At 41.2% G+C, this 115,343-nt stretch carries 91 protein-coding genes (1 of these 91 cut by a window edge); 49 read left to right on the top strand and 42 right to left on the bottom strand.

Going from position 1 to position 115,343, the window contains the following annotated elements:
• The 12 genes from QTN47_RS06490 to QTN47_RS06435 all read right to left on the bottom strand — a co-directional run.
• A protein-coding gene (locus QTN47_RS06490; protein WP_369328529.1) for an outer membrane beta-barrel protein crosses the window boundary here: on the bottom strand, positions 1–55 show its 5' portion. Its footprint begins 2,756 nt before the window's first position; 55 of the gene's 2,811 nt are visible here — the first part of the coding sequence; the start codon lies at positions 53–55; its stop codon lies off the left edge, out of view.
• A gap of 386 nt (positions 56–441) precedes the next feature.
• Complete coding sequence (locus tag QTN47_RS06485; RefSeq protein ID WP_369328528.1) at positions 442–1,623, bottom strand: porin family protein; 1,182 nt, start codon at positions 1,621–1,623, stop codon at positions 442–444.
• Positions 1,616–2,182, bottom strand: coding sequence for an RNA polymerase sigma factor (locus QTN47_RS06480; protein WP_369328527.1), 567 nt, complete (start codon positions 2,180–2,182; stop codon positions 1,616–1,618). The genes QTN47_RS06485 and QTN47_RS06480 overlap by 8 nt, the downstream gene beginning before the upstream one ends.
• A 112-nt stretch (positions 2,183–2,294) precedes the next feature.
• Positions 2,295–2,765 (bottom strand): hypothetical protein, encoded by a 471-nt coding sequence (locus QTN47_RS06475; RefSeq protein WP_369328526.1) that lies wholly within the window; start codon positions 2,763–2,765, stop codon positions 2,295–2,297.
• A 447-nt stretch (positions 2,766–3,212) separates the two neighbouring features.
• Positions 3,213–4,373 carry a glycoside hydrolase family 172 protein gene (locus QTN47_RS06470; RefSeq protein ID WP_369328525.1) on the bottom strand — a complete coding sequence of 387 codons (1,161 nt, stop codon included), beginning with the start codon at positions 4,371–4,373 and terminating at the stop codon, positions 3,213–3,215.
• Between the two features lie 918 nt (positions 4,374–5,291).
• A complete protein-coding gene (locus tag QTN47_RS06465) occupies positions 5,292–5,510 on the bottom strand; it encodes a hypothetical protein (protein ID WP_369328524.1) in 219 nt (72 codons plus the stop codon).
• Between the two features lie 57 nt (positions 5,511–5,567).
• Complete coding sequence (locus QTN47_RS06460) at positions 5,568–6,536, bottom strand: hypothetical protein (RefSeq protein ID WP_369328523.1); 969 nt, start codon at positions 6,534–6,536, stop codon at positions 5,568–5,570.
• A gap of 403 nt (positions 6,537–6,939) precedes the next feature.
• A complete protein-coding gene (locus QTN47_RS06455) occupies positions 6,940–7,656 on the bottom strand; it encodes an SDR family NAD(P)-dependent oxidoreductase (RefSeq protein ID WP_369328522.1) in 717 nt (238 codons plus the stop codon).
• 154 nt (positions 7,657–7,810) lie between these two features.
• Positions 7,811–8,776 carry a DMT family transporter gene (locus tag QTN47_RS06450; protein WP_369328521.1) on the bottom strand — a complete coding sequence of 322 codons (966 nt, stop codon included), beginning with the start codon at positions 8,774–8,776 and terminating at the stop codon, positions 7,811–7,813.
• A 185-nt stretch (positions 8,777–8,961) separates the two neighbouring features.
• Positions 8,962–10,284, bottom strand: coding sequence for a radical SAM family protein (locus QTN47_RS06445; protein ID WP_369328520.1), 1,323 nt, complete (start codon positions 10,282–10,284; stop codon positions 8,962–8,964).
• Between the two features lie 70 nt (positions 10,285–10,354).
• On the bottom strand, positions 10,355–10,915 hold the full coding sequence (locus tag QTN47_RS06440; protein ID WP_369328519.1) for a hypothetical protein: 561 nt from the start codon (positions 10,913–10,915) through the stop codon (positions 10,355–10,357).
• Entirely contained in the window at positions 10,915–11,958 is a 1,044-nt protein-coding gene (locus QTN47_RS06435) for an agmatinase family protein (RefSeq protein ID WP_369328518.1), read from the bottom strand. The genes QTN47_RS06440 and QTN47_RS06435 overlap by 1 nt, the downstream gene beginning before the upstream one ends.
• 523 nt (positions 11,959–12,481) lie before the next feature.
• Between QTN47_RS06435 and QTN47_RS06430 the strand changes: the two genes are divergently transcribed.
• Positions 12,482–12,898: a cytochrome c maturation protein CcmE domain-containing protein gene (locus tag QTN47_RS06430; protein ID WP_369328517.1), complete on the top strand. Its 417-nt coding sequence runs from the start codon at positions 12,482–12,484 to the stop codon at positions 12,896–12,898.
• A gap of 76 nt (positions 12,899–12,974) precedes the next feature.
• On the top strand, positions 12,975–15,458 hold the full coding sequence (gene ccsA, locus QTN47_RS06425) for a cytochrome c biogenesis protein CcsA (RefSeq protein ID WP_369328516.1): 2,484 nt from the start codon (positions 12,975–12,977) through the stop codon (positions 15,456–15,458).
• A 327-nt stretch (positions 15,459–15,785) separates the two neighbouring features.
• On the opposite strand, the gene QTN47_RS06420 is transcribed toward ccsA, so the two are convergent.
• The 4 genes from QTN47_RS06420 to QTN47_RS06405 all read right to left on the bottom strand — a co-directional run bounded on the left by QTN47_RS06420 (position 15,786) and on the right by QTN47_RS06405 (position 19,818).
• Entirely contained in the window at positions 15,786–16,550 is a 765-nt protein-coding gene (locus QTN47_RS06420) for a TIGR03915 family putative DNA repair protein (protein ID WP_369328515.1), read from the bottom strand.
• A 166-nt stretch (positions 16,551–16,716) separates the two neighbouring features.
• Complete coding sequence (mqnE, locus tag QTN47_RS06415) at positions 16,717–17,895, bottom strand: aminofutalosine synthase MqnE (RefSeq protein ID WP_369328514.1); 1,179 nt, start codon at positions 17,893–17,895, stop codon at positions 16,717–16,719.
• Positions 17,896–18,224: 329 nt separating this feature from the next.
• Positions 18,225–18,725, bottom strand: a complete 501-nt coding sequence (locus tag QTN47_RS06410) for a YkgJ family cysteine cluster protein (protein WP_369328513.1) — start codon at positions 18,723–18,725, stop codon at positions 18,225–18,227.
• Between the two features lie 187 nt (positions 18,726–18,912).
• Positions 18,913–19,818 carry a transglutaminase domain-containing protein gene (locus QTN47_RS06405; RefSeq protein ID WP_369328512.1) on the bottom strand — a complete coding sequence of 302 codons (906 nt, stop codon included), beginning with the start codon at positions 19,816–19,818 and terminating at the stop codon, positions 18,913–18,915.
• Between the two features lie 319 nt (positions 19,819–20,137).
• Between QTN47_RS06405 and QTN47_RS06400 the strand changes: the two genes are divergently transcribed.
• The 6 genes from QTN47_RS06400 to QTN47_RS06375 all read left to right on the top strand — a co-directional run bounded on the left by QTN47_RS06400 (position 20,138) and on the right by QTN47_RS06375 (position 28,322).
• Complete coding sequence (locus QTN47_RS06400; protein ID WP_369328511.1) at positions 20,138–22,036, top strand: DNA topoisomerase IV subunit B; 1,899 nt, start codon at positions 20,138–20,140, stop codon at positions 22,034–22,036.
• Positions 22,037–22,148: 112 nt separating this feature from the next.
• A complete protein-coding gene (locus QTN47_RS06395; RefSeq protein WP_369328510.1) occupies positions 22,149–23,018 on the top strand; it encodes a DUF1835 domain-containing protein in 870 nt (289 codons plus the stop codon).
• 17 nt (positions 23,019–23,035) lie between these two features.
• A complete protein-coding gene (locus tag QTN47_RS06390) occupies positions 23,036–24,127 on the top strand; it encodes an AAA family ATPase (RefSeq protein ID WP_369328509.1) in 1,092 nt (363 codons plus the stop codon).
• A gap of 6 nt (positions 24,128–24,133) precedes the next feature.
• Entirely contained in the window at positions 24,134–24,697 is a 564-nt protein-coding gene (locus tag QTN47_RS06385; protein ID WP_369328508.1) for a hypothetical protein, read from the top strand.
• A 6-nt stretch (positions 24,698–24,703) separates the two neighbouring features.
• Positions 24,704–27,214, top strand: coding sequence for a DNA gyrase/topoisomerase IV subunit A (locus tag QTN47_RS06380; RefSeq protein ID WP_369328507.1), 2,511 nt, complete (start codon positions 24,704–24,706; stop codon positions 27,212–27,214).
• A gap of 292 nt (positions 27,215–27,506) precedes the next feature.
• Positions 27,507–28,322: an OmpA/MotB family protein gene (locus tag QTN47_RS06375; RefSeq protein ID WP_369328506.1), complete on the top strand. Its 816-nt coding sequence runs from the start codon at positions 27,507–27,509 to the stop codon at positions 28,320–28,322.
• 397 nt (positions 28,323–28,719) lie between these two features.
• Here the strand turns inward: QTN47_RS06375 and QTN47_RS06370 are convergent, their stop codons facing one another.
• The 3 genes from QTN47_RS06370 to QTN47_RS06360 all read right to left on the bottom strand — a co-directional run bounded on the left by QTN47_RS06370 (position 28,720) and on the right by QTN47_RS06360 (position 31,304).
• Positions 28,720–28,902, bottom strand: coding sequence for a hypothetical protein (locus tag QTN47_RS06370; protein ID WP_369328505.1), 183 nt, complete (start codon positions 28,900–28,902; stop codon positions 28,720–28,722).
• Positions 28,903–28,972: 70 nt separating this feature from the next.
• Positions 28,973–30,151, bottom strand: coding sequence for a hypothetical protein (locus tag QTN47_RS06365; protein WP_369328504.1), 1,179 nt, complete (start codon positions 30,149–30,151; stop codon positions 28,973–28,975).
• 769 nt (positions 30,152–30,920) lie between these two features.
• Positions 30,921–31,304 carry a hypothetical protein gene (locus tag QTN47_RS06360; protein ID WP_369328503.1) on the bottom strand — a complete coding sequence of 128 codons (384 nt, stop codon included), beginning with the start codon at positions 31,302–31,304 and terminating at the stop codon, positions 30,921–30,923.
• Between the two features lie 232 nt (positions 31,305–31,536).
• Between QTN47_RS06360 and QTN47_RS06355 the strand changes: the two genes are divergently transcribed.
• The 4 genes from QTN47_RS06355 to QTN47_RS06340 all read left to right on the top strand — a co-directional run bounded on the left by QTN47_RS06355 (position 31,537) and on the right by QTN47_RS06340 (position 34,796).
• Positions 31,537–31,974: a helix-turn-helix domain-containing protein gene (locus tag QTN47_RS06355; RefSeq protein WP_369328502.1), complete on the top strand. Its 438-nt coding sequence runs from the start codon at positions 31,537–31,539 to the stop codon at positions 31,972–31,974.
• Between the two features lie 512 nt (positions 31,975–32,486).
• The gene (locus QTN47_RS06350; RefSeq protein ID WP_369328501.1) at positions 32,487–32,987 is read left to right on the top strand and encodes a DinB family protein; all 501 of its coding nucleotides are present in this window, start codon (positions 32,487–32,489) and stop codon (positions 32,985–32,987) included.
• 182 nt (positions 32,988–33,169) lie between these two features.
• Positions 33,170–33,466 (top strand): hypothetical protein, encoded by a 297-nt coding sequence (locus tag QTN47_RS06345; protein ID WP_369328500.1) that lies wholly within the window; start codon positions 33,170–33,172, stop codon positions 33,464–33,466.
• 802 nt (positions 33,467–34,268) lie between these two features.
• Positions 34,269–34,796, top strand: coding sequence for a VOC family protein (locus tag QTN47_RS06340; RefSeq protein WP_369328499.1), 528 nt, complete (start codon positions 34,269–34,271; stop codon positions 34,794–34,796).
• Between the two features lie 35 nt (positions 34,797–34,831).
• On the opposite strand, the gene QTN47_RS06335 is transcribed toward QTN47_RS06340, so the two are convergent.
• A complete protein-coding gene (locus QTN47_RS06335; protein WP_369328498.1) occupies positions 34,832–35,290 on the bottom strand; it encodes a YciI family protein in 459 nt (152 codons plus the stop codon).
• Between the two features lie 365 nt (positions 35,291–35,655).
• Between QTN47_RS06335 and QTN47_RS06330 the strand changes: the two genes are divergently transcribed.
• The 14 genes from QTN47_RS06330 to QTN47_RS06265 all read left to right on the top strand — a co-directional run bounded on the left by QTN47_RS06330 (position 35,656) and on the right by QTN47_RS06265 (position 47,278).
• Positions 35,656–35,937, top strand: coding sequence for a hypothetical protein (locus tag QTN47_RS06330; RefSeq protein WP_369328497.1), 282 nt, complete (start codon positions 35,656–35,658; stop codon positions 35,935–35,937).
• Between the two features lie 308 nt (positions 35,938–36,245).
• Entirely contained in the window at positions 36,246–36,458 is a 213-nt protein-coding gene (locus QTN47_RS06325) for an SDR family NAD(P)-dependent oxidoreductase (RefSeq protein ID WP_369328496.1), read from the top strand.
• Positions 36,459–36,534: 76 nt separating this feature from the next.
• Positions 36,535–36,876 carry a YciI family protein gene (locus QTN47_RS06320; protein WP_369328495.1) on the top strand — a complete coding sequence of 114 codons (342 nt, stop codon included), beginning with the start codon at positions 36,535–36,537 and terminating at the stop codon, positions 36,874–36,876.
• A gap of 44 nt (positions 36,877–36,920) precedes the next feature.
• Positions 36,921–38,162, top strand: a complete 1,242-nt coding sequence (locus QTN47_RS06315; RefSeq protein WP_369328494.1) for an RNA polymerase sigma factor — start codon at positions 36,921–36,923, stop codon at positions 38,160–38,162.
• Positions 38,163–38,212: 50 nt separating this feature from the next.
• Positions 38,213–38,647 (top strand): GNAT family N-acetyltransferase, encoded by a 435-nt coding sequence (locus QTN47_RS06310; protein WP_369328493.1) that lies wholly within the window; start codon positions 38,213–38,215, stop codon positions 38,645–38,647.
• Between the two features lie 448 nt (positions 38,648–39,095).
• Complete coding sequence (gene ubiG / locus QTN47_RS06305) at positions 39,096–39,896, top strand: bifunctional 2-polyprenyl-6-hydroxyphenol methylase/3-demethylubiquinol 3-O-methyltransferase UbiG (protein ID WP_369328492.1); 801 nt, start codon at positions 39,096–39,098, stop codon at positions 39,894–39,896.
• Between the two features lie 193 nt (positions 39,897–40,089).
• Positions 40,090–40,944 carry a phytanoyl-CoA dioxygenase family protein gene (locus QTN47_RS06300; RefSeq protein ID WP_369328491.1) on the top strand — a complete coding sequence of 285 codons (855 nt, stop codon included), beginning with the start codon at positions 40,090–40,092 and terminating at the stop codon, positions 40,942–40,944.
• Between the two features lie 81 nt (positions 40,945–41,025).
• Positions 41,026–41,628: a hypothetical protein gene (locus QTN47_RS06295; protein ID WP_369328490.1), complete on the top strand. Its 603-nt coding sequence runs from the start codon at positions 41,026–41,028 to the stop codon at positions 41,626–41,628.
• Between the two features lie 127 nt (positions 41,629–41,755).
• Positions 41,756–42,139: a hypothetical protein gene (locus tag QTN47_RS06290; protein ID WP_369328489.1), complete on the top strand. Its 384-nt coding sequence runs from the start codon at positions 41,756–41,758 to the stop codon at positions 42,137–42,139.
• A 9-nt stretch (positions 42,140–42,148) separates the two neighbouring features.
• Positions 42,149–42,826 (top strand): sigma-70 family RNA polymerase sigma factor, encoded by a 678-nt coding sequence (locus QTN47_RS06285; protein WP_369328488.1) that lies wholly within the window; start codon positions 42,149–42,151, stop codon positions 42,824–42,826.
• 439 nt (positions 42,827–43,265) lie between these two features.
• A complete protein-coding gene (locus tag QTN47_RS06280; RefSeq protein ID WP_369328487.1) occupies positions 43,266–44,087 on the top strand; it encodes an alpha/beta fold hydrolase in 822 nt (273 codons plus the stop codon).
• A 242-nt stretch (positions 44,088–44,329) separates the two neighbouring features.
• Positions 44,330–44,980: an HAD family hydrolase gene (locus QTN47_RS06275; protein WP_369328486.1), complete on the top strand. Its 651-nt coding sequence runs from the start codon at positions 44,330–44,332 to the stop codon at positions 44,978–44,980.
• 24 nt (positions 44,981–45,004) lie between these two features.
• Positions 45,005–45,628 (top strand): class I SAM-dependent methyltransferase, encoded by a 624-nt coding sequence (locus QTN47_RS06270; RefSeq protein WP_369328485.1) that lies wholly within the window; start codon positions 45,005–45,007, stop codon positions 45,626–45,628.
• A gap of 450 nt (positions 45,629–46,078) precedes the next feature.
• Positions 46,079–47,278, top strand: a complete 1,200-nt coding sequence (locus tag QTN47_RS06265; protein ID WP_369328484.1) for an outer membrane protein assembly factor BamB family protein — start codon at positions 46,079–46,081, stop codon at positions 47,276–47,278.
• Positions 47,279–47,323: 45 nt separating this feature from the next.
• Here the strand turns inward: QTN47_RS06265 and QTN47_RS06260 are convergent, their stop codons facing one another.
• Positions 47,324–47,812 carry a hypothetical protein gene (locus tag QTN47_RS06260; RefSeq protein ID WP_369328483.1) on the bottom strand — a complete coding sequence of 163 codons (489 nt, stop codon included), beginning with the start codon at positions 47,810–47,812 and terminating at the stop codon, positions 47,324–47,326.
• Positions 47,813–48,500: 688 nt separating this feature from the next.
• Between QTN47_RS06260 and QTN47_RS06255 the strand changes: the two genes are divergently transcribed.
• The 6 genes from QTN47_RS06255 (at position 48,501) to miaA (ending at position 59,962) form a co-directional block, all read left to right on the top strand.
• The gene (locus QTN47_RS06255; protein WP_369328482.1) at positions 48,501–51,566 is read left to right on the top strand and encodes a SusC/RagA family TonB-linked outer membrane protein; all 3,066 of its coding nucleotides are present in this window, start codon (positions 48,501–48,503) and stop codon (positions 51,564–51,566) included.
• Between the two features lie 30 nt (positions 51,567–51,596).
• On the top strand, positions 51,597–53,183 hold the full coding sequence (locus tag QTN47_RS06250) for a RagB/SusD family nutrient uptake outer membrane protein (protein ID WP_369328481.1): 1,587 nt from the start codon (positions 51,597–51,599) through the stop codon (positions 53,181–53,183).
• Positions 53,184–53,827: 644 nt separating this feature from the next.
• Positions 53,828–55,198: a sulfatase-like hydrolase/transferase gene (locus tag QTN47_RS06245; RefSeq protein WP_369328480.1), complete on the top strand. Its 1,371-nt coding sequence runs from the start codon at positions 53,828–53,830 to the stop codon at positions 55,196–55,198.
• Positions 55,199–55,607: 409 nt separating this feature from the next.
• Positions 55,608–57,137 (top strand): arylsulfatase, encoded by a 1,530-nt coding sequence (locus QTN47_RS06240; protein ID WP_369328479.1) that lies wholly within the window; start codon positions 55,608–55,610, stop codon positions 57,135–57,137.
• Positions 57,138–57,663: 526 nt separating this feature from the next.
• On the top strand, positions 57,664–58,824 hold the full coding sequence (locus QTN47_RS06235) for a sigma-54-dependent transcriptional regulator (RefSeq protein ID WP_369328478.1): 1,161 nt from the start codon (positions 57,664–57,666) through the stop codon (positions 58,822–58,824).
• 229 nt (positions 58,825–59,053) lie between these two features.
• A complete protein-coding gene (gene miaA, locus QTN47_RS06230) occupies positions 59,054–59,962 on the top strand; it encodes a tRNA (adenosine(37)-N6)-dimethylallyltransferase MiaA (protein ID WP_369328477.1) in 909 nt (302 codons plus the stop codon).
• A 545-nt stretch (positions 59,963–60,507) separates the two neighbouring features.
• On the opposite strand, the gene QTN47_RS06225 is transcribed toward miaA, so the two are convergent.
• Positions 60,508–61,107 carry a DUF4230 domain-containing protein gene (locus tag QTN47_RS06225; protein WP_369328476.1) on the bottom strand — a complete coding sequence of 200 codons (600 nt, stop codon included), beginning with the start codon at positions 61,105–61,107 and terminating at the stop codon, positions 60,508–60,510.
• Positions 61,108–61,610: 503 nt separating this feature from the next.
• On the opposite strand from QTN47_RS06225, the gene QTN47_RS06220 reads away from it, so the two are divergent.
• From QTN47_RS06220 to QTN47_RS06205, 4 genes are all read left to right on the top strand, one after another.
• Positions 61,611–64,778 carry a SusC/RagA family TonB-linked outer membrane protein gene (locus tag QTN47_RS06220; RefSeq protein WP_369328475.1) on the top strand — a complete coding sequence of 1,056 codons (3,168 nt, stop codon included), beginning with the start codon at positions 61,611–61,613 and terminating at the stop codon, positions 64,776–64,778.
• A 20-nt stretch (positions 64,779–64,798) separates the two neighbouring features.
• The gene (locus QTN47_RS06215; RefSeq protein WP_369328474.1) at positions 64,799–66,241 is read left to right on the top strand and encodes a SusD/RagB family nutrient-binding outer membrane lipoprotein; all 1,443 of its coding nucleotides are present in this window, start codon (positions 64,799–64,801) and stop codon (positions 66,239–66,241) included.
• Between the two features lie 120 nt (positions 66,242–66,361).
• The gene (locus QTN47_RS06210) at positions 66,362–67,603 is read left to right on the top strand and encodes a peroxiredoxin family protein (RefSeq protein ID WP_369328473.1); all 1,242 of its coding nucleotides are present in this window, start codon (positions 66,362–66,364) and stop codon (positions 67,601–67,603) included.
• A 577-nt stretch (positions 67,604–68,180) separates the two neighbouring features.
• A complete protein-coding gene (locus QTN47_RS06205) occupies positions 68,181–68,981 on the top strand; it encodes an alpha/beta fold hydrolase (RefSeq protein WP_369328472.1) in 801 nt (266 codons plus the stop codon).
• Positions 68,982–69,072: 91 nt separating this feature from the next.
• Here the strand turns inward: QTN47_RS06205 and QTN47_RS06200 are convergent, their stop codons facing one another.
• The 6 genes from QTN47_RS06200 to QTN47_RS06175 form a co-directional block, all read right to left on the bottom strand.
• Positions 69,073–71,328, bottom strand: coding sequence for a glycoside hydrolase family 20 protein (locus QTN47_RS06200; RefSeq protein ID WP_369328471.1), 2,256 nt, complete (start codon positions 71,326–71,328; stop codon positions 69,073–69,075).
• 199 nt (positions 71,329–71,527) lie between these two features.
• Positions 71,528–74,413 carry a tetratricopeptide repeat protein gene (locus QTN47_RS06195; protein WP_369328470.1) on the bottom strand — a complete coding sequence of 962 codons (2,886 nt, stop codon included), beginning with the start codon at positions 74,411–74,413 and terminating at the stop codon, positions 71,528–71,530.
• A gap of 27 nt (positions 74,414–74,440) precedes the next feature.
• Positions 74,441–75,940, bottom strand: a complete 1,500-nt coding sequence (locus tag QTN47_RS06190; protein ID WP_369328469.1) for a glycosyltransferase family 2 protein — start codon at positions 75,938–75,940, stop codon at positions 74,441–74,443.
• A 92-nt stretch (positions 75,941–76,032) separates the two neighbouring features.
• The gene (locus QTN47_RS06185) at positions 76,033–77,472 is read right to left on the bottom strand and encodes a glycosyltransferase family 2 protein (protein ID WP_369328468.1); all 1,440 of its coding nucleotides are present in this window, start codon (positions 77,470–77,472) and stop codon (positions 76,033–76,035) included.
• Positions 77,472–78,635, bottom strand: a complete 1,164-nt coding sequence (locus QTN47_RS06180) for a HEAT repeat domain-containing protein (protein ID WP_369328467.1) — start codon at positions 78,633–78,635, stop codon at positions 77,472–77,474. The genes QTN47_RS06185 and QTN47_RS06180 overlap by 1 nt, the downstream gene beginning before the upstream one ends.
• Before the next feature lie 16 nt (positions 78,636–78,651).
• A complete protein-coding gene (locus QTN47_RS06175; protein ID WP_369328466.1) occupies positions 78,652–79,053 on the bottom strand; it encodes a response regulator in 402 nt (133 codons plus the stop codon).
• A gap of 405 nt (positions 79,054–79,458) precedes the next feature.
• On the opposite strand from QTN47_RS06175, the gene QTN47_RS06170 reads away from it, so the two are divergent.
• From QTN47_RS06170 to QTN47_RS06145, 6 genes are all read left to right on the top strand, one after another.
• Complete coding sequence (locus tag QTN47_RS06170) at positions 79,459–82,824, top strand: GAF domain-containing hybrid sensor histidine kinase/response regulator (RefSeq protein ID WP_369328465.1); 3,366 nt, start codon at positions 79,459–79,461, stop codon at positions 82,822–82,824.
• Positions 82,825–82,858: 34 nt separating this feature from the next.
• Positions 82,859–83,965 (top strand): sensor histidine kinase, encoded by a 1,107-nt coding sequence (locus tag QTN47_RS06165; RefSeq protein ID WP_369328464.1) that lies wholly within the window; start codon positions 82,859–82,861, stop codon positions 83,963–83,965.
• A 141-nt stretch (positions 83,966–84,106) separates the two neighbouring features.
• Positions 84,107–87,790 carry a PAS domain S-box protein gene (locus QTN47_RS06160; RefSeq protein WP_369328463.1) on the top strand — a complete coding sequence of 1,228 codons (3,684 nt, stop codon included), beginning with the start codon at positions 84,107–84,109 and terminating at the stop codon, positions 87,788–87,790.
• 4 nt (positions 87,791–87,794) lie between these two features.
• The gene (locus QTN47_RS06155) at positions 87,795–88,214 is read left to right on the top strand and encodes a response regulator (RefSeq protein ID WP_369328462.1); all 420 of its coding nucleotides are present in this window, start codon (positions 87,795–87,797) and stop codon (positions 88,212–88,214) included.
• Between the two features lie 403 nt (positions 88,215–88,617).
• A complete protein-coding gene (locus QTN47_RS06150) occupies positions 88,618–91,716 on the top strand; it encodes a T9SS type A sorting domain-containing protein (RefSeq protein WP_369328461.1) in 3,099 nt (1,032 codons plus the stop codon).
• Positions 91,717–92,328: 612 nt separating this feature from the next.
• Positions 92,329–94,713, top strand: coding sequence for an ABC transporter permease (locus QTN47_RS06145; RefSeq protein WP_369328460.1), 2,385 nt, complete (start codon positions 92,329–92,331; stop codon positions 94,711–94,713).
• Positions 94,714–95,051: 338 nt separating this feature from the next.
• Here the strand turns inward: QTN47_RS06145 and QTN47_RS06140 are convergent, their stop codons facing one another.
• From QTN47_RS06140 to QTN47_RS06125, 4 genes are all read right to left on the bottom strand, one after another.
• Complete coding sequence (locus tag QTN47_RS06140; RefSeq protein ID WP_369328459.1) at positions 95,052–95,276, bottom strand: hypothetical protein; 225 nt, start codon at positions 95,274–95,276, stop codon at positions 95,052–95,054.
• 13 nt (positions 95,277–95,289) lie between these two features.
• Complete coding sequence (locus QTN47_RS06135) at positions 95,290–95,475, bottom strand: hypothetical protein (RefSeq protein ID WP_369328458.1); 186 nt, start codon at positions 95,473–95,475, stop codon at positions 95,290–95,292.
• A gap of 62 nt (positions 95,476–95,537) precedes the next feature.
• The gene (locus QTN47_RS06130; protein ID WP_369328457.1) at positions 95,538–95,669 is read right to left on the bottom strand and encodes a hypothetical protein; all 132 of its coding nucleotides are present in this window, start codon (positions 95,667–95,669) and stop codon (positions 95,538–95,540) included.
• Positions 95,670–95,809: 140 nt separating this feature from the next.
• Positions 95,810–96,628: an alpha/beta hydrolase gene (locus tag QTN47_RS06125; protein ID WP_369328456.1), complete on the bottom strand. Its 819-nt coding sequence runs from the start codon at positions 96,626–96,628 to the stop codon at positions 95,810–95,812.
• 136 nt (positions 96,629–96,764) lie between these two features.
• On the opposite strand from QTN47_RS06125, the gene QTN47_RS06120 reads away from it, so the two are divergent.
• Positions 96,765–97,511 carry a DUF2490 domain-containing protein gene (locus QTN47_RS06120; protein ID WP_369328455.1) on the top strand — a complete coding sequence of 249 codons (747 nt, stop codon included), beginning with the start codon at positions 96,765–96,767 and terminating at the stop codon, positions 97,509–97,511.
• Positions 97,512–97,582: 71 nt separating this feature from the next.
• The gene (locus tag QTN47_RS06115; protein ID WP_369328454.1) at positions 97,583–98,479 is read left to right on the top strand and encodes a bestrophin family protein; all 897 of its coding nucleotides are present in this window, start codon (positions 97,583–97,585) and stop codon (positions 98,477–98,479) included.
• Between the two features lie 165 nt (positions 98,480–98,644).
• On the opposite strand, the gene QTN47_RS06110 is transcribed toward QTN47_RS06115, so the two are convergent.
• From QTN47_RS06110 to QTN47_RS06080, 7 genes are all read right to left on the bottom strand, one after another.
• Positions 98,645–100,225 carry a DHA2 family efflux MFS transporter permease subunit gene (locus QTN47_RS06110; RefSeq protein WP_369328453.1) on the bottom strand — a complete coding sequence of 527 codons (1,581 nt, stop codon included), beginning with the start codon at positions 100,223–100,225 and terminating at the stop codon, positions 98,645–98,647.
• Between the two features lie 170 nt (positions 100,226–100,395).
• Positions 100,396–101,505 (bottom strand): HlyD family secretion protein, encoded by a 1,110-nt coding sequence (locus QTN47_RS06105; RefSeq protein WP_369328452.1) that lies wholly within the window; start codon positions 101,503–101,505, stop codon positions 100,396–100,398.
• Positions 101,506–101,541: 36 nt separating this feature from the next.
• Positions 101,542–102,891 (bottom strand): TolC family protein, encoded by a 1,350-nt coding sequence (locus tag QTN47_RS06100; RefSeq protein WP_369328451.1) that lies wholly within the window; start codon positions 102,889–102,891, stop codon positions 101,542–101,544.
• Between the two features lie 274 nt (positions 102,892–103,165).
• On the bottom strand, positions 103,166–103,738 hold the full coding sequence (locus QTN47_RS06095; RefSeq protein ID WP_369328450.1) for a TetR/AcrR family transcriptional regulator: 573 nt from the start codon (positions 103,736–103,738) through the stop codon (positions 103,166–103,168).
• 432 nt (positions 103,739–104,170) lie between these two features.
• A complete protein-coding gene (rpiA, locus tag QTN47_RS06090; RefSeq protein ID WP_369328449.1) occupies positions 104,171–104,869 on the bottom strand; it encodes a ribose-5-phosphate isomerase RpiA in 699 nt (232 codons plus the stop codon).
• Positions 104,870–104,984: 115 nt separating this feature from the next.
• Entirely contained in the window at positions 104,985–106,163 is a 1,179-nt protein-coding gene (locus QTN47_RS06085) for a DUF3179 domain-containing (seleno)protein (RefSeq protein WP_369328448.1), read from the bottom strand.
• A 145-nt stretch (positions 106,164–106,308) separates the two neighbouring features.
• Positions 106,309–106,890, bottom strand: coding sequence for a Crp/Fnr family transcriptional regulator (locus QTN47_RS06080; RefSeq protein ID WP_369328447.1), 582 nt, complete (start codon positions 106,888–106,890; stop codon positions 106,309–106,311).
• A gap of 464 nt (positions 106,891–107,354) precedes the next feature.
• Between QTN47_RS06080 and QTN47_RS06075 the strand changes: the two genes are divergently transcribed.
• Both QTN47_RS06075 and QTN47_RS06070 read left to right on the top strand, forming a co-directional pair.
• Positions 107,355–108,443 (top strand): M4 family metallopeptidase, encoded by a 1,089-nt coding sequence (locus QTN47_RS06075; protein WP_369328446.1) that lies wholly within the window; start codon positions 107,355–107,357, stop codon positions 108,441–108,443.
• A gap of 33 nt (positions 108,444–108,476) precedes the next feature.
• Positions 108,477–108,746 carry a hypothetical protein gene (locus tag QTN47_RS06070; protein ID WP_369328445.1) on the top strand — a complete coding sequence of 90 codons (270 nt, stop codon included), beginning with the start codon at positions 108,477–108,479 and terminating at the stop codon, positions 108,744–108,746.
• A gap of 57 nt (positions 108,747–108,803) precedes the next feature.
• Here QTN47_RS06070 and QTN47_RS06065 read toward each other — a convergent pair whose 3' ends face one another.
• Both QTN47_RS06065 and QTN47_RS06060 read right to left on the bottom strand, forming a co-directional pair.
• Positions 108,804–110,372, bottom strand: a complete 1,569-nt coding sequence (locus QTN47_RS06065) for a hypothetical protein (protein WP_369328444.1) — start codon at positions 110,370–110,372, stop codon at positions 108,804–108,806.
• Positions 110,373–110,509: 137 nt separating this feature from the next.
• Positions 110,510–111,355 carry a hypothetical protein gene (locus tag QTN47_RS06060; protein ID WP_369328443.1) on the bottom strand — a complete coding sequence of 282 codons (846 nt, stop codon included), beginning with the start codon at positions 111,353–111,355 and terminating at the stop codon, positions 110,510–110,512.
• Positions 111,356–111,487: 132 nt separating this feature from the next.
• Between QTN47_RS06060 and proS the strand changes: the two genes are divergently transcribed.
• The 3 genes from proS (at position 111,488) to QTN47_RS06045 (ending at position 114,684) form a co-directional block, all read left to right on the top strand.
• Positions 111,488–112,966 carry a proline--tRNA ligase gene (proS, locus tag QTN47_RS06055; RefSeq protein ID WP_369328442.1) on the top strand — a complete coding sequence of 493 codons (1,479 nt, stop codon included), beginning with the start codon at positions 111,488–111,490 and terminating at the stop codon, positions 112,964–112,966.
• 576 nt (positions 112,967–113,542) lie between these two features.
• Complete coding sequence (locus QTN47_RS06050; RefSeq protein ID WP_369328441.1) at positions 113,543–113,989, top strand: DUF5362 family protein; 447 nt, start codon at positions 113,543–113,545, stop codon at positions 113,987–113,989.
• A 104-nt stretch (positions 113,990–114,093) separates the two neighbouring features.
• The gene (locus tag QTN47_RS06045; RefSeq protein WP_369328440.1) at positions 114,094–114,684 is read left to right on the top strand and encodes a TrmH family RNA methyltransferase; all 591 of its coding nucleotides are present in this window, start codon (positions 114,094–114,096) and stop codon (positions 114,682–114,684) included.
• On the opposite strand, the gene QTN47_RS06040 is transcribed toward QTN47_RS06045, so the two are convergent.
• Positions 114,679–114,882: a hypothetical protein gene (locus QTN47_RS06040; RefSeq protein ID WP_369328439.1), complete on the bottom strand. Its 204-nt coding sequence runs from the start codon at positions 114,880–114,882 to the stop codon at positions 114,679–114,681. The genes QTN47_RS06045 and QTN47_RS06040 overlap by 6 nt on opposite strands.
• Positions 114,883–115,343: the final 461 nt, after the last annotated feature.

Raw genomic sequence — 115,343 nt, 5'->3', positions numbered from 1 at the left:
TTGCAGATAAAGTGACAAGTAATAGCAGAAAGCCGGTTAACCAAAATCCTTTCATGACAGGTAAAGTTTTGCGTCTACGAAAGTATTTCTACTCTGTATGAAAGGGGGTTAAGCAGCATTGGATTAATGTTAATGAAAGTTAAGATGATGAGATCTGAATCAAATTGATTTAAAACAGGTTTTTTAATTATGGAAGAGGAGCAATCCCGAAGGGATGAAATTATTATAGAAAGGAATGCACATCTGTATTTAAAACCCCGACGGGGTGGCATTATAAAATGTCACCCCGTCGGGGTTTTGAGAAATAGTTTTTGGCATTTGCTATAATAATTTCATCCCTCCGGGATTTGTTTTTGACGGAAGATCAGCGATAACTATTATCCGGTAAAGATTGCGACTCAATTTATTGAAATTTAGTCCGACAATAATGATATTGAACTATTAGTTAATTCGGACCTTTACTTTCAGCGTTATTAAACTATTTCTTTTGTCTGGTGCACTATAGCCGGTAAGTACCGGGCGTAATCCTTGCTGATATTGCAAACTAACGGAGGCCTGCTTATTGAGGTTGTATTCAATACCTCCAAGCAAGCGATAATCCATTTTCCGGATCGAAATATTATTCTCTACCGGCGGAGGCGCTGCTGTTGGAAGCAGCGTACCCACATCAGCATATACTCTGTTCATATTAAAATCATACGTTTCTGATGCCGTAGATGATTTAGAGCTAATCAACCTTGAAAATTGAACGCCGGCCTGTATCGAAAATTTATCTGAGAGCTGCCATCCTGCAATTATTGGTAAGTCAATATAGTGAAGACGTTTGTAAACAATCTTTTCATTGTACATGCTCACATTGTTGGTTGTATCGTTAACATATACAGTCTTTTCTATACCACTAATGCCGCTGGTCGCGACGGGAGAAAAAATGGCGATGCCTGTAGAAAGATAGAAACGCCGGCCCGTGGCATATTTCAGGTCGAACGTCGGATAGGGTTGCGGCACCTGGTATTTACCCATCGATATATTTAAGCCGGCACCAGCTTGTAAAGTCCATCGCGCTTTATTTTTTACGGTAATCTTTTGCGGAGTCGATGACTTTTCTGCAATAGTGGTTGCTGTGTCCTTATCAGTAATTATTGGAGCGGATTGAGATGTCTTGATAGCAACACGCTGATGATAATCAGCAGTGTCTTTATCATGTAATGAAGTGTTAGTAGTTGCAGTAGCATGATTGTTTTGGATGAGTTGTTGAACAGCCTTGTGAACATCGATTCCCGTTTGCGGCTGCGACGCATGGACGTGCGTTTTTATTTTGTTTGATGGAACGGATGAATTTATTGCGCCACCTTGAATATCATCGGAATGATATTCTGATGCTGTTTTTTTTGCATGAGCTTCTTTCGTATAATTTTCAGCCAAAGGCAAGGAGAACATAACGCATGCAGTGATGAAAAGAAGTGATATAAGGTAAGGCTTGAACAACCTTTTTACAACGGATTTTTTTCCCGGCATGTGTGCATTCAGAAGCGCGGACATTTTATCCCAGCCTTCATCGGCAGAGATAGGCATGTTGCCGTCTTCTTCATTATTAAAAAAATAGTATCGTAGATCTTCACTCATGCTTTGCCATTTTAGGACTGTTTAATTGCATGGATTGTCTTAATCTTTTTCGTGCTTCTGCAAGGTGCCATCTGCTTGTTGTTTCAGAGATGTCAAGATGCAGTGCAATCTCTTTATGTGAAAATCCATCAAATGCAAACAGGTTCAATACTGTTCTTGTAACACCGGGTAATTGCAGTAAATGTTGCATTAATTCTTCATGCTTCCATTGATAATTGAGATGAAAATCTTCATTGCCTTTTTCCTGAACTACATCAATATCGATATGAATCAATCTCATATCTTTTTTGTATTTTCTCAAATAATCAATAGCTGTATTAATGATGATTGTTTTCAGCCACGATTTAAAGTTGCCGAGGCTTTCCTGGTATTTGCCAATGTTTTGAAAGGCTTTAAGGAATGCATCATTTAAAATAGATAGTGCAATGTGTGGGTCCGGCATATAGCGCTGGCATAGCCGGAACATATCTGCATAGTAGTACTTATACAGTTTTTCCTGCGATGGCCGGTGATTGAGGCGGCAATGTTCCAGTATGATATCTAACTCTTCGTTGCTCAATTACGTTGTTTTTTATCCGTTTATGCGGATAGTAATACAAGAGCACTATTTTATTTGATGCGCAGCCTGAAGAAACTGCTGCAACTATAATAATTGCAGCAGTCAGCAACAATTAGTGTTTGAATGAAATTGTTTTTGTGATCTTTTTTGCTGGCACAAGGCTATCGATGTATTTAACCTGTAACATAGTGTCGTTCAGCTTTAACACTTTCCATGAAAGACGTTTTGCCGGGGTTGTAGCACCTAACAGAATAGAATCTTTCGCCAGGTCGTATGACCAGTTACCTTTTGAATAAAACAGTATAGTTGAATCACATTTTGTGGTGCCATCGCTAAACTCATATGAGCCAGTCATTGAGAATGCAAGAGAATCATCGGCCGCACATGCTTTCAAGATGCTGCTGTCTTTAGAACCGTCGCCGGCCTGAGGAACTGTGATGTCTTTTACTTTCCAGCCCTTTTGAGTAAGTGCCTTGATCTGCGCGGGAACTACTTCTTCATTTTTATCTTTTTTACATGCAGCGAAAACCAGTCCGCCCACCATAGCCAATGACAAAAGCTTTACAATGTTTTTGCTTTTCATTACAAGTTGAATTGATGTTAAAGAATAAATCCCGGGATCAATTACTAGTACGAAAGTTGAAACGCAAATGTTGGGAGAGGAAGAAAAAAAATTGAAAATTGAAAAGGGAGAATTGAAAATGAAGGCGGTTTAACCACAGAGGACATAGAGTTGTTTTCACAGAGTAACACTGATTTTAATTGAAAATTGAGAATTAAAAATGGAGACAATTTGCCACAGAGGGACTGAAGCACTGAAAAGACTAAGTTGCGAAAAGAATTGTATTTGAAGTAGGGACTATTATCTGTGCAACTCAGTGAAAAAAACTCTATGTCCTCTGTGGTTTAATAATCTCCAATTGCTTAACTCGCCAAACAAAAATCCCTGGTAAGCGCAAACTCACCAGGGATTCTTCATTTTCCCCGCCTGAATGACTTCAGTCGGGCAGGAATTATCCACTTTCAATTATCAATTAACCTCAAGTCCATCTTTATTTGGCAATTTTGGAAACGCGCCATGTGGTTCGGATTGATACCAGAATACAACGGAAGCAATATCATCCTGCAAAGGCAGGTATCTTCCGCCGCTGCGCCAGCCTAAAGCCTGGATCGTTACCTTCAGATCTTTTTCAAAACGTATAGGATCGGTTATATGCCAGCGGTACATACCGAAGCGTTGTGCAACGTTGTAATGTCCGTCACCGCGAATAACCTGGTGCAGACCTGTATATGGTGAAGAAAACTCAGTGTATTCAGTATTTTCAATACCCGCAGCATTTTTCTTTCTCGTATCAAAATCATAAGAGCCGCAGATATAATCTTCAGTACCAGTGCCGCAGATAGTTGGGTATTGGGTGTCTCCATCCATGAAGAATTTAATCTCGCCTTCGCCCCACCAGCCATTGTTGTGAACGCCCCATGCAAGGTAGGTTCCCACGTATTGGCCTTTGCCTTTAATACCATCAACCAATACATAGTCAGATTTGTAAGGAAGCGGATTTACACGGCGGAATTGTGCGTGGAAATAAGCAGCATCGGTTGGTACTTCAGTTAAGATATAATCAACCTGGTAGTAAAGGATCATATCCTTTTCGTCAATATTCTCCATGGTGATCTTGCATTTTTTGCGGAATGGCATTGGCCAGTAGCAGTTAAATGCACTTCCGGGATTAACGGTTACAGGAAGAGATTGCAGCGATGCGTATTGTCCCCATCCCATGCAAAAGAAATCACCAACAGGCGATTCAACAGACGGCGTTTCTTCGCCATCCCAATAAAAACGAAGAATAGAGTTTCTCCAGTTGCCGGTAGGTGTCATCCAGATATGCTGAATGGAACCTGAGCCGTCAATTTCCGCCAGGGTAAAAGAAGACTTTGCTTTGATAACAACACTGGGGCTGACTTTCCATCCTTGACCCAGGTCGCGCGATGCATTTGCACCAGTGCCGGTTGTCGCCATCCCACCTTTACCTTTTTCGCCATTAAAGTTCTCCGGGCTTATTGAGCGTGTTTTAGCATCTGAAAGTTTGAAGATGTTGCTGAGATTGGATTCAATTCCGTTAAATTTTTGTTGGGCTGACAATGCACTCAAGCATCCGAGAAGGAGTGCAGACAAAACAATTTTTTTCATTTTAGTTGGCGTTTTAAATCGTTTTAGTGATTCTCTAATGTACGGTATAAAGCTCAAAGCCCAAAGCGGAAAACGGTGGTAAGTGGTACGTTATACGTTGTACGTTTTTAGAAGCGAGGGGTTTCACGCGGCGAACGCAACGAGGCAGCGGCGCTGCGAGCTTAATGCCCAAAGCTCAAAGCTTAAAACTGGTGGTAAGTGGTACGTTATACGTTTTACGTTTTTAGAAGCGAGGGGTTTCACGCGGCGAACGCAACGAGGCAGCGGCGCTGCGAGCTTAATGCCCAAAGCTCAAAGCTTAAAACTGGTGGTAAGTGGTACGTTATACGTTTTACGTTTTTTGAAGGGAAGGGTTTCACGCGGCGAACGCAACGAGGCAGCGGCGCTGCGAGCTTAAAGCCCAAAGCTCAAAGCTTAAAACTGGTTATAAGTGGTACGTTATACGTTTCACGTTTTTTGAAGCGAAGGGTTTCACGCGGCGAACGCAACGAGGCAGCGGCGCTGCGAGCTTAAAGCCCAAAGCTTAAAGCTTAAAACTGGTGGTAAGTGGTACGTTATACGTTGTACGTTTTTAGAAGCGAAGGGTTTCACGCAGAAGAGCCTAAAGCCCAAAGCCTAAAGCTTAGAACCGAAGCTCGCGAATGCCTCATGGCTATTCTTTTGAATTTAATTAACGTTTTGTGATCTTAACCTGCGCCTGCGCGTCTTAAAAAACTTTGTGCTTCTTAGAGTTCCTGGTGTCTTCGTGTTTCGCAAGCCTTCGTGCGTCTTTGCGTTTTCGCGTCTTCGTGGCAAAAAGATCGCCGTGTTTCACAGTGTCGCCCTGCCTCCGTGCCCGCCCGTGCCGGATCGGACGGCGTTCCCAAAAAAAATCCCCGGCGCCAGCCGAGGATCTTTCTATATAAAAACTTACTTCTATTAATGATGTGCCGCAGTGGTATCAGCAGCTTTGCTCAAAGAATCTTTTTGTACAGGAGCTTCAGTAACTTTTGGTGCCTCATGTTCATGCCCTTCTTCGTGTGTAGCAGAAACTTCTTCGCTGTCAGTTGAATCGTTAGGGTGTGAATGGTCCTGGGCTCTGCAGCTGAACAATGCAACTGTAACCAGCAATGATAAGCCTAAAAAGATCTTTTTCATAAACGTCAATTTAGAATAAAATAGCTTGTAGTTAATGTATTTTAGGGCGCAAGATAATTATTTCCGCTTTGGAATTTTCTTTAATCTTACTGCACCGTTTTTCAGATAGTTCGCATTAATGTTCACTTCATACCTGTTTTGAGAATCGGTTACGATCATCAAAGCAGCATTTGGCGGAATTTCACCAAGGTTTTCAGCAAACATCACAAGGGTATTATTGGCCGCAACTGAATCCACATTAACATATAAACTAATGGGTGTTCTTGTTTTGAGTTCTTCTCTGTATACGCGGAGTTTACCATTGTAAAAGAGCGAAATGGAATCTTTGTCATATTCGCCATTATCATAGAGATCAATGCGAACAGAGTCATCCACTACATCCAGCTCTTTAAATAATTGGTTGGATCTCTTGATCAGTTCTTTTTCTGCAATGATTTCGTATAATGGTTTGGTCTGATTGATAGTAAGCGGATTGTTAGGTGTCGTTGTTGCTTTGGACATTAAAACCGGCAGGATGGTATCTTGCTTTTCAATCAGCAACGGTTTAGCAGCGATCTGCTCCTTCAACGTCGGTGCATCCTTGGGTTGTTTTACAAATTTGATATTTAGCGGTGCGCAAGTGAATTTGTGAATATCATCAGCTGAAAAGTTTCCCAATAAAATAGTTTCAATTTTTGAGCTTCTGAAAACAAATTCGCCATCCATAAAGCAATCCACCCCATTGGATATATCCGTATTGCCATGATACAATATCGGAATGGTTTTTATTTTCAGCATACGCGTGGAGCTGTTGAAAGTCCCGGTTATTCTGTTGCTGAAATATCCATTGCGAAAAAAGTAATTGAATTCCCCTGTTACTTTTCCGCCATTTTCTTTAATAATGAATTCGCACAAATAGCCGTTGGTAGATGCCGTGATGGCTATATTGCCGATCCCATACCACTTACCGGTGACGGATTGTGCCTGAGAAAAAGTAGCAAAACAAAAAAGTAAGCATAAAATAAGGGGGAAACCACGAAATTTCATGAAGCAAGAGATTTGGGTAAAAGTATCAACAATTATGCAATGATGCAGGCTATTTAAATCTTTTTGTACACACTGTTGTGAGTTACGAGTGGATTTAGGAAAATGTTTTTCACATGGCAGTTTTTTAACAAGCAATAGTGTATAGCTGTCAGCAGTCAGCTATGAGCTGTGAGCAATTAGCGGTGGGTGTCAGGTATCAGGTGTCAGGTGTCAGGTGTGAGGTGTCAGGTGTGAGGCGTAAGGTAGGAATAAGGCTTGACTATTTCTAAATCTAAAATCGGACATTAAATCAGATATTTGTAAATCAGCCATCTACGTCGTACCCGCCCGAACGTGCCGTCGGTACGGGCGGGCATCTAACATTGTACATCGTAAATCTAACATCATACATCGTACATCTCTCTCATCCAATCCTATGATACATCCATCCCGGCATATTTTTCATTATTTGGGCAACAAGCCACCAACGCGAGGGCACGTAAGCCCGCCATTGTTTTCGGCTGATGGCGCGTTCCATTAATGTTGCTGCCTTATTCACCGGTATGACCCAGAAGCGGGCATTTTCCGTAGACTCTTTCGTATTCACAAATCCCGGCTGTATATCGGTGATGTGAATATTTGCTTTTAGCCGCCTGGCTTTCATGTGCAGCCCCTCCATGTACACACTCATAAAAGCTTTACTGGCGCTGTAGGCAGGAGAAAAACTGTTGCCGCGCAGCGATGCGACCGAGGATGTAGCGGCAATGTGCCCATGGCCCTGTTCAATAAAATAGTTGAACATGTAATTTGTCATCTCAATAAACCCTTTTACATTGGTCTCATAAGTATCCTTGTCCTTTTGCCAGTCAAGCTTTTCATTTACGCTGCCAACTCCGGCATTATAGATAAAAAGATCAACACCATTCATTTCTTTTATCAGATTGGATAGATGAGCAATATTTTCATCGCCTTTTACATCAAAGCATGCGGTATGAACATACCCGGGGTATGTATTTTTTATTTCATTCAGCAAATGTTGTCTTCTGCCGGTAATACCTACGATGCAATTTTTGCCAAGATAAATTTCAGCCAAAGCCCTGCCAATACCAGATGTAGCGCCGATGATGATGATCTTTTGCATATGGCAATTTAAAGCGTAAAGCTAAAAGCTCAAAGCGTAAAGCCCAAAGCCTAAAGCTTGAGAAAGGGTATGTTGTTGTCAAATCGCGTATTGATATGAAAATTACGGAGGAGCAAAATCGTCGGCGTCAAATAGTTTTAGGCTTTAAGCTTGCCTATCCTCTTCTTAAATTGGCAATCACCAATCCGGTAATTACTATAACAGAACTGATAACGTGGGTGATGGTAAATTTTTCGTTGAGAATAATAACGGCTTCTATAATGCTGAAAACAGGTATCAGGTTACCAAAGATGGCAGTACGTGCCGCGCCAAGCCTTGCGATGGCCTGGTTCCATAGCATATATGCGGTTACTGATGCACCTGCCCCAATATAGAGGATCACCAGCACAAGATGTGAATCCCATTCAACAGGTGGCGCCTGTTTTGTATCTTTTATATAGAGCGGCACCAGCAAAATAGTACCGAGCAGAAATGTTGTAAAAAGAAATGGAACAGGTGAGATGCCCGCTGGCTTTTTGCGCACCAACACATTATAGATGGCAAATGCTACTGCTGCTATAAGGATCCAGATATCTCCTTTTGAAAACTGAAATGCTACAAGCTTTTGCCAGCTTCCTTCGGAGATAAGAAAGAGGATGCCGATAATACATGTGCATAGTCCCGCGATACGTAATACTGTAATTTTTTCTTTCAGTATGATCGCAGCCAGGACAATAGCAAAAACAGGAGAGGAGGTTGTTCCGATAATAGCCAGGTTGATAGCCGGGGAATAATGTCCTGCGATATAGATAAAAGTATTGTACAGCGTTACACCTATCAATGATATCAAAGCGAAGTAGCCAATGTTTTTGAATATGAGTTCGCGCTGACTTAAAAATTGTTTTATTGCAAATGGCGCGAGTATCACGGTTGCGGTTGACCACCTGAAGAATGCAAGACTGACTGGCGTGATGTGTTTGGCAACACCGCGGGCTACAATAAAGTTGCCTGACCATACTATGGTTGCCAGCACTGCGAGTATAATTCCCAGAGCTTCTTTATGCAATAGAATTTTCCGTGTTAGTTGTTTATAACCTTTCTGCCCGGGTGTATATTCGACTCTTTCTTTTTCCGCAATCATTAGTTGTTACAGTCAGTTGAGTGTTTTTAAGTACGATTTACGAAGTACCTGTTAAGTACGATTTACAAAGTACGAAGTACTTAGATGCGACAGCGAAAGGATTATTTTAAACAGCTTTTATTCAAGAGGCAGCAAGTAATAAAGGAGGCTTCAAACCTCAAACCTCACACCTTTACCTCACACCTCTACCTCACACCCGCCGCATGCTTGTAATGTGCAAAATCCATATCGTAGTCGCCCTTAATTCTTTCAATTGGAGGATTATAATATCCGAATTTTACTTTGGGAAACTCCTCATGAATCAGGTCCATCAATTGCTTAATACCCATCAGTTCTCCCGTTTCTGTAACACCAATTTGCCCGAGATACCAGTCAGGGTCAATGTTGAAATTGCGCCATTGTATCATGGTCAGGTCCGTGTCAATGATCAGTTTGCGCAATGCTTCATATTCTTCTTCGGTATCTGTCATTCCGGGAAATACGAAGTAGTTAATACTCGCCCATCCACCATATTCACGTACTACTTTCAGGCTTTCAATTATATCTTCAAACTGGTAGTTGTTGGGGCGGTAATAAGGCGTATAAATATGTTTGCGTGCAGAGTTGGTACTTACACGAATACTGTTCAAGCCCGCTTCACACAAGGCTCTTACGGCATTGGGCTTAGATCCGTTTGTATTTATGTTAATGCTGCCCTTATCTGTATGTTTACGGATTTCAATAATAGATTCACGTATCGTCTCCCACATTAACAATGGCTCTCCCTCGCAACCCTGACCAAAGCTTACGATCGGGTAGGGTGCATTCATTAAGTGTGGTACGGTGAATTCTACGATCTCTTCGGGTAAGGGTTTAAAAGTAAGCCTGTCTTGTGTTGATACAATTGTTTCTTCTTCCGGTTGAAAAGAAATACAGCCGATACAATTGGCATTACACGCAGGTGAAGAAGGAACAGGACATTCCCATCTGCCCAGCGAAAAGTTTCTTGCTGCAGGGCAATTGTAGGTCATACAGCAATTATCCATCAAATGTTTCACCAGCCTGTTATGCGGGTAAGCTTCCAGCAAGTGTTTGGTGCCCTGTTGTATTTTTTCATCGTCGTATCCCGCGCATTCCTGTCTTATATCGCGTTCTATACGTACAGCGGGAACATAAAATTTATCATTCAGCCAGCCGGCAGCAGTGTAGCAAAACAATGGCAAAGTTGGCGCATCGGGCATGCTTTCGTATGCTGCAATATACAAGCCGGTATGTGCAGGCGGTATAAATGCAGCAACGGCCCAGCCTTTGTCGCACAAACGCATTTCTCCTGTATGAACGTCAATACCAATGCCTCGACGACCAGGCAATTCGTAAAGATTACCACCATCAGGCAACTCAATCCAGTCTTCCACCGGAACGGGATAGGCATCCCAGCCCGCGCGTCCTACAACGTGCAGGGAAGTATCTTCGAAGATATTGCCTTTGCCATCGGAATACAGTATGTATGGAGATTGCGATATTGACATGTTGCTTTATTTGATAATAGTATTGATACCGTTAACCGGCATCAGGATTTTGTGAATTGCGGGAAGATGATCAGGCGTGCTGCTCTTTCAGTTTCCGACTGCAAAATTCGTTAAATTCTTTTTCTAAATCGCCGGAAACATCCGAATCGAGTTCTTTCTGGATTATTTTGTTGTTCCTGAAGTCCAAGGTAATAATCCCATCCTTCAAAACAACATTGGCCAGATCATTCCATTTATATGATTTGGAAGGAAAACTGTTGAATGTCAGGCCTTCACTATCAAAACCAATCTCTTCCGCAAATTTTACCTGTTTCTCAAGCAAAAAAGCAACTCCAAGCAACACAGCGACCAATTTATAAACGCCTGCCTCATACAACCAACCCAACGCGGCAATAACAAGGGGAATTTTATAGGACACATATTCACTTTTGCTGAAAAAGCGCGCATACATCCAGGTAGCAATAAGCAGAATACTGATTATTGCGAAGTAATAACCGAAGGGTTTCGGTGCATAAATAGCGGTGTACACAAACGCGAGCAGAGAAAGAAACAGCATCAGTTGACTGATGAAATTAAAAAGCACCGCATCCGGCCGGCGGAGCGTGATAACATAATCAAACTCTTTCTTCATTAGCTATTGCTTTTTGCCAGCAGGTTACACATTTTCCATAAAATGCGGGCCGCCACATTGGCGTCTTCATTACCTTCTCCAACACCAACTTCCACCAGGTCAAAACCAATGATCTTACGTCCGCTGGCTGTTATTTTTTTGAATAAGTACAGTACCTGTTCGGCCTCAAAACCTCCAAAAACGGGGGTGCCGGTATTGGGGCAGAGTTTGGGATCAAGTCCGTCGATGTCAAAACTGATATAAACTTTTTCAGGAAGATGATCTACAATTTCATCTGCGATATGTTTCCATGTATCTCCCTCGTACTGTCTTTCCTTGATCGTCTGATCAAAATAGGTAATGATCCGGAAATTGCTGTTGCAGATATATTGCCATTCTTCATCGCTATAATCTCTCACGCCAACCTGCACCAGTTTTGATACTTCCGGGATCTGTGAAAGTACATTGTACATGATGGATGCGTGTGAGTAATGAAAGCCTTCGTATGCTTTTCTTAAATCGCAATGCGCATCTATTTGCAAAATGCCAAATGCTCCGTGTTTTTCTGATAATGCTTTAATATAACCAAACGGGGTGCTGTGATCGCCACCGATAATGCCCACAAGTTTACCGTCGTTGATCAGGTCCAGCGTTTGCTCGTACACCCATTTATTCAACAGGCTGGATCCCTCGTTTATTTCCTTTACGCTCTTGCACATGAATTTGTTGCGGGCAACTTCTTCACCTTCGGAAATGTAATCAATGTATAATTCAGCTTCTTTTCTAAGATAATCGCTTTTGAGAAGAACCTTTTTATCTATTTCGCGCATGTAAAAACCGGATTTCCAAAGCTCCGGCGTCTCCGCGTCGAAAATTTCCACCTGTCGTGATGCTTTGAAGATATGTTCGGCACAACGGGCGGTTCCGGCTCCATAGCTAACTGTAACTTCCCAGGGTACCGGTAAAAGGACCACTTTAGAGTCGTCTTCCGAAAATGGAAGCCCGAAGATGTTGTTACGCGGGTTGCCCGCGGCGTTAGGGTCGAATTTCGATAAGTCTGCCATGTCAGTTCTTTTGAAAACGGGCTGCAAGGTACGAGGAAAAAACTAAAATGTTTGTTAGTATGAGGGGTGGGGTATAAGGTATGAGGTTTCAGGTATCAGGAGTGAGGTTTTGGGTTTCAGGAATAAGGAAGAAGGAAGAATGTGTGAGGTTTGAGCATGAGACATCGGTAGTCGGGTACCAGGTTTCAGGAATGAAGCTTGAGACTTGACGAGATTTGCCGGCTTCGTATCAAATCAGAATAGGCTAATTTGGATCAGGGCTGTAAACCGGTAATATTCAGGTGAGAATGGATATAAAATGAACGCAACTTATTAATTATCAACTGGTAAAGGTCAATTTTTACAACTTACTCCTCACTGTTTAGATTTAAATGCTGATAGCTAATAGCTGATAGCTCAAACCTGATATCTGAAACCTGAAACCTAACACCTGATAAATTAACGTCTTTTAACAAATAACCACCTGCTTAACCATCTTAACATTCTCTTTTTGACCTAATTTTGCGCCTGAAATTCTTGTTGCATGAAGAAGACTCACATTATTGCACTTGTGTTTATCGCCATCGCCATTGCTGTTCTGATTAGTTACATTGGCGATGTAAGTACCTATGATTCATTCGCTTCCGCTCAGAAGAAGGAGGGAAAATTCGTTCGTCTTGCAGCAAAGATCGATAAAAGCAAACCTTTTGTTTACGACCCTGTAAAAGATCCTAACTACCTGGCATTCACTGCCATTGATACATTGGGAAATACAATGGAGGTTGTTTACCATAACACAAAACCCACCGATATGGAGAAAAGTGAAAGACTGGTACTGGGTGGAAAAGTGAAAGATGGTAAGTTTGAGTGTAAGGATATCCTGTTAAAGTGTCCTTCCAAATACAAGGACAACCCGGATGCAATCAAACACGATCTGGATGCGGCTACAAAGAATGATTAATGGCTGGTTGTAATACCGGAGGAAATTCTAATCTAATACTTTCATGTTGCTAACCACTGCAGCGTAACTTCAGATAATGAACTATACAGGCGAACATTTATTTCCAGGACAAGCGGGGCATTTTTTCGTTATCCTGTCTCTCGTGGCTTCCCTTGTGGCTACCATAGCTTACTTTAAAGCAAATAAGGTTTCCATTCCGGAAGAAAAACAAAGCTGGATCCGCATGGCCCGCACGGCTTTTATCCTGGAATGTATCAGCGTGGTGGCGATCATTGGTTTGGTTGCGTTCATTATCTCTCAGCATTATTTCGAATACAAATACGCCTACCAGCATAGCGACCGGTCAATGGAAGCAAAATACCTTCTTAGCTGTATCTGGGAAGGGCAGGAAGGAAGCTTTATGCTTTGGAGTTTCTGGCATTGTGTGCTTGGTCTTATACTTATTAAAACGAGCAAACAACATGAGGCCGGTGTAATGACTGTGATCAGTCTTGCGCAATTCTGCATTGCCACCATGTTACTGGGCATTTATGTCTTCAATATAAAAATCGGCATTAACCCTTTTACATTGATGCGTAATGAAGGGTTCTTTGATAACGCTCCGGTATTTAAAGATGTGCTGACAGGCGGGCTGCGTAAAGACTACCTTTCTCTGATAAGAGACGGTAGCGGTTTGAATACGCTGTTGCAGAACTACTGGATGGTGATACATCCTCCGGTATTATTCCTCGGCTTCGCATCAACCATTGTGCCTTTTGCCTTTGCTTATTCAGGATTGGTAAATAAATCAGAAGGATGGGTTAAACCTGCAATTCCCTGGGCCGCTTTTTCAGGTGCCATTTTAGGTACAGGTATTATGATGGGCGCCGCGTGGGCGTACGAAGCGCTGAACTTTGGCGGTTACTGGGCATGGGATCCCGTAGAAAATGCTTCATTAGTTCCCTGGCTGGTAATTGTTGCAGGGCTGCATACCAATATTGTTTACAAAAGCACGGGCCACTCACTAAGAGCTACTTATCTGTTCTATATTCTTGGTTTCATCCTGATTATTTACTCAACCTTCCTTACAAGAAGTGGAATTTTGGGTGATACTTCCGTACATGCGTTTACAGGGGCGGATATGACCTGGCAGTTGCTGAGCTTTATTATAGTGTTTACGATTCCTTCTTTCTATTTGTACTTCAAAAATTATAAATCCATCCCGACAATCCGGAAAGAGGAAAGCAGTTATAGCAGGGAGTTCTGGATGTTTATCGGTGCATTGGTATTACTGTTGTCAGCTGTTGTTATTATCGCTAAAACTTCCGTACCCGTATTCAATAAAGTATTTGGAACGAGTATCGCTCCACCGGAAGATATCAAACTGTCATATAACCAGGTACAGATCTATGTAGCAATTCTTATCGGCATTTTTACAGCAGTTACTCAGTATTTAAAATACAAAGACACACCGAAAGGTGTTTTTGGCAAGAAGATCTTTATCCCGACGCTGATATCACTGGTAATAAGCCTGATCATTTCAATCTTTGGAAGCATTCATTACGATGAACACGGCATTGGTTACCTCGCCGCAATTCATATGGCCATCTTTGCGGCTGTATATGCAATAGTTGCGAATGCTTCATATATCTGGATCGCGCTGAAAGGAAAGATTAAAAGTGCTGGTGCATCCATTGCGCACGTTGGCTTTGGATTAGTGCTGCTGGGTGTGTTGCTGTCTTCCGCCAAGAAAGATGTACTGAGCAAGAACACGACGGGTATTGCGTTATTTGAGAAAACAAAGACCGAAGATCCTGCAGAAAACCTCACGCTTTTCAAGGGTTTAAAAACTGATATGGGAAAATATCACGTTACCTATTCGCGGGATACAGTGGAGGAAAATGGCAAGAAAAGATACTTCCAGCTTGATTTTGAGGAAAAAGCAACCGGTAAAACATTCTCACTGTTCCCGGATGTATTGAAAAGCAACAGGGAAGAGGGGTCGCAGTCAGCTAATCCCGACAAGAAACACTATTTGAACAAAGACATCTTTGTATATGTGAGCTCTTTCCTGGATGCAAGCTTAAATGATACTACGAGCTTTCAGCCACGTGATATGAAGGTTGGCGACACCACCTTCTTTAGCAATGGATTCATGGTGTTGAATAAGGTTGACGTAAACCCGCCCAACAACAAACGCCAGGTGCTTCCCGGTGAAACGGCCATGATGCTGAACATGACTGTTTTTGCAAAAAATGGCATTCGCTATGATGTTACTCCGGGTATCGTCATCAATGGTAATACTTTCAGAAACCTGGAAGACAGTGTGCTCGCTCAAAACCTCGTCATCCGTTTCAACAAAGTGAAAGATGAAAAGAAGGGCGTGCTTGAGATTGGAGTTAAAGAAGGTAAAAGCTTAAATGATATAGTTACGCTTAAAGTGTATGAATTTCCTTTCATCAACGTGTTGTGGATAGGTGTAATTATAATGGTGATAGGATTTGTAATCAGCGTGGTTTACCGTGTAAAAACCGGCAAATCAAAAAAGTCAGTAACCAAACCGCAAATGGTTAAGAGTTAATTGAAAAGGGAAAATTGACAATTGAAAATGAAGGGGCAACTTAACATTTCTCATTTTCAATTGTCAATTCAATGTCGTTTAGTTAAGCGTTTGTAGTATTTAACACGCATAAAGTATCACGATCAGATCAATATTCGGGAGACCTCTCCTGTCGTCTAGGTGACGATGCGATTCAAGACTTGAACATTATCATGTACTTGTTACCAGTGCTGTTGTGATTAGTTTTTCTGATAAGCCCGGATCGTCATGTCGACGATAGGAGACATCTCCCAAAGTTGACGATGCCTGCTTAACTAAACGACATTGTTGTCAATAGTCAATTTTCAATTACATAAAGTTTTTCTTCTCCAATAAATACTTCCAATATTTCGACTGCATGGGCTGAATATGCAGTGTTATGTTCTCCCTTGCTTTGACATTCGCACTTTGAAAATATTTTTGCCATAGCTTTTGATAAGCGGTCTCTTGTTCCTGCTGAATAATTATACCTGGATCTTCCGGGTTATCGGCGAACGCCAGCTGTACCATTTCCACGGTTTGCAGGTCATAATACATTCCATATTTGCGGAAAGTATCATAGACTAACCAATTATGAGCTTCATATTTTTCTTTTAAATAACCCACTATTAGCGGCAATACGTTGAATGCAGGATCGATGAATGTGTACGGAAGATTATCCGCTGTTTGCTGAAATCTAACATGAGATTTAACGCGGTACACTTCTCGGTGAACCTGTTTAACCAGTTGTTGAATAGTTGTAAGATGCCCGTCTGAAACACTGAGTCCAACCGCTTTTCTTTTTGTGAACGAAGATTTAATGTAATAAAACATCACATCTTCAATTCCTTTTTGTTCAGAAAGCCATGCATGATAGAGATGTTGTAGCAAGCGTGGGGAAAATTTCTGCTTAAAGCCCTTCCATACTCTTTGGGCTTTCTCTTCACAGGTGTATACATTGTGTAATTTATCAATCAGGGAAGTTCGATAATACTGTTCCTTTATAATATGAACCTCGTTGTATTTATACTCATAAATCTCAAAAACCGAAGTCAGCCAACCTTCAAAACTGCCGTCATATATTACCGTCATCATAATCTTAATACTTTATCTTCTTCAGGAAAATCATTCTTTCTTTTCTCTTCATCAAGGACGGCAAGCGAGCCGGGGGCTCAAAAAAATCCGGCATGAAAATACTAAAAAAGTTAGTAATTTTTCATACCGGAGCAGAAGATAAAATATTAAAAATTAATGCTGCAACTTAATTATACAGCGGGTTCGCTTCCATTTCATGCAGATCAATATCTGAATAATTTTTTACTTCATTGTAAAGTGTATCTCTTTCAACGGGTTCGCGTTTCACCTGTTTAATCAACGATACAAGCTGAGTTGTAGTTAATGCAGGAGTTTGCTCTTCGCTTCCCGCCATTGAGTAAATTTTTGTTGTATCATCAATGGTGCCATCAAGATCATTTACACCGAAACTTAATGTTAGTTGCGCGTTTTGTCTGCCCAACATTGGCCAGTAAGCTTTAAGATGCGGGAAGTTGTCCATATACAGCCTGGCAACAGCATATAGTTTCATGTCTTCAATAACAGATGATTCAGGAACATTGCTCATTTCATTATCACCGTTTCTGAATTTCAACGGAATGAACGTATTGAATCCACCCGTTTCATCCTGCAATTGTCTCAGTCTTTCCATATGATCAACACGGTGCCAGTATTTTTCAATATGGCCGTATAACATGGTGGCATTGCTGTGCATTCCTAAAAGATGTGCAGCTTTATGGATCTGCAGCCATTCGTCAGCAGTAGCTTTATCATTGCAGATCTGAGACCTTATTTCATCGTGAAAAATTTCAGCGCCGCCGCCCGGAAGTGAATCTAATCCTGCGTCGTTCAGGATCTTCATACCTTCTTCAACAGACACTTTTGCTTTGCGGAACATATAATCAAGTTCCACAGCTGTAAAGCCTTTTACATGAAGATCCGGTCTATGTGCTTTGATCTGTTTGATAAGATCAACAAAAAAGTGAAGATTCATTTTAGGGTGAACACCACCAACAATGTGTACTTCTGTAACAGGTTTGCCATCATATTTTCTTACAATATCCATCATCTGCTCGCTGCTTAGTTCCCAGCCTTCCTCGCGGTGGGCGTAAAGTCGTGAATAGGAGCAGAACTTGCAGGTATAAACACAAACGTTGGTTGGTTCAATGTGGAAATTGCGGTTAAAATAGGTTTTATTGCCATGCTTTAATTCGCGAACGTAGTTGGCCAGGGTACCGACAAATGGTAGCGAAGCTTCTTCAAACAGCATAACGCCGTCGTCGTAGGATATTCGCTGTCCCGCCAGGATCTTTTCACCAATATTTTTTAATGTAGCGTTGTTTACTGATTCAACAATTCTTTGGGCATCTGTCTTAACATTATTCATACGCTTAGGATTTATCTATTTAAGGTGCAAAGGTACGGGCAACATGGTAAAGAATAATTGACAATTCCTGCCCGACTGGCGTCGTTCGGGCGGGGATAGGGGAAAATTGAAAAATGATTGCGTGGGAGGAGAAAACAGTTTTAACCACAGAGGACACTGAGTTTTTTTCACAGAGTAACATGGTTTTTTCTCTGTGGCCCTCCGCGTCTCCTCCTGTATTCCTCCGTGTAATTATTATACATTGTTTATATTCTATATAACTATTTCAACACAGTTCCACTATGCGAAGTATTCCTAAGCTCCGCTCCAGTCAACGTATAACGTAAAACTTACAACGTATCACTGTATTCCCGCTTCAGCTCCTCCACCACATTATAAATAATCGGGCAGCGGCCATAGTGCATAAACGTTGCGAAAAGCCTTTTGTTAAAACCCGGCAGGTGTAGATTGGGGAAATTGCGGCAGTCCGCGAACCGGTGTTCGTAAACCGTGCATTTATTTTCAGAAAGAAAATGGCAGGGAATTGTGTTGATTACCATCATCCCGCTTTCGCCCTTCTCAACATATTTGGTTTCAAACTCATCCTTCGAAACACCCAGGAATTCTTGCAGGTCATCCGCTTCTTTCTGTTCAACATTGATCATCAACGTCCTGCAGCAGTTGCCGCATTTGGTGCAATCCACCTGAGCCTCAATCTTTTTATTCAGCTCAAATACAAGCGCATCAACAGCCTCAGCATCCTGTCGCTTCAAAAAGTCTTTGAACTGCGCATTTTCCGTTTCACGCACCTCGGCCATCGCACCAATTACTTGTAAGTTCGTTTCTACCACCTGATTGTATTTAGAGAAGCTTAAGCCCAAAGCCTAAAGCCTAAAACTGAATAAGATCAAGCTGCAAAAGTCCGTCATTTACGGGAAGAAAGCGGAAGTTTTTAGAAAAAGCTTAAAGCCTAAAGCTCAAAGCTTAAAACTACGAGGTCGGTAATTGTCAATTTTCAATTCTCCATTGTCAATTGAATTAAGGTTCAATCACCAGTTTAACCTTATCATTCATGTAAGGACCGCCCGGATAGGAGGCAGTGTAATCCAGGTTAATCCAGTAATTGCCGTTAAACTCATGATAGTAAATGCGGTGGATCTGGGAATTGTTGAAAAGCTGAATAATGGCCTGCTGCATCACTTCAAAATCCTTTTTGTTGCCTACAAACATTTCCGGGTACATATGGCCATCGATAATCACCAGTCTGCACTTGGCACCAATGCTCATCAAACAACTTGCCATCAGGATACTGTGATCATCACAATCGCCACCCAGTCCATTCAAAATAGTCTCTTTTGGGCTGGCGTAGTATTCATCGCGCTGGCTGTCCGGAACGTAATTAAAATTTTGATTAATGTATTTGAACAATGACAGGTAGCGCGTTATCATTTTATATTTTGTCTCATAAGATTTGAAGAATTCCAGCGAGTGTTTTACGGAGAAATTGCGAACCGTAGAATCGGTGTCCTGAATTTTGGCCTTTACCCGCTTGGTCACCTTGTCGGCGGGTTTGTCAAACAAATATGGGCTCACATTCAGCAAATCACTTTGTTTTTCTTCCCGCACTTTCCAGTTGGTGTAGGCAAATGTTTTATAATCCCGGAAAATTCCCTGGAAGCTGTATCCACCAGCCAGCTGGTTGATGAGCAGTATTACGATAATCAGTATTGATGCCGGAAGCACCATCGGCTTCACCAGCCATAGTGTTATGCGGACGAGAATTATAGCGACAATAAAAGATATAATCAGATCTATATTAATATCTGCCACAATAACAGGCGGAATAAAACGGCAAATGAACGGCGCCAGCGGAATTATCAGCAGAATTCCCGCAACATTGCTCAAAATATCCTGTAATTGCCTGTATTTTTCATTTGTAGACATAGAATCTGATGATAAAACTAAAAATTTGGCGCTTTCTTACCGTTAAAGGATTGATAACTCTTTAACGCCTGAAACGGTAGTTGTGACATTCTTTACACAAAAAAAATTCCAGTCTTTATATTTAAGCGATTTTTTTCCACAATAAATTGCTATTTGTTTATAAACAGTACATTGCCGCCCTTGATGAAAGTTTACTTTTGCAGGTTGTAGTGGTTTGCTGAAAGGTTTAGCAGAAAAAGAATTCCCGGTATTTGATGTATTTACTTCGCGGGAAAGGAAAAATTCAAATAATTAGCTTTTAGAATAAAGGAGTTTTATAATGGCTGAAGCGAAAGAAAAAAACATGTTTGATTATACGGAAGACAGTATTCGAAGTCTGGACTGGAAAGAGCATATCCGTCTTCGTCCCGGTATGTACATTGGTAAACTGGGCGACGGGTCGTCACCCGATGATGGTATTTATGTCCTGATCAAGGAGGTGCTGGACAACTGTATTGATGAACATACAATGGGCTATGGCAAACAGATTGAAATAAAAATTGATGACAAATCGGTTACCATTCGTGATTACGGCCGCGGGATTCCCCTGGGAAAAGTGGTGGATGTGGTAAGTAAGATCAATACCGGCGCCAAGTACGATAGCAAGGCGTTTCAGAAAAGTGTGGGATTGAACGGTGTGGGTACCAAAGCGGTTAACGCATTGAGTAATTATTTCCGCGTGCAGAGTGTGCGTGACGGTAAAACAAAAGTGGCGGAATTTGAAAAAGGGAATCTAAAGAAAGAACACAAAGAGACGGCTACAGATGAAGCCAATGGTACACTGGTAACATTTATTCCGGATGATACGGTTTTTAAGAATTTCCATTTTATTCATGAATATCTCGATAGCCAGCTGTGGAACTACTGTTACCTGAATGCGGGGCTGATCATCAACTTCAACGGAAAAAAATATGTAAGTAAGAATGGTTTGCTTGATTTATTGCAACGCAAAACCAATGAGGACGAGATCCGTTACCCAATCGTGCATTTAAAAGGGGAGGATATTGAACTGGCCTTCACACACAACAATGACTATGGAGAAGACCTTTACTCTTTCGTAAACGGACAATATACGACGCAAGGTGGAACGCACCAGCAGGCTTTTCGTGAGGCCTTTGTAAAAGTGGTGCGTGATTTTTATAAAAAAGATTACGATGCTGCGGATATACGGGGCAGCATTTGCGCAGCTATTTCGGTTCGCGTACAGGAGCCTGTGTTTGAAAGCCAGACCAAAACAAAGCTTGGCTCGCTGAACGTGTATGAGAATGGTCCTTCCATGAAGAATTTTGTGCTCGAATTTTTAGCAAGGGAACTGGACAACTTCCTGCACAGAAATGCAACGATTGCTGAGGCGTTGAAAAAACGTATAGAGCAAAGTGAGCGGGAAAGAAAGGAACTGGCAGGCATTAAAAAACTGGCAAATGAAAGAGCCAAGAAAGCCAACCTGCACAACAAAAAATTACGCGATTGTAAAGTGCATTTGAATGATGAACCACCTGCAAAGAACAAAGAGGAGTTCATCGCACTACAAAATAACAGTACGATTTTCATTACCGAAGGTGACAGTGCGAGCGGATCTATAACCAAAGCACGCAGCGTTGATACACAAGCTGTATTCAGCCTTCGCGGTAAGCCACTCAACTGTTTCGGTCTTACAAAGAAAATAGTGTACGAGAACGAAGAATTCAACCTGTTGCAACATGCCCTGAATATCGAAGACGGTATGGATGGCTTGCGTTATAACAGGATTGTGATTGCGACCGATGCTGATGTGGATGGAATGCACATCAGGTTATTGTTAATGACATTCTTCCTGCAGTTCTTCCCGGATCTGGTAAAACGTGGCCACGTATACATTCTGGAAACGCCGTTGTTCCGCGTGCGCAATAAACAGGAAACGATCTATTGCTACGATGAAACCGAAAAGAAAGCGGCAGTTAAGAAGCTGGGCAGCAAGCCCGAGATAACACGCTTCAAAGGTCTTGGTGAAATTTCACCAAAAGAATTTGAAGCCTTCATTACCGAAGATGGCATCAAGCTGCAGCCGGTGATCCTTGAACAGGGCGATCATATTCAGGCATTACTTGAGTATTTCATGGGTAAAAATACCCAGGAGCGCCAGGAGTTTATTATTAATAATCTTAAGATAGAGTTGGATTTAATAGAAGAGGCAGTTTAATTGACAATTGAAAATGGACAATGAAAATGCCCAACGCATGTGGTGATTTTAATTATCTGTTTTAATACTCAATGAATAATTGTCAATTTTCAATTCTCAATTTTCAATTATTATGTTGCATATAGTTTTTCAGGAAGCAGACATAGATGTATTACAAAAAGCCATTGCGCTGGACGAAAGCGGTGGTTTGAATGGTGAAGTGTGGCAGATAAAAGATGATTACGCAGTAGGGCCAGTGGCGGATATTTATGAAGCTGAAGGTTTCCAGGCCCGAAGGGATTTCTGGAAAGAAGCCCTGGAGTTTTCTCCCTACGAAGAGCAGATAGAAATTGTGAACGATAAAATGACTGTTCACAATCTTCAGAAAAGATTAAACGCTGAGGAAGACAGCGAAGAGTATATCAAAGATGTATGGATCTGGATGGGGCAAAACCAACATGATGTATGCGGCTATTATTGGCTGATGAGCCAGTTGAAAGCATACCAGGGTCGTATTTTTGTTCTTTATCTGAATAACCTTCCATTTATTAATGAAAAGGGACAGTTGTTTTATCCTTCTGTATTGCATCAAATTCAACCAAAAGAATTTTTGAAAGCGAAAAGGCTTTCAAGGGTGATCACTTTAAGTGAGTTTGAACTTGATCCGGACGAATGGAAAAAGACCTGCCAGGAAAATGCAATGGTGCGCATATTGGAAGGTGGTAAAAAGATTGCCGGTAAAGAAGTTGATTTTTATGACAAATCTTTACTTGGAGCAATCACCGGCGATTTTCAAAAGTTGCCGAAAATACTACAGACAGCCTTTTCAAAATTCAAAGTAAATACGGGGGATGTATTTCTTGTTTGGCGACTGAGAAAATTGGTAGAGCAGGGAGTATTGGAATTGCAGGGTGACTGGACAAAAGGCTGGAAAGAAATAAGTTTAAAACTGGCCGGGGTGGCAAGCAGTGAAGCTGCACCTGTGGAAGAGGCAGCGGAGTAAACATTCTGGAATTAGATATGAATGAGCAAAGGCAATATATAACTCACGTAAATCTTTCGGGATATAAATCTATTCAAAATCTTGAATGCGATTTTGAGGATGGGTTGAATATTATCATTGGCGATAACGGAAGTGGAAAAAGTAATTTTTTTGAATTTTTACATTTTTGTTTCACAGGTGAAGTTAATCGCCTTTATAACTTTTCTGCAGGCGTTGAATTGAATGGAAAGCCTGGATTGATAGAGTGGAACAACACCCTGAAAGTATTTGAAGAAGGACATGAGCTTTACGGACTACCTTATACTGATGTTCCTAACTTTCCCTTACGTTATGAGTTTGTTCAGTTTAATATGCCTCACGAATTATCAGTTTTAGCCGACGAACTGGTAATCAACTTTGATTTAAATAAAAGCAAAATCGCGTCGGGTGCAATAAAGCCCATAGCTCCGCTGTTCGCGACTCACTTTGTACGAATAGTAAACAGGATTTTACGCAACACGCGTTCTATTACTGATGATTTACTATTAGAACAGCTAAATACGGCATTTAATATTGATTATGCGACATTTAAGGAAAGTGTAGGTGCTTACACCCCCGTTGAAGATATTCGCATCAGTAACGCCTTACGTATTTCAAAAGTTAGTAGTGACGTAGTTGAAATACGAAATCTATTGTTTGAATACAAAATAAATGGCAGTTGGTTCTCCTGGAATGGCCTCTCGGACGGAACTAAAAGAATGATTTACCTGATTGGGGTGTTGTGTGGATACAATTCGGCAGATCAAAGCATTGCTCCTAAAGTTGTTTTTATCGAAGAACCCGAAATTGGAATACATCCTCATCAGTTGCACCTTATTTTAAATTTTTTAAGAGAGCGCTCGAAAAATCAACAGATTTTTATTTCAACGCACTCTCCCCAGGTTTTAGATATATTAAATGCAGATGAGTTAAACAAGATAATAATTGCGGAGATAACAGCAAAAGACGGCACAAAATTCCGCCACTTGAGTGAAGCAGAGATGAATAAAGCACAATTGTATTTTAAGGACGAAGGACTATTAAGCGAGTACTGGAGGTTTTCGGACCTGCAGCGGACGGAAAAAATCTAGGAAACTATGTTACGAATCGGATTGGTTGGGGAAGCTCCGGTTGATACGGCTTGTGTTAAAACCCTACTCAGTAAAAAATATAAGGGGCTTGATTTTTTTGAGATGATAAGTGATATAAGAGGAAATCATCTTGACAGCCAATTCGCGAAACGTTTTTTAAGAAGAGAATTTGAGATAGCGAAACCTGATTTCATTGTCTTTATCAGAGATCTTGACGGCAAGGAAAATAATGCTGATATGTTAAGTCAGCGAAAAGAGTTCTTTGCAAGATGCAATAGCATCGTAAACAAAACAGGTTTATTTCTATTAAATATCCAGGAACTGGAGGCGTTGTTGTTTACAGATATTAGTGTGATCAACAAATGTTATAATGTAGTGTTAGCTGCAGTTGACGACTGCATGTTGATTGAAGGCCCTAAAGAGTACTTACGATCCAATGTGCGGGGATATATCGAAACTCATAATAAGGAATTGTTCGAAAAATACAATTATGAAACGATAATATCGAATTGCAGGTATTTCAAGAAATTTGATGCAGAATTTTCAATTAAGACGGGATTTGCAGAATAAATAATTATGGCAAAAGATATAACTAAAGAAATTGATTTAACCAATGAGTCCGGCGTACAGGGCCAGTATAAGAACTGGTTTCTTGACTACGCTTCCTATGTAATATTGGAGCGCGCGGTTCCGGCTATTGAGGATGGCTTGAAACCTGTGCAGCGTCGTATCCTTCACTCAATGAAGGAAATGGATGATGGACGTTTTAATAAAGTGGCCAACATCATCGGGCAAAGTATGCAGTACCATCCGCACGGTGATGCGTCTATTGGCGATGCATTGGTGAATATGGGGCAGAAAGACCTGCTGATTGAAACGCAGGGTAACTGGGGTGATGTAAGAACGGGTGATGATGCGGCGGCCCCACGTTACATTGAAGCTCGCCTGTCCAAATTTGCTTTGGAAGTTGCTTTCAATGCAAAAACGACAGACTGGCAACTAAGCTATGACGGCCGTAAGCAAGAGCCGGTAACACTTCCCATGAAGTTTCCGCTTGTGCTGGCGCAGGGAGCGGAAGGTATTGCTGTAGGCCTTTCAACCAAAATATTACCCCACAACTTTATAGAGCTTTGTGATGCTTCTATCAAATATTTGAAAGGAAAGAAATTTGAGCTGTATCCGGATTTTCTTACTGGTGGCATGGCCGATGTAACCAACTATAACGAAGGTAAGCGCGGTGGTAAAATTCGTGTTAGAGCCAATATTGAAGAGCAGGATAAGAAGACACTTGTTATAAGAAGTGTTCCCTATGGTGTTACTACGACATCGTTGATGGAGTCTATTGTAAAGGCCAATGACCAGGGAAAGATCAAGATTAAGAAAGTTACCGACGCCACAGCAAAGGAAGTTGAAATACAGATCGAGCTGGCTGCCGGTATTTCTCCTGATATTACCATCGACGCACTGTATGCTTTCACTGATTGTGAAGTAAGCATATCGCCCAATGCCTGCGTAATTGTTGAAGAAAAACCGCGCTTTCTTGGTGTTCATGAACTGCTGAAAACATCCGCAGACAATACCAAGGAATTGCTGAAAAGAGAGCTGGAGATAAAACTGGCAGAGCTGGAAGACAAATGGCACTATACATCTCTGGAAAAGATCTTCTTTGAAGAAAAGATATACAAGGAACTTGAGAAGAGACATGAAACATGGGACAAAGTAATTGAAGCCATTGACAAAGCATTCGTTCCATTTAAGAAAAAACTGAAGAGAGAGATTAAGCGTGAAGATATTTTAAAGCTGACTGAAAAGCCTGTAAGGCGAATTTATAAACTGGATATTGACGAACTGAATGCCCAGATCAAAGGCATTGAAGCGGACATTAAACAGGTGAAATACGATTTGGATAACCTGGTTGATTTTGCCGTTGCATATTTTGAAAGCCTGCTGAAGAAATTTGGCAAGGGACGTGAGCGTAAAACGGAGATCAAATTGTTTGATACCATTCAGGCAAACAAGGTTGCCATTGCCAATACCAAGTTGTATTTAAACAGGTCAGAAGGGTTTGTGGGAACAAGTCTTAAGAAAGATGAACTGCTTGCAGAATGCTCTGATCTGGATGATGTGATCGTGTTTACCAAGCGTGGCATTATGAAGATTGTGAAGGTGCAGGATAAAGTATTTATAGGAAAGGATATTATTCATGCAGCTATTTTTAATAAGAATGATGACCGGACTACCTATAACATGATCTATCTTGACGGAGCTTCCGGCATTGCGTACGCTAAACGTTTTAATGTAACTGGTATTACCCGTGATAAGGAATATGATCTTACAAAAGGAAATGATAAGAGTAAGGTGCTGTACTTTACTGCTAACCCGAATGGTGAAGCTGAATCAGTAAAAATATTGCTGACTCCCGGCTCATCAGCGCGAAATAAAGAACTTGACTTTTTCTTTGAAGAATTGGATATCAAAGGCCGCAGCAGCATGGGTAACCAGGTAACAAAATACCCGGTGCGTTCCGTTAAGCTGAAGGAAAAAGGAAAATCGACACTTGCCGGTCGCAAGATTTGGTTTGATGATCAGTTTGGCCGATTGAATACTGAGGAGAAAGGAGAGTACCTGGGTAGCTTTGAAACTGAAGACAGGATAATTGTTTTTTATGCTGATGGTGCATATGAAATAACGGATACCGAATTAACGCAGCGCCTGGAAGCAGATAAGATCTTGTTGATTGAAAAGTTTGATCCTGAAAAGATCGTTACGGCTGTTTACCTTGATGCAGATAAGATGCAGTTCAATGTAAAACGCTTTAAGATAGAAACCACCACACTTCATAACAAATTCATGTTTATTAAAGAAGTGGAAGGAAACAGGCTGGAAGCTGTTACAACGACAATTGAACCAGTTCTTTTAGTTCGCACCGGCCGTGGATCCCAGGCACGCCAGGCTAAGTTTAAAATAGCTAAAATGGTAGAAGTAATGGGCTGGAAAGCGGTTGGCGCCAAGCTGATGGACTTCAGTAAAAGCGTAGAAATGGAGTGGGAGAAAGGTGCAGATAATAAGGCGCCGGAATTGTTTTAATAAAGTCAGAAGTAAAAATTCAAAAGTAAAAAGGGCTGTTTAAAGCTGATGAACTTCATTTTTTGAGAAAGCGTAAATCGCCAGTTTTGATGTAAAGTGTAAAACGTCAAAATTCAAAAGTAAAAAGTAAAAAGGACTGTTTAAATAATTATACATTAAAGGAAAATGAGCAAGACCGATCTGGAAGTTTTGAATTTTGACTTTTGAATTTTGACTTTTTTTCTGTTTGGCAAGGTGCTTGCTTATGGGTCTTGAATTTCGAATTTTTACTTTTCTTAACCCAAGTTTTGTTATGATCAACCAACGTGTATTTGCCATATCCCTTGCCGCAGCAGGCATCATGCTGACGGCAAGCTGTGTATCGAAGAAAAAGTACCTGGATTCGCAGATTGCATTGCGCTATTCCAAGACGGACAGTGCCATGCTAGCAAGCAAAGTGAATTCATTGGAGAATAAAATAGCTGAATTAAACAAGCAATTATCTGATCTTACAGATCAGAACAATACACTTTCTGCGGATGCAGCTGCGACTAAAAGCAAGCTTACAAACCAATTAAATTCAAGTCAGCAGGCATTCCAGGATCAGCAAAAGAAATTGCAACAACTACAGGCTTTGCTGGATCAGCAAAAGCAAAAAGCTGCACAGTTAAAAAAGAAAATGAGTGATGCCCTGGGTGGATTTAGCTCAAACGAATTAACTGTTACACAAAAGAACGGAAAGGTCTATGTGAGCCTGAGTGAAAACCTGTTGTTCCCTTCCGGAAGCGCGGTTGTAAATGCGCAGGGTAAAGATGCATTGGGTAAGCTGGCGGAAGTACTCAACCTGAATCCTGACATATCAGTAAACATTGAAGGACATACAGATTCAATTCCCATCCGTGGACGGTATGAAGATAACTGGGCATTAAGTGTCGCCAGGTCTACATCTATCGTACGGATCCTGGTGAATACTTATCTTGTTGAACCAGCAAGAGTAATCGCATCCGGTCACAGCCAATACGATCCGGTAGAAAGTAACGCTACTCCCGAAGGAAGAGCTAAAAACAGGCGCACTGAAATTATCCTTACGCCCAAGCTGGATGAGTTGTATAAGCTGCTGGAAAGCTGAGTTTAATTGAGAATTGAAAGTTGAAAATTGACCTTGGTTAATGGAAAATTGAAAGTTGATAATTGAAAATGAACTACCAGGAGGAGTTATTGATTTGAGTAATTGAGGTAGGTAAATTGAGAACGAAAAATAGGGTGTAAAGGGCGAAAGAAATTTGGCTTTTTACACCTTTTTTGTTTCACGTGTTTCACGCCGCGCTCGCAGAGAAGCGACAGCGCAACGACCTTTTTTATTTCACGCAGCGCTCGCGGAGAAGCGGCGGCGCAATGGCCTTTTTTGGGGCCAGCCTTTTTAGTTTAGGTCAAAATACGTTCTGGTATCGAAACTCCGTGGTTCTTTGTGTCGTAAGTGGCTCCGTGGTTTCTCACTTTGTGTTCTTATCCGCGCTTGCGCACCTTTAAAACCTTCGTGCCTCTTCGTGTTCTTCGCGCCTTCCTGTTTCAAAATTCTTTGTGCTTCTTTGCGCCTCCCTGGCAAAATCAGTCAGTTGTTTCTCTAAAACCGCCGCGCCGCTGCCTCTTAGCGTTCGTTGCGTGAAACCTTTGCCCAAAACAAAACCAGGCGATGCTTCAACAAACATCGCCTGGTTTTTAATTTTATCCGTTATCCTTAAACCTTATGCCTCAAACCTTAAACCCTACGCCTCACTCTTATTTTCCTATTGTTCCTCCATAATATACGTTCTTAGCATAATCCACAACCTTAGAGCCCCAGCTTCCGGTGTTATAAACAAGATTAGTTACGGTACCTGGAATAGCGGCTTTTGCACCATTCAGGGTTCCGTTAACAACATACATAGCCATTTTACCTTTTACTGAAGTCTGTGTAAGTGTTACGTTAGACATGATCAGTTTTTTCGCTGCCAGGTTAAATCTGTCAGGTCTGTTATCAACAAAAATTCCATAGGATTTTGAAGTAAGTACTACATCTTTCAAATTAAGACCATCTACAGTAAAATTGCCACATCCGAAAATTTGCAATCCCGGACCTGTACATTTATATACAGACATATTTGAGAATGAGCCTGTGGTTGCGTCCTGGATGGTGATCCCGTTCATTTGTGCCGTTTTGTTGGCAGTTCCTGCATTTATAACTGACACTGCATTCACGCGGCAGTTTTGTGCACTGGTGATCTGGAAACCGTCCCATCCCGTGTTTTCAGCCTTAACATTTGTAACTGTAAGACCGATAATAGGACTGGTTTTGTAGCCGCTTTGATAGTCCGCTGTATTTCCAAGATAAAACCCTTCCCCGGTTGTGTTTTTTACCGAAACATCTGTTAGAGATATGTTTTTAATTGTCGTTGGATAATAGGTGTTGGTTTGTCCCGCCAAAGGATCATTTTTAATCATTACACCTATGCTGGCACCGTCAACAGTAACGTTTTGTAATGCCAGATCTGATGTGTAATAAGCTTTGAAGCCCAGGGACGTACTAAGACCTTTGATATTCACATTTACTACTTTAATGTATTGCCCATTAATATCGAACGAACAACCGGTACCTCCACCAATTACAGCGCCGGCCGCGGCTGTAACTACAATTGGTTTGCCTGAAGCGCCTCTTACATTATACAAAGCGACCTTGGTAACCGACTTTGGAATCACGATTGTATCTCCGGGAGCAAGCTTTAAAGTACTTACGTCCTTAATATAAACGCTGGTTCCATTAAGTGGCAAAGACATTTTGATATTTTGGGTTAAAGAGGCACTGGCTAGTTCCAGCTTTTCCGATGTTGATGTGGTCGTTGGTGTTACAAGGTCCGACGATTTTGAGCAGCCAAATAATACGGAACTACCTAGTAGAGTCCCTACAAGGATCTTCTTCATAGTTTATTGGTTGTTTTTAAATGTTGTTGTTTTAGAAATTAGTTGGGAAAATATTGGGGTGCACCTTTCAAAAATTTTCACGGTTAGGTACGCAAAACTGTGCCAAAAAGGACTTTAAGAAATAAGAGAAATGTCAGGAAAACATTTTAAAATTCAATGAAGAAAAAATTAAGAAAGCCTGTTCAGTTAAGCGTCTTAACAAATGTCAATAGAATAGAGATCGTGCTATCATCATATAACATTTTTTGCAATTATTGCAACTCATTGATCATAAACATTCTTTTAACATACTGGGCAACTGGGTACACAGAAATGGACACGCAGGATGTTATTTTTAAAACTTACAAATGTTCATAATGTCATAGCAAAATGCACTTGCGTTGTACCCGGGTAACAGAAGAAGTCATTCAAAGAACAAGACTATTGAATGCTGATACTTCTAGTGCATACAATTGTTTGTTCTATTAATGTGACATGGATATTACGCCTGCTTCCTTGCTAAACCGATTTTAACCGAATGCGGAGGGATTGCTTTTTAGCAGTTCGATTAAAAACAGGGCCATCCGGTTACGCATATTTTCCAGCTCAAGTCTTACCGCTTTATTTTGAAGAAGGGGGTGAATATAGAATCATATCTTCAAAAAGTTCATTCGCCATTTTACCGGAAATGTTTATTGCGTTGCTTGAAAGCTGATCAACAAAAAACTGCGCAACCTCCTGTGCTGAACATCTGAAGAGGTGAAACAGTATATGGTTCTCTATCGATATATCAAGCGTAAATTCCTGTTCCATCGTCATTGATTGAGGGTTGATTAATTTGATTGAACCAGTCATCGACAATTTTTAGATACATGGCGCGTTTGGTTGCATGCGGTTTATTGGAGTTGATAAGTGCGATCAAATCAGCAACATTTTTTGCTGCCAGCGCATGTGATGGTGAATTTGCTTGCGGCTGCAATTGGCCCCGGCTTAAATGAAACTCATGAAATACCCTTGTAGCCCGGAGGCTCGCAAGACATTCGGAAGGATCTATATAATTATACAGCGACAAATAGCTGAAGAAATGCCCGATAACCTGTTGCGGTGAGATCTGATGCAGCCTGCATGCATCTGCAAAGGCGGAGGGTAATTGAAGGTGAATAACAACTTTCATCTCATTAAGGATTTTGGATTTTGGTGGGTGATGTTAATTGGAAACGAAGCCGCGCGAAACAATTACACTGAAGCATAAACACATTTGGTGCAGCCAGCGACTAGTAAAGTAACAACGCATTTATAGCGTACCGAACAAATTTCGCTTGTATTTCACCAACATTTGTGGTGCCCTTACAAATAAGCAGGCGGTTATTAAATTTGTTTACATTTGTAAAATGTCAATAAGCACTATGCCCGAAAAAGTACATCACGGACGAGCCGTAAAAAGAATACGCGAAATTTTGCGTGTAAAGCAAGATGCTTTGGCCTTTGATTTAGGAATGAGCCAGCAAAACATTTCAATACTGGAGACGAAGGAAACCCTTGATGCGGATACGCTCGACCGCATTGCCGCCGTGCTTAAAATACCGGTTGAAGCCATTACAAAATTTGACGAAGAGGTAGCAAAAAATACCTATTTCAATACGTTTAATGACAATAGCTCGGCCGCTGGTGCTGCTTTTGGAAATGATAATCAAAGTAATCAACAGTTGACATTTAACCCCATTGACAAGATCGTTGAACTCTACGAACGATTGCTGAAAGCCGAAAAAGAAAAAAGCGAGCTGGCAGAAAAATTACTTCATCAGGCGCAGCAAGCTACCAAAACAGAGAACGGCGGAAATTGATAAAGTTTGGTGATGCTTACAATAAGTCTTCGTAAAGGTGTCCTACATTTCAAAAATGTAGGACACCTTTACGAACACTGCGTGCTTAGAGCCCAACGCCCAAAGCAGACCGAAGCGAAGTTTTTTAAACCATATAAGGCATATAAGAGCAAATAAGAGCTTTACTCAAGATAATAATAACACTTAAACGACAATATATTTACTTAACCAGCTCGGACCTTCACCATTGACCATTCATTATTCACTAGTTGTATAGAAGTGATATAAGGACATTAAAGGGCGGCGCATTGACATTAAAATATAGTTTTCAATAGGCAATTTCTTATATTCCCTTATATGCCTTATATGGTTTAAAAACATTTTCCCAGCAAGCGTTCCGGAATATATTGCTAATTTAGAAGTCGAATGTGCAACCGCTATCTTGCCTGCCGCCACAATATATTTCTCTCCAAACTGTTTCTGCATGCATGTGCCAGGTGAGGTGCTTATTGTAAACCTTCAATTTGTAAATTATGAACGAAGTTTCAATCACCAGTCAATTTTACAAAGAGTTTGAGGCCGAAATTCCTGCAACCCGGAAATGTATTGAAAGGGTACCTGAAAATCTCTACGATTGGCAACCGCACGAAAAGTCTATGAAGTTTGGTTATCTTACTTTATTGGTTGCTGAAATTCCAAAATGGATTGCAATTATGATTACTAAAGGCGAAATCGATTTTCAAACTTTTTCACATCCACAGATAACTACAACAAAGGAAATGATTGCTTTTTTTGACGACAATATTCAGAAAGCAAAACAGGCTTTAAAAGGGCTGACTGTTGAACAATTATCCAAACCGTTCGTATTAAAAAACGGCAGCCAGATTATAATTAACTCGCCATTGATTGATAACCTAAGCTCTACCTTAAACCATTGGGTTCATCATCGCGGACAAATGACCGTTTATATGCGGCTGAATAACATCGCTGTGCCTTCTATATATGGTCCATCAGCTGATGAAAAGGTTTTTTGAGATGGGGCTCGGTGTTAAGGACGGAGCTGAGACGCTACGAACGTTATGAGACAAAGACTTGATCAACTATGAGGCGGATTTATATTTAGCTTTTGAATAAAGTTTGGTGAGCGAAAAGTGGCATATACGTAAGACAGTCCTGCTGTTTAAAAAAAGCGTCGATAGTAAACAGAGTGTTCACTATGAAAATAGCCAGATTCAACTTTAAAGTTTTTTTTGCTGCAACAATCATTTGTTGCATATTAACTTTTGTAACGTTGCTTGCAGCGGCAGCGAGAGATGAAGGGACAGGCGGAAATGGTCTGATAGTCGTAACTCTTGAAAAACTTTATTATATTTTTCGTTTTCCAACACATACGTTATTTTTCTGGCTTATGGATGGTTCTATGTTTCTAATTGGACTTCTCATAAATTGCCTGTTTTACGGATTTATTATAGAAAGAATTTTTTCATTGAGAAAGGAAGATGATGCAAATTGAGTAGTCAACCTAACGCAATTATGCAGTCTGCATGCTTATGGTAATTTAACCATAGGACATTCTTGTACCATACAATGCTTTTAAAGACATTTAAAGGAGCACGTCTAGTGCTTAAGCCAACTTAAATAAGCGGTGATTGAGGCTTCGACGGACGCTGAAGGCGTCTAAGCATTAGCATGGGGCAACGCCCTATGGACAAAGCAACAAATGTTCGTCAAGCCCTGAAAGGGTGCAAGCAAATTTCGAAACGACACTCTTATTCGCCATCGATGATAGGGATATTTTTTTTTGCTAAAATTTAGTAGCGAATATTTTCTGGATATGAATTGTGACATTACTTTCATGAGAACTAATTAATACAAACCTATTGGGGCTATATTTCGTTTTGCTTTCGCCCCTTCAGATACTTTATTGCATTTTGCGATTTACTCACGGGGCGTTGCCCTGTGCTTGTGCTTCAAAGCCTTCAGCCTTGTACGTAGGCTATTGTTATGAGCGACGCACTTTCTACCAACACATCCATTCATATAGCGAAGTAGTAACACGTGTGTCAACCCACATCTTATATCCCTTACATCTCTTATATGGTTCAAAAAAACAAGCGCTGAAGGGGCGCTGGCATTAGCACAGGGCAACGCCCTGTGTTTTAAAAACAAATGCAATAAAGCCCTGAAAGGGCGAAAGAAGGGAAAGAAATCAACCCAATAACCGTGCAGTGCCGAACTTCCTGGTTTAAATATCGTTGCACGCTTTATCATTTGTTACTATCTTAAAGCTATTTAAAACCATAAACATCTTACCAATGAAAAAAACGACTTTACTGGTGTTGATTGTTGCGGCATCGTTTCTTTCCGGTTTTGCCTTCAAGACGATCCTGACAGCACATCAAAATAATCAGCAAAAAACAAGAAAGGTAACCGGGATAGGGGGAATCTTTTTCAAGTGTAAAGATCCGAATAAAGTGAAGGAATGGTATAAGACATATCTTGGCTTAAATACCAATCAGTACGGAACTGTTTTTGAATGGTACCAGGGGGCAGACAGTACCAAAAAAGGGTTTACGCAATGGAGCCCTTTTGCAGAAAAGACAAAATATTTCGCACCCTCTACAAAAGAGTTTATGATAAATTATCGGGTCGAGAATCTGCAGTCCCTTGTTGAAGAATTGAAATTAAACCACATAACAATTGTAGATAGTATCGAAACCTATGATTATGGCAAGTTCGTCCACATCCTCGATCTTGAAGGGAATAAGCTGGAGTTATGGGAACCAAACGACGTTGCCTATGAAAAATTAGGCAAGCAGATTGGAAGCGAGACAACAAAATAATCGACTACTTAGGATTTTGATACTTAAGTTAACAATCAAAAATCTATTTTTTTAACACTGTTATGAAAGTTCAAATACAATGGTAATGCGGCGGAACCATACCATTGAAACAATTCCACGTCCAGCAGTTTTGCACGGATTGCCGGATCTGTTTGAAGTAGTTCCATCGCCTCAGCATCTGTCTGCACATTTAAAATAAAAATGCCTTCGTAGTTGTTGTTGTTTTTCTTCAATGGTCCTGCTACTATAAGCTTGCCAACATCTGCAAGACGGCCAATGTTACTTAAATGGCCGCGGAACAAGCTGTCTCTTTTTGCCTTATCCGCCAGGTCAGTTTTGCCGGTTTTCAAAATTACCAGTGTGTACATTTTCATTCCATACTTATCTGCGCCCAGCGAATCGGCGAGCATCTTGTTGTATTTGGGATTTTCTTTTTGAGCATTAGCAAATAGTACGAATACAAGTAGTCCGAAAGTTGTAAAGAATGTCTTCATGACCATTTGTTTAATTGACGTTTATATAGAAACAGTTCGATGATCCTTGTCAGTCAGGTGGATTATTTCTCGGAAAATTAGTTTTTTAAATGTATAATTTAAACCGGGTTGTTTGGGTTAAATCTTCCTTTAAAGGAGGCGGTCGAATGATTTTTGGCAGCTTGTTCTTACACGTCTAATAGTCAGTCTGATACAATAATTGAATTGCATTTTGGATGCCTGAACATCGGATTGATCAGGCAATTGATTGGCTTACTATGATTATTTATCGTAGTGCCCCAATAATGAGGCTAAATGTTAAAAAGACGATCTGGCACTATTACCTGCATGGTGTTTGTGGCATCATTGACATAAAACAGTTAATTATGGAAAAGCGCGCTAAACTAGAAGCCATGGATAAAATGCTTCGTGAATTGGATGATGTTAAAAATTCCCAGATATCACTGCTTAAAAAGATTACACAACTGGAAGCAGAAAATATAAATGTTGGGGTGAACTTATTGGATAAGGCATTACCTGATGTGCACGATCATGCAGATAACTCCGTTGACACAATAACCAGGTTAATTGAAGAGTTGCAGGATTACAGGAATGATTTTGCCAGAAAGAATAATCTTCTTGTAACGGAAGAACCAACTGAAGGTTAAATAAACGTCTGATGAAAAAAAATAAAGAGGCAGGATTTGCCTCTTTATTTTTTTAAAGATCTGGCTATGCTATGTCATTGGGCGTTCTGTCGCATAACAGCCATAATAGTTACACAGAGAAATTCAGGAGAAAGCACTGAGAGCACGGAGATTTTCTCTGTGTAACTCCGTGTCTTCTCCTGTATTTCTCTGTGTAACCCTTATCCTCCCTGGTTATTGTTGAGTTATTCGAGCAACAAAAAAATAAAAATATTTTGTCCCCATCCCAAAACTTAAATCGTCTTTAAACTGTAACAAAACATCAAAAAATGAACAAACTAAAAAACAAAGTTGCAGTCATTTACGGTAACAGATCCGTTGGTGGTTCAATTGCGAGAGCCTTTGGCGGCGAAGGGGCAAGGGTTTTTCTAATGGGCCGAACTCCGGAAAAACTTAAAACGATCACTGACAAAGTTTTCGGGGCCAACGCAAGGGCAAGCGGTGTAACTTTGGAACAGTTTAATGCCGGTATGATTGCCTGATAAAAAATGAAATGCGCTTTTGCAAGCATTCCAAAAAAGAAATTGCTATTAGTTGTTAACTATAAAATCGTTTAAAATGAAAGAATTTTTATTGGTCTACAGAGCCGATTATAAAACTATGCCTAAAGGCTCGCCTGAAGAAATGCAGGCTATAACACAACGGTGGATGAATTGGGTTGCTGGTATTGCAGCTCAGGGTAAACTGGCCGATCGCGGTAACCGGTTGATGAGTTCAGGACAGGTTTTAAAAAGTGATGGCCTGGTTTCTGATGGTCCTTATACTGAAATAAAGGAATCAATTTTAGGATATTCTCTCGTTAAAGCTACCTCTATGGATGAAGCAACCGCACTGGCAGATGGTTGCCCAATTCTTTCATTTGGCGGAAATGTTGAAATAAGAGAAATTAACGCACTGTAATTATAATCTAGGCCCTTGTAAATGTGCAAGGGCCTTTTTACGTTATGCAGCAGGATGAACTTATACCACATTTGTTTAGGAGGGAGTACAGTAAAATAATTGCTGTTCTATATCATTCCTATAAGCTAAAGAATCTTGAAATAGCTGAGGATATTGCAAGCGAAACTTTTTTGAAGGCGACGGAAGTTTGGGGAATTAAAGGCGTTCCTGACAATCCCACGGCCTGGCTTTATACAGTTGCAAAAAATAAAGTCAGGGACTATTTTAAACACAACGCTGTTTCTGAAAAGCAATTAAAAGAAGTTGCTAAACAAAATGGATTTGAAACAGAAAAAGATGTTGAGTTCAGCAATCAAAATATTGCAGATAGCCAATTGGCAATGATTTTTTCCGTTTGTGATCCGGATAATCCGGCCGAATCACAAGTCTGCCTGGCGCTTCAGATTCTTTGTGGATTTAGTGTAGAAGAAATTGCAAACGCTTTTTTGACAAACATTGAAACCATTAAAAAGCGTTTATACAGAGCCCGGATCAATCTTCGCAATGGGAACTTTAATATTGGTGCTTTATCCAAAACTCAAATTGAAGCCAGGTTGAATAGTGTTTTAAAAACAGTATACCTGCTGTTTAATGAAGGGTATTTTTCAAAAACTAATAATAGGATGATCAGGAAGGAACTGTGCTCAGAAGCGCTCAGGCTCGGAGCTATACTTACTGAAAATGTGTTAACAAATATGCCTTCAACAAATGCCCTGCTGGCGTTAATGTGTTTTCAAAGTTCACGTCTTAATGCAAGAACTAATGAAGAAGGAGAAGCAATTCTTTTTGAGGATCAGGATAGACGTTTGTGGGATGACGAATTAATTCAAAAAGGAAATCACTACTTAATAAATGCGTATTATGGCGACGAAGTATCAAAATATCACTTAGAAGCCACTATAGCTTACTGGCATACTACGCCTGCCAATAAAAACAAATGGCAACATATCTTACAACTATACAATCAGCTTATTCTTATTGAATATTCGCCTGTAACTGCATTGAACCGTGCGTTTGCATTCGCCCGGGTGTATGGAAGCGAAAAAGCTATCACGGAAGCTGAAAAATTAAAGCTGAATAACAACACTCAATACCTTTCTTTATTGGGTTATTTGTATTCAACTGTTGATGTGGGCAAGTCAATCAGCTACTATCAGCAGGCTATTGCATTAACAAAATCCCAAATGGAAATACACACGCTGACAAAGGAAATTAAGAAACTTACGAAAGAGAAAAGTCAACACTAGAAATGCGACAACGGCTATATTGAAACTGTTTTATAAGATCTGTTAAACGAATGAATATTATTATTATTGAAAGCCGGCCTTCCGATCAGCCCGATTTGAGAATGCTGTTTTTAAAAGAACGGCAAAAGACTTTTGCCTGGAAAGATGCAGCCTCGTTTCATCCGGATGATTTTGATAAAGAAACAGAAGGCGAGACTATTTTAGTGGCGCTTTGTGATAACCGGTTGGTTGGATTTATTTCAATCTGGTTGCCTGACAATTTTATTCATCATTTGTTTGTTGACAGTGCATATCAAAACCTTGGTATTGGAGGCAAATTATTGGAAAAGGCCATTGAGAAGACAGGGCTTCCCGTCAGCTTAAAGTGTTTGGAACTGAATACCAAAGCAGTAGCTTTTTATACAGGCAAAGGATTTACTGAAAAGGCAAAAGGTGGGGAGGGAGAAGAAAGTTATATTCTTTTTGAACTGGATCAGAAGGTATGAAAAAGTAGAAGGAGACTGGTTATTCGACCGATGTGCGTGCATCGCAAATGTATAGATACGTCACGTCGTGGCATCTTTGACCAAACTTGGGTTTTTGCCGACGTAAACGTGTCCTGCATTTTAAAAATGCAGGACACGTTTACGCCATGAAAATGTTTCTTTTTGACGGGCGAAATAAATTCTGCTTAAGTGCTTGCATTTTTCATCCACAACAAATAATTTAACAACAGAAATAATCCAGACTGGCAAATGCGATCCGTACCTGACCAGGTGAATCTCATCCCCAATGTATCCCGCTAGTGTTTCAATGTAAGATCGGTCTCGTATCTGTTTCGCGAACACAAATGCAGTTTCGGCATGTAGCGATAGGATAGTGAAATTAGTGTATAGGCTTGTTAGTAATAAATAAAGCGTTTTAACCTTCTTCATAAACTTTCAAGCAATAAAAATGGAAAAAATTGCAAAAGAGATTTACGACCAGATCAATAATGAAGTCTATAAATCACAAGGTGATATATGGTGGACACCTGATAATATTTTGTATCTGCTGAAGACATCTATAAATCCATGGCGGGTAGGTTATGCAGCCAGGGTTTTGGAAAAACTGAACATAGACGCCAAGAATAAAAAGGCGCTTGAGGTTGGCAGCGGTGGCGGAATTCTTGCTGAAGAAATCTGTAAGATGGGATTTTCTACTACCGGTATAGATCCTGCAGACGAATCGCTTGAAACAGCACGCAATCATGCAAGGGCAGAAGGCCTTTCTATCGTTTATGAAAAGGGTACAGGTGAGCAGATCCCGTATCCTGATCAGTCATTTGACTGTGTTTTCTGCTGTGATGTTCTGGAGCATGTACGCGACCTTCCAAAAGTTATCTCTGAAATTTCAAGAGTATTGAAATCAGGCGGTGTTTTCATCTATGATACACTTAATCGCACTTTCGTGAGCAAGTTGGTGGCAATTAAGATCTGGCAGGAATGGAAACGATGGGCATTTATGCCACCCAATCTTCACGTTTGGAAAATGTTTATTAAACCAGGGGAGATTAAAGAACTTTTGGCGAAAAACAATTTAGAATGGCAGGAGCATGGGGGATCTCAGCCAAATGTATCCATTCCCCAAATGCTTGGTTTTCTTAGAAAGCGTGCAAAAGGTGAATGGAATTTTGCAGAGCTTGGAAAACATTTCTGGCTTGTGGAAAGCAAGGATATGAATATACTTTATTGCGGATATGCAATAAAAAAGTAATGTACAGCGTGTGAAACTACGGCAATGCATGACCGTTGTTGGGATATCCAAGCATTAATTGAGGAAATCAATTGATACCGGGCCCGGCAACTTGCTTGCTGACGTAAAAGTGTCCTACATTTCGAAAATGTAGGACACTTTTACGTCGCGATTGTGATCTCACAATGAAAGATTCGGTATTTTTCACACGTGGATGAAATACGAGCTGCCACCAGGAATTTTCGTTTCTCCCGCAGCTATTTTGAATCCTGTATTTTTCTTTTTTAAAGACACTAAAACCCTGTCAGTAATGAATTATAGGGATGGATTAAATGAGCGTGGTTTTGCAACAGTTAGGAATATTTATTCCGCAGACGACATTGAGCGTATTCTGAATGTCATTGACTCTGCGGAAAAAAGTAAAGAAACCTTCAGGCGGTCAACCGAACTCTTTGCCATTCGACAATTTTTGAAGGAACTACCTGAAATCCTTGAAATCATTTTTAATAGCCGCTTACATGCAGTTCTTAAAAACTTTTTTAAAGGCAACTATTTTGTTGTTAAAAGCATATATTTCGATAAGCCGAAAACTTCAAATTGGTATGTTTCTTACCATCAGGACCTGACTATTTCCGTAGACAAAAAAAATGAAATGGCAGGCTTTGGACCATGGACAGTGAAGCAAAACCAATTTGCTGTTCAACCGCCACTGGAAATACTGCAACAAATTTTAACTATACGCATTCATCTGGATGAGACAAGTGGAGATAACGGCGCATTACGGGTTGTTCCCGGCTCTCACCTGAAAGGAATTTACAGACCCGAAGCAATTGACTGGAATATTGAAAAAGAGGTAGTTTGTGCTGTTCCTCAGGGCGGTATTATGCTGATGCGGCCATTGCTGTTGCATAGCTCAGGAAGAACAATCAACGACATGCCGCGACGTGTAATTCACATTGAATTTTCTGATCTGGAACTACCGGCAGGGTTAAGGTGGTCTGAAAAATTTGATCTGAGTTGTATACAAACAGATCGGGGCATTGATATTGCAGGAGTTAATTTCAGTTAAAACCGGGCAAGCTTGTTTTTCACGGAGTGTATTATTACCTTTCAAAAGAACCCGAAATTTTGACCTGAGTAAAATTTTAGTATGACGACTCAAGACAATTCCAATCTCACTCTTGATAGCTATACCGATCAACTTTTTTTCGGCGTGTTATCGCTAAATCCGCACCCTTCAATCGAGATGTTTGCGAGAAAATATGTTCCGGTTTTTTATAAGGAAACGGATCGTACGCGGACCGATCACCCCCAGGAATATAAAACACCGCCATCATTTATTACTGTTACGAATACATACATTTTTGAAAAGCATCCATTTTTTAACGGAAAGTTTAGCAGTGGGCAATTGGCCATCACCCAAAAGACTTATAGTGATCCTGAATGGCTGGACAATATTTCAGAAATCAGCCTTTGTTTTGAGTTTTCCGACGAGATCGCAGCGGCAGTGGCCTTTAAATTATTAGTAGAAACGTACTCGGAGTTTGATAGTTTAAAAAAGATAACCGTTGATGGCGGTATTGAAAAAGCTGAATTCACAGATGTAAATTCCAAAACGTATTATGGCCGCGTACAAATTATACTGGCGAAAAATTTTTTTGCTATAACAAACGTTCTACTGCCCGAAAGTGGTGAGACGCAACAGCTCATTGGCTATAAGATTCAATTAAAAATTGGCAACAATCTGTATTAGCTGCATGCAAATCGGATTTCTTCCAACGAAGTTTTAGTAAATCTTAATGCAGATAAAATTTCAGTATCATTTGTAACCTTTTCATTTCTCGCACACTCTATTAAAGAAGAACACTAAATCAAAAGAAATGGAAAGCATTAATTTAAATCAGGCCATCAGGCCTACGTTCAATCTCTTAAGGCTCACATATGGCCTGGTACCAATTGTGGCGGGTCTTGACAAGTTCACCAATTTAATAACCAATTGGGAACACTATCTTAGTCCGAAAATGGAGGGTATGCTTCCGCTTCAGCCTCATACATTTATGATGGTTGTTGGCGTAATTGAAATAATTGCCGGTGTTATTGTATTGCTAAAACCGGCTGTTGGTGCAATTATTGTTGCAGCATGGTTAACATTAATCGCCTTGACGCTAATATTCGGCGGTCATTATTTTGACGTTGCAGTTCGTGACCTTGTAATGGCAATAGGAGCGTTCTCGCTATCCCGGATTGCAAAAATTGTTGCATAACAAAAAAATATGAAAGACGTACCAGACCAGTATTCAGACCAGCAATTGATAAAGCTTATATTGAATGGCGAAGTGGCCTTGTTTGAGATCATCATCCGAAGAAATAACGCCATTCTTTACAAGACGGGTAGGAGCTATAACTATAGCCATGAAGATACACAGGACCTTATGCAGGAGACATTTATCGATGCCTACCGTAACCTCTCAAAATTTGCGGGTCATGCGGCATTCAAAACCTGGATTACCAGGATAATGCTGAACAACTGCTTTCACAAAAAGCATAAACTAAGCTTTAGCAATGAAACACCATCAGAGATCAGTGATAAATCAGTTCCAATGTATTCATCCAACCGAAACGCCGATACTGCCAATTCCGTTGTCAACAAGGAGCTGGGATTAATAGTGGAAAATGCATTAAAGCAACTCAGCCTGGATTACCGGATGGTGTTCTCTCTCCGTGAGATAAATGGCTTTAGTATTGAGGAAACGGCCGAAACGCTGAATATTAGCCAGGCCAATGTGAAAACCCGCCTTAATCGCGCTAAAAGTATGCTGAGAAAGGAGATTGAAAAGTACTATCAACCAGAAGAGATCTTTGAGTTTAATCGCGTTTACTGTGATGGGATGGTAAGCAGGGTGATGGATAAGATTAAAGATCTTCAATCCGGCTCCGCAATTTCAGAATAAATAAAAAAACGCTACCAAAACGGTAGCGTTTTTTTATTTTATATGTCCCTCAAAAAACAATAGCAACCAGCAATCGCGATTATTGCTGTCGGCAGGAAATTATCCCAAAATCTATGCAGATCAGCTTCTTTATGCAATTGTGTTTTTCCTTTTACTAATTCTATTGTACCATTTACTGGCACATGGCAAATCCACAATTAAAGTCAGTCATATTTGCAGGGCAATTCGGTTTAAAGAAAAGAAAACAACAAATTGGTGTTACTATCAACAAACTTTTACAGCCTTCAGTTGTTGAAAGACCGTCAGTAATTCCAATGCCAGGTACTTTCCCGTCCGGATGCACATTCGGCGCGGGCGGACCTTGTAAATCGTACTTAAAAACAGCTCATTAATTCTTCAGCGTCAAACCACATTGATAACATTATTAAAACTCAAAAACATGGCAACAATTAAAGTAAAAGACGGTACAGAGATCTATTACAAAGACTGGGGAACAGGTCAGCCGATCGTTTTCCATCATGGCTGGCCCTTGTCTGGCGATGATTGGGATGCGCAGATGATGTTCTTCCTTGATCATGGCTTCCGGGTGATTGCACACGATAGAAGGGGACATGGAAGGTCAACCCAAACTGCAAATGGTCATGATATGGATACTTATGCAGCTGATGTCGCTGAGCTTACAAAAGCGCTTGATCTAAAGGATGCAATACATGTTGGACATTCAACGGGCGGCGGAGAAGTGATCCGCTATGTGGCAAAACATGGTAAGGGCCGCGTGGCAAAAGCAGTTTTGATCAGCGCCGTAACGCCTGTCATGGCAAAAACGGAGAACAATCCGGATGGTATTCCTTTGTCAGTCTTTGATGAAATACGCCTGAATACCGCAACACAAAGACTGCAATATTTTCAGGATTTTACACTTCCTTTCTATGGCTATAACCGCGAAGGTGCAAAAGTGTCTCAAGGTGTAAGGGATAATTGGTGGAGACAAGGTATGATGGGTGCCATAAAAGCGCATTATGACTGTATTAAAGCTTTTTCAGAAACAGATTTTACAGAAGATTTGAAGAGTGTGGATGTTCCTGTTTTAGTAATGCACGGCGAAGATGATCAGATCGTTCCTTTCCAGCTTACCGGTGCAAAAGCCGTAAAACTTGTAAAGAACGGAAAATTGATTTCTTATCCTGGTTTTCCGCACGGTATGCCGACTACTGAAGCTGCGACTATTAACGCGGATCTTCTGGCATTTATACAATCATAGAACGTCGCGAAGAAATTTAGTCTGATGATATTTTGATAAAACTGCTATCGATTCCGGTAGCAGTTTTTTTGTTGCTGTATGCTGTAACGCTCAAGAATATTTATTGCCCGCTTAAAAATGAAGCAGCAATGAAAGATGCAAATTTCAAAGTAAATTGCAACAACCCGGATTGAGGATGAGATATTCTTCGTCAATCCATTACCGTTATTTACCTATGCTGGATTTAAAAACAAGCAACAACAATGAAAAAAATCAGAGGAGTTATTTTTGACCTCGACGGAACATTGGCTAATACGCTGCCGTTATGCATCCAGGCATTTCGACAATCGGTTGAACCACTTATACAGCGCGCACTTTCTGATACCGAGATCATAGCAACGTTTGGACCATCGGAAGAAGGCACAATAATGGCGCTGGCACCTGATCATTACGATAAAGGCGTTACGGATTACCTGCATTATTATGAGGATCTACACGATATGTGTCCGGTAGCTTTTGATGGCATCAAAGAATTGCTGGACGCTTTAAAAGATAACGGAGTGCGGATTGCCATGGTGACGGGAAAGGGCAAATACAGTACAGATATATCTTTAAGATACTTTGAATTGACGCATTACTTTGAGTTGCTTGAGACCGGTTCACCAAAAGGTGCAAGAAAGGCTGAGGGAATACAAGTCATCCTCGATGACTGGAACGGGGTGCCAAAGAATGAAGTGATCTATGTAGGCGATGCACCCAGTGATATCATCGCAAGCAGAAAGGCTGGTATACCGGTTATTGCGGCTGCATGGGCAGAAACAGCTGAACCGGAAAAACTGATAGAACTTGAGCCTGATGAAATATTTTATTCAGTTGAAGAATTTTCAACATGGATTCAACAGAAGATTTACTAGTGATATTCAAAAAATAGCAATACTATGGCAGACAATTGGACCGAAAGATGGAATGACAGGTTTAGTCAGAAGGAATATGCATACGGCATAGAACCCAATAATTATTTGAAAGAGCAACTGGAAAGACTTAGCGTTGGGCAGATTTTATTTCCTGCAGAAGGAGAGGGCCGTAATGCAGTATTCGCTGCAAAACTCGGCTGGGAAGTGTCAGCTTTTGATATAAGTGATGAAGGCAGGAATAAAGCACTGCTGTTGGCAGAAGCTAACGTTTCGATCGACTACAAAGTAGGTAAGCTGGAAACGTTGCCATACAATGATGGGCAATTTGATGCAATCGCATTGATCTATGCACATTTTCCTGCAGAGCTCAAGTCGACTTATCATAAGGCGCTCAACAAATATCTTCGCAAAGGCGGTACCGTAATTTTCGAAGCGTTCAGTAAAAAACATATCGAATATCAACAACAGAATGAAAAAATAGGAGGCCCTAAGGACCTGGCTTCGCTTTTTTCTCTTGAAGAGGTTAAAGCCGACTTTGCCAACTATAAATTCATCGAGCTGGAAGAAAAAGAAATTGAATTGAATGAAGGGTTATATCATAACGGTAAAGGATCTGTGATAAGATTTGTGGGGGTAAAAGAAGGTTGATAATCTCCGGTTGAAATAATCCCTTTTTAGGTAGAATTATTGTTACACGGAGGAAGCCAGGAGAAGACACAGAGTTACACAGAGTTTTTAAATTCTAAACAGCCCTCCGTGCATCTTTGTGCATACTCCGTGTAACTCTGTTTAATAATAAATCGCATTTATAAAACTCGTCTTTCTTTTGTGATCAATCTCTGACTCAGCATTTTTATAATCCTCCAATAGAGAAGCCCGCATGGAAATACGGGCTCAACCAATATCCTATGAAAACCAATGATAAAGTTTCCTTATCATTATCCTGCAAAATTATTCTCACTTGACGGAGAGGCCTTGTCGGAGCGTACATAATAATGCCCCTCTCGCGTTTTATTTGATGAGTGGTTTTTTGATCTGAATGCTATTGTTTATTTTAATATCAGTATTGCAGTTCATTGCTGTCAATCATCAAAGCATATGGTACTCATCATTAAAAAGATTAGTCTTCTTGCCTGTCTGCAATGCATCATTTTTTTTCTTACAGCCCAGGAAAATGTTATCTGGAAATTTAAAACATCTGCGCCATTGATAGGCTCACCTGTTGTTGATAATGACATTGTTTACTTTGGCGGTCTGGACAGTAATTTTTATGCAATTGATGCTGTTACAGGCGCAATAAAATGGAAGATCAAGACCAATGGGGACATCCGTTCAACACCATGCATCAACAATGGATCTGTATATTTTCTGGGTGGCGACGGCATACTGTATTGTGCTGATAAATCCGGAAATATAAAATGGAAATTTACGACCGGAGGAGAGAAGAAGTATGAACTCTATAGTTTTGCAGATTACTTTCAATCTTCGCCAGTTTATCACAACAACAATATTTACTTTGGCTCCGGCGATTCATGTATTTACGCTGTTAACGCGCAAACCGGAATGTTGGCATGGAAAGTAAAGACAGGTAACATCGTGCACACTCGGCCCTGCATTTATGCTGATAAGATTTTTATCGGTTCTTTCGACGGATGGTTCTATGCACTGAACGAAAAGGATGGAACGCTTAGCTGGAAATTCAAATCTGTCGGACAGCAATATTTCCCGATCGGCGAATTCAACGGACCGGCAACTGCGTTCAGCGGAAATATATTTGCAGGGGGGCGTGACTTTAATTTTTATGCACTTGATGCGGATAAGGGTTATTGCCGCTGGAACATGCGCTTTAAAAGAGGCTGGGCCATCACACCTCCGTTGATTGCAGATTCTGTTTTATACATAGGAACTTCAGATGACCATCTGTTTCTCGCTTTAAATCCGTTTAATGGTGACGTGTTATGGAAGTTTGACGCAAAGTACAACATCTTCGGTGGAGCTGTAGTAAAGGATACTGTCATCTATTTCGGTACCATGATGGGGCATCTCTATGGTCTCGGCAAGAACGGTGGGAAGTTGCTTTACGATTTTACCACAGACGGCTACAACGCCCACCGTTCCATCTATTTTAAAACAGATGACACCTATCGTGATGATATTTTTAATGGAATTATAAAAAGGAATGAAGATTTTCTCGATCTCTATATTGCCATGGGCGGCATTATTTCCCAACCTGCATTGTACAAAGATTTTCTCATCACCACCAGCATGGACGGCACCATCTACTGCCTGAAAATCTAAGTCTCTCTGTATTCCCCTCTTACGGTCTTACTATCTTACGGTCTTCTATTGTGTTTCCAGTGGCTTATCATTTGTCCCCGTACCAGGTTCAAGCTTGTTCATTATCTTCTTAAATGGATTCAGTATGTCCTCAAACTTGAAAGCAGGTTTCACTTCTTCAGGTTGTGAAAGTTCAATTTCTTCTGTTTCAGCTTCTGTTTCTGACTGAACATGCGCATTCAACTTAAAAGCGATATGCTTAATTTTTTCCATGGTTTCAGCGTCGGGTTCATCAACGCGGATATTACCGGAAATGTATTCGAAAGTTATTTCGCAAACCTCCATTTCGCCGCATTTTCTGTGGAGAAACACTGCAGCTCCCGGATTATCATACCGGAATATTTCGCCGTCCTCCAGCTTTACTTCAGTAGCATTGTCCAACCTCATGTCAGGATCATTTTTCACAAACGTCATCCAGTCATCCAAAGGGATGTCTTTGTCAGATTCCGGGTCAAACCACTGTTTTTTTCTTGTAATGTAAACTTCACGTCCCATAGTCGCTCAATATCTTTCTTTACGAATAATAGCTTTATAAACTCTAAGATATAAAAAAGATGGAAAGTGCAAAATCCATCCGGGATAAAGGCTTCGATCTTTCCATACAATACCATTTTTATCCCGATCTCAACATACTTCCAGGTGTGGGAGTTTAGGGGCATTCATACTTCAACATCCTATTGGCGCAAGAGTCACAAGCCAGATTTATTTTTTTTCAGTTCAAAAAAATTTGTTCATTAAAAAATATTTAAAATATATTTGTCTATAGAAATGGTAGGAATTTAATTTTCTCCCGGTTTTAATCTCATCCAAAACTTAAATATGAACCACTTGAAATCAATTGACACTGACACTGACACTGCAAGGCTGTTTGTGCCTTCAGGTAAAGCAATCTCCACAACGGTCTTATGCTGTTGTATGTGTTGTTAAACTGTCGATAGATAAAATCTTTTTCCCGGTTCGCTGAAATGTACTTATCACTGAATGGCATATAACTGATCACTATTAACCTTCACGATAACTGAGTAGCTAATCCGCAGACGATTATCTGTTACGGGAAAAATATATTATATAAGCACTTATATATTTTTTTCAACAATACTCACACTTTGAAAAGTGTTGAGGTGTAATGCTTTTGTATTAAATGCCGCATAAACCTGCAAACATCAATTTAATTTAACCACTCATGAAATCTAAAATCTGGCTTTCCTTGTTTTGCCTGTTGTTTTTACAGGCATTCCTGCATGCCCAGGAAACAACAACAACCTCCGTTCAGGAAGGCGTGATAACTGATAGTAAAAATCACGAACCACTTGAGGGCGTAACTATCCGCATTAAGGGCACAACAGTACAAACAACCACAAATTCAAAGGGACAATTTGTGTTAAGGACAAATCAATCTTTTCCTTTCAAACTGCAGTTTAGCCATGTAGGATTCGGCCCTACAGAAATTACAGCAAATGGCTCAGCATTAAATATTGACTTAACTGCATCCGAGCAAAACCTTACAGATGTAGTGGTAGTAGCTTACGGTACGCAGAAAAAGATCACGCTCACCAATTCAGTGGCGCAGGTTGGCGGCGCAGAGCTTGCAAAGCGGCCGGTATCAAACGTACAGCAATCGTTGCAAGGCCAGTTGCCGGGCGTTACAGTGCTTGATCTCGGAGGCGCTCCTGGAAAATCATCAACCACCATTCGTGTTCGTGGTATAACCACATTTAACACAAACAGCAGCAGTACCAGCGGATTCGACCTGAGTAAGAATGATGCGTTGGTGATAGTAGATGGTTCCGAACAACGCATGGAGGATCTTAACCCAAACGATATTGAAACAATCACCGTATTAAAAGATGCTGCATCAACCGCCATCTATGGTTCACGCGCTACTAACGGTGTGGTACTTGTTACTACAAAAGCGGCAAGAAAAGGAGCTGCGCAGATAAGCTATGATGGTTATTATGCGTTGCAACGGGCCATCAATAAACCTGTACAAATGGGCATTGAGGATTACATGAAGGAACAGCAAGTTGCTTATGGGAATGCAGGTCTTCCCATTCCTGCAAAATTTACAGACTCCAGCATTGCTGTATGGGTAAATGCAACCGATCGCTATAAATATCCGCTGCCCAACACATGGTTTGAAACCATGTTAAGAACAGCTCCGCAAACAAACCAATCCGTTGCGATCAGTGGAGGCGGTGATAACCTTCGTTCAAGATTAAGTCTTCGCTACCAGGATCAGCAGGGCATTATTAAAAACTATGGTAATAAAATTGCGGAGATCAGGCTGAATACAGATTACACCGCATCAAAAACACTTACGTTTAATGCAAATATTGACTACCGGTATAACTACACAGAGGTGCCCACCGTTGATCCGATCAATAACTTTTTCCACGGTTCTATGTGGGCCGTTCCAAAATATCCGAACGGTACATATGGTTTAAGCACGCAGGGTAACAACCCCATGATGTTTGATGAAATTGGCGGACTTACCAAAACGCGCAATGATTATTTTACAGGTGCAGTACAAGGCAATTGGGAAATAATCAAAGGCCTTTCGTTCTCATCCTTCCTTTCTGCACGTGCTTACTTTACACAAGGCAAGGCCTTCGCAAATTCTTATACCAATAAAGACTCTATTACAGGAATTGTAAAGACAATGCCCAACAATACATTAACGGAAACACGTAATAATCTTCGTGAATACACATGGAATAATTTGCTGACTTATCAGAAATCATTTGGCAAACATCATGGAAAAGTACTCGCCGGTTATTCACAGATTGATAACGTGCAAACGTTTCTTACAGCTTACAGGGAGAGATTTTACAATAATGATATTCAGTCTATCGGACAGGGTGCTAACGACGCAACGAAAAGCAACAGTGGTAACGACGCTCAGTATGCATTACGTTCCTGGTTCGGCAGGCTGAACTATGATTACGCCGGAAAATACCTGTTAGAAGTAAATGGTCGTTATGATGGGTCGTCCAAATTTACGGGCGATAAACAATATGGCTTCTTCCCATCATTTTCTGCAGGTTGGGTATTATCAGAAGAAAATTTCTGGGACCAGATTAAACCTGTTGTGCAGGATTTAAAACTGAGAGGTTCATACGGAAAAACTGGTAACCAGTCAGTGGACCTGTATAGCTATTATGCGTCGCTATCCCTTGCAGGCTACGACTTCGGCGGCCAGGCTGTGAATGGTTACAGGCAAACAACACTGGCCAACAAGAACCTGGGCTGGGAGTCTACCACACAATTGGATATCGGTGTGGATGCGGCAGCATTTGACAAAAGATTGAACCTGACGGTGGACTATTATCGCAAAGTGACCAACGATATTTTGCTTAACCTGAACATCCCGGCAACTGTGGGCCTGATTGCTCCATACCAAAATGCAGGTTCTGTTGAAAACAAGGGATGGGAGTTCAGTGCCAACTATAACGGTGGCGGCAGGGGCAGTGACTTCAGGTATTCTGTAGGTGCTAACCTGAGCATAAACGAGAACAAAGTACTTGATTTAAAAGGCACGGGACCATACATCACCGGTTCTGATATTGATCCCAGGTACATTATTGCTAAAGGCTTACCCATAAATACATTGTGGGGATATCAGACAGACGGCCTGTTTCAATCGCAGGATGAAATCACCAAGTACAAGGCCACCTATGCTGCTAACACAAAGCCGGGTGACGTTAAGTATGTAGATCGTAACAATGATGGCAAGATTGACGCTAATGATATGACCGTTATTGGTAATTCATTTCCTAAATACGTTTATGCATTCAACGGTAATTTTTCTTACAAGAATTTTGAGTTAAGCATTCTGTTCCAGGGTGCGGCAAAAGTTGATACCCGCCTTTCAGGTGCGCTGGCCGAAATGGGTAACCAGGAAGGATTTACAGATGAGATCTATGCCAATAATTATTGGACTTCCCAGAATACCAACGCACGTTTTCCACGTCCCGTGAAATATGATCTGAGAAATGTGGCTACTTCAGACAGACTCGTTTACAGAGGTGATTACCTGCGTCTGAAAAACATACAACTGGCTTACAATATTCCGGCATCAGTGCTCAGAAATATTCATGTACAAAGATTACGTTTTTATGTTTCCGCAACCAATGTGTTTACCATTTCCAAACTGAATGAATGGCACCTTGATCCTGAAACACCTTCAGGAAGAGCGGTTTACTATCCGCAAACAGGTTTATACACATTTGGCGTTAACCTTCAATTTTAATGGAAAGCAGTAGCTGAAACTTTGAATTATATGAAAAATAACTATAAAAAATATTTGGTCTTATTGCTGTCAGTGGGATTATTCTCCTGCTCAAAAGACCTGCTCGATACCGTTCCCAACGACAGGCTTTCAGAAAACGTTTTCTGGAAGACACAATCTGATGCCGAAGTGGCCGTAAATTCCTTGTATCGCGATCTTGATGGTACCAACATTTTTGCATGGGATGCGTTTACAGATCTTGCGCATGTTAACCAGCCTTTTGCCGTAGATGCATTTATAGAGCTTGGTACATACGATGCAACAAGTTCCAAAATTTATAGTGAGTGGAGCAACGCATACACTGGTATTGCTGCGGCGAATTATTTCCTGGATAATGTTGGCAAGATCACCACAGTCACTGATAGCACAACCTTTAAACGCTACAAAGCAGAGGCGAGGTTTCTGCGGGCTTACCAGTATGTAAAATTAGCCAGCCTGTATGGGGATGTGCCCCTGGTTACTTCCAGTTTGTCCATCGACGATGCAAGGCAGTTGAAAAGAGAGCCGGTTGCAACAATCTATGACTTTATTGACGCAGAATTGTCAGACATAGTCAATACACTGCCGTTATCTTATTCAGGAAATAATGTCGGACGCATTACACGCGGTGCAGCATTGGCACTGAAAGCAAGAGCAGATCTGTATGCCGGCCGCTATGAGGCTGCTGCAACTACTGCAAAAGCGGTAATTGACTTAAATGTGTACAAGCTTTATCCCACTTATGGCAAACTGTTTTCTTATGCTGCGGAAAACAATAGCGAGGTGATTCTTGATAAGCAGTTTATTACTTCAACGTATTCAAACGGCGTATTTAATTTGCTGGCACCGTACAGTCAGAAGAGCAGTCAAAGCACGTATGTGCCCACAAAAGCAGCGGTTGACCAGTATCAAACAGCACAGGGTGTAAATATTACAGATCCTTCCAGCGGTTATGATCCGGATAATCCCTATGCAAACAGGGATCCGAGACTTGGTTTTTCCGTTTTTCTTGATGGAGATACATTGCCTGACGGGTCTATATTTCATCCTGCCCCAAACAGTGGTACACCGGATGCAGTGGGTAACACCTACATAGCGTCAACAACAGGTTTTAATATTAAAAAATATGTCAATAAAGAGGATTACGCAAATCCTTCTAACAATGGTATTAACATTATCCTGTTGCGTTATGCTGAAGTGCTGCTCACTTATGCAGAAGCCAAAATTGAGGCAAATACGATAGATCAATCGGTATATGATGCCATTAATGCTGTTCGAAATACAAGATCTGATGTTATATTGCCATCTGTTTCAAACAATTTGACGAGGGATCAGCTTCGTGCAGCGGTGCGACAGGAACGTACAATTGAGCTGGCTTTCGAAGGGCTGCATCTGCAGGATATCCGAAGGTGGAAAACAGCGGCAACAGTGGTTCCCGGACCTGTTTACGGAATAACCTATAAAGACAACAGCGGCGCTACAAAAGTCGTGCAGGTTGCGGTTAACAGGTTGTTCGATGCATCCAAGCATTATCTCTGGCCTGTTCCGCAAACAGAAAGAGACCAGAACGGGAATTTGACGCAGAATGCGGGATGGTGAGGGGAAAGTTAGGTGTAAGATGTACGATGTATGATGTACGATGTACGATGTGGAAAGTACGAATTACGAAGTACGAAGTACGGAAGCCGGATGTGGAGATGTACGATGTTAGATGTGAGGTGTACGATGTGGAAAGTACGAATTACGAAGTACGAAGTACGGAAGCCGGATGAGGGAATGTACAATGTTAGATGTCAGGTGTACGATGTACGATGTATGATGTAAGATGTGGGCGAAAATGATGATGGAAGTACGAATTACGAAGTACGAGGTACGGAAGCCGGATGTGGAGATGTACGATGTTAGATGTGAGGTGTACGATGTGGAAAGTACGAATTACGAAGTACGAAGTACGGAAGCCGGATGAGGGGATGTACAATGTTAGATGTCAGGTGTACGATGTACGATGTATGATGTACGATGTGGGCGAAAATGATGATGGAAGTACGAATTACGAAGTACGAGGTACGGAAGCCGGATGAGTGGGGGAATGTAAGATGTTGATCTGCGATTTGTGATGCAGAGAATGGTATAGGTATACGCTTTAAAGTATCCCGTGTAAAAATTATTGGCAATTAAATATTCATGGGCTACAAGCTGACAGCTGATAGCTGATAGCTGATAGCCCTTCAACGCAAGCAACAATGAAAAAATCCAGGTTTTTAGCATTACTGACAGGCCTTTGTGTATGGACCAGCGTATCGCATGCACAGCAGAAGCCAAATATCATTTTCGTTCTTACTGATGACCTGGGCTACTCAGATCTGAGTAGCTATGGTAATCCTGTTATCCAGACGCCTTTTCTTGATTCGGTTGCCGCAGCAGGTATCAAGGCAACGAATTATGTAGTGTCAAGTCCTTCTTGTACGCCTTCACGTGCATCATTGCTAACAGGTCGTTATGCGTCAAGATATAACCTGCCGTATCCAATTCCGCCGGGATCTCCCCTGGGACTTCCTGATCAGGAAGTAACCATTGCTGAAATGCTGAAGAAAGCTGGCTACACAACAGCAATGATCGGAAAATGGCACCTGGGCGATAAGCATGATTTCAATTATCCCACTGCCCAGGGTTTTGATTCGTATTATGGTATGTTGTATAGCCATGACTATCATGCTCCTTACGTGCAAACAGATACAACGCTCAAGATCTACCGCAACCGTACGCCTGAAGTATTCAAGCCAGAAGATTCGTCACTGACACACTTATATACCAAAGAAGCGATCGCTTTAATTGACAAACAAAAGAAGGATCAGCCGTTCTTCCTATATCTTGCTTATAACATGCCGCATCTCCCCGTTGCATTCGCTGCGAAGGCAAGTTATCTCGCAGGACACCAGGAGGGGGGGGCGCTGGGTGCAGTCGTAGAAGAGCTTGACAGCAGTCTCGCACAACTTTGGAAAAAACTGGACGAGAAAAAAATGTTGGATAACACGATTTTTATGTTCTCCAGCGATAATGGTCCGTGGATAGAATTCCCTGCACGTATGTCTGGCGACAACGCAACCAAGCGCTGGCATGCAGGCACAGCAGGCGTTTTCAGGGGATCTAAAGGTCAATCATACGAAGGAGGGATTCGTGAACCATTTATTTTCTATTGGAAGAATCATGCTACTGCAGGTGTTACGTTAACCAATCCTATCAGTAATCTTGATGTGTTGCCAACACTGGCGCGCATTACAAAGGCTCCATTGCCACAGGGAAGAACATTGGATGGACAGGATATCACGGACCTGCTTACAGGAAAAGCTGATCGAAAGACCTACCAGCACAGGCCGATTTATATTGTCAACAACGGAATACTTGAAGCTGTTCGTGATGGCAATTGGAAATACCGCGAAGTAAAAACTGCTTCGGCAAATGGAATTGTCAATAAAGAGCAACCGGCAGGTAAAGAGTTATTTAACCTCGGTTATGATCCGAGTGAACGGACGAACGTCATTGACGAGTTTCCTGACAAAGCAAAAGAGCTGAAGGCACTGTTTGATGCGTTTACAGGAGGAAAGGAAAATTAATGGATAATGGAGAATTGAAAATTGACAATGCGACATCGTTTAGTCATGCATCATCTGCTTTAGGAGATGACTCCTTTCGTCTACGATACTGCTTTAGTCCGTAGGACTTTAAGTTCAATAGAAATCCTGACATACAAGGTCCTTTTGTCCGTAGGACATTAACCTCTTTGTTTGGTTAAAGCCCTAACGAGCTATGAGATTCTCGATTCGATCATTTCTATTGAGCTTAATTCCCTCCGGAAAAATTGCAACTGTTATAAATCTGTCAATGGCACGATGGGAGCGGTTTTCCGACTATCAATTTGATGTGATATACGGCAGGTATTCGACTATCACGAGAATAAATTACAATTTCAAAAAAGCTGATAGCTGATGGCTCATTGCTGGCAGCTGTCAACAATAGCTTCACATGAAAAAAATCGGGCTATTTATATCACTTCTTTGCGTGACAGGAGCAACGAACATATTGCAGGCTCAGAAGAAGCCGAATATCATTTACATACTCGCTGATGATCTGGGATACGGCGACATTGGCGCTATGGGGCAAACCAAAATTGAAACGCCCAATATTGATGCGCTTGCAAAAAAAGGCATGTTGTTTACCCAATACTATGCCGATCCGGTTTGCGCACCTTCGCGATATCTGCTAATGACGGGAAAACATTCGGGCCATGCATATATCAGGGGCAATGATGAGTGGGCTCAACGTGGGCCGGTTTGGGATTATAAAGCCATGGAAGCAAATCCCTTCCTGGAAGGGCAAAGGCCGATACCCGATTCTACAATCACCATTGCAGAGATGTGTAAGCAAGCTGGTTATACGACTGGTATTGTTGGTAAATGGGGACTCGGCGCACCTATGACAGATGGGCTTCCCAACAGACAGGGCTTTGATTATTTCTATGGCTTTATTTGTCAGCGTGAAGATCATACGTATTATCCGGGGCATCTTTGGGAAAATGAATCACGCGTTGCGTTGAACAATAATGCCGAAGATCCGAACGTGAAATTTCCCGCTGATCTGGATTCCTTGGATGAAAAAAATTATGCGAAGTATCAGCAACGTGATTATGCTTCTGACTTTCTGATCAGTGCTGCATTACGTTTTATTGATAAAAATAAGTCAGCACCATTCTTTTTATATTACGCAAGTCCGCTACCCCATGTGTCATTACAGGCGCCTCAAAAATGGGTTGATTATTATCACAGGAAATTTGGTGATGAAAAGCCATTTACCGGTGGCAGTTATTTTCCTTGCCGCTATCCACGCGCTACCTATGCGGCGATGGTGTCTGCTTTAGATGAAGAAATTGGTAAACTGGTCAGCAAACTAAAAGCATTAAATCTCTACGACAATACGATCATTGTTTTTACGAGTGACAACGGACCTTCTTATAACGGAGGAACTGACTCGCCCTGGTTCAACAGCGGGGGACCATTTAAAAGTGAGCAGGGCTGGGGTAAAGGTTATGTACACGAAGGCGGCATACGTGAGCCTTTCATCATTACCTGGCCCGGCAAAATAAAAACCGAAAGCAAAACCGATCATATCGCCGCCAATTGGGATTTTATGCCTACACTATGCGATATCATTGGCGTCTCTGCACCAAAACAAATAGATGGGATCAGCTATCTGCCCACGTTGATTGGGCAGAATGCAAAGCAACAAAAGCATCCATTTTTGTATTGGGAGTTTCCTGAATCAGGCGGCCAGCAGGCCGTACGCATAGACAACTGGAAAGGTATACGCATGAATATTCATAAGGGTAATCTGAAGATTCAATTATTTGATTTGTCTTCAGATATTCAGGAGCAACATGATGTAGCCAGCGAACATCCTGACATTATAAAAAAGATGGAACAGATCATGAAAGATGAACACAGCAAGCCTGAAGTATCAACTTTCCTTATGAAGGCATTGGACGGCGAGGGAAAATAGTTTTATCGATAAAAAGGTTGAACGTTAATTTTTTTATTATTACCGTCGCCTTAAGGGCAGGAGCATCCCGTTTGTAGAAAGAAAAAAATAGTTCGTTCAAGCTCCGGTAGGAGCTACCTGTCAAGCGTTACAGGAGACTCCGCTGGAGTCCGATGATATTTTTAAATCCCGATTTTCTATAAACAGGGAGCTCCGCCGTAGCTTTAAATGCTCTTAACTAAGTGACATTGGCCTTAAAGAGGTTGAAAAAAATGAACAAGCCTAAAATTATGTACTTCGTACCCATCCGAATGTGCATTCGGCGCGGGCGGGCTTCGTAAATCGTACTTAAATCAACATGCCATTGTTTCAATTTAACGTCAGCACATTTATTGGCATTAGAGAAGAATTCAATTTAAACTGATTTCTAATTCATTTTATATGCCCAAATAATGCTGTTGTGCGTAAAATTACCTTGTACTTTAACGAACGGCCCAACTTTCAAAACATTGCATTCCCTATCTTAGCAGCCTTAAAAAAGGAAAACATGTCGAATATTCTCATTGTAGATGATGAAAGAGCCATTCGAAACGTATTAAAAGACATTTTAAGCAACGAAGGTTTTAAAGTCTCAGAAGCGGCGGACGGTGAAGAAGGTTGGAAGTTGTTTACCGCTAATAATTATGATGTAGTTCTTTGCGATATAAAAATGCCCAAACTCGACGGGCTCGAATTTTTGACAAAGGCAGGCGAAGTTAATCCCGATGTTCCCATTATTATGATCAGCGGACACGGTAATATTGAAACCGCCGTTGAAGCAGTTAAGAAAGGCGCTTATGATTATATATCCAAGCCGCCAGATCTGAACAGATTGCTGATCACCATTCGCAACGCGATGGATAAAACCGTACTAGCTAAGGAAACACGTGTTTTGAAACGTAAGGTGAGCAAGGTGCAGGAAATGATTGGCGCAAGTGATGCTATCACACGCATTAAAGATACGATCGAGAAAGTTGCACCTACTGATGCACGTTGCCTTATAACAGGTGAGAATGGCGCAGGTAAAGAACTGGTGGCAAGGTGGATACATGAAAAGAGTAACAGGGCTGATGGTCCGTTGGTAGAAGTGAACTGTGCGGCCATTCCCGGTGAGTTGATTGAAAGTGAATTGTTTGGTCATGAAAAAGGATCATTCACATCTGCTATCAAACAACGTATCGGTAAGTTTGAACAGGCAAATGGCGGTACATTATTTTTAGATGAGATCGGAGACATGAGCCTTAGTGCACAGGCTAAAGTGCTACGTGCTTTGCAGGAAGGAAAGATCACGCGTGTTGGTGGCGATAAGGAAATTCCCGTTGACGTAAGGGTGGTGGCAGCTACCAATAAGGATCTGATGAAGGAAGTGGAGGAAAAAAACTTCAGGCTCGATTTGTATCACCGTTTGAGTGTGATACTAATTCACGTGCCATCGTTGAATGACAGAAGGGAAGACGTGCCGTTGCTGGTTGAAAAATTCCTTGATGATATTGCCGGCGAATATGGCCAGGCACGAAAAGATATTGATCCGAAAGCAATGGATGCTTTGCAAAAACATAACTGGACCGGAAACATCCGTGAACTGCGCAACGTGGTGGAAAGACTGGTAATACTCTCAGGAAAGGTTATTTTGCTGGAAGACGTTACAAATTATGTATTGCCGAAATAATGTGAAGGGTGAAGTTAGTCAATAGTGAATGGTGAATAGTGAAATGTGAAACAGCCTGCGTTTTTTGAAGGCTGCATCTTTCGCTATTGACCATTCACTATTCACCCAATGACTTAAGGACTGATTTTGAAAAGTGGCGCAAGCTTGTATCCTTCACTATTGACTATTCACCATTGACTCAAAAAAAGCGCAAGCCTGCATCTTTCACCATTCACCATTCACTTTAGCAATGAAGCCTCCTCAAAACACTGTCATCGTTATCGCGGGTCCTACAGCTGTAGGGAAGACGGCTTTGTCATTGCAGTTGGCCAGGGAATTTCAAACCTCAATTATTTCAGCGGATTCAAGACAGTGTTTTACAGAACTGAACATTGGAGTTGCCAAGCCTTCGGTTGAAGAATTGAATGAAGTACAGCATTATTTTATCAATTCTCACTCTATTCATGATGATGTAAATGCAGGCACATTTGAACAGTATGCGCTTGATAGTGCGGAGGAGCTTTTTAAAAAGCATGCTGTAGTTGTGATGGTTGGAGGCACAGGTCTTTACATAAAAGCATTCTGCGAAGGCATGGATGACATGCCACAGGTTCCACCATCTATCAGGCAGATGATTATCGCTGGTTATGAAACTGCAGGTTTGCAATGGTTGCAGGAAGAAGTGCAAAAGAATGACCCGGAATTCTGGCGTGTTGCAGAACAGCAAAATCCTCAACGGCTGATGCGCGCACTGGAAGTAAAGCTGGCAACGGGCGAATCTATTGTTCATTTCAGAAAAGGCACAAAAGCATCACGGCCGTTTAATATCATTAAAATAGGACTGGAATTGCCGCGGGAACTGTTGTATCGCAATGTGAATCATCGCGTGGATATTATGATGCACCAGGGCCTGGCAGAAGAAGTAAGATCTCTCATGCCTTACCAACACCTCAATGCGCTGCAAACTGTTGGTTACTCAGAACTGTTTGCCTTTTTCAATAATCAATGTACATTAGATGAAAGTGTAGAAAAGATCAAAACCAACACCCGCCATTACGCCAAACGCCAAATGACCTGGTTTAAAAAAGATCAGTCGTTGCAATGGTTCCATCCACAAGCACTGGATGAGGTGATGGACTTTGTAAAGGAAAAAACGTAGGAGCTATCAGCTTTTAGCTATTAGCTGTCAGCCATTCTTCACACAATTGTATAGTGACTTCTGCCGGCGAATCACGGAGAGTATGCGTCGAATACTTTTATTGGCACGATAACAGAGGTCTTCTGAAACTTGATCTGACTATTATATTTTATGAGCACTTGCTCGTTAGTTGTGTCGTTAACGGGGTTTAATTTTATTAAGAACATCAAGCCGATGCAATGCAATCCCGAAGGGATGGGATTATTATAGCAAAGGTCGAAATTACGCCTCAAAACCACGAAGGGGTGACATTTTATTGTGTCACCCCTTCGGGGTTTTTTGATCCAGACGTCTGTTTTCTTCTATAATAATTCCATCCCTTTGGAATTGGTTTGAAGGAGGTTCATTTGTACCGTTGTCCGGCGAGGCTTGCGACTCTATTTGTTGAATTTTAATCGGAAAATAATGATTTGCGATCGTCTATTAATTTTCCGCTTATTTGCGTTAATGAAACTGCATATGGGTTCGCCGCGCCGCCGCTTCTTCGTGTTCGTCGCGTGAAATAGCTATTCGCCCTTCCAATCCGAAGCTCTCGGCATTTCTGTGACCTTTATTTTCACCGGTTTACCTGTGAGCCTGCTCAGCTGTTGCTCCTGCGTTGTGAGCATTCTGCTTTGGATGCCTGCAATTACAACCGGAAGATATTGTTCTAAAGCCTTTTGATCCAGGTGTTTTATTACTTCGTTTTTGTCAATATTGAGTGAGGGATCTAATGATGCTTCTTTCACCTGCTGAAGTGTTCCCATATCCAGGCTTACATAAGTTACCTGCAATGGAGCTGATACAACAAGTGTGTCACCGTTACGATTGATGTGCGTGCGAATGGAGTCTGCAAGATCAATGTGAAAGCCCATTTTGCCATTTACAGTTGTTGATACTGATTCTTTCGATTTAAAAAACTCAAAATAGGTTTTCTCCTGCGTTTGAATATTATTCAGTACAAAATCCTGTTCCCACAAAACCAGCTTTGACACGCCACGTAATTGCTGCATGCTCAGATTGAACCTGCGTTCTTCCTTTGTTTCAACTATTTTTTTATTGATAAGCCAGAACCCTGCGAGAACAATGATCAAAAACAATAATAAATACCGTTTCTTAATGTGCATAGTGCAAGATAATTGAAAATGGATAATGGATATTTGAAAATTGATCTGCAATAAGCTGAAAGCCCTGCGAGCACAAGGTTTTAATGTTCGCTTCAGCCTGTGAATCAATTAGTTTTTGGATTAACAATGTTGGGAATAAAAAAGTTTTAACATAAAAGTCTATTAATTTGGTGGACTTGTTTATATTTGCATTGCTTTTTACAATTTGAAGCAGAGATATTAAACAGAATAACATGAAAAGCACACTTGTTTCAGGCATTTCAGAAGCACATCAGGTATTGAGAACTATTACTACTTTCCATTCATCTTCCATGCGCATGTCGATGCGTTGCTGTTGCATGCACTGCGCTTAATCTTAACCGGTCAGGTTAAGTTCAAAAAACAAACTATCAAAAGGCCCGGAATTTCCCGGACATCCGTCTCCACAACATGCTTGTTTATCCGATGTTAATTCATTGGCGTAAATGGTATTGAATTTTATTATTTGTCTTAAAACTAAAACGTTGAAAAAGTATTCACTATTAACTGCATTGCTACTAATAGTATCGGCCGCACTGAACGCACAGGTGAGCGGTACAGTAACCGGTGCAAATAATACGCCACTCCCCGGAGTAAGCGTCATCATAAAAGGTTCAAAGAAAGGTACGTCTACAGATGTTGCAGGCAAGTTTACCATACCGGCAGCGGCGAACGATACACTTCTGTTAAGTTATATAGGATATAAGTCAAAGGAGCAAATCATAACTGCCTCACCGGGAGATTTGCAGATTGTATTGGAAAGTGAACAGGGTGCATTGACTGAAGTAGTTGTAACAGCACTCGGTATTTCCAAGCAGAAGAAATCATTGGGTTATGCTGTGCAGGAATTGAAATCCAGCGATATCGCTGAGGCTAAGGAAAGCAACCTTGTAAATGCTTTAGCAGGTAAAGTTGCCGGCGTGAGGATTACCAACAGCCAGGGCAATATGGGTTCATCCCGCATCGTAATAAGAGGAGAAACTTCTATCTCCGGTAATAACCAGCCGCTGTTTGTGGTGGATGGTTTTCCTGTAGATAACTCTCAGCTTGGTGCTGGTGTTGGTTCTAACGGTTCGCGGGACTATGCCAATGCTATATCAGATATCAATGCCGAAGACATTGAATCTATCAGCGTGTTGAAAGGTCCTAATGCTGCTGCTCTCTACGGTTCCCGTGCGGCACAGGGCGTTGTGTTGATCAAAACAAAAACGGGTAAAAGAAAGAAGGGGCTTGGCATCACCATCAATTCAAACACAACATTTGAAAACCTGTTAACATTACCTAAATACCAGGATGCTTATGGCCAGGGTTCTAATGGTCAGTTCAGTTATAAAGACGGAAAAGGTGGCGGCGTGAATGATGCAGTTGATGAAAGCTGGGGACCAAAACTTGATGGCTCATTGATCCCCCAGTTCTTTGATGGCAGTCCGCAGCCATTTGTTGCCCACCCAAACAATGTAAGAGATTTCTTTCAGACAGGTACAACGTTCAATAACGGTGTAGCCATTGCTGACGCGAATGACAAGGTCGAATACCGCTTCTCAGCAAATACACAAAAGCAAAATGGCGTTATCCCTAATACAGATATCAACAAGAACTCTTTCTCTCTGAACACTTCATTAAAAATAGATCCCAAACTTACTTTAACCGCAGGAGCAAACTATATTCAGACTTATGCTGATAACCTGCCAGGCGCCGGCGGAAAACGTGCAACAAGCACCATGCTTCAGTTCACATGGTTTGGACGCCAGGTTGATATGCAGAAACTGAAGGACAATTATTTCAACACCGGCAGTCCGCTTAACTGGAACAACGCGTATTACAGCAATCCTTATTTTATTGCTTATCAAAATACAGTTGGCCAACGCAGGGATCGTATCATTGGTAATGTTGGATTAAGCTATAAGATCATTGATGGACTTACGGCCAATGTAAGAACGGGTAATGATTATTACACAGACAGAAGAAAGATAAGGGTTGCTTATGGCACAAATGGTACTCCGTATGGTTCTTATGAGGAAGATGCATTCACTGTAAACGAAAATAACACGGAAGCTACGTTGAACTTCAACAGGAAGATCAGCAGCGACTTTTCTCTTGATGTATTGGCCGGTGGAAACATCCGTACGAAGACATTCCAGGAAAATGATCAGCTTGCTCCAAAGCTGGCAGTCGCAGGTGTTTACACGCTTAGCAATTCAAGAGATCCTCTGCAGTCAACCAGCTATTATTCCAAACTTAAAACTTATAGCATTTACGGTTCGGCACAAATCGGATTCAGAAATTACGCATTCATAAACTTTACAGCACGTAACGACTGGTCATCTACTTTACCGGTGCAAAACCTGTCTTATTTTTATCCTTCTATCAACGGTAGCATCGTTCTTACGGAAGCATTGCATATCAAAAGCGATGTGCTGAATTACGCCAAAGTGCGTGGTGGATGGTCAAAAGTGGGTAAAGATGCCGATCCTTATCAGTTGATCAATACATATCCGTTCATCACACCGCCATTCGGTTCAAATCCACAGTTGACAGCGCCTTCAAAAGATTTGAATCCTAATCTTAAACCAGAGACAACAACTTCCGGAGAGGTAGGCGTTGAACTGGGTTTATTTAAGAGCAGGGCAAGACTGGATGTGAGCCTTTATCAATCCAGCAGTTATGACCAGATCCTTAGTGTGGATGTGAGTGCAACTACAGGTTTTACGCAGAAATTATTGAATGCGGGAAAACTGAACAACAAAGGTATTGAAGTGCAATTGGGCGTTACTCCGGTTAGGACAAACAACTTTCAATGGAACATAGATGTTAACTATGCCTTGAACAGAAGCAAGCTTATTTCGCTGGATGCGGAAGGTCGTCTGCAGAACTATGTGTTAGGTACTGATCGCAATGTGCAAACTGTTGCAACCGTTGGCCAGGCTTATGGCGGCTTATATGGTAATCCTTATCTGAGAAATGATCAGGGGCAGATCATCGTAAATGCTGATGGTACGCCAGCTATAAATCCAACAAAAAAGATCCTTGGTAAATATACGCCGGATTGGATAGGTGGTATCACCAACAGCTTCACCTACAAGGCATTTAGCTTAAGCTTCCTGGTTGATGCAAGCATCGGTGGTTCATTGTATTCCAATACTAACTCAACAGGTGTTTATACCGGTGTTCTTGCTGAAACATTGTTTGGAAGAGATGCTCAACATGGCGGACTTGCTTATTATTATCCCGGCAATAACAAAGCAAACGGAACAGTAGCTGGAAGCGCCGGTCCTAATGGCGAAACAGTTTATAACGATGGTGTAATATTCAAAGGTGTTACCAAAGATGGTAAAGAAAACACTGCGATCCTCCCTGTACAACAGTACTACAAGTCAATGAGAAACTTTGATGAACAATGGATCTACAGTTCTTCTTATGTAAAGCTGCGTGAAATTAAATTGGGATATAACGTGAATGCTTCATGGCTTAAACACATTGGATTTACCGGCGCATCTATAGCTGTTGTGGGACGCAATTTGTGGATCATTCACAAAAACGTTCCAAACATAGATCCGGAGAACGCCTTTAATACAGGTAACGGACAGGGGCTTGAAGATCTTAGCCTGCCTACAACACGCAGCTACGGCTTCAATATCAATCTTAAATTCTAAAAGTGGTAAAACAGAAAATTATGCAACGTCTATATATCAACATATTACTGGCAGGCCTTGTAACTTTTGGGGCTTCTTCCTGCAAAAAAGACCTGGCTGAGATTAATAAGAATCCTAATGGTGCTGAAAATCCACAGCCTGATTACCTGCTTACCGCAGCGCAGAAAATCAGTTCTGACACGTATTGGGGAACGGACAATAACATGAACTCTTCTTTATTGTTTATTCAGCATTGGGCCAAAATTCAATATACCGATCCTGATAGATATATCCTGGACAACAGCAGCTTTAACAGTTTGTGGAATACAGGATTTGCGCAATCTATAACCGACCTTAATAAAGTGATAGATGTAGCGGATAAGCAACAGAATACCAACTATAAAGGTGTTGCATTGGTGCTGCGTTCATGGGTATTTTCTTTGCTAACAGATGCATTTGGTGATATTCCATATTCACAGGCCGGTAACATTTCTGAATATCTTACACCGCAATACGATGCGCAGAAAGATGTGTATTTCGGCTTGCTGGATGATCTGAAAAACGCACAAACACTGCTGAATGCTTCAGGTTCAACTATTGCAGGAGATGTGATCTATAGCAATAAAATTTCTCAATGGAAGAAGTTTGCCAACTCGCTGCGTCTTCGTATTGCTTTGCGTATCGCTGACCGGGAACCGGAAAAAGCTAAACAGACAATAGCTGAAATACAAAGCGAAGGAAGCGGTTATATCAGCAGCAACAGCGACATTGCACAATTTGTATATGTAGATTCTCCCAACCAGAATCCGATCAGTAACCTGTTTGATACACGTGATGACTATCGCATCAGCAAATCAATCGTGGACAAATTGTTTGCATTGAACGATCCCAGGTTGCCCATATTTGCAGCTCCCACGGCTGATCCAACACCACAAACTTATGTAGGTATTCCTAACGGTTTAACGCCGGGTGATGCAAGTACGTTGGGTTTTACGGTTACGTCTAAGCCGGGAACCTATTTCAGAGCGCCACACGCTCCTGCAGTTATTATGAGTTATTCAGAAGTATTGTTCGACAGGGCAGAAGCAGCCGCAAGAGGATTTACATCTGAAAATGCTGCGGACTTGTACAAACAGGCAATCACCGCTTCTTTTAACCAGTACAGCATCACAGATGCCAATGCTATTGCAACGTATCTGGCGCAGCCTTCTGTGGCGTATAATGCCGCTAACTATAAGAAGTCAATCGGCGATCAAAAATGGATCGCTTTGTTTGGCCAGGGTTTGGAGGCTTTTGCTGAATGGAGAAGATTGGATTATCCAACTTTGTCGCCTGCGGTAGCTGGTGCATTGAGTGGAAAAATGCCTGTACGTTTCATTTACCCCGGTACGGAACAATCTTTGAACAACAAGAATTATACTGCTGCTGTAGCAAGGCAGGGAACAGATGCGCTTACCACTAAACTTTGGTTTGATGTGTATTAAGCCTGGTCCGTTAGTGCGGAAAGTCTTGATTTAAAACAATATTTGGTTAAAGCAACACAGTTTAAATGTAGTTTTAACAAAATAAAGAGGGATATTGCTCAATAGTTTAAATTCAACCGGATGAAAAAATACTTCTTAGGTGCTTTATTGGTTGCGTCGGCTGCAGGGATAAGCTGGAAAAACAAAAACGAAACGCTCCCAAATGGTGTCTGGCGCGCTTCAATAGAGCGTAAGGATGGTCAAAATATCACTTTCAACTTTGAAACAAAAGACAGTGCCGGCAAAAAAGTGCTGTATGTGATCAATGGCAATGAACGTTTATTGGTTGATAATATTAAATCAGCGAATGACTCATTGTTGATTCAGATGCCGTTTTTCGAATCCGGATTTGTTGTGAAGTTGCAGGATGATGGAAATCTTGCGGGCAAGTGGGTTAAACGTTATGGTCCGCGTGTGCAGGTTCTTCCTTTCGCCGCGGCTTATAATAAAAAAGAAAGATTTACTGCAACGGCTCAGCCGGCTTATAATGTCAGCGGCAGATGGTCTACAACCTTCAGCGGCAGATCTGGTGAGACCGAAGCTATAGGAGAGTTCAGGCAAACTGGAAATAAACTCACAGGAACGTTCCTCACGACGTCAGGGGACTACCGTTATCTTGAAGGCGTAGTGTCTGGTGACAGTTTGAAATTATCCGGTTTTGATGGTGGCCACGCATTTTTGTTTACCGCCGCAATTAAAAATAACAATGAGATTTCCGGTGGTAAATTTTATTCAGGAGCAGTAGCTACCGAGGAGTGGAGCGCAACCCGCAATCCTTCTGCAGAGTTGCCGGATGGCTATGGCCTTACCAAACTGAAGGCAGGTGAATCAAAGCTTGATTTTACATTCAAAGGCATTGATGAGAAAAATGTTTCGATCAATGATGATCGTTATAAAAACAAGGTTGTTGTTATCCAGATCCTGGGTTCATGGTGTCCGAATTGCATGGATGAAACGAAGTTCCTAAGCGATTACTACAAAAAAAATAAATCAAAGGGTGTTGAAGTGATTGGCCTTGCATACGAGCGTACCGAAGACTTTAAAGAGTCACAGCAAGCATTGCAGTCATTTAAACAACGCTTCAAAGTTGATTATCCCATTTTGGTTACCGGTGTAGCAGTATCTGACACATTGCGCACGGAAAAAACATTGCCTCAATTAGATAAGGTCAGTGCGTTTCCGACAACGATCTTTATTGATAAAAAAGGAAATGTAAGAAAGATCCATACCGGCTTCAATGGCCCGGGAACAGGAGATCATTATGAGATTTTCAAAAAGGAGTTTGATGATCTTATTACATCCTTGTTGAAAGAAGATCGCTGATGTTTGATGTCTGATGTCTGATGTGTTGATCTCTGATTTCTTTACAGTGCAAGATGTCTCGTTAACTCAAACAGGTCGCTGGTGCCAAATCGCAGATGTCTGATTTGCAGATGTCTGATTTCTTTACAGTACAACGACTTGTTGTGGACGCAAGATTGCAGTCTGCTTAACAGACTTCTGTTTTTCTCTGGCACTTCATATTTTGAATCGCAGTAAACAGTAAACCTGTTATATCTAATCAAATCAGCGATGAGCAAATCAGACATCAGCGATCAAAATCATGCATTAGAGATCTCAATAAACAGTAAACCTGTTACACCTGAGCAAATCAGCGATCAACAAATCAGACATCAGCGATCAAAATCATGCATTAGAGATCTCAATAAACAGCAAGCCTGTTACACCTGAGCAAATCAGCGATGAGCAAATCAGACATCAGCGATCAAAATCATGCATTAGAGATCTCAATAAACAGCAAACCTGTTACACCTGCGCAAATCAGCGATCAACAAATCAGACATCAGCGATTTTCCAATACATTTGGGCTTGTTTTAAACCACAACCAGTCAATATTCCGATGGATGTAAGCTCAAAAAATAATGTGCGGGTAACAGGGAATCTTCACGCTACTGAGACAATTGTTTTCGGCCATGGCTTTGGGATTGACCAAACTTCATTTTCCGCAATAGTTCCAGCCTTTGAGGATAAATACCGTATTGTGTTGTATGATAATGTTGGCGGTGGAAATGCTGATATTAACGCATTCAATCCTTCAAGATACAGCAGTCTGCAGGGGTTTGTAACCGACCTGGAAAACATTTGCAACTATCTTCGATTTCCTGATGCCATTTATGTGGGGCATTCTGTTAGCGGGATGGTTGGGTTGTTGTGTTCAATAAAAAATCCATCGTTCTTTTCAAAGATCATTTTACTGGGAGTAAGTCCGCGTTATCTTGATGATGCGCAGACCGGTTATGTTGGCGGATTTACACAAGCAGATCTGGATGGCTTGTATGCAGCCATGCGATCTGATTTCCAGGCGTGGGCCAGTGGATTTTCTGCGCTGGCCATGGGCAATCCCGACAGACCCTTTCTTGCTGAAGCATTCTTTCAAACGCTTTCCGCATTACGCCCTGATATTGCGCTGATCGTCGCAAAGGCAATCTTTGAATCAGATTACCGGAAAGACCTGGGGAAACTGAATATCCCTGCGCTAATTATTCAGACAACAAATGATATTGTTGTGCCAAAGGCAGTTGGAGATTATATGAATCAACATATACCCGTGAGCAGGTTGACTTCTATTGGTACCGAAGGACATTTTCCGCACATGAGTGCTCCGGAGGAAGTGATAAATGCTATTCTTTCATTTATATAAATTCAAAATGGATCCTGCTGATTTGTAAATAACGAACAGCTTAAAGATAATCTCCGGACCTTTAACATTAATGATTTGACGATTTAAATTATTACTGCACATAAATCTCATCACAACATAGCATCGGCTTTTTGATCGGGTGATATCGCCAATCAGGTAGTGACGATAAAATTTGCGCTGTAACCCTTACATAACGGGCCTGCATGGTTGTAGAAAGAGGAAAAACGGTATGTTGTAAGGTGTTTGTATAATGTTCTTCCGGTGTATTGAAATTTTTTGTGGCTACTTTGCTATAGTTAACGCCGTCTTTTGATATTTCAACCATAACGGCGGCAGGCTGAAAGATCCAATGCCTCGGGTCATCCAGGAAATTCATGTTAATGTTGGTAATGTTCTTTTCTGTTCCCAGGTCAATATTTGCGATCATATCCTTTCCATAAAAACATAGCCAGTTATAACTGAAATCATGGTAGCCTGTAACACCATCTACCAGGGTTCGTTCTTTCTTCGCGGGGTAATCTTCAACAAAAGGATTTGTCAGTGTAACTTTTGCATTAAAGGCAAGATTGTTTTTCCAGCCCTTTGCAATTATTTCCTTCCATTCGTTTTCATACTCGTCGGGAGATATTCCACCTTCGGAAAGCTCAGTAACACCGTTCTTTTTACATTGTTTGACAAAACGGCTGACGCGTTGCAGCCAATTTGGTTTTACCATAAAGCCTCCTCCGTTATCGGGTTGCAGATATCCGAATTTATCTGGGCCAAAAAAACGTGATTGTTGTAAAACCGTGTATTCAATACCTAAACGGGCTGCCTGGATCCTGGATAATAAGGTTGGATTGGTCTCGGTAGCAGCCTCAGCTTTATCAAACAGGGTAGAATAGATATCAATGTTTTCAGGACTCAGGTATCCTTTGTAATCATTGATCGGGTTACCGTAAATATCCAGGTTTTTACCACTTTGCTGCAATGCGCTGGCAATACTTTGCTGATACCGCTGCATAAAGGCTCCGCCGTTACCATAGTAATTTTTGAAGAAAGCTTGTTGCAGTTTCGCAACATCCTGGCCGGATGACCAAAGCAACCTGGCTTGCACAAAACTGTTCAGCTCGGCCATATCTCCGTAAGTGTCTCCGCTGCCTTGTTCAAAAACACCCTTTACGCCATTTTCTTTAAAATAATTAAAATTGGGCTGAAGACAATTTATGTATGGGAAAGGTGCAAGGTAGTTAGTGAATTGCGTTGTATAATCCCATATAAACAGGTTGGATGAAACGCTGTTCCATTCCTTTACCATTTTTCTGAAATCCGCAGCGGAAGGTTCTTCGGCCAGGGGCCTGCTGCGAAACGCATCTATGCTGCTCAATAAAATGTATACGTTGGAGCCAGGCTTTGTAACTTTTGGTACGTGGCTTGAATAACCATATGCCAGCGTAGTGATATTCTTGTCTTTAAAATGATCTGCAACTTTATTTACAAAACGGATGAGCGAGCCTTGCGGTCCTCCTTCTTCATCATCCACTTTTTTGCAAAGGGAACACGTGCAATAACCACCATCATCATTAGGGCTCACGGACCAGTACTCAGCATCCGGGTTTTCCTTCATTAACCCAGTAAGCTTGTTAATGGTTATCTCCAGCACTTTTTCGTTGCTCAGGCAAAGTTGTGTGGCCACACGTTTGCCATTTATCATACTAAAATATTCGGGATGCTGTGCAAAGTATTGTTGAGGAGGAACAAGTTTAAAGAAGGAATGTCCCCAAAGGCCCCACAGATCCTCAAATTTCTGCAGTTTATGCCAGTCCAAATATTCGGGGTCGTTACTGGGAGGGTAGTAGCTCTGACGATATTTAAATGAAGGATTTTGCAGCGAGTGCATATTGCCATCAACCAATAGGTCTTTTTTCGTTTCGTATGTTACCGGTGCGTTTCCAAATTTCTGACACCCCAAGGCATCTTCAAGAAAAGTGTAAGTGCCGTATAAGGTTCCTTTTCCATGAAGGCCGCAAATAACAATATTGTCCCCCGATGCTGCAAGGAGGAAACCATCATCTTTTATTGAACTTATCTCAAGCTGTTGAGCGACAGATGTTTTACCTACATATACTGCGTATTTGCCCTGGAAGCTGTTCTCATTTATGATGCCAAGTTTTGCGCCCGAAATCTTTAAAATGTAATCCTGCAGCGTTTGTGCAGCCTTACGCTCAGCCTTTGTGGGTTCTGCTGGCAATACAATAGTGTAATCGGATCTGCCATTCTTTACAAGCGCAATGGAAGACACCGGCGTACAAAATGTTTTTAGCATAAGTACCATGCAGGATAATATGGTTCCAATAAGTCGGGGCATGGAAATTCAAAATTTAAAAGTAAAAAAGCTCAAAGCCTAAAGCCCAAAGCTTAAAGCCTAAAGCCCAAAGCGTAAAACCAAAACCAGTGCCAACCTCTTATGCTTTTTTTGCAATCTTACTCTTTGGCTGTCTTCTTCTCTAAATCTTACACGTCTTACATTCTTACGTGTCTTACTGTCTTACTATCTTACTGTCTTCCTAAAACTTTCTGTAGAACGACAAATAAATATCATACTGATTCCTATACTTCTTCTCGTTTATCTTTTGGTTGTACCAGGTCCCGTTTATGCTGAATGTGTTGCGGTAGCTGAACGTTTTTTGAAAACCTGCACCGATGCTGTAGGTAGTTTGACCAAGGTTGTTGGTCAACTGGTAGTTACGCGTGAACTCATCGGGAGAGTTACCAAAGCCGAGCACTGCAAAGAGGAAAGTGGTTTTATCGTTCATGTACTGGCGGGCAGTTAAAGTTGCCGCCTGGTAAAAATTGCTTTCGGCAGAAATACCATAGCCGCGAAGATTGATCCAGAAATCGCCGAAATATTTAGCCACGGATGCTACTGCAGACACGGTAGATATTGAATCAAGATTTAAATAGCGGCCGCCGATTTCTCCTTCCCAACCATTGCTGAAGTTATGGAACAATGAATATGCAACCCTGAATTTAGGAAACACTACTTCATTTGCGGCTGCTACGTTAATAAACGAATACCATTTACTGGTATGGTGCAGATAGCTTTCCAGTTCCAGTTGCAGACCCGTGCCCACAGACCTGCCAGCGAAATTTACCCGTGCCGTATATGAGTTTTGACCGCTATAACGGGTGTATTGTAAAGATGCGATATTTGCTGCCTGCATAGAATCTATGTGGGAGGTAAGATACATCAGGCCTATTTGGTTCCTAAATGTTTTGCTTCTCAGATATGCAGCATAATCCTGGCTGTACATATCCGGTTTTATCCGGGCAATGGAATCTGCGGTTACAATTGCTTCAGCGTATTCTTGCTTGCTGTCAAGTATCGACGCCCGTTTCCTTAAAAAATCAACATTAGAAGGATAATACTGTAATGCGGTGTTGGCAACGACAAGCGCAGAATCGTATTGTTTCCCGCTATTTAAAAGATTGATCGTATTAACAAGCGCCAGGGAATCAGACGGTCTTGTAAACAAGGCTTTGCGATACTGTTGCAGTGCCATTGTATCATTGCCTGCATCACGGTAGCTTTTGGCAGAGGCCAGAATTTGCTCTATGTAAAGATCTTTCACTTTAGCATTGTATGGATAGCGTTTCATGAGACTGTCACTGATCGCCACGGCTTCATTGTATTTGCCGAGCGCTGATAACGCAGCCGCTTTTTTTATTAAAAAATCCCTGGATGAAGGATAATATTTTAAAGCCTGGTTGGTATGATCAAGTGCTGTCTGGCTCTTGCCTTTGCCTTGCGTAAGCTCAACGTTAATAATGCCGTTCAATGCTTCCATATTGTTGGGCTGTGCGTCCAGAACTTTGGCGTAAGGTTCTTCTGCTGCATCAATCTCTTCAGCTTGCATTAATTGCCTCGCATGAGCAAGATTGGCATCTATATATGCGTTGACGAACTTTTTGTTGTCGGGATATTTTTTTATCAGATCTTCCAGCATCAGAGCAGAAGCTTCATATTGTTCGTCATCCATCAGGACAGAGGCTTTTTTCAACAACAACGCCTGGTTGTTTGGGGAAAAAGCAAGGGTTTTATCCAGCGCATTCAGTGCTTCTGTATAATTTTTTTGAGATGCAAGAATGTTTACGGATGCATTTAACGCCTGCGCATTATTTGGGTCCGCAATCAATATACTATTGTAATAATATAAGGCGCTGTCATATTGTAGTTCGGAAGTGAGTGCGCGCGCATTTTGAAATGTCAGTTCAATATACATGTTCTTTGCAGCCGCATTATTTGGCGCCCTACTCCACAATTGGCGCGCAATAACGGCTGCTTCGCCGTATTTCTGCATGCTTTGTAATACGCTCATTTTTTTCTGAAGCAGTGCAGCATCGTTGCTGTAATATTTCAATGCTTTGTTTAACCAAACAATAGCATCATCATACATGCGATGGCTTATCGCATAGTTAATAGCATTGTTTAGCGCTTCTTTGTTAGATGGCGAGATGTCGAGTACACTCTGATATTGCGCGTATGGATCTGCATTTCTAAAATACCTTCCCGCTTCCAGCCGCAGATCAACGTTCAGTTGCCTGAGCTTGCTGTCATTAGGATGGGTTTTGATCATAGCCTGCAGCACATCCAAAGCTTCAGGATAACGTTTTAATTCCTGTAATAACAATATTTTTTTCAATTGATATTCGTAAGAATCAGGCGTAATAGCAATTCCTTTGTTTAGCTCTTTTAGCGAACCTTCCACATCACCTGTTTTCATTTCAGCGTCGATGATCTGTTTTACGGCCGCATCATTTTGCGGGTCAATCTCCAGTATTTTTTGATATTGAATGATCGCCTGTTCGTAATTTTTCTGTTGAAGAAAATTTCCGGCAATCGTGCTCCTGTAATCAAAATAAGCATCTACTGCATCCTTGTCATTTCTGTAATAATTTATCAAGTGGTCTGCGTATTGTTCTGCCTTAACTCCATCGTTCCCTTGTTGAAGTAACGGCAGCTTTTTTATATTGAGGTCTTTATCGTCAGGGAATAACTGAAGCCCGCTTTCAACAAATACCAGCGCTATATCCGGGCGGTTTTTCCCTACTTGTATATTCGCTGCTGTAATGTAGGCATCCTTATAATTCTTTGCTTTTTTGATCACATTCCCGATAGCCGTTTCCGCGTTGTTATAATCCTTTGCGAGCAGGTAACTTCTTCCCAATAAGAACTGAAAATCCATATCAGTAGGATATTTCGCTGCTGCTGCTTTAGAAAGCTCAACCGCCCTCGCATAATTATGATTAACGTCTATTTCTTTTTTTATCTCGTTAATCACATCTGTGGAGGAAAGTTTGTTTACAACATCTGCAGCCATCTGTGCACTGATATTGTTGGCAAATAGAGCCGATGCTGTAACGAGAATGATCAAAAAAAGGTTTCTTCCCATATTTACTGTGGTTAGTGTTATAAGTTTTTAAGCAGGTTTCGCGCCAAAGCCTTTGCGTTGCATATTTCCCCAAACGTGCTTGCGACCTGTGATGAAAAAGTAATATCCTCTTAATGCAAAGAATACGATCAGTGGGTGATAAATGATCGGTTCCAGAAATGCCATCAGGCTAAGACCAAATACCTCGATCCATGTTTTATAGTTCCTGTGTACAAACTGGTCCCACAGAATAGCTATACTAGTGATCATTACCGAATACAGGTAAACAAAAAGCAGTAACAGCAGGGCATTGTGTCCATTGATTCTGCCTGTGGCTACGATGAATATATAATAAATGATGCCGACAGCTTCTATAAAAGGAGCCAGAAATTCAAAAAAGAGGTTATAAGGCATAACGATCATTCCCATTTTGCCGTAATGCGGGTTAAAGATCATTCTGCGATGCATTGTCATAATCTGAATAAGACCGCGACCCCAACGGGTACGTTGTCTTCCGAAGATCTTGAGGTTGGGCGGTCCTTCTGTCCAGCATTGTGTTGTTGGAATATAACGTACTGCGTATTTCTGTTTATTGTCCTTCATGTAGGCACACATGCGCGTAACGAGGTCCATATCTTCACCAAATGAAAGCGGATCATATCCTCCGGCCTTGATTGCTATTTCTTTGTCAAATAACCCTAATCCGCCTGACACGTTGGGTACGCAATTGATCAGGCTCCAACCCATTTTACCCAACACATAAGAGCGTATGTACTCCATTTCCTGGAAGCGTGGAATAAGTGTTTTGGGAGGACGCATTCTCACAATCACACCTTCCTCAATATCGCTGGAATTTGCAATGCGTAATGTAGCGCCGGTGGCTATCACTCTTCTGTTTTCCTCAATTATGTGTACATAGCCGCATTCGGGACATGGCTCACCAACCTGTCTTACCTTCTTATCTTCTTCACCTAAAAAAGGCTGGATCATTTTAATGAGTGTATCTTTTTCAATAATACAGTCTACGTCCGTACATAGAAAATAATCAAAAGCGGCAGCGTTTATACCTGCATTGGAGGCATCAGCCTTACTTTTTCCATTTACCTTATCTATTACAACCAACTTGTCATATGCTGGGTTGCCCGATTTAAAAATACGTCTTACAGGTTTCGTTACAATCTTTTCGTTGTAGGCAAAATCAACCTGTTGCATTTCAAATTCTGTGATGAGTTTTTCGAGTGTATCATCCGTACTTCCGTCATTAATAATAATCACTTCATACAGGGCGTAGTTCAATGTAAGAAGGGAGCGTACGTTCTGAATAATAGTCACGCCCTCGTTAAAAGCCGGAGCAATGATGGAAATGCCGGGCGCAAGGGAGGAACTGGTGAGTTGTGCATAATCAGTATAAACACTTTTACGTTTATACTGCATAATGGCAATATAAGATAGTATAGCCAGAAGGGCATACATCAGCAACATAGTCATGCCATATATGAATATACCCCCTTCGTAAAAGCTTTTAATGTAATGCCAGATGGATTGCATATAATCTGATAATTATACCTTCAATTTCGGTTACTTAAAAACCGGTAAAAAAATAAGGTGCGGATTAATGTTCTGATACCATGTTTACTGAATTATGCTTTGGCTGTGACCTGACCAAAGCCTTGCCTTTGCATATTGCCCCAGGTATGTTTTTTTCCTGTAAGGAAATAGAAATACCCACGCATTGAAAAGATTACAATCAGCGGATGATATAAGATGGATTCGAATAAAGTTGTTGAACAAAGAAACAATACCTCGCGCCAGGTTTTGTAATAACGAAAGGTCATCTGATCCCACAATATAGCCAGTGTGGTGATCATTACTGAATAGGAATAACCAAATAACAATAGCAACAATGCGTATTCAGTATTAACCCGTCCGGCAACAAGCAGCGATATAAAATAAATAAGACCTGTTAGTTCAATTATAGGGGCCAGTAGCTCAAAAAAGAAATTGTAAGGCATTAGTATTAAACCAGCCCTGCCATAGCGCGGGTTAAAGAGCATTTTAAAATGAGAGTACATGAGCTGTGCAAGTCCACGGGCCCATCTTGTACGCTGCCGCATAAATATTTTTACCGTTACAGGCGCTTCGGTCCAACACAATGTAATGGGTATGTACCTGATAGCATAGTCTATTTTATTGTCGTATGCGTAACGGCACATGCGGGTCATAAGTTCCATGTCTTCACCAAATGATTGAGGATCGTAGCCGCCTGATTTGATGGCTATTTCCTTGTCAAAAAAGCCAAGCCCGCCGGAAACGTTTGGCACGCAGTTAACAAGGGTCCATCCCATTTTTCCCAGCACAAAAGAACGTATGTATTCCACTTCCTGAAACCTCGGCAAGAGCTGCCTGGGAGGCTTCATACGTAGTATAACACCACTATCTATAGTACAGGAATTGGCAATGCGTAATGTTGCACCGGTCGCTATTACTCGCTTGGATTTTTCGTCCATTACCGGTTTTATAAGTTTCAGGAGAGTATCCTTATCCAATATGCAATCAACGTCGGTACAAACAAAATAATCAAAAGCTGCAATATTAATTCCGGCATTTACTGCATCCGCTTTACTCTTTCCGTTTACCTTATCTATTACAACTAATTTGTTGAACGCCGTGTTGGTTGATTTGTAAATTGTTTTTACCGGCTGTGTTTTCAATTTTGCATTGTAGGCAAAGTCCACCGGAACCAATTCAAATTCTTTTACCAATTGCTCAATAGAGTTATCTGTACTTCCGTCATTGATCAGGATGATCTCAAACCTTGGATAATTCAACGTGAGCAAAGAACGAACATTCATAATAATGGACAAACCTTCATTATAAGCGGGTGCCAATACAGATATACCGGGAGTAAGGGGAGAGGTTAGTAGATGATCATAATTGGTATAGCTTTCCTTGCGCAAATATCTGCGTATGGCAATAAAGGAAAAAAATCCCAGCAAAGCGTATACCAGCAAAAGCGCCATCCCATATATGAAAATGGAGCTTTCGTAGAACTTTGCTATTTTATCAAGTATAAACTGCATTAGTATTTTATTAAAGGGTTCATTGCATGCTTCAGGATCAGCTTGTTCTCAGGTGTTGAGCTCTGGAAGAGTTCATCGATGAGATCTTGTGCATCAGACATGATAATTGATTTTGCGGCATTTTTGCGTACATCAAAATCCGTTGAGTATAAAAACTCCTGTTTAAGAAACTGAATGTTCCTGCCTGTTTCCATGCGGCCTATAGCCTTTAATATCTCTAACTGACAGGTAAGGGGCTGATTGGTGTATAAATGGATCAGCTGATCTTCAGCAGGCAGATATTTTATTTTACCAAGTGTGTTGATAGCTTCAGCACGCAGGGTGTGATCTTTATTGTCTAACAACTTAACTATTGCAGGCGCTGCATCTGTCTGTTTATAATGCACAATTAGCTTAAGACAGAAGGAGATAATGCTTTTGTTGTTGGAGTAAGTTATCCACCGGGCAAAGTTCGGAATGGAAATGTCTTTAGTGGTTGTGATGGTTTTAAAAAGTTCAATCTGTTCCCACATTAATAATGGTTCCGTACTTATGTCGAAGAATTTAAAAGGCTCGTTCTTACTTAGCTTAATGTAAGCGTTCCTGGCTTCGGCGCGCAACTCTCTATGCTTGCTGTTGGTAAGAGGAAGCACAATAACGTCAGAAATGGGAGCATCCATGTCAACCAGTTCGCGAATGCCTTTGATCTTTTTGCTCCATTTAAAGGCGTTCATCTTCTTGTAAGACACTTTATCAAATTCAAGATCCTGGTACAGCTTTCTTAACAAAAGCGCTATTGTGCCAGAAAAACCTTTCTTATAGCTGATGATCCTGTCAATAAGGATCTGCCTGCTTTCTTTGCCGGAAAGTTGCGGTGTATTAAAGGCAGCAGTATCAATGATAATACTGTTAACATCGCTGCTGCTGTCAATATCCGTCCGCATCAAAATATGTTCTGTAATCAACCCGTCTATAAAGGGAACAAGCTTGGCTTTTTTCTGTTCCAGGCGATGCCCTTTATACCTGATGATAAAAAGCCTGAACTGAATATATACGATGAGTGCAACGGATATAATAATAAAACAGATAGCTATCTGCATAATCACAGGAAGCCCTGCAAAATTCCTGATAGCAGGCATAAAAAAATTAGTGACCTGTAATGGATTAAGTACTAAAATAGCCATGGGTTTTTATATTGGATCAGGCAGTAGCTTGTTTGCTTAATAATTTTTTGATACGAAGAACAAATTCGCTAACCATGATGGGTTTCCTGATGTATTCATCCACCCCCATTTTGTAACTGTCAAGGATAGACGATTCATGTGTAATGGTGGAGATAACAACTACCGAAGCGTCTTTGGTGTTAGGATGTTGTTTAAGCTTACTCACAATTTCAAAGCCATTGGCGTAGGGCATCATAATATCGGTTATAACAAGGTTGTAACGTTTAAGCTCAAGCTTGCTGAGACCTTCTTTACCGTTTTTAGCAACCTCAACATTATAGCCTTCCCTGAGCAAAACCTTTTCTATAACGTTCTGCATTATCTCGTCATCATCAATAACGAGGATGTTCGGAATCGGATTCGTTCCTTCGTGAATCATGTAAATGGATTTAATAGTTAGCTTTTTAAGGGGAAGGCGAAAAAAATAATTCCGCGAAATTATCAAAATAACTTGTTCACAGATATTATAATTACATAAAGATATAATAATCCTTTTATTAATATCAAATCATGCAAGATTGAAAACGGGCTATTCTGACCGGAACTTCCGGTTAAATTAAAATCCATTAACAGTGGGATTGCATAACAACCACCGGAAGTGCTGAAAATAAAGGTCCTGCATATGACGCTCCTTCGGCGGAATGCCACACCGAAGCGCCCGTTCTGAAGTGCCTTTAATAAAATCCGGCATGTTATTTTAATAGTATATATAATTTATTCCTTATTTTGCCACTTTGTAGTTATTCTTAAAATGTACTTATAATTTTCCGAGCTGACTTTATCCATGAAAATACCGTTAAAGATCCGACTGTTTGCGGGTGTCTTATTTGCTGCAGCTATCGTATTATCCCTATGTATATTGTTCTTTTACAATTCAGGAGAGAGCAGGGGTGCCGAGCAATGGACGCATCATACGCTGCAGGTTATCGACAAATTACAGAATATCTCTCTTCACATAAAGGACCAGGCCCTCGACAGCGATAAATTATCACAAAAGGATGCATACGTTCGCGAAGCGGCAATTCACAACGAAGTTGAAGTGCTAAACACACTTATTCATGATAATAAGCCGCAGGTTAAACGGTCGGCCAGGCTGTCTGCAGCAATAGATTCTTTATCTGTCTGTCTTTATAACGGAACGGCATTGTTGAAAGATGGACAGAACGAATCTGGGCACGTGAAAAAACATGACCTGCTTGCTGCCGTTGATGCTATTTTACGTGATATGATAGCGACCGAATATTCGTTGCTTGAGGTACGAATGGCCAGGGCAGCTGCGCAAAGGAACATCTCCACATGGACCAACATTGCCGGAACTGCTATCATCCTTTTTTTGATAGGTTTTTTATGCACAAGAGTCTACGCAGAGTTCAATAAAAGAAGTGTTATGCAGGACAAGCTGAAGCATACTATAAGGCAATCAGACAGGCTGATGAAGGAAACAAAAGAGAAAAATGCGCTACTTACCGGCTTAGCAACATTGAATGAGGATTTTCAATCTGTAAACGATACCGACACGTTTGCAAAGCGTGTTCTATATTCCATTATACAAATACTTGAGCTTCCGGCCGGCGCTTTTTACATATTTGAAGAAAGGGAAAAAAAAGCACTTCAGTTAAAGGCCTCAAGTGGCTTTGAGGCACAGTCAGTAAAACTATACGCTTTGGAAGGATTGATTTCTTCACAAGCAGTAGACCAGCGCAAATTAAAAATCATTAAACAGGTGCCCGCCAATTACTGGCGTTTTTCCAATGCGCAGGATGTTTCAGGATCTATGGAAATAGCCTGTATTCCGCTGTTTATACAGAATGAACTTGCCGGCGTGATTGAGCTTGTTTCGTTCAGTTCATTCAACTCGTACCAGCTCAATTTTTTTGAAGTGATGGTTCACAATATAGCGGCAGGACTTAATTCTGTGCAGGCAAAAGAAAAAGAAAATGCTTTGTTAGGCCGCTTAAAAGAACATCAACAATTGCTGATCAGCCAACAGGAAGAGCTGAAACAGACCAATGAAGAATTGACGCAGCAGGCGATGGCGCTGCAGTCGTCTGAAGAAGAATTAAAAGCACAGGACGAAGAATTAAGAAACATTAACGTTGAGCTGGAGGAGAAGAATGAAGCGCTGGAATTATCCAGGCAAGCATTATCAGTTAAAGCTGACGAGCTGGAACAGTCAGGAAAATTCAAATCAACGTTCCTGGCCAATATGTCTCACGAGTTAAGAACGCCACTCAACAGCATTTTGATTTTATCACGTTTGCTGGAAGAGAACAAAGAAAACAACCTGGCAGATAAGCAGGTGAACTATGCAAGGATCATTCAGAAATCCGGTAAGGATCTGCTTTCGTTGATAAATGACATTCTCGATTTGTCTAAAATTGAAGCCGGCAAAATGGAGATAGTGACGGAAGAAACCAGTCTCGCTGATATATTGACCAGTATGAGAGATACTTTTTCTGTAATTGCAGAAGAAAAGCATATCTCTTTTTCAACTGTTATTACCCGGCAGTGTCCCGCCAGTATTGTTACTGATAAAAGCAAGCTGGAACAGGTGCTAAAAAATCTTCTTTCCAATGCATTTAAGTTCACGGATAAAAATGGTGTTGTTTCTTTAAGTTTTGATTATAAGCAAAACAAGGATACTGACGGCAAGGTGATCATCAAAGTGGAAGATAACGGAGTCGGCATATCGAAAGAGAAACAATCGTTGATATTTGAAGCATTCACCCAGGCTGATAGTTCAATTAACCGCAAATTCGGCGGAACCGGGCTTGGTTTATCCATTAGTAAAGAATTGGTGTGGTTGCTTGGCGGCACAATATCAATGAATAGCGAGAAGGGAACCGGAAGCGCATTTTTAATTGAGCTCCCTGTAAACCCTGTATCTGAACAAAGTAGTAACCCTGGCCGCATACAACATTCCGACGTAAATTTTAAACCTGGCCATTCTGCCCGAAATGGGATGAGCAGGACAAAAAAATCATTACTCATTATTGAAGACGACAGGGATTTTGCGACTGTATTAAGCGAGTATGCGTCGTCGAAAAACTATGAGACAGTGATAGCATCCAACGGTGAAGAAGGTTTATCCGTTGCGAGAAAACAAAGGCCGGATGCGATTATTCTTGATATGAATATGCCAGTTAAAAACGGCTGGGACACCTTAAAAGAACTGAATAGCGACGAAAACCTGAAAGATATACCTGTACATATAATTTCAGGCGCTGATGTTGATGGAGTGCCGGGTAACAGCGTAATCACCTATCTTAAAAAGCCGGTGGCAAATGAAAGTCTTGATGAGGCATTTGCTTTGCTGGGCATGAAATTGCAAACCGAAGCCAAACATGTATTGATATATTCTGACAGGTCATTAGCAGACAATAACTTTTCAGACGCGTTAAATAACGTACATTTTCATATAGTGCCGGATTATGTATTTTCTATTAAAGAGGCAATGCATAAAGCTGTAACAACAAAGTATGATTGTATAATAGCCGATATAAGGAATGATGTGGCTGAGAGTGTGAATACGCTTGCTGATCTTAAAAAGCAGGATGCATTTGCCGGCACACCTGTAATTATTTACCTGGATGATAACGGCATTGCTTTTGATGAGCTTACGCTAAAGAAGATCGCTGATGTAACAATCGTGCATTCTACACAGGCTCACAGGCGCCTGATTGATGAGTTGGAATTGTTCCTGAACAGGTTTGAAAATGAAACGGCCGCAAATTCCACGGTTGGGGCTCCGGACTATTTGCCGGATAGCTCGCTAAAGAATAAAAAAGCACTTGTAGCAGATGATGACATACGGAATGTTTTTGCGCTGAATGTGCTGCTGGAGGAACAGGGTATGACTGTTGTAACAGCTGCAAATGGGAGGGAAGCACTTGAAATGCTTACCGAAAGTAAAGATATAGACATCATTCTGATGGATGTTATGATGCCTGAAGTTGATGGGCTTGAGGCAATTGCCCGGCTCCGTAAGATGCTATTATATAAGGAAACACCGGTAATTGCCTTGACGGCAAAAGCAATGATGGAAGACCGTGAACAATGCATAAAGGCGGGAGCGTCAGACTATCTGTCAAAGCCGTTTGAAGCAAGCAAGCTGCTTTCTCTAATGCGTGTATGGTTATCAAGGAAGTAATCAATAATAAAAGGTTAAAAGAGTACGGTAAATTATGAGTAAGCCTGAGATACAATATCCGTTTAATATTCTTTTAGTGGACGATAAGGAGGAAAACCTGATTGTACTTGAAGATATATTGCAGGGTGAAGGAAGGGGATTTCTAAAAGCTTCTTCAGGTGGTGAAGCGTTAAAGCTTGTATTGAAGAACAATAACATCGGGCTGATTATGCTTGATGTACAGATGCCGGATATAGACGGGTTTGAAGTGGCCAGGCTGCTGAAATCCAATCCTAAAACAAAAAACATATCCATCATTTTTGTTACGGCAATCAGTAAAGAAGAACATTACATATTACGTGGTTTTGAAGAAGGTGCAGTTGATTATCTGCAAAAGCCGCTGGATGTTAATTTAGTACGTGCCAAAGTAAATGTATTTGAGCAGCTGTACTTTTATCAGCACAAACTGCAACGGTCAAATGAAGAGCTGGAGAAAGTCAACAAACAACTGGAGCGCTTTGTACACGTAGTTTCTCATGATCTGAAATCACCTCTTGCAGGTGTTTCTACAATTATCTCCATGCTGGAGTATAACAGGTATGAAATGACCGACCAGGAGCTGGAAAGCAATATCATCATGCTGGGTTCTGCCGTTAATTACCTGTCCGGTATGATAGATGCCTTACTGAAGTACTCGAAAGTGAGCCATTCACAGCAGGCTAAAGAGATCTTGGATGTCCGGGTAATGCTTGGCCAGATTTTGAATACATTGTTACCTCCAAAGAATATTTCAATTGTTCTGCCGGAAAAGATGCCGGTTCTGTTTACACGAAAAATAAAACTTCAACAGGTATTTCAAAATATTTTAAGTAACGCCATTAAGTACAACGATAAAGAGGCCGGCCTTTTAGAGGTTGGGTATGAAGACAAAGGAGATCATTATGTATTTTATGTGAAAGATAACGGTCCCGGCATTGCGTCTGATGATCAGCAAAAAGTATTCAACCTTTTTGAGACAGGAAATACGCTCACAAAAAGGGAAAGCAGTACCGGCATTGGACTAAATGTGTTTAAAATGCTGGTTGAAGAACAGGGCGGTAAAGTTTGGGTTGATTCATTTTATTCGGAAGGAAGTGTGTTTTATTTTGAATGGATGAAATGATTCATAATAAAAAAAAGTCAAATTTTGATGATCATTCGTCGAATTAGACAATCGTTTGTTATTTCCGGCAGTTAAATAGAGAGAAATAGATATTTTCATATTTTTTTGTATACAGCCGGGCGTTTATGCTGAGTTGCTACTATGGGTATTCAATACAATATCATTCTTCGGGCGCTGAATTTTCCCTCGTTACTGCTGAAAAGTTGTGAGGCTGGCTGGCGTATCGACGAACTGAATGGCGGCTTTTCCAGATTGCTGGATCAACCCCGTCAATTGTTCACCAATCAAGGGCTTTGCGAAAGCGCAATATTTTCTGATCACGATATTAACCCTTTAATTTTCTCTCTCATAAAATGTGTTGCAGAACGGTCAGCATGCACTGTTTCAACAAGTGAATACGGACAGGTAGTTTTAAATCCGGTATATGAAGGCAACATATTGCAATTTCTATTTTTAAGTGTTACTACACTTTCTGCAGATGACGTTGAGTCTGAAATATATCGCTTGAAGTCCGATCTTTTTTTTGAAGAACACGAGCTTGTATTAAACGGAGAACTCATACATGCGGAAAATGATTATAAAATAGTATTTGATAAAAGTCCGCTTCCTTCATGGATGTTTGATAACGAAACCATGTGTTTTGTAGATGTAAACGAAGCAGCAGTAGCTCATTATGGATATTCAAAGGATGAGTTTTTAAGTATGACTATTGCTGATATTGCATATGGCTTCGGTAATGAAATTGTTGAAAGACAAAAGACCGGGTTCACTAAAACAGGTACAGATCTGCATCGAAAAAAGAATGGCGAAAAAATATGGGTTGAATACACTTGTTGCAAACTAAAAGAGGATGATGAAAGGATAACGCTGGTTGTTGCAGATGACATAACTGAAAAGAGAAAGGCTGAAAACGATCTTCTCTTATACAAAAACATCATTGATAACTCTAAAGATGCAATTGGGTTGCTTGGCAAAGATGGTATGCCTATATTCATGAATGAATCAATGCGAAAGACATTGGGCAAAACCGAACAAGAGCTAGCTGATGCAGGAGGGATACTAGGGGTTTATAAAGATAAGCAACAGGCTGCAGATGTAATGTTAACCATATTTTCGGGCAATTACTGGAGTGGTGATGTTAGTTTAATAACGAAAGGAAATGATGTACAGGATTTTTATTTAAGTGCCGGCGCTGTAAAAGATGAAAAGGGAGAACTGGTAGCGGCTTACGGAATTCACACAGACATTACGGAGCGTAAACAACTGGAGCGTGAACTGCGCGAATACAATCAACGGATAACAACGCTGTTGGAAAGTATAACGGATGGTTTTTGCGCGCTTGACAATAACTGGATAATAACGATCTGGAACAAAGAGGCTGAAAAGGTAACGGGCATTAACAGATCGCAGGTATTGGGAAGGGTTTTGCTTGATGCATTTCCTGAAGTAGGGGAGATGGGGATTTATGAAACCTGCCTTGCTGCAAAAAAGGAAAACACCGCAAGGTCCCTTGAACAATATATAGCCCTTCTTGATAAATGGATAGAGTTGAACATCTATCCTTCAGAAGCAGGCATGACCGTATATTTCAGAAATATAACGGAAAAGAAAAGAGCACAGGAAGAAATTGAAAATGCCAATAAGGAAAAGTTGCAGATCCTGGAAAGTATTGAGGATGCTTTCTTTGCTGTGAACGATCAGAACATTGTTACATACTGGAACAGGGAGGCGGAACGGTTACTGCTGATGCCAAGGGAAAATATACTTGGCAAAAATTTGTGGGAAGTATATAGTCAAACAACACAACACACTTCTTACGCTGCTTTGGAAAAATCGATGAACGAAAGGGTTGTTGGTCATTTTGAAGAATATTATGCCCCATTGAATATCTGGCTTGAGGCCAGCGTTTATCCTTCACAAAAGGGCGTTTCAGTATATTTCAAAGACATTACAGAAAGAAAAGTAGCGCAGGAAAAATTACTGCACTCCAACAAACAATTGGAGTGGGCTGAACAGATCGGCAAGCTCGGGTATTGGAGCTTCGACCTAAAAGATAACGCGATCTTCTGGTCCAAAGAAGTTTACAGAATATTTGAACGGGATGAGGAGCTGTTTACTCCTGACTATGACACGTTCTATAACTCAATACATCCAGACGACCAACATTTATTTGACGAAGGTTTCAGGGATGCATTAGCCGGAAAGGAAATTTATCCTATAACGCATCGCGTTATTCTTCACAACGGCAAGCTGAAATGGCTGATGCAAAAAGCTGTAATTATTTTCCGCAAGGATGAGCAACCAATATTTGAGGGTGTGGTGCAGGATATAACTGAAGAGAAGGAAAGCGAACTTAAATTAAAGCTAAGCAACGAAAGATATGATTATGCCAGCAAGGCAACATCTGATGCTATATGGGACTGGGACCTTTTAACCGGAGAAATATTTTGTGCAGAAGGCTACAAAAGACTTTTCGGGTACGAGGAAGAAAAAGGAGATAATAAAATCTTTTTCGATCGCATACATCCCGACGACCGCAGGCGTATAGCGAAAAGCATGGCGAAAAAGCTTAAAGATGCATCGTCCAGTGTTTGGCAGGATGAATACCGTTATTTAAAATCTAACGGCGAATATGCCTATGTGTACGATCGCGCCTTTATGTTGTTTGATGACAAAGGGCGACCGGTACGGATGATTGGTGCCATGCAGGATGTGACAGCACGCAAGAATGAAGAGCAACAGTTGAAATTGTTTGAATCGGTTATTACCAATGCGCGGGACATGGTATTAATATCCAATGCTCCTGAAACTGCTGCAGACCTTGTTATTCTTTATGCGAATGATGCACTAACTGAGTTAACCGGCTATTCAAAAGAAGAAGTGTTGGGAAAACATCCTTCTATATTCCATGGACCCAGAACCTGTCAGAAAGAGATTCAAAAATTAGGTAAAGCCATCAATCAGCGGAAGCCTTGCGAGATTGAGGTGATCAGCCGCAAAAAGAACGGCGATGAATATTGGTCAAGTATTTCTGTTGTCCCGGTGGTTAATAAAGCTGGTCAGTGCACACATTTCATTTCCATAGAGCGCGATATCACAGACCGGAAGAAAAGTGAGCTGGAAAAAGATCAGCTGATTAAAGAGCTCACCCAAAATAACAAAGAATTAAAACAGTTCTCGTATATTACATCTCATAATCTGCGCGCTCCGCTAACCAATCTGATGAGTATTGCCGAGCTGATAGATTATGATTCAATCACAGATGAGACGATGACGCTGCTGATGGACGGATTTAAAAAATCCACCTGGCTCCTTAATGAAACGATCAATGACCTGGTGAATGTTCTTATTATCAAAGAACAGAATAATCCGTACATTGAGAAGTTACATTTTCAGGATGTTTGGAACGCTATAGCAAGTGCAACATCTCAACTGGCGGCGAAATCAAATGCAATGATCCACGTTGATTTTACCGAAGCAGAAACTGTGATGTTCAACAAAAATTATTTAGAGAGCATTTTTATGAACCTTCTTACAAACTCATTAAAATATGCTCATCCGGGCAGAACGCCGGAAATATCCGTAAAATCTCGTATGAAAAACAACAGCGTACAATTATTATTCACAGACAATGGTCTCGGTTTCGATCTTAAAAGGATCGGAGACAGGATATTTGGCCTGTACCAGCGCTTCCACAATTACCCTGACAGCAAAGGTATCGGACTGTTTCTTGTTCATTCCCAGGTAACATCTTCAGGAGGAAAAATTCAACTCGAAAGTAAGGTCAATCAAGGCTCTACATTTACCATAACCTTCAAACCCTGATAAAGTGATCAATAAAATCATCTGCATCGACGATGACTCAGTAACACTGATGCTCTATAAGTTAATTTTACCTAAAGCCGCTTTTTGCAGAGAAATGTTGTTTGCTGAAAATGGAGAATTGGCATTGGATTTTTATAAAGCGTTCGCCGCAGATAAGAATGCGTTGGTGCCCGAGCTCATTTTTCTTGACCTGAATATGCCCGTAATGAATGGCTGGGAATTTCTTGCTGAATTTGAACAAACGTATTACCCGCTTTTTCCTGATACCAAAGTGATCGTACTCACGTCCAGCGTAAACCCGGAGGATCAGTTTACTGCAGAGAATCACCCGGTGATCCTGGAATTTGTCAATAAGCCTATCAATGTATCCAAACTTAACGAGTTGAAGACGCGCCCGGGATTGGCAAAATACTTCAATAAATGAGAAGATAGTATGATAGCAAGACATGTAAGACATGTAAGACGTGTAAGACATGTAAGACAGTAAGACAGTAAGACATGTAAGACGTGTAAGACATGTAAGACAGTAAGACAGTAAGACATGTAAGACATGTAAGACAGGAAGAGAAGGAGATGGGAGTGGGAGTATTGAGCGGTAGCCTTTGGGATTTGTGCCGGAACTTATTTAAATCAGGTTACTATGGTTTATTTCTAACGCACCGGGCGTTAATGCTGAAATTATTTAGCGGCTTATTTATACCATTAATCATCCTTTTTTACCAATTCATACATATTTCCGTTGCATAAGCATTTTTTGTGTGCAAGCTTTGCGCCTCGATGACGATGTAGTCATTATCAAACAACTTATAAGCTTTAAAAAACTTTGTATGAGAAACACTTTTACTCACGGAGATGGCATTGCTTTGCCTCTGAAGAAGCAAAAGGTTTATGAACTACCTGTTTTTATCTTCATTCTTTTCTTCCTGTTTTTTCTACAATTGACCACGAACCTGCATGCGCAGGAGGTTATGGCAGGATTAACTTCAAATGGTGGACCCGCGGGAAGAGGCACTGCTTTTACAATCAAAACAAATGGAACCAGCTTCGGTATTATTAGCGGCTTTGCTGATTGGGGGAAAACGCCCAATGGTGACTTGCTGAAAGGCAATGATGGTAATTTTTACGGCATGACAAGTACCGGAGGCACATTTTCCGGAGGAACTATTTTCAGGATGACGCCGGTTGGTGAAATTACCATACTGAGACAGCTTAACCCGGCACAGGATGGATCTTCTCCCAACGGAGAACTAATAAAGGGAACTGATGGCTTTTTGTATGGTGTAACCAGTGCCGGAGGAACAAACTCCTATGGTACTATTTTTAAGATCTCCACAGATGGCAGTGTATTTACTGTTCTGAGACATTTCGCATACGCCACAGACGGAGCAAATCCTAAGGGGCATCTTGTACAGGCAAAGGACGGTAACTTTTACGGCCTCACATACGGTGGTGGCGCGAATGGCTATGGAACAATTTTTAAAATAACTCCAGCTGGTGCATTTACTTTACTCCGTTCACTGAACAAGACTACAGATGGCGGCAATTCCTATGGCAGTCTTACAGAAGGCAAGGATGGTAATCTGTATGGTCTTACCTATTGGGGAGGCACCTACAATTATGGCACAATATTTAAAATTGCGCCCTCCGGTGCATCATTTGCTGTTGTTAGACATCTGAATTCCGCAACAGATGGAGGCTATCCGCAAAGTGATCTTATCGTAGGATCTGATGGTAATTTTTATGGAAATTGTTACGGCGGCGGAACCTATGGCAACGGTACAATTTTCAAATTAACAACTGCGGGTGTATACACGGTATTGCGACACCTGGCATCATCAAAAGATGGTGGTGTTCCTTATGGCAACCTGATGCAAAATACGGATGGTTTTTTGTATGGACTTAACAGAACCGGAGGCTTAAACACTGCCGGAACAGTTTACAAAATTTCTACTACCGGCACATATACGGTGCTGCATTCTTTTGTCGCAACAACCGAAGGTACTACTGCCAATGGCGGCCTGGCCAGGGGCGATGATGGTAACCTGTATGGTATGACAAGCACAGCAGGCCCCGGTTTGTTCGGTACGGCCTTTAAAGTAACTACCGCAGGTGCCCTTACAGTGCTGGCTTCGTTTTGGGGAGCCGCTACAGGCAATGCACCACTGGAAACAATGGTAAAAGGAAAAGATAGTGCTTACTATGGAACAAACAGTACAGGTGGTGCCTATAACTACGGTGCGATATTTAAAATATGCGGCGGCAAGACCACTACGTTATTTTCTTTCAACCGCAATGTAAATGGCGGATTACCCAAAGGAAGTCTTATACAAGCTACCGATGGCAATTTTTATGGCATGGCATCTGAAGGAGGAACCAGCGGACACGGTACCATTTTTAAGATCACACCAACAGGCAGTTATACAGTGATCCGTCATCTGAATAGCCCTACAGACGGCGGTTACCCGCAGGGCAGCCTGGTTCAGCTTCCGGACGGAAATCTTTACGGTATGACTAATTCTGGCGGAACTAACGGAGGCGGCACTATCTTCAAAATAACCACTACAGGAACCTTTACTGTATTAAGGCACTTAAAAAGTGCCGATGACGGAGCCAATCCCGAAGGTAATCTCGTAAAAGGCGCAGATGGAGCGCTGTATGGGATGACGCTGAACAATCCGAAAATATTTAAAATAACTACCTCAGGAACTTTTACAATACTACGCGCGCTGGTGAGTACAACAGATGGTGCAGCACCTGCAGGAAGCCTGGTATTACATTCTGATGGTAATTTTTATGGCACAACAAGCAGTGGTGGCACTTACAGTGGCGGCACGATCTTTAAAATTTCGGCCACAGGAACATTCAAAACGCTTAAACACCTCAACAACGCCACCGATGGCAGATTTCCGAAAGGAACATTGTTGATTGGTACCGACAACAACTTATACGGAATGACCAGCAGCGGCGGAACATACGGTGCCGGCACTTTGTTTAAAATAACCACAGCAGGTACTTATACCATACTCAGACATTTTAACATGGTTACAGATGGCGGTGCGCCGACCGGTGGTTTAATACCTGCGCCAATTAATAACCTGGTGGCAAATGCACAATCTATTACTACTGCAGAGGACAAGGCAAAAGCAGTAACATTAACCGGATCTGGCGGTTCTCCGTTAACCTTTAATATAGCGGCTAATCCCGCACGCGGCAAAATAAGTGGCACAGGTGCAAACCGTACATACACACCTAACGCAAACTACGCAGGCGCTGATCAGTTTTCTTTTACAGTTAGTGTTGGCTGTCTTACATCTCCGGCAGCTATTGTAAGCGTTACTGTAACACCCGTTCCGGATACGCCTGTACTGGCTGCTATTGGAGCCAAATCGGTGGTGGTAAATACTACGCTCACATTTACTGCAAAAGGCACAGATCCGGATGCTGGCCAAATCCTTACTTACTCTTTAATAGGAGCACCTTCCGGGGCAACCATTAATTCAACTACCGGGGCGTTTTCATGGAAGCCGGCTGCTATAGGCAACTTTACATTCAAAGTAAGGGTTACAGATAATGGATCACCTGCCTTGTATGATGAGGAAACAATTACTGTTACAGTGAAAGCCGCTGCGGTAACCGCAATGCGGGCCATAAGTGAAGAACAGCTGCAGCCGGAAGAAACTGAAATAAAGGCTGTTGTTTTTCCTAATCCGGCAACATCTCTTATCAACCTGAAAATAAATACAGCAATGGAAGACATTGTAGTATCAGTTGTTGATATGAAAGGTGTAGTGCTAAGTAAGACAAAATACAATGCCGATGGTAAGAACAATATACAACTTGACGTGTCAGGTTTGAAGTCCGGTAACTATTTCATTCAGGTACAAAGTAAAAAGGTTACAAAGGCAATACAGTTTACGAAAGGATAGAGAAGTTGTACGTCGTAAGTTATACGTTATACGTTTATGGTAGCGAAAGGTAGGAGGTCATATGTTGAAAGGTTGGACTAACGAAGATGAAAAATTGATCTGCAACATATAACGTAAAACGTATAACGTATAACGTACAACTTACAACTTAAAATAAACGTCGGTGGTTTTGGTTTTTTCAGCCGCAGCTTGCTTTTGCATCTGCGGTTTTTTTATTAAAAATCTGTTGGCTTCAGGCCGATGTCATTTAGTTAAGAGCATATAAAGCTCCAGCGGAGCTTCCTGTTTGAAAATCAGGATTTTAAAATATCGTCGGACTCCAGCGGAGCCTCCTGTGACGCTTGTCAGGTAGCTCCTAACGGAGCTTGAGTGATCTATTTTTTTCTTTCTACAAACGGGATGCTCCTACGGAGCAACACCAGCGAATCATCCTTAACTAAATGACACTGTTCTTCAGGCAATCATTAGCGGACATTAGTTGTATCAAAAGCGCACGGTTTTATTGTTTTAAATTGATTCAATAAATTGAAATTGAAGTAGATATAAGAATGGCATTTACTTGGTAGCTTTTTACGCCGGTGGCAATTAAGCTTAATAAGTAAATTACAGACCATGCTAAAAAACTACCTGAAAACTGCTTTCAGAAATCTTTCAAGGCATAAAATATTTTCGTTCATTAATATCATGGGACTGGCTGTTGGAATGACGTCCGCGTTCCTGATATTTATTTATGTAAGCTTTGAAAAAAGCTATGATAATTTTCATTCAAAAGCTGATCGTATTTACCGGGTTGTTACAGATGTGAAGACACCTACGGAAACGATCAGGACCGGAATGACAACCACTCCGATTGCCATCAATGTAAAAAAGGATTTTCCCGAGGTGGAAGATGCGGTACGCGTAACGCGCGATGAATTTCTGATAAGAAAAGGTGAAATGAAATTCCAGGAGAAAAAAGTTGTTCTGGCAGATTCGACCCTCTTCAACGTATTTGATTTTAAGCTTATAGCCGGCAACAAGAAGACAGCACTTACCGAACCGATGAGTGTTATAATGTCTGAATCGCTCGCCAAAAAATACTTCAATAAGGCGAATCCGTTAGGCCAGCAAATATTGCTCACTGGTGCAGCCATAAACGCGACCATTACAGGGGTAATGAAAGATATTCCCGAAAATTCCCAGATAAAAGCAGATATGCTGGTCTCCATGTCTTCATTCAGGCAGATCTATGGCTATCCAACTTCAGACAGTGAATGGACCAATCATAATTATTACACCTATCTCTTACTAAAACCTCATGTAGACGCGAAAGCATTCGAAAAGAAACTTCCGGCGTTTATGGAATTTCATCATGGTGAAGAAAGCAAAAAACTGCAGATGTTTGAGACGTTAACGCTGGAGCCTTTGCGCGATGTTTATCTGAAATCAAAACGCGATGGGTTTGTATCAGGAAGTATCAGCAACGTAAATATTTTTTCAATCGTTGCTATTTTCATTCTGCTTATCGCCTGTATAAATTTTATTAATCTGACAACGGCAAGAAGTGCCGAGCGTGCAAAAGAAGTGGGCATACGTAAAGTAGTCGGAGCGGCCAGGTATCAACTGACAAAACAGTTTTTAGGGGAGTCGATTATTATCTGCATGATTGCATTTGTATTGTCGGTTTTATTGTGTCAGTTGCTAATGCCTTTGTTTAATCATTTGGCCGGCAAAACAATAAGCACAAATGTTTTTAGCGATTACAGTAATATTCTGATCTTATTTGTGCTGGCAATTGTGATTGGGTTTATTGCAGGTTTTTATCCATCGTTGGTATTATCATCATTCAGACCGATCAGTGTGTTAAAGGGCCGTTTCTCTACCGGCACAAAGGGTGTTACGTTAAGGAAAAGTCTTGTTGTTTTTCAGTTTACTATTTCCATTGTCTTAATAGTTAGTACCATCGTTGTTTACAAGCAACTGAGTTATATGCGCAATCGCGATCTCGGCTTTAGCAAGGATCAGGAAATGATCATCAATACTAATTATGATAAGAACAAAGATGCATTCAAACAATCTTTGGCATCAATACCGGGCGTTATATCCAGCACTTATTCTTCCAGTGTGCCGGGCAGTGATCATACATCTGCTTATTCCCAGGTTGAAAACAAAACCGGCGAAATGCAGAAGACCAACCTGAATCTGTATTTCGTGGACTTCAATTACATCGACCAATACAAATTGAAAGTGGTTGCGGGAAGGGCATTTTCAAAAGAGTACCCTACTGATTCAACAAAGGCGATGGTGATTAATGAGAGCGCGGCAAGGATTCTCGGTTATGCAACACCTCAGGAAGCAGTGGGTAGAAAGTTTGATCAGTGGGGCAGACAGGGTGTGATTATTGGCGTGCTGAAAAACTTTAATTATAAATCACTGCAACAGGATATCCAGCCGCTGACAATGCGCATAGAACCCGGATCATTTGGAACGATATCTATAAAAATAGCCACAGCTAATATCAAACAAACCGTAAAAGCGATTGAAAAAAGCTGGAACCATATCATTCCTAACAGACCGTTTGAATACAATTTCCTTGATGAATATCTTAATCAGCAATACCAGGCAGAAAATAAATTTGGAAGTCTGTTTTTCAATTTTGCCATACTGACCATTTTTATATCATGTCTCGGATTGTTGGGGCTTGCGTCTTATAGCACCATTCAGCGCACAAAAGAGATAGGGGTAAGAAAAGTGCTTGGAGCAAGCGTTTCAAATATTGTCGGGCTGCTTTCAATGGACTTTATCAAACTCGTTTTCATTGCGTTTCTGATTGCTTCACCGGTGGGCTGGTATGCAATGAACAAATGGCTGAATGATTTTGCTTATCGAACCAATATAACGTGGTGGGTATTTGTGCTGGCCGGTATAGGCTCGTTGCTTATTGTTTTTATAACGATCAGCTTCCAGGCTGTAAAGGCTGCAGTTGAAAATCCTGTTAAGAGCCTGAGAACGGAATGAGTTGTACGTTGTAAGTTCTACGTTATACGTTGTACGTGTTTGTTTACGAATTCCAAAACTGAACAGCAACTTATAACGTAAAACGTATCACGTACAACCTAAATATACTTGTAGACTTTTTGCGGTATTCTTCCAGGTCGGCTGGTATGCAATAAACAAGTGGCAAAAATAATTTTACTTATCGAACCAATATAACGTGGTGGGTATTTGTGCTGGCGGGTAGTTGTACGTTGTAAGTTCTACGTTTTATACAGTACCCGAAAAATATTACGTTGCCATGAATAGGATAGAAATGCAAAACTGAACAGCTACGTACAACGTATTACGTATAATATAACTCAAATATACTTGTAGACTTTTTTGCGGTATTCTTCCAGGTCGGCTTCATTGCTAAGCTTATCGAAGGCATAACTCGACCCATCTTTATTCTTTCTGATTAAAATAATTGTTCCACCCCCAATTGCATGGACTCGTGCTTTTTTAAACAGGCGGTTTAATGAACTTTCATCACCTATGGTCTGCCATTCTTCAATTTCTGTTACATTAATCAGTAAGTCTTCCATCTGTAAAAATTGTTTATCCAAGTTCATCTATCGTCTTCACCGGCCAGCCATAAAAGTTAAACATGGTTTTGTGTTCATCATCCTCATCAAAATATTCTTCATCGCCGGTAAAGGGCGCAATATACCGGTTTTTCATGTAGAGTATAAATGCAGCCGTAGCAGCGCCAACCAAAGCAGCGGTAATTATAATTTTCTTCATTCGCATTTATTTTGCAACTAATTAAGCAATAGATGTACCATTTTTGAATACCGGAGTAAATGTTATTTAGCTTTCTTTTTTTTAACTGATGTTTTTGATTTTGGTGCCGTTGGCTTACCCGCTGACTTTTTCACAATGCCTTTACTTGCTGTTAATATTCCTGCAAATCCCTGGCCATATTGTGTGCCTTGCATACGGCGCGTTAAGGACCATTCTTCTCTTAATTTCTCCGGGGGGCCTTCAAAAATATTCCCGTCTGTGCCTTGGTCATAACTTGTTTTTTCAAAGGTTTAAGAATACAGATAAGTTACCATTTTTTTCCGACATATAAAAGCTACAATTGATGCAGCCACTCAAGTATTATCTGGAGTACCTGCATTCTTTCAGGCTCATTGTGCAATTCGTGGTAGCCGCCTTTCCACTCTTTGTATGTAAGCAGCTCCCGGGGTGCATTTTTGGCGAAAGTCCGGGAACCCTCTACGTTGGTGAATACATCATGATCTCCATGGATCAGTAAGGCCGGAATCTGCAAATCGCCTGCATGTTTAATGGACCATTCACCGTTTTTTATCATGTCATATGCAAGCCTTATACTTATCCTGTCATGCCTTAACGGGTCTTTAATGAATGTTTCTACCTGTTTTTTGTCGTGTGAAATCTTATTGATATCAAGATCTTGTTTTAGTCTTAGAGACGGAGCTATTCTGTTAATTATGCCAAGCATCAACATCAGCAAAGGCGGCGTCTTTCTGGCTAAAACCAAAGCCGGGGATGATATGATAACAGCTTCTATATCCGGGTGTCTTTTCAATACGAAAGCTGTTGCTATACCGCCACCCATACTGTGGCCGTACAACACAACCGGCTTCTGCCATGCTTGTTTGACATATCCGATGAAAGTCGCTATGTAATTGAGGTAAAATTCATAGCCTTTTGTGGAACCTCTTGCGCCGTCTGACCTGCCATGGCCGTAATGATCTATCCCAACAACAGCAAAATCATTCTTTGTAAAAAAATCAGCAACATCGCTGTACCGTTCAATATGTTCTCCAATTCCATGTACTAAAACAATAACAGTGCTGAATTGCTGTGGTATCCACTTTGTTCCTGAAAAGTTAACCCCATCGTATTCCCATGCAAATTTTTCCATCATACGCCGTTCGCTATTTAATGCTTAAACAATTTATCAAACATTCTGTTTAAGAAAATCTAAAAAAATCGTAACAAATGCATGCTTTTTTGCGGTTCAGGTTGAATGCCTTTTTTTTGCTGCAGACAAAACCTTGCAAATGCACTTTCGACTAATTTATCTTGTCCTTCTCGGCATTTCATTTTTGCCTTGTGTTAAATTATACGCACAATCGCAAAACAATTTCAGCGGTTGGCTGGCGCTCTTCAGTTCTTATAAACTCAACAATAAGCTTTCTGTTCATTTTGATGGACAGCTACGCAGTGCTGATAAAATAAAAGAAGCACAATCATTTCTCATCCGTCCGGGTATAAACTATATGGTTGCCAGGAATCAAATTGCAACGGTTGGTTATGCATACGTGGGGCATTTTAGACGGATCAATGGAGTAAGCGGCTGGGCAAATGAACACCGCATATGGGAACAATATATTTTTAACCAATCTTTTCCCGTTGCAGAAAGGGCTGTTTCGTTGCAGCACCGGCTTAGGCTGGAGCAGCGTTTTATTAGCAGGAGCGAAGTGGTAAATGAGCAGCTCAAGACGAAAGACTATGTCTTTGCCCAACGTTTTCGCTATTTTGCACGTAGCATTTTTCCGCTAGGGCAGACATCTAAGTTTACAAAAGGAATGTTTATCTCGCTCCAGGATGAGGTATTCTTTAATGTAACCAATGCCTCTGCAGTGAACAATAAATTTTTTGATCAAAACCGTGCATATGGTTCTATAGGTTATCGCCTGTCTCCCAAATGCGATATAGAAACAGGTTACATGTATCAGTTTGTTGCCGGACGCAACAGCAACATCAATAATCACATTTTACAAATTGCAGGATACCTTAGGTTATAGAAATTAACCGGTAAAATAGGCGGGAAATGAAATTTTGAGTATTTTATTGTACCAAAATTTGAGGCCGTTATATGCTGTTAAAACCAAACCTAAGTCTCTACCGTTTTTTTGTAATCACCTGGCGCATCGATATTTTGATGCTTTGCCTGTGCGGCATAGTATATTTTGTTGATACAAAATTGTTGCCTGGCTTGCACATTCCTGTTGCGCTTGCTACATTAATGGGCACTGCATTAGCCTTTTTTATAGCCTTCAATAACAACCAGGCGTATGACAGATGGTGGGAAGCAAGGATAATATGGGGCGGCCTGGTAAATGATTCAAGATCATGGTCGCGCAGCATTTTACAGTATGTTCAAAAGGACAGGGATAAGGAGATACAACGGCGGATGATTCTGAGGCATATCGGTTTTTTATATGCCCTGAAGGCATCTCTGCGAAGAACAAACGACAATCAATACAAAAAATTTCTGCCGGATGATGAAGTTGAAAGAGTTGCTTCTTATTCAAATATTCCCAATGCTATTATAGATGAGCAGGCTGCTGATCTGCGACGACTATACGACCAACAGATGATTGATGGATATCGCTTTCTTGGTCTCGACGGATTATTGAAAAACTTTTGTGAGGGGATGGGCAAATCGGAGCGCATCAACAACACTGTTTTTCCTACTACTTATATTTACTTTACACGATTGTTTATCTGGTTACTGATGCTTATCCTCACGATGGCTATTTCAGAGGAGGTTGGGCCCGCAGCCATTTTTTTTGGATGGGCAATAGGTTTCGTCTTTCACATTTCGCATCTTAACGGAATGAACATCATCAATCCGTTTGAGCTTAAAGCTCCGGCTATTCCATTGGACAGCATTACGCGAACCATTGAGATTAATCTGCTACAAGCTTTGCAGGAGAAAGATATTCCTGCGCCTGTGCAACCCGCACATAACAATGAGTATATCTTGTAATTTGCACTTCGGCCGTCTCTCTGCGAGATAAAAAATACAGTTTACATAGGAGATCCACAGGGCAGGCACGGAGATTCACAGAGAATACCTGAATCGTAAATAAAAAAGTGCCGCAGAGAAACATTCATCTGCGGCACACCACTCAAAACCTATAATAAATCACGATTAGTGCATTGCTTCCGACATATCCATTTTCTTTGCTTTATTGCCTTTTACCATCAACACAAACGGAATACAAATAAGGAACAGGATGCCAAGGTAGTAGAACACGTCCATGTAAGACATTACAGCGGCTTGTTTGGTAACAGCATAGTCCAGTGATTTGTAGGCGCTGCTTAATGCTGTATTGGCCGGCATACCTTTCGCCATAAATGCATGCTGCATGCCAGTTACGCGCTGCGCAACATCCGGGTCTGTAACATTCAATTTGCTTACAAGTGTACTGCGATGGTCCATATTACGCCTTGCCATAAATGTGGTGATCATGGCCACGCCAAACGAACCACCCAGCTGACGCATCATACCTGTAAAGGAAGCGCCTTGTCCAATCTGCTGTCCTTTTAATGTACTTAAGGATAGTGTTGTAATTGGAATAAAGAGCAGACCCATACCAACACCACGTACGATCAGCATCCAGAAAAATGCGTCTTCACTGGTGTCGGGTGTTAAGATCTTATATCCCCACATACAGAATACAAAGAACAGGAGCATACCTAACGAAACCAGGTACTGCTGTGGAACACCTTTTTGTAGCAACTGACCGATGATAGGCATCATGAATGCAGTTGTTATAGAGGCCGGAACCATTAACATACCGGCCTGTTGTGCCGTCCATCCCAGCGTTGACTGTGTGTATAATGGAATAATAAATGTTGATCCGTACAGACCAAAACCTAATATAAAAGAAAGTATGGTACCTACTCTGAGGTTACCATTTTTCAATACGCGTAATTGTACGATAGGGTTCCGGAATGTAAGCTCGCGCCAGATAAAAAAGAAAAAACCAAGGAATGACGCCACTGCAAAGAACGTAATCTCTCTACTGGCGAACCAGTCATCATCCTGTCCACGCTCAAGCACGTATTGCAAAGAACCAACAGTTGCAGCCAATAAGAAAATGCCCAACCAGTCAATATCTCTTGTTTTACTTTTTTCAGAATATTTCGGACTTTTTACAAACTGCAGTGTTAACAAAGCAGCTATAATACCGATTGGAATGTTAATGTAGAATATGTAAGGCCATGAAAAATTATCTACGATGTAACCACCTAAAGGAGGGCCAAGTGTAGGACCTACGATAACACCAAGGCCGTATATTGCCTGAGCCATTCCTCTTTTTTCGGCCGGGTAACTTTCTGTAATAATCGTTTGGGAAGTTACCAGCAAGGCACCGCCTCCAACACCCTGGATAAACCGGAAGATAACCAGTTCCCATATATTGGTGGCATTACCACATAAAAAAGAACATATAGTGAACAGAACGATGGATACTGCAAAATAATTTCTTCTTCCAAACTGCTGAGATAGCCAGCTTGTCATCGGTACAATAATAACATTACCGATAGCATAAGCCGTAATCACCCAGCCAACCTCTGTCATGGTGGCTCCAAGGTTACCACGCATGTCATTCAGTGCCACGTTAACAATGGTAGTATCCACTATCTCAAGCAACGCACACATGATGGCTGTAATGGTAATGATCACACGACGGGATCCGTACTCAACCAATGAATTTTGTTGTTGCATATAATAAGGTAAAAATTGGGAGAATTTGAGATTTGAAATTTGAGATTTGAAATGCTAAGCATTCAAAAAGTCTTCGTGTTGGTCAGCTAAACAAGTCTTAAGAACTATAAATCATCCATCGCTATGTCCAATCTCAAATCTCAAATTTCAAATTTCAAATCTCAAATAATCTAATCAAGATGTACGTCAACAATAACATTCATACCTGCTCTTAATTGCTTTACCATTGAGTCCTGAGGATTGGTAAATTCAATATTGATAGGTACGCGTTGTACTGTTTTTACAAAGTTGCCGCTTGCATTGTCTGGAGGCAGCAGCGCAAAACGGGCGCCTGTAGCAGGAGAGAAGGATGCAACTTTCGCCTCAAATTCATGACCAGGGAATGCATCTACTTCAACAATTACTTTCAGACCTTCTCTGATCCTGGTGATCTGTGTTTCTTTAAAATTGGCAACTACCCACACTTGCTGATCGCGGACAATGCTGAATGTTGCTTGCCCTGCCTGTAAAAACTGACCAGGCTGAACATTTATTTTAGAAACCAATCCGTCTTCAGGTGCAGTAATTACGGTATAAGAAAGATTCAGTTTTGCATCATCAACATCTACCTGGCGTTGCTTGATTGTAGCATTGGCTACACCAATTTGTGCAGAAGTAGCTGAACTTTGAGATGCAACTGCGTTTGTTTGTTTTGTTGCCTGTTTTTTCTGCTCTTCTAAAACCTGCAGTTGCTTTTCGGCAGTTTCTTTTGCTGCTAAAGCCTGTTCATACTGTTGCTGTGTTACTGAATGATCTTTAATAAGATTTGCATAACGGTTGTAATCCTGGGTTGCACGCCATACATTAACTTTTGCTGCTTCTATCTGTGCGTCCACTGTTGACACAGATGCGCGGTACGTCAGGATGTTTGCTTCAGAAGCTGTAGTTGAAGCTTTTGCTGTACCCAGGCTGCTTTGTGCGGTAGCAAGTGCTGCTTCTGCCTGCTCAACTTTTAATTTAAAATCTCTGTCGTCAAGAATCAGAAGGGTGTCACCCTTTTTTACTCTTTGGTTGTCCGTTACCCTTACCTCGGTAACATAACCCGCAACGCGCGGAATAACCGGGCTTATATGTGTTTCAACCTGTGCATCATCCGTTTCTTCATGGTGTTTCCCGTGAATGTATTTGCTCACACCGAACCAGCCGCCGAAAATTACGAGGGCCGCCAGTACAATGATGAAATTTTTACTGCGTTTTTTAGGAGCCTGATTTTCGTGTTTTTGATGTGTATTCGATTCCATATTATAGGTTCTTTATACTTTGAGTTTGATTGATAATTATTTTGCTTGTTGGCTGGTTAATATACCTGCCCTTTGCAGAAGCATATTGTATGCAACAATTGCATCTGTTTTTGCAACCTCTGCGTTTATTTTAGTTTGTAACAACGCAACGTTCGCGTCAAGCAGGTCGGTTGTAGTTACAAGGCTGTTATCGTATTTGTTTTTGGTTATCCGGTAATTTTCTGTGGCCTGTACTACTGCGTTGGTTGCAACTTCTATTTTCTTCTTGCTACCAATGTAGTCCTGGTATGCCTGGTTGATCTGTAAACGAATTTGGTCTGTCAGTTCTTCCTGGTTGGCCATTACCTGTCGTTCACGAGCTTTCGCTTGTTCAACTTTGGATTTGGTTTTCCACAAAGAAGAAGGGCTGTATTGAACACCCACACCAATATTAAATGCGTTGGTGATGGTAACCAGTCCCGGGATGTCTGCAGCTATATAACCACCTGTTAAAGCCAGACTCGGATAGTATTCGCCTTTTACGGATTTTACATTTGTTTCAGCAGCTTTCTTGCGCAGGCTAAGTGCCTGTACATCTTTTCTTGATTGGAACGCCTGTTGCTCATAATCCTCGATCGTCTGTATTGAATTGGCCACCTGCAGGCTGCTTGAATCAACAACCAGTTGTGTTTTTTCAGGTAATCCCATCATTAAATTGAGGCTGACATTTGCAAGTGCAAGATTGTTTTCGGCATTAACCAGTGTCAGTTCAATGTTTGATGTCTGCAATGCCGCTTTTAACATGTCATTGCGTGCCAGTAGACCATTCTTTTCAAGGTTTGCAAAATCAGCATCTCTCTGCTTTGATTGTGAAAGGTTTTCTTTGATAACATCTACGCTTACTTTAGACTTGTACAGGTTGGCAAAAGCACCGATCGCGTTGAATGTTATTTGTTCTTTATTGAAATCTGCGTCCAGTTCAGTAGCTTGTTCAAGATATTTGGCAGACTCAATACCATACTGAATTCTCAGACCTGAATAAATAGGCAATGATACATTCGCAATACCATATGCAGCCTGGTTTACAGAAGGCATTGCGCCACCTGACGAACCGCCTGACCCGCTATTGTCTGACTTGGTTTTCAGGTTGATGTTGGGGTCGGTCAGGTACATATAGCCGCCTGTGATTTTAAAGTCGGGCAACTTTCTTTCAATTGCTTCTTTTAAAGCCGCAGTTGCTTCATCAATCTTTGCTTTGTTGTTTTTCAGCTGTTTGCTGTTTTTTATGCTTAGGTCTATAGCTTCCTGTAAAGTTATAACCCGTGTCTCCTGTGCCATTACTGGGCCACTATTGAATAGTGTCAGTAATAAAACGGCCAGAATTGTACGTACTATGTTACGCTTCATAGATCGATGTCCTTTAATTGGTTCCTTTATTATTTGATTTGCGTTCATTTTCAATTTTTATTATGCGCGCTGACACAAGAAGGATATATCCTCCTTATATCAATCGTTATTCTTTTTTTATATTATTTGGCAGCAGGTGTTTTATAAAAGAGTTTGCTTTTAGGGTTCCAATTTTTATACCGGGGGTTAAAAAGGAGCCATCAAAAATGAAGGCTCCGTGTTTCACCAAAACCAACTGTAAAAATTTTTATTACTGAATAGTTATTCATATTTATTAAGCCTTCATGGCGTCCCAACTCAATAGAAACGTCTCTTCCATCATAGGCCTGGTGATCTTTTTATCAAAATAGTGGGCTCTTTTAATGATCTCACTCATGCCTCCGGCCAGGAAACCAAGAATGCAGAACGTCTCTAAAGATTTGATTAATAACTCCTTTTTTCCTCTTTCAATCAGCTTAACCAATGGCTGAAACATTTCTTTAGCAGCGAGCTTTGTATCCTGGTGGATAAAAGGAGAGTGGAAGCACTGTTCTATAAAAATCGATTCTTCAAAGTTATTAATTCTGTACTGGAACATATTTTCCCAGATGGTGCGGAAGCCTACTTTAAAAGGCGCTTCAGGATCGTAATTGGTAAAATAAGTGCTTGTTGATTTTTTTACACATTCATTAAAGAGCTCCGTGATCAGCTTTTCCTTGTTCTCGAAATAAATATAAAGAGTACCAGTCGCTATATGAGCTTGCTTAGCAATGCTTTGCATGGTTATTCCTGCCAGTCCGTTAAGCTTTACAAGCTTTAGCGTTGCATGGAAAATTTCTTTAATCTTTTTCTCGTCTTTCGGTTTCACAACACAAAATTAAATGAATAATTATTCAGTTAAAAATATTTTTCTCTTTTTTCTGAAACAACGTTGCAGGAATGAAAAAAATATTTTCCGGCCAATAGCTCTTTTAAAAAATAATTTTTTGGTAATGATTGAGTTATAAGTATGATTGGAGGGGGTAGATATGTACGGTGTAAGATGTACGATGTATGGTGTGAGGGATGAGGTATAAGGCGTGAGAGGCAAGCCTAAAGCTTAAAGCCCAAAGCCTAAAACTAGCAGATGCCTAACAGTTGAGTAGTAATCCCAAATCAAAATTTCAAATCTCAAATCTATAAAAAAGCCTAGAGCCCGAATTGATCCAGTTTTAAGCTTTAGGCTTTACGCTTTAAGCTTTAAGCTCCAAATTCAGTTCTAAGCTTTAGGCTTTGGGCTTTAAGCTTTAAACTTTGAGCTTTAAGCTTGTTTTCCAAATGTTACAACAGAATCTCCTTCACCCATAATAACCTTGGTTGCCAGGTTAATATAGATACCATGTTCAACAACGCCTACAATGGCTTTTAATTTTGAAGCTAATGCCGCGGGATCTGTTATTAATCCAAAATCTGCATCAATAATATTGTTTCCTTCATCAGTTATATAAGGCTGGTCCTCATTATTCTTCATTCTGAGTTTTCCAAAACCATTCAGTAATTGTAACTCATGAAGTATATAGTTGTAGGCAAACGGAATAACTTCCATGGGGAGTGTAAACCGGCCAAGCGTTTTTACTTTTTTGGTTGAATCCGCTATAATGATTTCTTCCCGGCTCATAGAAGCAACAATCTTTTCTTTCAGAAGTGCACCTCCGCCTCCTTTCAATACAAACAATTCGGGTGTAAATTCATCAGCTCCGTCTATGGTTATATCTATTCGTGCAATAGTATTGATGTCAATAAGCGGAATTCCAAGAGACGTTGCCAGCTCGGCAGTTCTGTTGGAAGAAGGAACGCCCTTGATTGTCAATCCTTCATTTTTCATTCGCAATGCCAATTCATTTATTGCTATTTCGGCGGTTGAGCCGCTGCCGAGTCCCACGATCTGGTTTGTTTTTACAAGCTTTACAGCTTCTTTCGCTGCAAGTAGTTTTTCTTTAGCGAGATCTTTTTCCATCATTTGATCATTTATGATTTTAATGGGTGAGGAGAAGTGTGTGATTGATTAAATATAAAACATTAAGATGGAAAAATCTGGTTGGTCACGCAGGTTTAACATTGATCCGATGTTTTGTTTACCTTGTTGTATTGGGATGGAATGTTTTCCATGAGTGCCAGAATTCCTGGTATGCCTGAACGGGTCGCAATATTTTTCCTTTTAAATTGCCGTCAACACAAGTTCCATCCATATTCCATACAGAACCAGTGTTCTTATCCCTGAAAGTCTCGTTTGAAATATTCTTTTCGAAATTTAATACTGTACTGTCAACGCGTCTGTTCCATGCATGAAATGTAGCCGTGTCTTTTTCAAGAACAAATAGAACTGGCAAGCCTGCAACAGAATCTTCCAGTACTTTTTCTTTTACAAGAGCATTCCAGTCATAGGCCTTGCTCACACCTTCGTGTTGTATACCAATCACCCAGGATTTATTTTGCCACGATGCTGAATCTCTTTTTTCAAGACTGCTTTTTACCGTGCCTTTATCGAAGTCTGCAAGGTCATCATAGTCCTTTTTATAAAGTGAATCAGGCTGCATAATTAATGACGACGGATATAATCTTAACCACGCGCCAAGTGTTAACTGCTGCGAAGGAAATTCTTTAAGAGTAGCTCCTTTTAACGGTCCTGCAACTGCTACACCTGTTGCTTGTTGCCACCAGCTTTTAGTAGTTGCATCTTCAAACATGGCGTTAAAGTGATCCATTCCCACAAGCCTGAAAGTTTCCAGCCTGCCATCAACGGTCGGGCTGTACACTCTGCCGGTTCTGCAGACAGTGCAATAAGTGATTATTGCGGGAGTATTTCCCACTGTATCCTTCACCTGGTGATGATACCCGATCAGTTGAATCGGATATGCTCTTGCATCGCCATTGATTACAACCCCAATAACGAGTTTGTCAAGTGCAATTTTATTCTCCTCAGGTGTCGCCAGTGTTTTATGAGAAGGCTGATAAAACATCTTGTCTGCCTGCAATCGGAAATTGAAAAGAAAAAATACAACGCCGTAAAAAATTAAGACGATAAACAATACTATTCTTTTCCACCGGATTGATGTACTTAATGTAGTTATTACGGGCATGGCGATTACCAATACCAACACTATACGCATCCACCGGATGTTATTGGAAAGCCAGTACGCAAATTGCAATGTGTCCTTATGCTGACTTCCCGGGAAAGGCATAATAAAATAGACGCGCAGGAACTCTACTGCAAATAACAACAAAAGGCCTGCAATCAAAATAAACGATCTCATTGGGATGATGTTTGCGCCTTTTACCAAACGGCTGTATTACCAGCGTAGGAAGGCGAATAAATAAAACCTGAAAATAGAGGATTCTGGTACCGCAGATAATTAATTTCTGCTTAAGCATCCTTCTGATTGCTTGCAAATTCCGGACTTACTTTTTATGCGTGATCCGGCTACGCGTTTTGCTGAGAAACTCCGGCGTTACCCCCAGGTAAGAAGCAATCATTCTTTGAGGAACCCGCTGAATAATATCGGGATACATCTTTTGCAAATTAATATAACGGTCCTCTATTGACGAATACATGGATTCGGCGATCCGTTTTTGTGAAGCGACGAAATTCCGTTGGAGCAGTATGCGAAAATATTTTTCCATGGAGGGAACGCTTTCAAAAAGTGCATCCTGCGTAACCCTGTCAATGGTCAGCAATTGAGCATCTTCAACCGCATCAATATTGTAGGCTGACGGCTCGCCCGACAAGAAACTGTACATATCTGTCATCCACCAGTTTTCCGGAGCAAATTGTATGATGTGCTCGCCCTCATTTTCGTCCAGCGCATACAACCGTAAACAGCCCCTGGTAACAAAGATCGTGCACTTGCATACATCTCCCTCATGCAACATAAACTGGCGCTTGCGCAATTGCTTTTCAGTAAAAAATGTAACGATCCGGCTTTCTTCTTCCGGCGTGCATTGTATTTTACTTTTGATGTTTTGCAATAGCAGATCAAACATGTGTCAAACTTACGGCTTATTTAGCTGAGAGCTATCAGCTTTTAGCTTTCAGCTCTGAGGTGTCAGGTGTCAGGTGCGAGGTGTAAAGTTTGAGGTGTGAGGTGTGAAGCATGAGATATGAGGAGTGATGCATACGCAACATGTATCAGAATTCATGATCCTTAATTGGATATCATTATTGTCCGGCTAAATTTAAAGAACATTGATTCGCATTGCTTGTCCGAGAAAGCAACCGATGAACTTTCGTCGGGATTGCATAGAATCAACTTAATTTTCTTACATGGGCTAAAGTTAGCCAACGTATCTATTGGACGGTGCCTTTCACCTATTTATTCCCTCCATAAATTGGTTGCATTAACGCGTCTGTGATAAATATCAGACTACAGCTATTTTTCACATTGATAATGCAGATCATTCGGTGTACCTTAAACAATAATTTTTTATACCCTAAAAAAATACAAACCATGTGTACTAACCACTCATCCATCAGGTGTATTATTCCTCCTTACATGGAGGATAAGTTGAAAGACAGTAGTAACCTGGCGCTCGCTAAAAATGCGATTAATTCAAAATTCAGAAGTTACCGTTTCCGTAGTGACAGGGAATTTTTTAAAGGAACAAACGAAAAAGAAAAGACCGTATTGGGCGCAATGTCTGCAAGAAAGACTGCTACGCCGCATGCTAAACTGGAAGTTTACAATTGTAAAAAAGGCACAGATCTCAGCAAGGCCACTCTTCTCTGGAAAACAGGTAGCACCAAAAAGCCAACGGACAGAGATGCAAAAAATGTTATTAAAGCGGGTACTGATACGTGGAGTTTATATTATGAGTTGTTTCATCGCAATTCGATCGACAATCTCGGCATGACCATCAAACAATACATTCACTATGACAAGAAATATGATAATGCATTCTGGGATGGAAGAAGAATGATCTATGGTGATGGCGACCGTACCATATTTGGCAGCTTTACTTCGGATGTGGATATCATCGGACATGAACTTACGCACGGCGTTACGCAATTTGAGGCCAACCTGGATTACGAAATGCAGGCCGGAGCGCTCAACGAATCTTTTTCAGACGTATTCGGCATCATGATCAAACAGCGCGCACTGAATCAGGATGTAAAAAAAGCTGACTGGCTGATTGGAGAGAATGTATTGCTGGGCAAAAAATATGCACTCCGCAGCTTAAAAGCTCCAGGAACTGCATACAAAAATCACCCGGATCTGGGAACCGATCCTCAGCCGGCTACAATGGATAACTATCAGAATCTGCCTAATACCGAAAATGGTGACTGGGGTGGTGTACATATTAATTCAGGCATTCCTAACTATGCATTTTATGTAACTGCATTCAATCTAGGCGGTTTTTCCTGGGAGAAAGCCGGACGTATTTGGTATGCAGCTCTTACTGATACCGCACATCTTTTACATAATGCTACCTTTGTAGATCTCAAGAAAATAACCGTTACCAAGGCTGGAGAATTGTTTGGAGCAAACAGTCTTGAGGTTAAAGCAGTTAAAGATGGCTGGGCTGCTGCGAAAGTTTAGCCGTTTAGTACTCTAATTGATAAACAGCATATAATGAAGATCACATTACTGCGAAGTGGTGGAATTATTCCCATGACAAAGAAAGCAGAAACAGACGTTGACTGGACCCAGGATGAGCTGAATGAATTGCTGCAAATAATTGGTGTAGAGAGACATTCTCCCGGCATTGCACGGGATGCGAGCAGTTATAGCTTGCAGGCAGGGGACAGGACGTTGTCTATTGACTGGGATAAAATTCCGGCTAAGTACAAGAAAGTGTTTGAAGAGATGAAGGATAATCTGAAGATTGAGAAAAAAGAATAAAAAAACAGGCAAAGCGAATCTGGTATTAAGAATGCTTTGCCTGTTGTAATGATATTTTTAGAATTTCACGCCAAATGTAAGCAGCACATTTGCTCTTGAGTTCTTTGCATCGGCAAACGTATTTGCAACAGGTTGATCAGGCGTGCCGGATAATCTATAGGGGAAGATTACATCTTTATTGAACGATTGTGCATAGGTAAGATCAACAAAAAATCCTTTGTTGCGGTAACCTACACCACCACTTATCTGCGCCCTGCTGGCCTTTAGCTCTTTGTCCTTATATGGGCTGCCATAGTAGGCTCCCCCCAAACGCACCATCCATACATCAAATTTCATTTCACCTCCTAATCGTACATTTACATTACCCTTGTAGTAATCCTTAATGACATCGTTAAGGTAGCTGAAATAGCCACCATCGCTCTCTCCATTTGAGGCGGAGTAACGAACGCCGCGGTAATTCACAAATTCTACATCGGCGCTTATAAACCCTTTTTGCTGACTGCTGTGTGCTCCTGTGAACAGGTAACTGCCACTTGCGATTACACGATAGGGCGTAATTTGGCCGTAATAATAACGGGTCGGGATATCTTGATTATTAGCGATGATTTCGTCACTTGTCTGAAATTTTTGCTGCCTATAGCTTTCTGTTTCTGTGGACATCTCGGCATAAACGTCATCCCTATAGCCAATGTATGAAGGTGTATGTACTGCGAAACCAAGTCTTAGTGCGTTGCTTGCTTTATAGATTAGTCCCAACTTTGCGTTTATGCCAACTCCGCTCGACTTGGTTCTGAGGAGGTGATCAAAATATCCAAACTGGTTGGTAGTGTCCGCTGTCGCATCGTCTTCGCTATAAATCAACTGGCGGTTGTAGCCAATCACTGGTATGTTAATGCTGGTACCTAAGTACCATTTATCGTTCTTGCTGCCTGCAAATCCCAGCGATATTTCATGATAACCACCTTTCGTCGTCTCATCATATTTCTGCATTAGGCCTGTTGCCGGGTTTGCACGACTGGCATAACCTGTTAAATTGCCATTGTTATCAAATGTGCCTTCAACCAAGTAGGTGTTGTATGCTAATGATGAACCAAAAGGAAACAAGTTAGATGCTTCGGATTCTGATGCGCCTCTTCCCTGATAGCTAACCAATTCTTCAAGGAACTGTTCGGAATATGAACTGTAGTCGTTAAACCCGGTAAATGTCTGGTGATTATTATAACTGGCAAGTTGTGTGACTGATAAGGAGAATGCACTACTAGACCAACTCCCTTTTCTGTTTCCTGAGGCAAATACGAAGCCCACAGGGCCATACATAAATGCCGCGTTATTTGAAGAAGAATTAGTACCCCGATAATCGTAAGTGTTATTATTGAGAATCATCCCGGGTGTGATTACGAACTCGCTGCTCTTGTAGACACCGATCCCTGCCGGGTTTACGTTTGCCGCACTTATGTCGCCGCCAAGCGATCCCATCGCGCCGCCAATAGCAACGCTTCTGGCAGTACCATTGGGAATAAACCATGCTGAACGCAAAGCATCATCGGGAGTAGGCGGAATCTGTTGTGCATATAAACCGGTCGCAAGAAAGGCTGAACACATTGCCAAATGGATCTTTTTTTTCATACGCTAATGTCTCTTAATTTATCCTGTCAAGTTATACAAACAAAAAGGCTGCTTAGATTTTTAATTTAACCTACAATCTTGCATTATTGTAAATCTTCATCAAAATGCTAAACAGCCTCGGGTTTATCTAGCTCTTATTATCTTGGTCTAACACTGCCGGAGCTGGAAGATCTCATTGTTCCTCCGCCGCCGCCGCCACCAAAGCTTCCACCGCTGCTTCTGCTGCCGCTGTAAGATGGGGTGCTTGGTGTAAATGACCTTGAAGGTCTGCTATTGCTGAAATTACTGTTGTCGTTATTATAACTCCTGTTGTTATTGTTATAGTTGTTATAACGGCCATTTGTATTATTATAACGTGTGCCACTGTTGTAATTGTTATAACGGGCGTTGTTATAATTTTTCAGGTTATAGTTATTGTTTGAATAAGTTCTGTTCCTGTAAGTTGAAAGATAATTGGCACTGCTTCTGGCCATCACTTTCGGGTTCTTATAACTTACTACAGTATACATTGGTGCATACCAGCCACCATATCCGTAGCCATAACCGTAACCAAATCCAATTCCGCTATAGAATCCACCATAGCTATAGAACGGATAGAAGCCCATTCCAGCATAAGGATATCCATATCCAAAAGCAAAACTGGTGGTCCATGGACGCATGTAGTAAGGATTAAATGAATAGAACATGGATGCTCTTGACATGCTGCAGCCATAACCGAAATCATAGCGGCTGTCATACCAATAATCATAATCGTCAATGCTTGACCATCTGCTTCTGTTCGCTACGCGCATACGCAGGTATTGATCATCATTAGTGCTCATGTATTGCTCATACCTGTCGTCACTGACAGCAGCTTGTTTTGTGCCGGCTTCGCTGGAAGGTGAATAATACATGTCGTCGGGAGTTTGGGTATTCTTATAAGCCGTTGAGCAACTGGCAAATACCATCACCACGCCAATAAGGTATAATATATGTTTCTTCATAAACTGAGATTGTGAAGTTTCTAATGCGAAGTTACTACATTTGCTCCGCCTTAAAGCTAAATTAAAAACATTCATTGTTAACAATTAATTAAAGCTAACAATTGTTTACAAACTGCCGAAACAAATTTTAATATGAGTAAAGAGATTACTTCGAGAGAACAGGATTATTCTCAATGGTACAATGACCTGGTAATTAAAGGTGGACTGGCGGATTACAGCGCCGTACGCGGATGTATGGTGATTAAACCCTATGGCTATTCGCTTTGGGAAAATATGCGGGATGCGCTTGACCGGAAATTTAAGGATACCGGCCACGTAAACGCTTATTTCCCGTTGTTTGTTCCCAAAAGTCTTTTTGAAGCTGAAGAGAAGAATGCAGAAGGTTTCGCCAAGGAATGTGCCGTAGTAACTCACTACCGTTTAAAATCTGATCCGGAAGCTAAGGGAAAACTGGTCGTTGATCCTGAAGCACGCCTGGAAGAAGAACTGGTTGTTCGTCCTACCAGCGAAGCTATTATCTGGAATACATATAAAGGTTGGATCCAGTCTTATCGCGATCTGCCGATCCTGGTAAATCAGTGGGCAAACGTGGTAAGATGGGAAATGCGTACGCGCCTGTTTTTACGTACTGCTGAATTTCTTTGGCAGGAAGGACATACTGCGCATGCTACCAAAAATGAAGCGGTGGCTGAAGCTGAACAAATGCTGCACGTATATGCTGATTTCGTGGAAAACTGGATGGCTTTGCCGGTGATCAGAGGTATAAAAACTGAAAGCGAGCGTTTCGCGGGTGCTGAAGACACTTATTGTATTGAAGCACTGATGCAGGATGGTAAGGCATTGCAGGCTGGTACTTCCCACTTCCTGGGCCAGAATTTTGCGAAAGCATTTGATGTTAAGTTTAGCGACAAAGAAAATAAACTGGATTATGTTTGGGCAACCAGCTGGGGTGTCAGTACAAGGCTGATCGGTGCACTGGTTATGGCACATAGTGACGATGACGGACTGATCCTGCCTCCGAAAATTGCTCCAATGCAGGTAGTTATAGTTCCGATCTATAAAGGAGAAGAACAAAAGGCAAACATTGACGTAAAAGTGAAAGAGATCGTTCAGTCTCTTAAGTCAATGGGTATTTCTGTGAAATATGACGACAGCGATAATCAGCGTCCGGGATGGAAATTTGCTCAGTATGAAATGCAGGGCGTTCCGGTTAGGATCGCGATAGGAGCAAGGGATCTGGAAAATAATGTTGCAGAAGTAGCAAGAAGAGATACTAAAGAAAAGAAATCATACAGCCTGGATGGCCTGGCTGAAAGCGTTAAGAACCTGTTGGATGATATTCAGCTGAACATTTACAACAAGGCGCTTGCTTACAGGGACGAGCACATTACACCAGCTGACAGCTGGGACGAATTCGTAAAACTGCTGGAAGAAAAAGGCGGATTTATTTCGGCCCATTGGGATGGAACTGCGGAGACTGAAGAGAAAATAAAAGAGCTTACAAAAGCAACGATCAGGTGTATTCCCATCAACAATCCGCAAGAGAATGGAACATGTATATTGACCGGAAAACCTTCTACGCAGCGTGTGCTATTCGCGAAAGCGTATTAGGAGGCCTAAAGCCTAAAGCTTAAAGCTCAAAGCTTAGAACTGTTACCGATGTAGCAAGTGCATATTAAGAGACGAATTGGCTCCGAAAAATGATTTGAGTGATCAAAAAGAGTTTTACGGAGTTTTTTTATGCATCCGGGAAATGAACAGGTCAAAACCTGGGTACTTCGTACTTCGTAACTCGTACTTAAGTCCGCTTCAGTCAGTTTTAGGCTTTGAGCTTTAGGCTTTAAGCTTAAACTACTTCGTAACTCGTACTTAAGTCCGCTTCAGTCAGTTTTAGGCTTTGAGCTTTAGGCTTTAAGCTTAAACTACTTCGTAACTCGTACTTAACCTCGCTTCGGTTGGTTTTAGACTTTAAGCTTTAAGCTTAAACTACTTCGTAACTCGTACTTAACCTCGCTTCGGTTGGTTTTAGGCTTTAAGCTTTAAGCTTAAACTACTTCGTAACTCATACTTAACCTCGCTTCGGTCGGTTTTAGGCTTTAGGCTTTAAGCTTTAGGCTTTACGCTTTGAGCTTTAGGCTTTAAGCTTATTTCACTATATTCAGCCCACCAAAAGTAAAACCCAATAATATGGAACCAAACACGTCTTCGTCCTCCTTATTTGAGCTGCAAATCGACACTTTGACTACCTCGCATTTGGTAAGTACAGCTAAATGGGCAAAATTTATTTCCATTGTAGGATTTGTGATGTCAGCATTGATAGTACTGGTCGCTTTTTTTGCCGGCAGTCTGCTATCTGTTTTTTCCCCGGCCGGCAGTGCGGGATATATGAGTGGAAGTTTCCTGACCGTAGTTTACCTGATTTTTGCACTGCTGTTTTTTCTGCCCAATCTTTTTTTGTTCAACTATGCCGGCAAAATGCAGCAGGCATTAAACGGAAACGATCAGAATGCGCTGAATAATTCGTTTGCGCAACTAAAAAGCTATTTCAGGTTTATCGGTATAATTATGATCGTTGTTATTTCAATATATGCGCTGGTCTTTCTGCTTGCGATCATTGGCGTTCTTATGAGATAACAAAGTCGTAAAGAAATAAATTAAACCCCTTTCAACGCATTTCAAAAATTTAAGCGGCTGTGGGTGCCTTTTGCTAAGTTTGCGGCATTTCTAAAGGATAATACATGACACCCGAGAGATACAACAAGCTGACGAAAGTATTGGCCAAAAGGCAGAATAACCTGACCGTTGTGATGGAAAATATTGAAGACCCCAGGAACATAACAGCAGTAATGCGCACCTGCGATGCTGTGGGTATACAGGATATCTATGTTATTAACAGCAAACCAAAGCGCAACAGGGAGTGGAAATTCAAATCCGGAACAAGCGCCGCTAAATGGCTAACGCTTCATCAGTTTGACAACGTGGAAGAATGTGTTGCAGCCGTAAGAAAGGTTTTCAATAAAATATATACAACCAGACTTACGGCAGAATCGGTAAGCATCTATGATGTTGATCTTACAGATAAAGTAGCGCTTGTTTTCGGCAATGAACAGACCGGCGTTAGCGATGAAATATGCAACGCTTCTGATGGCAATTTCCTTATTCCACAAATGGGCCTTATACAAAGCCTGAACATCTCCGTCGCCTGTGCAGTGTCTGTTTACGAAGCGTTCAGGCAAAAGACTATCGCCGGCCACTATACACAGCCGTCATTGTCACAGGAAAGAATGGATCAATTGCAAACGCTTTGGCAACTGAAAGAGCAATCATGAAACGTCTTCAGCATTCTCTGCCATACGGTTCATAGATCTGAACATTTTAATACAAAAACCCAGCACCGTTAGGCTGGCTACGGCCAGTAAAATGCCAATAAAACTTTTGTAAGCAAAACCTTGTGCGATTGAATAACAATTAAGAGCTGTTAATACAGCTACTATGGCAACTTGCCAGGGTCGTAAGGATGTACTCATAGCAATGGTTTTTATGTAACTACAACACTGAGATGCGATAAGTTTTTGATTCCACAAAAAATAACGAAATTTTTTGAGGGAGGTGTAAGGTGTCAGGTATCAGGTATCAGGTGTGAGCTATTAGCTGTCAGCTTTCAGCTATTAGCCGATGAGAGATCTTAATTTTTGGGCATCTGTCTTTACATCTAACATTGTACACGAGATTCCAACCTCCCGGCTTCCGTACTTCGCACTTCGTAATTCGTACTTTTTCTCTGCGTCTGGAGCACATCTAAAATCGTACCCGCCCGAACGTGCCGTCGGTACGGGCAGGCATCTAACATCGTACATTAGATTGTAACCACGCGGCTTCCGTACTTCGTACTTCGTAATTCGTACTTTTTCTCTGCGTCTGGAGCACATCTAAAATCGTACCCGCCCGAACGTGCCGTCGGTACGGGCAGGCATCTAACATCGTACAT

The sequence above is a fragment of the Danxiaibacter flavus genome, assembly GCF_041060425.1.
GTDB lineage: Bacteria > Bacteroidota > Bacteroidia > Chitinophagales > Chitinophagaceae > Danxiaibacter > Danxiaibacter flavus.
This window is presented reverse-complemented; position numbering and strand designations above follow the sequence as displayed.

Excerpts from the sequence above, each read along its gene's own strand:
- QTN47_RS06420 (WP_369328515.1), bottom strand. The coding sequence starts at position 16,550 with ATGATGACGGTAATATATGACGGCAGTTTTGAAGGTTGGCTGACTTCG.
- QTN47_RS06355 (WP_369328502.1), top strand. The coding sequence starts at position 31,537 with ATGCCCGAAAAAGTACATCACGGACGAGCCGTAAAAAGAATACGCGAA.
- QTN47_RS06340 (WP_369328499.1), top strand. The coding sequence starts at position 34,269 with ATGAAAAAAACGACTTTACTGGTGTTGATTGTTGCGGCATCGTTTCTT.
- QTN47_RS06375 (WP_369328506.1), top strand. The coding sequence starts at position 27,507 with ATGATCAACCAACGTGTATTTGCCATATCCCTTGCCGCAGCAGGCATC.
- QTN47_RS06455 (WP_369328522.1), bottom strand. The coding sequence starts at position 7,656 with ATGCAAAAGATCATCATCATCGGCGCTACATCTGGTATTGGCAGGGCT.
- rpiA (WP_369328449.1), bottom strand. The coding sequence starts at position 104,869 with ATGATGGAAAAAGATCTCGCTAAAGAAAAACTACTTGCAGCGAAAGAA.
- QTN47_RS06320 (WP_369328495.1), top strand. The coding sequence starts at position 36,535 with ATGAAAGAATTTTTATTGGTCTACAGAGCCGATTATAAAACTATGCCT.
- mqnE (WP_369328514.1), bottom strand. The coding sequence starts at position 17,895 with ATGAATAATGTTAAGACAGATGCCCAAAGAATTGTTGAATCAGTAAAC.
- QTN47_RS06075 (WP_369328446.1), top strand. The coding sequence starts at position 107,355 with ATGTGTACTAACCACTCATCCATCAGGTGTATTATTCCTCCTTACATG.
- QTN47_RS06395 (WP_369328510.1), top strand. The coding sequence starts at position 22,149 with ATGTTGCATATAGTTTTTCAGGAAGCAGACATAGATGTATTACAAAAA.
- QTN47_RS06365 (WP_369328504.1), bottom strand. The coding sequence starts at position 30,151 with ATGAAGAAGATCCTTGTAGGGACTCTACTAGGTAGTTCCGTATTATTT.
- QTN47_RS06085 (WP_369328448.1), bottom strand. The coding sequence starts at position 106,163 with ATGAGATCGTTTATTTTGATTGCAGGCCTTTTGTTGTTATTTGCAGTA.
- QTN47_RS06475 (WP_369328526.1), bottom strand. The coding sequence starts at position 2,765 with ATGAAAAGCAAAAACATTGTAAAGCTTTTGTCATTGGCTATGGTGGGC.
- QTN47_RS06190 (WP_369328469.1), bottom strand. The coding sequence starts at position 75,940 with ATGCAATCCATCTGGCATTACATTAAAAGCTTTTACGAAGGGGGTATA.
- QTN47_RS06120 (WP_369328455.1), top strand. The coding sequence starts at position 96,765 with ATGCACTTTCGACTAATTTATCTTGTCCTTCTCGGCATTTCATTTTTG.
- QTN47_RS06060 (WP_369328443.1), bottom strand. The coding sequence starts at position 111,355 with ATGAAGAAACATATATTATACCTTATTGGCGTGGTGATGGTATTTGCC.
- QTN47_RS06215 (WP_369328474.1), top strand. The coding sequence starts at position 64,799 with ATGCAACGTCTATATATCAACATATTACTGGCAGGCCTTGTAACTTTT.
- QTN47_RS06140 (WP_369328459.1), bottom strand. The coding sequence starts at position 95,276 with ATGGAAGACTTACTGATTAATGTAACAGAAATTGAAGAATGGCAGACC.
- QTN47_RS06460 (WP_369328523.1), bottom strand. The coding sequence starts at position 6,536 with ATGAAATTTCGTGGTTTCCCCCTTATTTTATGCTTACTTTTTTGTTTT.
- QTN47_RS06225 (WP_369328476.1), bottom strand. The coding sequence starts at position 61,107 with ATGCACATTAAGAAACGGTATTTATTATTGTTTTTGATCATTGTTCTC.
- QTN47_RS06160 (WP_369328463.1), top strand. The coding sequence starts at position 84,107 with ATGGGTATTCAATACAATATCATTCTTCGGGCGCTGAATTTTCCCTCG.
- QTN47_RS06185 (WP_369328468.1), bottom strand. The coding sequence starts at position 77,472 with ATGCAGTTTATACTTGATAAAATAGCAAAGTTCTACGAAAGCTCCATT.
- QTN47_RS06170 (WP_369328465.1), top strand. The coding sequence starts at position 79,459 with ATGAAAATACCGTTAAAGATCCGACTGTTTGCGGGTGTCTTATTTGCT.
- QTN47_RS06380 (WP_369328507.1), top strand. The coding sequence starts at position 24,704 with ATGGCAAAAGATATAACTAAAGAAATTGATTTAACCAATGAGTCCGGC.
- QTN47_RS06450 (WP_369328521.1), bottom strand. The coding sequence starts at position 8,776 with ATGATTGCGGAAAAAGAAAGAGTCGAATATACACCCGGGCAGAAAGGT.
- QTN47_RS06470 (WP_369328525.1), bottom strand. The coding sequence starts at position 4,373 with ATGAAAAAAATTGTTTTGTCTGCACTCCTTCTCGGATGCTTGAGTGCA.
- QTN47_RS06150 (WP_369328461.1), top strand. The coding sequence starts at position 88,618 with ATGAGAAACACTTTTACTCACGGAGATGGCATTGCTTTGCCTCTGAAG.
- QTN47_RS06040 (WP_369328439.1), bottom strand. The coding sequence starts at position 114,882 with ATGAGTACATCCTTACGACCCTGGCAAGTTGCCATAGTAGCTGTATTA.
- QTN47_RS06110 (WP_369328453.1), bottom strand. The coding sequence starts at position 100,225 with ATGCAACAACAAAATTCATTGGTTGAGTACGGATCCCGTCGTGTGATC.
- QTN47_RS06465 (WP_369328524.1), bottom strand. The coding sequence starts at position 5,510 with ATGAAAAAGATCTTTTTAGGCTTATCATTGCTGGTTACAGTTGCATTG.
- QTN47_RS06310 (WP_369328493.1), top strand. The coding sequence starts at position 38,213 with ATGAATATTATTATTATTGAAAGCCGGCCTTCCGATCAGCCCGATTTG.
- QTN47_RS06045 (WP_369328440.1), top strand. The coding sequence starts at position 114,094 with ATGACACCCGAGAGATACAACAAGCTGACGAAAGTATTGGCCAAAAGG.
- QTN47_RS06300 (WP_369328491.1), top strand. The coding sequence starts at position 40,090 with ATGAAATACGAGCTGCCACCAGGAATTTTCGTTTCTCCCGCAGCTATT.
- QTN47_RS06290 (WP_369328489.1), top strand. The coding sequence starts at position 41,756 with ATGGAAAGCATTAATTTAAATCAGGCCATCAGGCCTACGTTCAATCTC.
- QTN47_RS06145 (WP_369328460.1), top strand. The coding sequence starts at position 92,329 with ATGCTAAAAAACTACCTGAAAACTGCTTTCAGAAATCTTTCAAGGCAT.
- ubiG (WP_369328492.1), top strand. The coding sequence starts at position 39,096 with ATGGAAAAAATTGCAAAAGAGATTTACGACCAGATCAATAATGAAGTC.
- QTN47_RS06205 (WP_369328472.1), top strand. The coding sequence starts at position 68,181 with ATGGATGTAAGCTCAAAAAATAATGTGCGGGTAACAGGGAATCTTCAC.
- QTN47_RS06260 (WP_369328483.1), bottom strand. The coding sequence starts at position 47,812 with ATGGGACGTGAAGTTTACATTACAAGAAAAAAACAGTGGTTTGACCCG.
- QTN47_RS06430 (WP_369328517.1), top strand. The coding sequence starts at position 12,482 with ATGAAGAAGACTCACATTATTGCACTTGTGTTTATCGCCATCGCCATT.
- proS (WP_369328442.1), top strand. The coding sequence starts at position 111,488 with ATGAGTAAAGAGATTACTTCGAGAGAACAGGATTATTCTCAATGGTAC.
- QTN47_RS06265 (WP_369328484.1), top strand. The coding sequence starts at position 46,079 with ATGGTACTCATCATTAAAAAGATTAGTCTTCTTGCCTGTCTGCAATGC.
- QTN47_RS06405 (WP_369328512.1), bottom strand. The coding sequence starts at position 19,818 with ATGTCTACAAATGAAAAATACAGGCAATTACAGGATATTTTGAGCAAT.
- QTN47_RS06180 (WP_369328467.1), bottom strand. The coding sequence starts at position 78,635 with ATGGCTATTTTAGTACTTAATCCATTACAGGTCACTAATTTTTTTATG.
- QTN47_RS06435 (WP_369328518.1), bottom strand. The coding sequence starts at position 11,958 with ATGGCAGACTTATCGAAATTCGACCCTAACGCCGCGGGCAACCCGCGT.
- QTN47_RS06370 (WP_369328505.1), bottom strand. The coding sequence starts at position 28,902 with ATGTTTGTTGAAGCATCGCCTGGTTTTGTTTTGGGCAAAGGTTTCACG.
- QTN47_RS06050 (WP_369328441.1), top strand. The coding sequence starts at position 113,543 with ATGGAACCAAACACGTCTTCGTCCTCCTTATTTGAGCTGCAAATCGAC.
- QTN47_RS06105 (WP_369328452.1), bottom strand. The coding sequence starts at position 101,505 with ATGGAATCGAATACACATCAAAAACACGAAAATCAGGCTCCTAAAAAA.
- QTN47_RS06080 (WP_369328447.1), bottom strand. The coding sequence starts at position 106,890 with ATGTTTGATCTGCTATTGCAAAACATCAAAAGTAAAATACAATGCACG.
- QTN47_RS06400 (WP_369328511.1), top strand. The coding sequence starts at position 20,138 with ATGGCTGAAGCGAAAGAAAAAAACATGTTTGATTATACGGAAGACAGT.
- QTN47_RS06325 (WP_369328496.1), top strand. The coding sequence starts at position 36,246 with ATGAACAAACTAAAAAACAAAGTTGCAGTCATTTACGGTAACAGATCC.
- QTN47_RS06240 (WP_369328479.1), top strand. The coding sequence starts at position 55,608 with ATGAAAAAAATCGGGCTATTTATATCACTTCTTTGCGTGACAGGAGCA.
- QTN47_RS06285 (WP_369328488.1), top strand. The coding sequence starts at position 42,149 with ATGAAAGACGTACCAGACCAGTATTCAGACCAGCAATTGATAAAGCTT.
- QTN47_RS06255 (WP_369328482.1), top strand. The coding sequence starts at position 48,501 with ATGAAATCTAAAATCTGGCTTTCCTTGTTTTGCCTGTTGTTTTTACAG.
- QTN47_RS06070 (WP_369328445.1), top strand. The coding sequence starts at position 108,477 with ATGAAGATCACATTACTGCGAAGTGGTGGAATTATTCCCATGACAAAG.
- QTN47_RS06485 (WP_369328528.1), bottom strand. The coding sequence starts at position 1,623 with ATGAGTGAAGATCTACGATACTATTTTTTTAATAATGAAGAAGACGGC.
- QTN47_RS06330 (WP_369328497.1), top strand. The coding sequence starts at position 35,656 with ATGGAAAAGCGCGCTAAACTAGAAGCCATGGATAAAATGCTTCGTGAA.
- QTN47_RS06235 (WP_369328478.1), top strand. The coding sequence starts at position 57,664 with ATGTCGAATATTCTCATTGTAGATGATGAAAGAGCCATTCGAAACGTA.
- QTN47_RS06275 (WP_369328486.1), top strand. The coding sequence starts at position 44,330 with ATGAAAAAAATCAGAGGAGTTATTTTTGACCTCGACGGAACATTGGCT.
- QTN47_RS06200 (WP_369328471.1), bottom strand. The coding sequence starts at position 71,328 with ATGCCCCGACTTATTGGAACCATATTATCCTGCATGGTACTTATGCTA.
- QTN47_RS06390 (WP_369328509.1), top strand. The coding sequence starts at position 23,036 with ATGAATGAGCAAAGGCAATATATAACTCACGTAAATCTTTCGGGATAT.
- QTN47_RS06280 (WP_369328487.1), top strand. The coding sequence starts at position 43,266 with ATGGCAACAATTAAAGTAAAAGACGGTACAGAGATCTATTACAAAGAC.
- QTN47_RS06165 (WP_369328464.1), top strand. The coding sequence starts at position 82,859 with ATGAGTAAGCCTGAGATACAATATCCGTTTAATATTCTTTTAGTGGAC.
- QTN47_RS06315 (WP_369328494.1), top strand. The coding sequence starts at position 36,921 with ATGCAGCAGGATGAACTTATACCACATTTGTTTAGGAGGGAGTACAGT.
- QTN47_RS06445 (WP_369328520.1), bottom strand. The coding sequence starts at position 10,284 with ATGTCAATATCGCAATCTCCATACATACTGTATTCCGATGGCAAAGGC.
- QTN47_RS06130 (WP_369328457.1), bottom strand. The coding sequence starts at position 95,669 with ATGCAAGGCACACAATATGGCCAGGGATTTGCAGGAATATTAACAGCA.
- QTN47_RS06440 (WP_369328519.1), bottom strand. The coding sequence starts at position 10,915 with ATGAAGAAAGAGTTTGATTATGTTATCACGCTCCGCCGGCCGGATGCG.
- QTN47_RS06295 (WP_369328490.1), top strand. The coding sequence starts at position 41,026 with ATGACGACTCAAGACAATTCCAATCTCACTCTTGATAGCTATACCGAT.
- QTN47_RS06270 (WP_369328485.1), top strand. The coding sequence starts at position 45,005 with ATGGCAGACAATTGGACCGAAAGATGGAATGACAGGTTTAGTCAGAAG.
- QTN47_RS06210 (WP_369328473.1), top strand. The coding sequence starts at position 66,362 with ATGAAAAAATACTTCTTAGGTGCTTTATTGGTTGCGTCGGCTGCAGGG.
- ccsA (WP_369328516.1), top strand. The coding sequence starts at position 12,975 with ATGAACTATACAGGCGAACATTTATTTCCAGGACAAGCGGGGCATTTT.
- QTN47_RS06345 (WP_369328500.1), top strand. The coding sequence starts at position 33,170 with ATGAAAATAGCCAGATTCAACTTTAAAGTTTTTTTTGCTGCAACAATC.
- QTN47_RS06175 (WP_369328466.1), bottom strand. The coding sequence starts at position 79,053 with ATGATTCACGAAGGAACGAATCCGATTCCGAACATCCTCGTTATTGAT.
- QTN47_RS06350 (WP_369328501.1), top strand. The coding sequence starts at position 32,487 with ATGAACGAAGTTTCAATCACCAGTCAATTTTACAAAGAGTTTGAGGCC.
- QTN47_RS06100 (WP_369328451.1), bottom strand. The coding sequence starts at position 102,891 with ATGAAGCGTAACATAGTACGTACAATTCTGGCCGTTTTATTACTGACA.
- QTN47_RS06135 (WP_369328458.1), bottom strand. The coding sequence starts at position 95,475 with ATGAAGAAAATTATAATTACCGCTGCTTTGGTTGGCGCTGCTACGGCT.
- QTN47_RS06245 (WP_369328480.1), top strand. The coding sequence starts at position 53,828 with ATGAAAAAATCCAGGTTTTTAGCATTACTGACAGGCCTTTGTGTATGG.
- QTN47_RS06125 (WP_369328456.1), bottom strand. The coding sequence starts at position 96,628 with ATGATGGAAAAATTTGCATGGGAATACGATGGGGTTAACTTTTCAGGA.
- QTN47_RS06250 (WP_369328481.1), top strand. The coding sequence starts at position 51,597 with ATGAAAAATAACTATAAAAAATATTTGGTCTTATTGCTGTCAGTGGGA.
- QTN47_RS06360 (WP_369328503.1), bottom strand. The coding sequence starts at position 31,304 with ATGAAAGTTGTTATTCACCTTCAATTACCCTCCGCCTTTGCAGATGCA.
- QTN47_RS06195 (WP_369328470.1), bottom strand. The coding sequence starts at position 74,413 with ATGGGAAGAAACCTTTTTTTGATCATTCTCGTTACAGCATCGGCTCTA.
- QTN47_RS06385 (WP_369328508.1), top strand. The coding sequence starts at position 24,134 with ATGTTACGAATCGGATTGGTTGGGGAAGCTCCGGTTGATACGGCTTGT.
- QTN47_RS06335 (WP_369328498.1), bottom strand. The coding sequence starts at position 35,290 with ATGAAGACATTCTTTACAACTTTCGGACTACTTGTATTCGTACTATTT.
- QTN47_RS06065 (WP_369328444.1), bottom strand. The coding sequence starts at position 110,372 with ATGAAAAAAAAGATCCATTTGGCAATGTGTTCAGCCTTTCTTGCGACC.
- miaA (WP_369328477.1), top strand. The coding sequence starts at position 59,054 with ATGAAGCCTCCTCAAAACACTGTCATCGTTATCGCGGGTCCTACAGCT.
- QTN47_RS06115 (WP_369328454.1), top strand. The coding sequence starts at position 97,583 with ATGCTGTTAAAACCAAACCTAAGTCTCTACCGTTTTTTTGTAATCACC.